The 96283-nt window shown below is 69.1% G+C and carries 92 protein-coding genes, 5 tRNA genes and 1 other annotated feature (1 of these 98 running past the window's edge); of the genes, 41 read left to right on the top strand and 56 right to left on the bottom strand.

The genetic code is table 11. The features are described from left to right. Positions 1-151 precede the first annotated feature (151 nt). The 5 genes from DEJ33_RS05300 to DEJ33_RS05280 all read left to right on the top strand — a co-directional run bounded on the left by DEJ33_RS05300 (position 152) and on the right by DEJ33_RS05280 (position 4039). Entirely contained in the window at positions 152-1495 is a 1344-nt protein-coding gene (locus tag DEJ33_RS05300; RefSeq protein WP_111194407.1) for a sensor histidine kinase, read from the top strand. After that, complete coding sequence (locus DEJ33_RS05295; RefSeq protein ID WP_111077753.1) at positions 1492-2166, top strand: response regulator transcription factor; 675 nt, start codon at positions 1492-1494, stop codon at positions 2164-2166. Before DEJ33_RS05300 ends, DEJ33_RS05295 begins: the two co-directional genes overlap by 4 nt. 129 nt (positions 2167-2295) lie before the next feature. After that, a complete protein-coding gene (locus tag DEJ33_RS05290) occupies positions 2296-2889 on the top strand; it encodes a molybdopterin-dependent oxidoreductase (RefSeq protein ID WP_111077754.1) in 594 nt (197 codons plus the stop codon). Continuing rightward, positions 2886-3788: an FAD-binding oxidoreductase gene (locus tag DEJ33_RS05285; RefSeq protein WP_309147009.1), complete on the top strand. Its 903-nt coding sequence runs from the start codon at positions 2886-2888 to the stop codon at positions 3786-3788. The genes DEJ33_RS05290 and DEJ33_RS05285 overlap by 4 nt, the downstream gene beginning before the upstream one ends. After that, positions 3788-4039 (top strand): DUF6510 family protein, encoded by a 252-nt coding sequence (locus DEJ33_RS05280; RefSeq protein ID WP_111077755.1) that lies wholly within the window; start codon positions 3788-3790, stop codon positions 4037-4039. The genes DEJ33_RS05285 and DEJ33_RS05280 overlap by 1 nt, the downstream gene beginning before the upstream one ends. A 350-nt stretch (positions 4040-4389) precedes the next feature. On the opposite strand, the gene DEJ33_RS05275 is transcribed toward DEJ33_RS05280, so the two are convergent. Then, positions 4390-4461, bottom strand: a tRNA-Gly gene (locus DEJ33_RS05275). 123 nt (positions 4462-4584) lie between these two features. On the opposite strand from DEJ33_RS05275, the gene DEJ33_RS05270 reads away from it, so the two are divergent. After that, positions 4585-5982 carry a serine hydrolase gene (locus DEJ33_RS05270; protein ID WP_258378094.1) on the top strand — a complete coding sequence of 466 codons (1398 nt, stop codon included), beginning with the start codon at positions 4585-4587 and terminating at the stop codon, positions 5980-5982. Between the two features lie 75 nt (positions 5983-6057). Continuing rightward, entirely contained in the window at positions 6058-7461 is a 1404-nt protein-coding gene (locus DEJ33_RS05265) for a M20/M25/M40 family metallo-hydrolase (RefSeq protein ID WP_111077757.1), read from the top strand. A gap of 60 nt (positions 7462-7521) precedes the next feature. Here the strand turns inward: DEJ33_RS05265 and DEJ33_RS05260 are convergent, their stop codons facing one another. The 4 genes from DEJ33_RS05260 to DEJ33_RS05245 all read right to left on the bottom strand — a co-directional run bounded on the left by DEJ33_RS05260 (position 7522) and on the right by DEJ33_RS05245 (position 10042). Beyond that, positions 7522-9453 (bottom strand): cellulose binding domain-containing protein, encoded by a 1932-nt coding sequence (locus tag DEJ33_RS05260; protein WP_111194405.1) that lies wholly within the window; start codon positions 9451-9453, stop codon positions 7522-7524. Between the two features lie 259 nt (positions 9454-9712). Then, positions 9713-9787 (bottom strand) — tRNA-Val (locus DEJ33_RS05255). Positions 9788-9810: 23 nt separating this feature from the next. Then, positions 9811-9884: transfer RNA gene (locus tag DEJ33_RS05250), tRNA-Cys, on the bottom strand. Between the two features lie 86 nt (positions 9885-9970). Continuing rightward, positions 9971-10042, bottom strand: a tRNA-Gly gene (locus tag DEJ33_RS05245). A gap of 248 nt (positions 10043-10290) precedes the next feature. Between DEJ33_RS05245 and DEJ33_RS05240 the strand changes: the two genes are divergently transcribed. The 5 genes from DEJ33_RS05240 to DEJ33_RS05220 all read left to right on the top strand — a co-directional run bounded on the left by DEJ33_RS05240 (position 10291) and on the right by DEJ33_RS05220 (position 16639). Then, a tRNA-Val gene (locus tag DEJ33_RS05240) sits at positions 10291-10363 on the top strand. A gap of 142 nt (positions 10364-10505) precedes the next feature. Further along, positions 10506-12041, top strand: a complete 1536-nt coding sequence (locus tag DEJ33_RS05235) for a DUF3375 domain-containing protein (RefSeq protein ID WP_220034442.1) — start codon at positions 10506-10508, stop codon at positions 12039-12041. Then, positions 12038-12889, top strand: a complete 852-nt coding sequence (locus tag DEJ33_RS05230; RefSeq protein WP_111194403.1) for a DUF4194 domain-containing protein — start codon at positions 12038-12040, stop codon at positions 12887-12889. The genes DEJ33_RS05235 and DEJ33_RS05230 overlap by 4 nt, the downstream gene beginning before the upstream one ends. Beyond that, positions 12886-16251, top strand: a complete 3366-nt coding sequence (locus DEJ33_RS05225) for an ATP-binding protein (protein ID WP_111194402.1) — start codon at positions 12886-12888, stop codon at positions 16249-16251. Before DEJ33_RS05230 ends, DEJ33_RS05225 begins: the two co-directional genes overlap by 4 nt. Before the next feature lie 46 nt (positions 16252-16297). Next, positions 16298-16639 carry a hypothetical protein gene (locus tag DEJ33_RS05220; RefSeq protein WP_146242529.1) on the top strand — a complete coding sequence of 114 codons (342 nt, stop codon included), beginning with the start codon at positions 16298-16300 and terminating at the stop codon, positions 16637-16639. 212 nt (positions 16640-16851) lie between these two features. Here DEJ33_RS05220 and DEJ33_RS05215 read toward each other — a convergent pair whose 3' ends face one another. After that, the gene (locus DEJ33_RS05215; protein WP_111194401.1) at positions 16852-18315 is read right to left on the bottom strand and encodes a peptide MFS transporter; all 1464 of its coding nucleotides are present in this window, start codon (positions 18313-18315) and stop codon (positions 16852-16854) included. Positions 18316-18547: 232 nt separating this feature from the next. Here DEJ33_RS05215 and DEJ33_RS05210 point away from each other — a divergent pair, with 232 nt between their 5' ends. Then, positions 18548-20701: an acyl-CoA dehydrogenase gene (locus DEJ33_RS05210; RefSeq protein WP_111194400.1), complete on the top strand. Its 2154-nt coding sequence runs from the start codon at positions 18548-18550 to the stop codon at positions 20699-20701. Positions 20702-21164: 463 nt separating this feature from the next. On the opposite strand, the gene csrA is transcribed toward DEJ33_RS05210, so the two are convergent. The 16 genes from csrA to DEJ33_RS05130 all read right to left on the bottom strand — a co-directional run bounded on the left by csrA (position 21165) and on the right by DEJ33_RS05130 (position 34774). Next, positions 21165-21416: a carbon storage regulator CsrA gene (gene csrA / locus DEJ33_RS05205; RefSeq protein WP_111044175.1), complete on the bottom strand. Its 252-nt coding sequence runs from the start codon at positions 21414-21416 to the stop codon at positions 21165-21167. A 69-nt stretch (positions 21417-21485) separates the two neighbouring features. Then, positions 21486-22427 carry a hypothetical protein gene (locus DEJ33_RS05200; RefSeq protein ID WP_111194399.1) on the bottom strand — a complete coding sequence of 314 codons (942 nt, stop codon included), beginning with the start codon at positions 22425-22427 and terminating at the stop codon, positions 21486-21488. After that, positions 22402-24456 (bottom strand): flagellar biosynthesis protein FlhA, encoded by a 2055-nt coding sequence (locus DEJ33_RS05195; protein WP_111194398.1) that lies wholly within the window; start codon positions 24454-24456, stop codon positions 22402-22404. The genes DEJ33_RS05200 and DEJ33_RS05195 overlap by 26 nt, the downstream gene beginning before the upstream one ends. After that, positions 24453-25652, bottom strand: a complete 1200-nt coding sequence (locus tag DEJ33_RS05190) for a flagellar biosynthesis protein FlhB (protein WP_111194397.1) — start codon at positions 25650-25652, stop codon at positions 24453-24455. Before DEJ33_RS05190 ends, DEJ33_RS05195 begins: the two co-directional genes overlap by 4 nt. A gap of 4 nt (positions 25653-25656) precedes the next feature. Beyond that, positions 25657-26418, bottom strand: coding sequence for a flagellar biosynthetic protein FliR (locus tag DEJ33_RS05185; protein ID WP_110902363.1), 762 nt, complete (start codon positions 26416-26418; stop codon positions 25657-25659). After that, the gene (locus DEJ33_RS05180; RefSeq protein ID WP_110902510.1) at positions 26418-26693 is read right to left on the bottom strand and encodes a flagellar biosynthetic protein FliQ; all 276 of its coding nucleotides are present in this window, start codon (positions 26691-26693) and stop codon (positions 26418-26420) included. The genes DEJ33_RS05185 and DEJ33_RS05180 overlap by 1 nt, the downstream gene beginning before the upstream one ends. Before the next feature lie 42 nt (positions 26694-26735). Next, positions 26736-27509: a flagellar type III secretion system pore protein FliP gene (gene fliP / locus DEJ33_RS05175; protein WP_258378096.1), complete on the bottom strand. Its 774-nt coding sequence runs from the start codon at positions 27507-27509 to the stop codon at positions 26736-26738. A 50-nt stretch (positions 27510-27559) separates the two neighbouring features. Further along, positions 27560-28105, bottom strand: coding sequence for a flagellar biosynthetic protein FliO (locus DEJ33_RS05170; RefSeq protein ID WP_111194395.1), 546 nt, complete (start codon positions 28103-28105; stop codon positions 27560-27562). 4 nt (positions 28106-28109) lie between these two features. Beyond that, positions 28110-28823 carry a flagellar motor switch protein FliN gene (gene fliN, locus DEJ33_RS05165; RefSeq protein ID WP_111194394.1) on the bottom strand — a complete coding sequence of 238 codons (714 nt, stop codon included), beginning with the start codon at positions 28821-28823 and terminating at the stop codon, positions 28110-28112. Continuing rightward, complete coding sequence (locus tag DEJ33_RS05160) at positions 28820-29701, bottom strand: flagellar motor switch protein FliM (protein WP_111077772.1); 882 nt, start codon at positions 29699-29701, stop codon at positions 28820-28822. Before DEJ33_RS05160 ends, fliN begins: the two co-directional genes overlap by 4 nt. Positions 29702-29769: 68 nt before the next feature. Continuing rightward, positions 29770-30699 carry a flagellar motor protein MotB gene (locus DEJ33_RS05155; protein ID WP_111194393.1) on the bottom strand — a complete coding sequence of 310 codons (930 nt, stop codon included), beginning with the start codon at positions 30697-30699 and terminating at the stop codon, positions 29770-29772. A 2-nt stretch (positions 30700-30701) separates the two neighbouring features. Then, complete coding sequence (locus DEJ33_RS05150; protein ID WP_111194392.1) at positions 30702-31514, bottom strand: motility protein A; 813 nt, start codon at positions 31512-31514, stop codon at positions 30702-30704. 1 nt (position 31515) lies between these two features. Then, complete coding sequence (locus tag DEJ33_RS05145) at positions 31516-31797, bottom strand: flagellar FlbD family protein (RefSeq protein WP_111077775.1); 282 nt, start codon at positions 31795-31797, stop codon at positions 31516-31518. A gap of 124 nt (positions 31798-31921) precedes the next feature. Continuing rightward, positions 31922-33511 carry a Na+/H+ antiporter gene (locus tag DEJ33_RS05140; RefSeq protein ID WP_111077776.1) on the bottom strand — a complete coding sequence of 530 codons (1590 nt, stop codon included), beginning with the start codon at positions 33509-33511 and terminating at the stop codon, positions 31922-31924. Between the two features lie 50 nt (positions 33512-33561). Then, a complete protein-coding gene (locus tag DEJ33_RS05135; RefSeq protein WP_110902372.1) occupies positions 33562-33780 on the bottom strand; it encodes a hypothetical protein in 219 nt (72 codons plus the stop codon). A gap of 169 nt (positions 33781-33949) precedes the next feature. Beyond that, complete coding sequence (locus DEJ33_RS05130) at positions 33950-34774, bottom strand: DeoR/GlpR family DNA-binding transcription regulator (protein WP_258374508.1); 825 nt, start codon at positions 34772-34774, stop codon at positions 33950-33952. A 118-nt stretch (positions 34775-34892) separates the two neighbouring features. Here DEJ33_RS05130 and DEJ33_RS05125 point away from each other — a divergent pair, with 118 nt between their 5' ends. From DEJ33_RS05125 to DEJ33_RS05115, 3 genes are read left to right on the top strand one after another with little or no spacing between them, the layout of a single operon-like run. Next, positions 34893-36233 carry an extracellular solute-binding protein gene (locus DEJ33_RS05125; protein WP_258374748.1) on the top strand — a complete coding sequence of 447 codons (1341 nt, stop codon included), beginning with the start codon at positions 34893-34895 and terminating at the stop codon, positions 36231-36233. 10 nt (positions 36234-36243) lie between these two features. Further along, complete coding sequence (locus DEJ33_RS05120) at positions 36244-37194, top strand: carbohydrate ABC transporter permease (protein ID WP_111077778.1); 951 nt, start codon at positions 36244-36246, stop codon at positions 37192-37194. Next, positions 37194-38093: a carbohydrate ABC transporter permease gene (locus DEJ33_RS05115; RefSeq protein ID WP_111077779.1), complete on the top strand. Its 900-nt coding sequence runs from the start codon at positions 37194-37196 to the stop codon at positions 38091-38093. The genes DEJ33_RS05120 and DEJ33_RS05115 overlap by 1 nt, the downstream gene beginning before the upstream one ends. Before the next feature lie 117 nt (positions 38094-38210). Here DEJ33_RS05115 and DEJ33_RS05110 read toward each other — a convergent pair whose 3' ends face one another. Continuing rightward, positions 38211-38912, bottom strand: a complete 702-nt coding sequence (locus DEJ33_RS05110; protein WP_111077780.1) for an SDR family oxidoreductase — start codon at positions 38910-38912, stop codon at positions 38211-38213. 96 nt (positions 38913-39008) lie between these two features. Here DEJ33_RS05110 and DEJ33_RS05105 point away from each other — a divergent pair, with 96 nt between their 5' ends. Together DEJ33_RS05105 and DEJ33_RS05100 are read left to right on the top strand one after the other, a co-directional pair. Continuing rightward, positions 39009-39413: a MerR family transcriptional regulator gene (locus DEJ33_RS05105; RefSeq protein WP_110902375.1), complete on the top strand. Its 405-nt coding sequence runs from the start codon at positions 39009-39011 to the stop codon at positions 39411-39413. A 90-nt stretch (positions 39414-39503) separates the two neighbouring features. Beyond that, positions 39504-40838, top strand: a complete 1335-nt coding sequence (locus tag DEJ33_RS05100) for an LCP family protein (RefSeq protein WP_111077781.1) — start codon at positions 39504-39506, stop codon at positions 40836-40838. Positions 40839-40850: 12 nt separating this feature from the next. Here the strand turns inward: DEJ33_RS05100 and DEJ33_RS05095 are convergent, their stop codons facing one another. Both DEJ33_RS05095 and DEJ33_RS05090 read right to left on the bottom strand, forming a co-directional pair. Further along, complete coding sequence (locus DEJ33_RS05095) at positions 40851-42044, bottom strand: MFS transporter (protein WP_111194391.1); 1194 nt, start codon at positions 42042-42044, stop codon at positions 40851-40853. 70 nt (positions 42045-42114) lie between these two features. Then, on the bottom strand, positions 42115-43044 hold the full coding sequence (locus DEJ33_RS05090; protein WP_111077783.1) for a helix-turn-helix transcriptional regulator: 930 nt from the start codon (positions 43042-43044) through the stop codon (positions 42115-42117). A gap of 218 nt (positions 43045-43262) precedes the next feature. Here DEJ33_RS05090 and DEJ33_RS05085 point away from each other — a divergent pair, with 218 nt between their 5' ends. Then, the gene (locus DEJ33_RS05085; RefSeq protein WP_220034441.1) at positions 43263-44855 is read left to right on the top strand and encodes a peptide chain release factor 3; all 1593 of its coding nucleotides are present in this window, start codon (positions 43263-43265) and stop codon (positions 44853-44855) included. 94 nt (positions 44856-44949) lie between these two features. Here DEJ33_RS05085 and DEJ33_RS05080 read toward each other — a convergent pair whose 3' ends face one another. Then, positions 44950-46641, bottom strand: a complete 1692-nt coding sequence (locus tag DEJ33_RS05080) for a class I adenylate-forming enzyme family protein (protein WP_111077784.1) — start codon at positions 46639-46641, stop codon at positions 44950-44952. A 192-nt stretch (positions 46642-46833) separates the two neighbouring features. Between DEJ33_RS05080 and DEJ33_RS05075 the strand changes: the two genes are divergently transcribed. Both DEJ33_RS05075 and DEJ33_RS05070 read left to right on the top strand, forming a co-directional pair. Next, on the top strand, positions 46834-47535 hold the full coding sequence (locus DEJ33_RS05075; protein ID WP_111077785.1) for a YafY family protein: 702 nt from the start codon (positions 46834-46836) through the stop codon (positions 47533-47535). Between the two features lie 96 nt (positions 47536-47631). Beyond that, positions 47632-48003 carry a VOC family protein gene (locus DEJ33_RS05070; protein WP_111077786.1) on the top strand — a complete coding sequence of 124 codons (372 nt, stop codon included), beginning with the start codon at positions 47632-47634 and terminating at the stop codon, positions 48001-48003. Positions 48004-48138: 135 nt separating this feature from the next. Here DEJ33_RS05070 and DEJ33_RS17130 read toward each other — a convergent pair whose 3' ends face one another. From DEJ33_RS17130 to DEJ33_RS05040, 5 genes are all read right to left on the bottom strand, one after another. Beyond that, on the bottom strand, positions 48139-48594 hold the full coding sequence (locus DEJ33_RS17130) for a hypothetical protein (RefSeq protein ID WP_181436548.1): 456 nt from the start codon (positions 48592-48594) through the stop codon (positions 48139-48141). A gap of 126 nt (positions 48595-48720) precedes the next feature. Beyond that, positions 48721-49545: an alpha/beta hydrolase gene (locus tag DEJ33_RS05055; protein ID WP_181436549.1), complete on the bottom strand. Its 825-nt coding sequence runs from the start codon at positions 49543-49545 to the stop codon at positions 48721-48723. Between the two features lie 11 nt (positions 49546-49556). After that, positions 49557-49973 carry a DUF4259 domain-containing protein gene (locus tag DEJ33_RS05050; protein WP_111077789.1) on the bottom strand — a complete coding sequence of 139 codons (417 nt, stop codon included), beginning with the start codon at positions 49971-49973 and terminating at the stop codon, positions 49557-49559. Between the two features lie 47 nt (positions 49974-50020). Next, positions 50021-50677: a hypothetical protein gene (locus DEJ33_RS05045; protein WP_146242528.1), complete on the bottom strand. Its 657-nt coding sequence runs from the start codon at positions 50675-50677 to the stop codon at positions 50021-50023. Positions 50678-50902: 225 nt separating this feature from the next. After that, positions 50903-51811: a LysR family transcriptional regulator gene (locus DEJ33_RS05040; RefSeq protein ID WP_111077791.1), complete on the bottom strand. Its 909-nt coding sequence runs from the start codon at positions 51809-51811 to the stop codon at positions 50903-50905. A gap of 105 nt (positions 51812-51916) precedes the next feature. On the opposite strand from DEJ33_RS05040, the gene DEJ33_RS05035 reads away from it, so the two are divergent. The 7 genes from DEJ33_RS05035 to DEJ33_RS05005 all read left to right on the top strand — a co-directional run bounded on the left by DEJ33_RS05035 (position 51917) and on the right by DEJ33_RS05005 (position 62429). After that, positions 51917-52729, top strand: a complete 813-nt coding sequence (locus DEJ33_RS05035; RefSeq protein ID WP_111077792.1) for an inositol monophosphatase family protein — start codon at positions 51917-51919, stop codon at positions 52727-52729. 40 nt (positions 52730-52769) lie between these two features. After that, positions 52770-53426 (top strand): NADPH-dependent F420 reductase, encoded by a 657-nt coding sequence (locus DEJ33_RS05030; protein ID WP_220033985.1) that lies wholly within the window; start codon positions 52770-52772, stop codon positions 53424-53426. A gap of 756 nt (positions 53427-54182) precedes the next feature. Beyond that, positions 54183-54767, top strand: a complete 585-nt coding sequence (locus DEJ33_RS05025) for a hypothetical protein (protein WP_146242527.1) — start codon at positions 54183-54185, stop codon at positions 54765-54767. A 153-nt stretch (positions 54768-54920) separates the two neighbouring features. Beyond that, a complete protein-coding gene (locus DEJ33_RS05020) occupies positions 54921-56885 on the top strand; it encodes a hypothetical protein (protein WP_111077794.1) in 1965 nt (654 codons plus the stop codon). 57 nt (positions 56886-56942) lie between these two features. After that, entirely contained in the window at positions 56943-58850 is a 1908-nt protein-coding gene (locus DEJ33_RS05015; protein ID WP_111077795.1) for a hypothetical protein, read from the top strand. A 286-nt stretch (positions 58851-59136) separates the two neighbouring features. Continuing rightward, positions 59137-60744, top strand: a complete 1608-nt coding sequence (locus DEJ33_RS05010; protein WP_111077796.1) for an ATP-dependent endonuclease — start codon at positions 59137-59139, stop codon at positions 60742-60744. Continuing rightward, positions 60741-62429 (top strand): UvrD-helicase domain-containing protein, encoded by a 1689-nt coding sequence (locus tag DEJ33_RS05005; protein WP_111077797.1) that lies wholly within the window; start codon positions 60741-60743, stop codon positions 62427-62429. The genes DEJ33_RS05010 and DEJ33_RS05005 overlap by 4 nt, the downstream gene beginning before the upstream one ends. Positions 62430-62663: 234 nt before the next feature. On the opposite strand, the gene DEJ33_RS05000 is transcribed toward DEJ33_RS05005, so the two are convergent. From DEJ33_RS05000 to DEJ33_RS04990, 3 genes are all read right to left on the bottom strand, one after another. Continuing rightward, positions 62664-64112 carry a competence protein CoiA family protein gene (locus DEJ33_RS05000; RefSeq protein ID WP_111077798.1) on the bottom strand — a complete coding sequence of 483 codons (1449 nt, stop codon included), beginning with the start codon at positions 64110-64112 and terminating at the stop codon, positions 62664-62666. Positions 64113-65013: 901 nt separating this feature from the next. Next, positions 65014-65331 carry a hypothetical protein gene (locus DEJ33_RS04995; RefSeq protein ID WP_111194389.1) on the bottom strand — a complete coding sequence of 106 codons (318 nt, stop codon included), beginning with the start codon at positions 65329-65331 and terminating at the stop codon, positions 65014-65016. A 205-nt stretch (positions 65332-65536) separates the two neighbouring features. Continuing rightward, positions 65537-65848 (bottom strand): helix-turn-helix transcriptional regulator, encoded by a 312-nt coding sequence (locus tag DEJ33_RS04990; RefSeq protein WP_111077800.1) that lies wholly within the window; start codon positions 65846-65848, stop codon positions 65537-65539. 50 nt (positions 65849-65898) lie between these two features. Here DEJ33_RS04990 and DEJ33_RS04985 point away from each other — a divergent pair, with 50 nt between their 5' ends. Continuing rightward, the gene (locus tag DEJ33_RS04985; RefSeq protein ID WP_111077801.1) at positions 65899-67098 is read left to right on the top strand and encodes an MFS transporter; all 1200 of its coding nucleotides are present in this window, start codon (positions 65899-65901) and stop codon (positions 67096-67098) included. A 212-nt stretch (positions 67099-67310) separates the two neighbouring features. Here the strand turns inward: DEJ33_RS04985 and DEJ33_RS04980 are convergent, their stop codons facing one another. Next, positions 67311-67493, bottom strand: coding sequence for a hypothetical protein (locus tag DEJ33_RS04980; protein WP_111077802.1), 183 nt, complete (start codon positions 67491-67493; stop codon positions 67311-67313). Positions 67494-67522: 29 nt separating this feature from the next. Here DEJ33_RS04980 and DEJ33_RS04975 point away from each other — a divergent pair, with 29 nt between their 5' ends. After that, the gene (locus DEJ33_RS04975) at positions 67523-67852 is read left to right on the top strand and encodes a hypothetical protein (protein ID WP_146242526.1); all 330 of its coding nucleotides are present in this window, start codon (positions 67523-67525) and stop codon (positions 67850-67852) included. Positions 67853-67911: 59 nt separating this feature from the next. On the opposite strand, the gene DEJ33_RS04970 is transcribed toward DEJ33_RS04975, so the two are convergent. Continuing rightward, a complete protein-coding gene (locus DEJ33_RS04970; protein WP_111077804.1) occupies positions 67912-68163 on the bottom strand; it encodes a hypothetical protein in 252 nt (83 codons plus the stop codon). Between the two features lie 245 nt (positions 68164-68408). Here DEJ33_RS04970 and DEJ33_RS04965 point away from each other — a divergent pair, with 245 nt between their 5' ends. Next, the gene (locus DEJ33_RS04965) at positions 68409-69176 is read left to right on the top strand and encodes an alpha/beta fold hydrolase (protein WP_111077805.1); all 768 of its coding nucleotides are present in this window, start codon (positions 68409-68411) and stop codon (positions 69174-69176) included. A gap of 248 nt (positions 69177-69424) precedes the next feature. Here the strand turns inward: DEJ33_RS04965 and DEJ33_RS04960 are convergent, their stop codons facing one another. Then, on the bottom strand, positions 69425-69904 hold the full coding sequence (locus tag DEJ33_RS04960; protein ID WP_111077806.1) for a nuclear transport factor 2 family protein: 480 nt from the start codon (positions 69902-69904) through the stop codon (positions 69425-69427). Next, entirely contained in the window at positions 69901-71136 is a 1236-nt protein-coding gene (locus DEJ33_RS04955; RefSeq protein ID WP_111077807.1) for an MFS transporter, read from the bottom strand. Before DEJ33_RS04955 ends, DEJ33_RS04960 begins: the two co-directional genes overlap by 4 nt. A gap of 89 nt (positions 71137-71225) precedes the next feature. On the opposite strand from DEJ33_RS04955, the gene DEJ33_RS04950 reads away from it, so the two are divergent. Continuing rightward, positions 71226-71570 (top strand): helix-turn-helix transcriptional regulator, encoded by a 345-nt coding sequence (locus tag DEJ33_RS04950; protein ID WP_111077808.1) that lies wholly within the window; start codon positions 71226-71228, stop codon positions 71568-71570. An 80-nt stretch (positions 71571-71650) separates the two neighbouring features. Here the strand turns inward: DEJ33_RS04950 and DEJ33_RS04945 are convergent, their stop codons facing one another. Beyond that, entirely contained in the window at positions 71651-72505 is an 855-nt protein-coding gene (locus tag DEJ33_RS04945; protein WP_111077809.1) for an NAD(P)H-binding protein, read from the bottom strand. Between the two features lie 98 nt (positions 72506-72603). Here DEJ33_RS04945 and DEJ33_RS04940 point away from each other — a divergent pair, with 98 nt between their 5' ends. Continuing rightward, on the top strand, positions 72604-72999 hold the full coding sequence (locus DEJ33_RS04940) for a helix-turn-helix domain-containing protein (protein ID WP_220033984.1): 396 nt from the start codon (positions 72604-72606) through the stop codon (positions 72997-72999). A 461-nt stretch (positions 73000-73460) separates the two neighbouring features. Here the strand turns inward: DEJ33_RS04940 and DEJ33_RS16845 are convergent, their stop codons facing one another. Then, positions 73461-73778, bottom strand: a complete 318-nt coding sequence (locus DEJ33_RS16845; protein ID WP_146242525.1) for a hypothetical protein — start codon at positions 73776-73778, stop codon at positions 73461-73463. 496 nt (positions 73779-74274) lie between these two features. Next, positions 74275-74715, bottom strand: a complete 441-nt coding sequence (locus DEJ33_RS04935; RefSeq protein ID WP_111194388.1) for a DUF4279 domain-containing protein — start codon at positions 74713-74715, stop codon at positions 74275-74277. Between the two features lie 210 nt (positions 74716-74925). Here DEJ33_RS04935 and DEJ33_RS17430 point away from each other — a divergent pair, with 210 nt between their 5' ends. From DEJ33_RS17430 to DEJ33_RS04915, 4 genes are all read left to right on the top strand, one after another. Beyond that, positions 74926-75249, top strand: a complete 324-nt coding sequence (locus DEJ33_RS17430) for a transposase (RefSeq protein ID WP_220033983.1) — start codon at positions 74926-74928, stop codon at positions 75247-75249. Then, complete coding sequence (locus tag DEJ33_RS04925; RefSeq protein WP_181436551.1) at positions 75236-76057, top strand: phosphotransferase; 822 nt, start codon at positions 75236-75238, stop codon at positions 76055-76057. The genes DEJ33_RS17430 and DEJ33_RS04925 overlap by 14 nt, the downstream gene beginning before the upstream one ends. 89 nt (positions 76058-76146) lie before the next feature. Continuing rightward, positions 76147-76821 carry an alpha/beta fold hydrolase gene (locus DEJ33_RS04920; protein WP_111077813.1) on the top strand — a complete coding sequence of 225 codons (675 nt, stop codon included), beginning with the start codon at positions 76147-76149 and terminating at the stop codon, positions 76819-76821. 134 nt (positions 76822-76955) lie between these two features. Then, positions 76956-77441 carry a GNAT family N-acetyltransferase gene (locus DEJ33_RS04915; RefSeq protein ID WP_111077814.1) on the top strand — a complete coding sequence of 162 codons (486 nt, stop codon included), beginning with the start codon at positions 76956-76958 and terminating at the stop codon, positions 77439-77441. 1084 nt (positions 77442-78525) lie between these two features. On the opposite strand, the gene DEJ33_RS04905 is transcribed toward DEJ33_RS04915, so the two are convergent. Next, entirely contained in the window at positions 78526-78849 is a 324-nt protein-coding gene (locus DEJ33_RS04905) for an SdpI family protein (protein ID WP_181432771.1), read from the bottom strand. Positions 78850-79164: 315 nt separating this feature from the next. Here DEJ33_RS04905 and DEJ33_RS04900 point away from each other — a divergent pair, with 315 nt between their 5' ends. From DEJ33_RS04900 to DEJ33_RS04885, 4 genes are all read left to right on the top strand, one after another. Further along, entirely contained in the window at positions 79165-79380 is a 216-nt protein-coding gene (locus DEJ33_RS04900; RefSeq protein WP_111077817.1) for a hypothetical protein, read from the top strand. Positions 79381-79732: 352 nt separating this feature from the next. After that, positions 79733-79879: a hypothetical protein gene (locus tag DEJ33_RS17120; RefSeq protein WP_181432770.1), complete on the top strand. Its 147-nt coding sequence runs from the start codon at positions 79733-79735 to the stop codon at positions 79877-79879. A gap of 586 nt (positions 79880-80465) precedes the next feature. Further along, positions 80466-80975 carry an SLATT domain-containing protein gene (locus DEJ33_RS04890; protein WP_111077819.1) on the top strand — a complete coding sequence of 170 codons (510 nt, stop codon included), beginning with the start codon at positions 80466-80468 and terminating at the stop codon, positions 80973-80975. Beyond that, positions 80975-81805 (top strand): hypothetical protein, encoded by an 831-nt coding sequence (locus DEJ33_RS04885; protein WP_111077820.1) that lies wholly within the window; start codon positions 80975-80977, stop codon positions 81803-81805. The genes DEJ33_RS04890 and DEJ33_RS04885 overlap by 1 nt, the downstream gene beginning before the upstream one ends. A 50-nt stretch (positions 81806-81855) precedes the next feature. Here the strand turns inward: DEJ33_RS04885 and DEJ33_RS04880 are convergent, their stop codons facing one another. The 14 genes from DEJ33_RS04880 to fliG form a co-directional block, all read right to left on the bottom strand. Beyond that, entirely contained in the window at positions 81856-82632 is a 777-nt protein-coding gene (locus DEJ33_RS04880; protein WP_111077821.1) for an IS3 family transposase, read from the bottom strand. Then, positions 82558-82671: a sequence feature (AL1L pseudoknot), on the bottom strand. It overlaps the preceding gene by 75 nt. After that, complete coding sequence (locus DEJ33_RS17115; protein ID WP_181432769.1) at positions 82629-82859, bottom strand: hypothetical protein; 231 nt, start codon at positions 82857-82859, stop codon at positions 82629-82631. (Overlaps the previous feature by 43 nt.) Before DEJ33_RS17115 ends, DEJ33_RS04880 begins: the two co-directional genes overlap by 4 nt. A 198-nt stretch (positions 82860-83057) precedes the next feature. Continuing rightward, on the bottom strand, positions 83058-84479 hold the full coding sequence (locus DEJ33_RS04870) for a PIN domain-containing protein (RefSeq protein ID WP_111077823.1): 1422 nt from the start codon (positions 84477-84479) through the stop codon (positions 83058-83060). Between the two features lie 704 nt (positions 84480-85183). Next, positions 85184-86740 (bottom strand): SIR2 family protein, encoded by a 1557-nt coding sequence (locus tag DEJ33_RS04865; protein ID WP_111077824.1) that lies wholly within the window; start codon positions 86738-86740, stop codon positions 85184-85186. Then, complete coding sequence (locus DEJ33_RS16840; RefSeq protein WP_146242524.1) at positions 86649-87830, bottom strand: hypothetical protein; 1182 nt, start codon at positions 87828-87830, stop codon at positions 86649-86651. Before DEJ33_RS16840 ends, DEJ33_RS04865 begins: the two co-directional genes overlap by 92 nt. 2 nt (positions 87831-87832) lie before the next feature. Continuing rightward, entirely contained in the window at positions 87833-89146 is a 1314-nt protein-coding gene (locus DEJ33_RS04860; RefSeq protein WP_146242523.1) for a site-specific integrase, read from the bottom strand. 186 nt (positions 89147-89332) lie between these two features. Next, positions 89333-90508, bottom strand: coding sequence for a flagellar hook protein FlgE (locus DEJ33_RS04855; RefSeq protein WP_111194386.1), 1176 nt, complete (start codon positions 90506-90508; stop codon positions 89333-89335). Positions 90509-90551: 43 nt separating this feature from the next. Continuing rightward, on the bottom strand, positions 90552-90992 hold the full coding sequence (locus DEJ33_RS04850; RefSeq protein ID WP_110902389.1) for a flagellar hook assembly protein FlgD: 441 nt from the start codon (positions 90990-90992) through the stop codon (positions 90552-90554). A 28-nt stretch (positions 90993-91020) separates the two neighbouring features. Beyond that, positions 91021-92550: a flagellar hook-length control protein FliK gene (locus DEJ33_RS04845; RefSeq protein WP_181437251.1), complete on the bottom strand. Its 1530-nt coding sequence runs from the start codon at positions 92548-92550 to the stop codon at positions 91021-91023. After that, positions 92547-93305, bottom strand: a complete 759-nt coding sequence (locus DEJ33_RS17675) for a C40 family peptidase (protein ID WP_111194384.1) — start codon at positions 93303-93305, stop codon at positions 92547-92549. Before DEJ33_RS17675 ends, DEJ33_RS04845 begins: the two co-directional genes overlap by 4 nt. Next, positions 93302-93727, bottom strand: a complete 426-nt coding sequence (locus DEJ33_RS04835) for a flagellar FliJ family protein (RefSeq protein ID WP_110902392.1) — start codon at positions 93725-93727, stop codon at positions 93302-93304. Before DEJ33_RS04835 ends, DEJ33_RS17675 begins: the two co-directional genes overlap by 4 nt. Continuing rightward, positions 93727-95085, bottom strand: a complete 1359-nt coding sequence (locus tag DEJ33_RS04830) for a FliI/YscN family ATPase (protein WP_258378092.1) — start codon at positions 95083-95085, stop codon at positions 93727-93729. Before DEJ33_RS04830 ends, DEJ33_RS04835 begins: the two co-directional genes overlap by 1 nt. Further along, entirely contained in the window at positions 95082-95705 is a 624-nt protein-coding gene (locus DEJ33_RS04825; RefSeq protein WP_111194383.1) for a hypothetical protein, read from the bottom strand. The genes DEJ33_RS04830 and DEJ33_RS04825 overlap by 4 nt, the downstream gene beginning before the upstream one ends. Beyond that, positions 95698-96283: the 3' portion of a flagellar motor switch protein FliG gene (gene fliG / locus DEJ33_RS04820; RefSeq protein WP_111194382.1), read on the bottom strand. 452 nt of this gene lie beyond the right edge of the window; 586 of the gene's 1038 nt are visible here — the last part of the coding sequence; its start codon lies beyond the right edge, outside the window; the stop codon is at positions 95698-95700. The genes DEJ33_RS04825 and fliG overlap by 8 nt, the downstream gene beginning before the upstream one ends.

The following is a 96283-nucleotide window of genomic DNA, read 5'->3' as shown; positions in this document are numbered from 1 at the left end:
CAACCGCCACCGACCCGACCGCCGGCAGCACCGCCAGGACCGCCAGCACCCCCGGCGCGACTCGCGCCACCCCGCGCCGCACCCGCAGCACACGGGCCACGACGCACCGCCCCACCACCTGCCCGATCACCACCGGAGAGACCGCCCGCCCGTGACCCCCCGCACGCACCGGAGCGACCCGGACAGCGACGGCCCTGATCCCGCCGCGCGCACGACGTTCCGGATCCCCGGGACACGGCTACGGGCCTCCCGGTCGGTCGTCGCCACCCGCGGGTCGCTCGTCCTCGCGGCGGTCACGTTGCTCGCCGTCGGGGCACCGGTCGCGACCGTCGTGCACGGCGTGCCGGTCCCGCTGGCGCTGCTGGTGACCGCGGTCCTCAGTGCGACGCTCCTGGTGGCTCCAGCCCGGCCGCGGTCGGCGACCGCGGTCCACCTGATCGCCCTCACCGGGCTCGGGGTGCTGGCCGCCCCCGGTACCGCGGGGCCGTGGCCGCTGCCCGTGACCGCGATGATCGGCCTGTCGGTGCTGCTCGTCGTCCTCGGCCTGCGGACCCCGTGGCGGACGACCGCGGTCGCCTGGGGTGCCTCGACGGTCCTGACCCTGGTGCTCGTCGCCGCGACGCCCAGCCGGTGGGACCAGCCGGACGTTTGGGTGAGCACGCTCGTGGTGTCCGCGGGCAGCGGGCTGCTCATCGGGGCGGCCGCGGTCCTGCTCGGCCAGCGCCGGGCAGTGGGTGCCGAGCTCGTCGCCGCACGGCAGGACGCCGAGCAGCAGGCCGGTGCCCGCCGTGCCGTGGAGGAGCGCGCCCGGATCGCCCGGGAGCTGCACGACGTCGTCGCGCACAGCATGTCCGTCGTGCACATGCAGGCGGAGTCGGCGCCCTACCGCGTGACGGACCTGCCACCGGCGGCGCGGGAGGAGTTCGCGACGATCGCCGCGACCTCCCGCACCGCACTCCGGGAGATGCGACAGCTCCTCGGCACGCTGCGCGGCGACGAGGACGCCGAGCGTGCACCGCAACCGGGCCTGACCGACCTGCCGGCCCTCGTCGGCTCGACGCGCGCCGCCGGGCTCGCGGTCACCCTCGACGTCCGGGACGACGCAGCCACCGACGACGCAGCCGTCGACGACGCAGCCGTCGACGACGCAGCCGTCGACGACGCAGCCGTCGACGTCGGGGCCGTCGGCAGCGTCACGCAGCTGACGGTGTACCGCGTCGTGCAGGAGGCCCTCGGCAACGTCGTCCGCCACGCCCCCGGTGCCGACACCACCGTCATCGTCCAGGTGTCCGTCGCCGCCGTCGCGGTGGTCGTGACGAACGCCCGGGCCCCCCTCGCTCCCCCGCCCCCGGCCGACGACGGCGGGTACGGCCTCGCCGGCATGCGCTCCCGCGTCGCCGCGCTCGACGGGACGCTCGACGCCGGCCCCACCGCCGACGGTGGCTTCCGTGTCGCCGTGACCCTGCCCCGCCACCCGGACGGAGACCCCCGATGACCCGAGTACTCGTCGTCGACGACCAGGCCGTGTTCCGCACGGGACTCGTCGCGATCCTCGGCTCCCAGTCGGACCTCGAGGTCGTGGGCGAAGCCGGGGACGGTGCCCAGGCCGTCGCGCTCGGCATCGACCTCGAGCCCGACGTCGTGCTGATGGACGTGCGGATGCCGGTCCTCGACGGGATCGAAGCGACACGGCGGCTCACGGCAGCGCCGCGCTCGGGGCCGAGTCCGACGCCGGTCCGCGTCCTGATGCTCACGACGTTCGACATCGACGACTACGTGTTCGACGCGCTGCGGGCCGGGGCGAGCGGCTTCCTGCTCAAGGACGCGGGCGCCGAGGACCTGATCGCCGCCGTCCGGACCATCGCGGCCGGGGACGCCCTGCTCGCGCCTCGCGTCACCCGACACCTGGTCGAGGCCTTCATCGCGGGACCCCGACCTGCCGCTCCGCAGGCGGACGTGCTCGCGGTCCTGACCGGCCGCGAGCGGGACGTCTTCATGCTCATGGCCCGCGGGCGCTCGAACGGCGAGATCGGACGGGAACTGTTCATCGCCGAGCAGACCGTCAAGACACACGTCGGCCGGGTGCTCGCGAAACTGCAGCTGCGGGACCGCGTGCACGCCGTGGTCCTGGCGTACGAGTCGGGCCTGGTCACCCCGGCCGGTTGAACCCGTCATCGGCGCCGCGGCCGTCCGCGCGGCGGCTGACAAGAGCACGGCCGTGCGGCAGGATCGACACAGCAGGCGGATCGGGGCGGCAGCGGTCCCGACGCCGGTGACGACAGGAACGAGGACGCGATGGCCAGCTTCACCCGCGGGTTCGGCGGACGCCGCCGTGATGTCGACGACAGCAAGATCCCGCCCGGGCAGACACTGGTGCACGACTGGCCCGTGCTGTCGGCCGGTGCGACGCCGGAGATCGAACCGTCCGAGTGGAGCTTCTCGATCCGCACCGAGTCCGGCCTGCACTCGTGGACGTGGGACGAGGTACGGGCACTCGGGCTGGACGACATCACCGTCGACATCCACTGCGTCACGCACTGGACCAAGCTCGGCATGGGTTGGCGCGGTGTGCCGCTCGACAAGCTGTTCGCCGACATCGAGACGTCGCTCGACTTCTGCATGGTGCACAGTTTCGGCGGCTACACCACGAACGTGCCACTCGACGAGCTGCTCGAGGGGCAGGCGTGGATCGCCTTCGAGGCGGACGGCGAACCCCTCACCCCCGAGCACGGCGGCCCCGCACGGCTGCTCGTCCCGCACCTGTACTTCTGGAAGAGCGCGAAGTGGGTCCGCGGCATCGTGATGCACGCCGAGGACGAACCCGGGTTCTGGGAGAACGCCGGCTACAACATGCACGGCGACCCGTGGAAGGAAGAGCGGTACTGGTGACCCTCTCCACAGCCGACGACGCCCCCGGCCTGGAGGCCCGTCCCCCGTCCGCCCCGTCGGACCGGCCCGGTGCGGCACCGGCCGGGTCCGGTGCGGCACCGGCCGGGTCCGGTGCCGCACCGGCCTGGCCCGGTGTCGCCCCCGTCCGCCCGCTCCGGCGTCCCGCCTGGCACGCCGCCACGGTGGCGTCGGTGTCCCCGGAGACGCCGAACGCCCGACGCCTGGTGCTGGACGTGCCCACCTGGCCGGGCAACGACCCCGGGCAGCACCTGGACCTGCGGCTCACGGCGGAGGACGGCTACCAGGCCACGCGCTCCTACTCGATCGCTTCCTCCGGCGACGACTCCCGGGTCACGCTCGCGGTGGACCGGGTCGAGGACGGCGAGGTGTCCCCGTTCCTGGTCGACGCCGTCGAGATCGGGGACGCGCTCGAGGTGCACGGGCCCCTCGGCGGGTGGTTCGTCTGGCGTCCGGGCCCCGCGGCATCCGAGCCGCGCCCGGTGCAGCTGATCGCCGGCGGGTCGGGCGTCGTGCCGCTCCTGCCGATGGTCACCGCGCACGCAGCCGCTGGCGATCCGTCACCGTTCCGGATGCTCTACGCCGTCCGGACCCCGGAGGACGTCTTCTTCCGGCCGGAACTCGACGCAGCGGTGAGCGCTGCCGAGCACGCACCGTTCGTCCTCGACGTCGTCTACAGCCGCCGGACGCCGGACGGCGTGACGACCCCGGCCGGACGACTGACCCGGGAGCGGCTGGCGGCGTCGGTCCTGCCGCCCGAGGCCGGGGCCCTGGTGTACGTGTGCGGCTCGACACCCTTCGTCGAACAGGTGCTGCGCTGGCTCGGTGAACTCGGCCACGACACCACCGAGGTGCGTGCGGAACGGTTCGGAGGCTCGTGATGACGCTCGTCGACGGCAACGCCCTGGCCGGGGACCTCGCCGAGGTGCTCGGGGTCGACGCGACGTCCGCCCGGTTGCGCTGTTCCGGCTGCGGGACCACGGGCCTCCTGGCGGTGACCCGGGTCCACCGGACGGCGATGGGCAGTGTCGCCCGCTGCCGTGGGTGCGACACGGTGCTCGTGACCGTCGTCGACACCGGCGCGTCGCTGTGGGTCGGCATGCCGGGCACGAGAGCCGTCGCGACAGCCTGACCCCGTCGCCGCAAGTCGACAGGCCGACGGGCGGCGGATCGTGCGGGAAACCGCACGACCCGCCAGCGGGGCCTCCCGCTGGCCCTGCTGCTCCGAACAGATCCCCGGGCCCGCGTCCGGACGACCCATCCGGGGGCCACGACGAGGCGACGGCGCCTCCACGCCGGTGGGCGCGGGGACCCGAAGCCTGCGCCCGCCGACGTGCTCGTCGCCCGCCGGCGTGCTCGTCGACCACTGACGTGCTCGTCGACCACTGACGTGCTCGTCGACCACTACGTGCTCGTCGACCACAGACGACAGAACCCCCCGGCCGATCGGCCGAGGGGTTCTGGTTCCTGTGTTCTGTCCTGAGCGGATGACGAGATTCGAACTCGCGACCCTCACCTTGGCAAGGTGATGCGCTACCACTGCGCCACATCCGCACGCTGCCCACCAGGGTGACCAACATCCACCACTGTACCCGACGACCGACGCGATCCGGGCCTCCCGTCCGCATGTCGGGCGCGCCGGACGTTGCCAGCGACGACCGGACTAGGGTCTGCTCCGTGACGACGACGTTCCGACGCAGCACCCCGTCCGCCCTCGGCATCGACGCGACCGGGCTCGACCGCCTGGTCTCCGCGCTGGAGGGCGCGGACGGCGTTGAGCCGCACAGCGTCATGGTCCTCCGGCACGGCGCGGTCGCGGCCGAGGGCTGGTGGGCCCCGTTCGCCGCCGACCGGGTGCACCTGCTCTACTCGCTGAGCAAGAGCTTCACCGCCGCGGCCGTCGGCATCGCCGTGCGCGCGGGGCTGATCGACCTGGACGACACCGTCGTCAGCCACTTCCCGGAACTCGACGCCGAGGTGACCGACGAGCGCACCCGACGGATGCGGGTCCGGCACCTGCTGGCGATGGCGAGCGGGCACCGCACCGAGACCATCGACCGGGCGGAGGCGATCGACCCGAGGGACACCGTCCGCGGGTTCCTGCTCCTCCCGCCCGACGAGGAGCCCGGCAGCGTCTTCGCCTACAACCAGCCGTGCACCTACACCCTCGGCGAGATCGTCCGGCGGGTCAGCGGGACATCGCTCCTCGAGTACCTGCGTCCGAGGCTGTTCGCGCCACTCGGCATCGACGACTTCGCGTGGCGGCGGGACGACTCCGGCGCGGAACTCGGGTACAGCGGCGGCTACACGACCACGGAAGCGGTCGCCGCACTCGGCCAGCTGTACCTGCAGCGCGGGATGTGGGACGGGCAGCGCCTGCTCGACGAGGACTGGGTCGAGACGGCCACCAGCGTCCGGGTCGCCAACCCCGACGAGGAGAACCCGGACTGGTCGGCGGGCTACGGGTTCCAGTTCTGGATGGCGCGGCACGGCTTCCGCGGCGACGGCGCCTACGGCCAGTTCTGCGTCGTCCTGCCCGAACACGACGTCGTGGTGGCGATGACCGGTCAGAGCCTCGACATGCAGGCCGTCCTCGACGCGGTGTGGGAACACCTGTTGCCGGCGATCGACCGGCAGGGGGCCGAGACCGCCGACCCGGCCCTGCGCGAGCGACTCGCCAGGCTGGCACTCCCCCCGCTCGCCGGTGACGCGCTCGGAGTACTCACCCCGCTGCCCGAGGGCGGGTTCTCCGCCGCGTCCGGGTCGACGGGCATCGGAGCCGGACTGGAGGCCCTGCACCTGACCCAGGGCACCGAGCGCGGGTGGGTGCTCACCCTCCGCGACGCCTCCGGCGAGGTCGCGGCCCCGGTCGGCGACGGCACGTGGGCGGTGTCCGGTTCGACGGCGACCAGCGGCGCACGCGCCGGTGACGTCGTGTCGATCGACGTCCGGTTCGTGGAGACCCCGCACCTGCTGCACGTCCGGTGCGACCTGGCTGCGGGCACCGCCGCGGCGACGTGGGAGACGGAGCCGCTCCACGACGGCATCGCGACGCTGCACCGCCCGGTCGACTGAGCAGACCTCCGGCCGAGGTCCTGTGTGCGCGGATCCGGAGTCGCCTCCGACCGTCCGGTCTCTACGGTCGGATTGGTGGAACACGGAACGGACAGCGGCGGGGCGGACGTCACCACGAGCCTCCAGGCCGCGCAGGACACGATCATCGACCAGTTGTCGGAGTGGGTGCGGATCCCGTCCGTCGCCTCGCAGCCGGAGCGGGCGCTCGACGTCGAGCGCTCTGCGCGGTGGCTCGCCGGCGCGATGCGCGAGGTGGGGCTCCGGACCGAGGTGCTGCGGGCCGGGCCGTCACCCGCGGTGTACGGCGAGTGGCTGGTCGACCCGTCGCTGCCGACCGTCCTGGTGTACAGCCACCACGACGTCCGGCACGCGAAGCCCGAGGAGTGGATGGAGACGGCGCCGTTCGCACCCGTGCTCCGCGACGGCCGACTGTACGGCCGCGGCGCGTCGGATGCGAAGGGGCAGGTCATCGCACACCTCTGGGCGCTCCGGGCACACCTGGGGACCCGGGACGACGGCCAGCCTGCGGTGAACCTCAGGTACCTCGTCGAAGGTGAGGAAGAGCTCGGGTCGTCGCACTTCGCCGCGCTGCTCGAGAGCGACCCCGAGCGGTTCGCCTGCGACGTCGTCGTCTTCTCGGACACCCTGCAGTGGAAGAGCGGCAACCCGGCGGTCGTCACCTCGATGCGCGGCATGACCGGAGCCACCCTGACCGTCACCGGCCCGGCTCGGGACGTGCACAGTGGGGCGGTGTCCGGGCCGGCGCCCAACCCGGTGCACGCGCTCGTCTCGGTGCTCGCGGCTATGCACGACGACGAGGGTCGCATCGCCGTCCCGGGGTTCCTCGACGACGTCGACGAGCTCACCGAGGAGCGGCAGCAGGAGCTCCGTGACCTGGACTTCGACACCGACGTGTGGCTCGAGCGGACCGAGACCCGGAGCGTCGTCGGCGAGCCCGGACACACGATCGAGGAGCGACTCTGGGCGCGCCCGTCGATCGAGGTCCTGACGCTGCTCGCCGGTGACCCGACCGGGTTCCCCCGCGCCGTCATCCCCAGCGAGGCCACCGCTGAGATCAGCATTCGGACGGTCCCCGGTCAGCACGTCGACCGTGTCGCCGAGCAGATGCGGGCCTTCGTCGCCGAGCAGATGCCCGACGGGGTGACCTACCAGCTCGACATCCCGGAGGAGTCCGGCCAGGACCCCTACGTCACACCCCCCGGTCCGGCCGCCGAGGCCCTGGTCCGAGCGATGGAACGGGGGCACGGCACCGAGACGGCGGGACGGATGGGGAACGCCGGCGGCGGGCCCGCGGAACTGCTCGGACGGGTGCTCGACGCGCCGGTGCTGTTCATCGGGACGGGGCTGCCGGAGGACCACTGGCACTCGAGTGACGAGAGCATCGAGGTCCAGATGCTGCTGGACGGGGCGGCCTCGATCGCGTTCCTGCTCGAGGAACTCGCCGACGCGTTGCGGTGACGGGCCGCGTGCCGCCGCCGTCGGTGCCGCTCCGCCTGCTCAGCGTGTCGCGCCGCCTGCTCAGCGCGTCGCGCCGGTGACCACCGCGTGCGCGAACGACCACTTTGCGTCCCGGACCCCGGAGCACATGTAGGCGCCGATGGACGGGTTGCAGGGCTGGTCGCGGGTGGCCTCCCAGTAGGACAGCACCTCGATGCCGTTCGCGACCGACCAGGCCGCCAGGTCCTGGGCGTCCGTGCGGGTGAAGACCTCGCCGGTGTCGTTCAGGCCGACCATCGGGGTGATGCCGATCATCGACAGTCGGGCCGAGGCGCTGAGTCCGGCGTAGGCGGGGATCGTGGCGAGCTGACTCGCGGTCGCCAGGGCGGCGGACCTCGCGGCCGGACCCATCGGCTGGGCCCCCTGTCCGTAGTCCATCGCCATGAGGTTCACGGCGACCGGACGGACACCGGCGACGGTGAGTCCCCGGACCGCGGCGACGCCCTCGCCGAGGAGTCCGGTCGGCATCACCGGCAGGGTGAGCGAGACGTCGAGGTGGCGTCCCTTCGCCGCCTGCGCGGCGACGACCCGGGCGATCGCGATCGCGCGGCGCTGGTTGGCTGCCGTGTCGCCGAGCGCCGTGCCCTCGATGTCGAGGTCGATCCGGTCGACGCCGAACCGGTCGACGACCTGCTGGTAGGCGGCCTGCAGCTTCACGGGGTCGGTGCACCGCAGGGCGAGCTCGCTGTTCACCGCGCCGCCGAACGACACCACCACCTGTCCGCCGCTCGCCTGGAACGCGGCGATGTTCCCATGGAAGTCCTGCGGGCCGCCGATCCGGTAGGCGTCGAAGCCGGCCCAGGCCGGCGTGCAGGCACTGCCGCCGTTGTCCGACACGACGAACGCCAGCGTGAAGGCACGCATGCCGGTCTGCTCCGCGAAGGTCCGCAGGTCCGCGGTCGGCCAGAGCCCGAGGTCGACGTACGGGGCGATCAGGGTCCGACCGGCACGGGGCTCGGTCAGGGGTGCCGGGACCGCGATCGGCGCAGGCGCGGGGGTGCTCGTGGCCGGCGTGCCGGACGGGACGCCGCTCACCGTGCAGGCGACGTCCGTGCCGGTGGGCAGGTCGAGCACGGTGCACGCGGTCGGGAGGACGCCGGCGCCCCCCGCGGTCTTCGAGGTGAGCCCGAACGACGTCGCAGCACCGGCGTCGAGCGAGCCGGCGTAGGACGGGGCGGACGCGATGAACCCGCCGGGCGTGGCACTCGCGGTGGCGTCCCAGATCGTGTCGACGGTGGCGGCGTAGGTGAACCGGATCCGCCACGGAGCCAGGCGCAGCGCGGTCCGGTTCGTCACGCTGACCGAGGACTGGCTGCCGGTCGTCCAGGTGGCGTTGTCGAGCCAACCGACCGCGACCGTGCCGTCGCGCCCGGTGGCCGGCTTCGGCGTGGGAGCGGGCGTCGGTGCTGGCGTGGTCGTCGGCTTCGGTGCTGGCGTGGGCATCGGTGTCGGTGTCGGTGTCGGTGTCGGTGTCGGCGTTGCCGGGGGTTTGCCCGGCGTCGCCGCTCCACCGTTGACCGAGCACGGCAGGGCCGCTCCGACGACCGTGCACGAGGTCGGCACCGTCTTCGCCTTCGCGACCGTCCGCGAGTCGATCCGGAAGGACGCCGTCGCCCCCTTGGCGATGTCCGGTCGTGCCGTCACCCCGGCGACCGTGAGCGCCCCCTTCGCGCTCGAGACCTTGCGGACGTCGCGGAACGTCCGCGCGTCGGATGCGTACGCGAACTGGATCGTCCACCCACGCCAGGTGGCACCGGACCCGTTCGTGACACCGACCGTGGAACGGAAGCCGGTGGCCGTCACGGCGCTGTTCTTCCACGACACGGACACCTTCGGACTCGCCGCTGCGAGGGCCGGCACCGCGGTGACCGTCGTCGCGCTCACCGTGGTCGCGAGCATCGCCAGGAGCACCGCCGCGGGCAGGAACCGTCGCATCGGGGTCGGACGCCGCATGGTGCCACTCCTCGGGTCGGGAACCGCCCGCCGCCCCTCGGGCCGGGCGTCACGTTCCGTCAGCCCCTATCGGCAGTCCCCCCGGATCCGTCGGCGCCAGCCGCAGAGTTCTCGGACGGGAGCGGCCGTGCGGAACCATCGTCGTCTCGCCCCTCGCCCCTCGCCCCTCGCCCCTCGTTCCGTGTCGACACGGTCGCACGAGGTGTCCCGACGGCGGGAACGACGAAAGCCCCCGGCATTCCTGCCGGGGGCTTCTTCGTGGTGGGCGATACTGGGATCGAACCAGTGACCTCTTCCGTGTCAGGGAAGCGCGCTACCGCTGCGCCAATCGCCCAGATGAGTTCCGCCGGAGCGGACTGGAGGTGGGGACGGGATTCGAACCCGCGTGGACGGCTTTGCAGGCCGCTGCCTCGCCTCTCGGCCACCCCACCATCAAGGTCCACGTCTGGCGTAGTACCCGATCGGTGGGATACCTCTTCTGGAGAGTTGCTGTCTTCCGGAGAAGACAGGCACCTCGAGCGGATGACGAGATTCGAACTCGCGACCCTCACCTTGGCAAGGTGATGCGCTACCACTGCGCCACATCCGCATGGTCTGACCTGAGTCACACCGGTGTTGTCCGACCCGCTCTCGCGGCGACTCGTAAACTGTACCCAGTTCACGCTGTTTCTCCAAAACCGGTTCCGTTCACCGGGCGTGTCCCCCGGGTTCATGCGGATCGGCGGGGTCTCCACGGGCCTCCAGTGCGCCCGCAAGGCCGGCGACGCGCGCGACGAGTGGCCGGTGTTCCGACCACGGCCGGACATCCGCTACTATCGATCCGCACGCAAGTGCGAGGGGCGATTGGCGCAGTTGGTAGCGCGCTTCGTTCACACCGAAGAGGTCATCAGTTCGAGTCTGGTATCGCCCACGTGCCCGTTCCGGGCAAGCAGAACACCCGAAGAGCCCGACGCCACCGCGTCGGGCTCTTCGCATCCCACGAGCCGTTCAACCACGAGCCGTTCAACCACGACCCGTCCGACCACACGACCCGTCCGACCACCAGGGGCAGCATGACCGACGTCGACCTCGAGTTCGCCCGGGTCCGCCAGGTGCTCGACCGTCCGACGCTCCGCCTGATGTCCCGTCCGACGAGTGCCGCGGTCGTCTCGGTGTTCCGCACGGTGTTCGACCGCGACGTGCAGTACGTCCCGGCTGACCGGATGCACCTGCAGGTCGAGGAGCACGTCGCCCGACTGCAGGCGACCGGTGCGCGGGTGCCGGCGGGCGACTCCCCCAGCGGGGACCTGCCGGCGGGCGAGGCACCGCGTCCCAACGGTCGGTCGCTCTGCCGCGAGTGGGTGGCGGCACAGTGGCTCGTCCGCTCGAACTCCCCCGACGGAGACGAGCAGTACAGCCTGACGAGCCACGCCCTCGAAGCGCTGAGCCTCATCGACGCGCTGTCGTCCGAGCGCGCGCTGATCAGCGAGAGCCGCCTGGCGATGATCGTCGACGCCGTGCACCGTTGGGCCGCCCGTGCCGAACCCGACCGGGACACCCATGTCCGCCGGCTCGACGCCCAGATCGCGGAGCTGCAGGCCGAGCGGGACCGCCTGGCCCGCGGCGACGAGGTCGTCACGGTCGACGAGGACCGGATGCGCGACGGCTACACGAACCTCACCGACCTCATCCGCCAGCTCCCGAGCGACTTCAAGCGCGTCGAGGAAGCCGTGGCGACGATGCACCGCGAGATCGTCGAGGACTTCCGCCAAGAGGTCCGTCCGATCGGTGAGATCCTGGACGACTACCTGGCCCGGACCGACAACCTCATGGAGTCCACACCCGAGGGCCGGGCGTTCCAGGGGGCCTTCGAGCTCCTGCGCGACGACGCGCTGCTCCTCCGGCTCCGCGACGACATCACCACGATCCTGGAACACCCGTTCGCGAGCTCGCTCAGCGCGACCGAGCGCCGGACCTTCCGGGGCACGGTCGGCATCCTCCGTCAGGGCATCGAGGACGTCCTCGCCCAGCGCCGGATGCTCACCGCCACGCTGCGCGACCAGATCGTCGCGCACGACGTGGTGCGGGACCGCGAACTCGACGCCGTGCTGCGTTCGGTGAACCGCGGACTCGCGGCCTGGATGGACACCGGCTCGGCGCGCGACCGGGTCCCGCTCGGCCTGCTGCCCCCGTCCGCCGCGGTCGGGACGCTCCGCGAGAAGTTCCACGACCCGGATTCCGAGTCCGTGCCACCGCCGATCGAGGAACCCGACGACGACGTGTTCGAGGACATCGACGTCGAGTCGCTCCGCCGCCACGGCGGTCCGCTGCTCGCCGAGCTGCGCGACGCCCTGGCGCACGCCGCGACCGGCTCGAGCGTGGAGGCCTTCCACGCGCTGCCCGCCGAGCAGCGCCGCCCCGTCGAGCTCTTCGGACTCGCCCACCTGCTCACCGGACACCCGGACTTCGAGGCGGGCACGGCCTCCGCGCCGCACCACACCGTCCGCCCCGACGGCGAGCCGGTCACCTTCCACATGCCCACCGCAGCACTCGCCCCCGCGGGCGATGCACCGGGCCCCGACGACGAACCCGGCCAGGAGGCACGGTGAGCGACACGACGCCAGCACCCGTCCACGACGAGGTCGCGTTCGAGGACGCCTCCGGCGTGGACGCCGACGGAACCGTCGACTTCGCCGGCGAATTCTCCGGCGAATTCTCCGGCGACGCACTCGCGGAGCGTGACGAGAGCACGTTCGCGCTGTTCGAGGGCGACGAGGGCCGCCTCGACGAACCGCAGCGCCGCGCCCTGGTCGCCCTGCTGCGGCACCCCTACGTCAGTGCCCGCACGCACGTGGACGAGTGGCGTGCGGTCCTGGACGCCGAGCACCAGCTCCGGTCCCGACTGAACGACCTGTTCCTCGAACTCCACGTCGACCGGGACCGCGAGGTCGCCTTCAAGCGCCAGGCCCGCTCCGAGAGCACCCGCCGCGGCTTCCCGACCCTGCTCCGCGACGCCCCGTACACCCGCGAGGAGACGATCGTCCTCGTCTACCTGCGGATGCGACTGCGTGCCGACGCCCGTCCCGGCCCCGACCAGGTCGTGGTGGACCGGACCGAGATCCTCGGGCACGTGTCCGGCTTCCGACCGGCGACCGCGACCGACCGCACCCGTGACGAGGCCCGCGTGGCGAAGGCGGTCGAGCGACTGGTGACGGCCCGGGTGCTGCTGAAGACCTCCGACCCGGACCGCTTCCGGATCGCGAGCGTCGTCGAGGTCCTCCTGCCCCTCGAACGACTGGTCGAGCTCGACACGTGGTTGACGAGCACCACGCTGCGGAACGCGACCACCGACGGTGGTGCGGCGTCCGACGAGGGTGATCCGACCCTCCTGACCGATGACGACACGGACACCGACACCGACACCGACACCGACGAGACCGAGGAGGACCGCGCGTGAGCACCGTCGACATCGACACCACGGGCATCCCCGCCCTGTTCGACACCGTCGCGCAGTGGCGCGCCGAGTCCATGCAGGTCGTCAACTGGGGCGGTTTCCAGGGCCACCGCCAGGTGGAGCTCTCCGGGACGGCGACCCTGATCTCGGGTGCCTCGGGGACCGGCAAGTCGACGCTGATGGACGCGTACCTCGCGGTGATGATGCCGTCCGACGTGCCGTTCAACGGCGCCTCGAACGACGCGACGACCGGCCGGGCGCGCAGCGCGGACCAGCGCAACCTGCTCACCTACCTGCGCGGCAAGGTCGACACCCGGCGTGACCCGGAGACCGGTGCGCTCAAGGACGTCACGCTCCGCGGCGACGAGCAGACCACGTGGGGCGCCGTCGCGGTCACGTTCCGGAACGACGACGAGCGGCGGTTCACGGTCCTCCGCGCCTACATCGTGCCGCGCCGTGCCCGTGGTGTGGCGGACATCCAGATGACCATGGCGACCGTCGACGACGTGTTCGACCTGCGCCGACTCGAGGACTTCGTGCCCTCCCGGTTCGCGCACCTGGAACTCACCGGCCGGATCCCGGGGCTCGTGATCCGTGACACCTACCAGGAGCTCGCGTACACGCTGCAGACCCGGCTGGGCATCGGCGACTCCGGCGGCGGGAACCGCGCCATGCGCCTGCTCGCCCGCATCCAGGCCGGTCAGCACATGCCGACCGTCGACGCCCTGTACAAGTCGCTCGTGCTCGAGACCCCCGGCACCTACGAGGCGGCGGACCGCGCGCTCGCCCACTTCGCCGCCCTCGACGAGGCGTACGAGGCGATGGACACCGAGGAACGCAAGGTCCGCATCCTCTCCCCCATCAGCGAGCTGCACGACGAGATCGAACGGTCCCGGGCGGCAGCGGCGGCGCTCGACGGCATCGCGACCGGCGCGGACGTCTCGCCCTTCGCGCACTGGACGGCGTCCCGCAAGCGGGAGCTGCTCGACCTCGAGGTCGAGCGGAACACCCGCGAGCGGACCGCCACCCGCGCCGAGGTCGAGGCCGCCTCGGCCCGGCACGCCGCGGTCGAGGTCGAGCTCCGCGACGCGGAGGCCCGACTGCGCGATTCCGGCGGCAACGCGCTGGCGCAGCTCGAGGACCGCATCGACCGCGGGACCCGGGAGCGCGCCGCCGTCGCCCGCGCCCGCGAGGTCTTCGACGAGCGCACCGCGCCCCTCGGCGAACCGTTGTCCAGCGAGGCCGAGTTCACCGAGGCCCAGCGCGCCAGCCACGAGTTCCTCGGCACCTACCCCGCTCGGCGCGACGACCTCGACAGCCGCCGCGACGCCCTGACCCGCGAGGAGTACCCGCTCCTCGACCGCGAGCGGACCCTGCGTCAGGAGCGTCGGTCGCTCGAGCACCGCCAGGGCGCCATGCCGCTGCCGATGCACGAAGCCCGCGTCGCGATGGCCCGCGCCGCCGGCATCGACCCCGCGGAGGTGCCGTTCGTCGCCGAACTCCTCGACGTCCTGCCCGCCGAGGAGCAGTGGCGCACCGCGATCGAGTCCGTGCTGGCCCCGGTCGCCCGCACCCTGCTCGTCGACGAGGACCGCCTCGACGACTTCAGCGCCGCGATCGACGCGCTGCGTCTGCCCGTCCGGGTGCAGTTCGAGGGCGTCCCGATGGGTCCGCACATCGACCTGCCCGGCGACAGCTCGATGGTCTCCGGCAAGCTCGCGATCAAGCCGTCGCCGTTCAGCACCTGGGTCCGCGAGCGCATCGAGTCCGACCGGATCGACGCCCGCTGCGTCGAGGACGCCGCCGACCTCGGCGGGGGTGGCCGACGCGTCACCGTCGCCGGGCAGCTCCGCGACGGCCGCCGCGGCGCACACGGCGACCGCCGCCAGGCGAACGTCATCGGCTTCACGAACGAGTCCCGGGTCCGCTCCGTCGAGACGGAGCTCGCCGAGATCGCCGCCGACCTCACCGCCCTGGAGGCCCGCCGCACCGACATCGCGCAGGACCTGGCCGCCCTCGACACGCTCCGCACCGCGCACCGACACCGCGTGGACGTCACGTGGGACGCCGTCGACGTGGCCGGCGCCGACGCGTCGCTCACCCGACTGGAGGACGAACGCCAGGCGCTCCTGGCTGCCGACGACGGACTGCGGACTCTCCGCGCGTCCGTCGCCCGGCTCCGCGCGGCACTCGACGACGCCGCCGACCGTCGCGCCGCCGCACGGCTCAGCGTCAAACGTCTGGAGGAACGACACGCGGTGCTCGTCGACGGCCAGGACGCCGCCAGCGAGATCCTCGAACGGTTCACCGACGCGCCCGAGCGGCTGCCCGACGAGCAGCAGGAACGTCTGCTCGCCGAGGCCTTCGACGAGGTCGGGGCACCCGAGGGCGTGGACGGTTTCGACGACGCGACCAAACGCCTCCGGCGGCGACTCGAGGAGCGCCTGTCGCAGGCCCTCGACGGTGCCGCGACCGCCTCGGTGGCACTCACCACGACGTTCGAGCGCTACCAGGACGCCTGGCCAGACCCGAACCTCGGCACCGGGGTGGCGTCGTACCCCGACTACCGCGCGATCCTCGACAAGATCGTCGCCACGGGCCTCCATGCGCGACGCAGCGAATGGCGTCGACGGCTGTCCCAATGGAGCGGCGAGGACCTCGTGCCGCTCTCCGGCGCGTTCGACCGCGCGGTCGTGGAGATCGAGGAGCGCCTCGAACCGGTCAACGAGATCCTGCGCGACCTGCCGTTCGGTGCGAACCGCGACCGGCTGAAGATCGTCATCCGCCGCGTCACGCGCGAGGACGTCACCCAGTTCCGCAGGGAGCTCCGCGCCCTGTCCGCCTCGGTCGACACCGAGCTGACCGACGACGTCCTCGAGACACGGTTCCGACGCCTGCGCCGGTTCATGGCCGTCATCCGACCCGACCCGGAGTCCCCGCGCGGGCGCACCACGCAGCGGGACGCCGTCCTGGACGTCCGTCGGCACATGGAGATCACGGCCGTCCGTTACGACACGGCGGGTGACGACCTCGGCGTGTACTCGTCCCTCGGTGACAAGTCCGGTGGCGAGACGCAGGAGCTCGTGGCGTTCATCGTCGGTGCGGCGCTCCGCTACCAGCTCGGCGACGAGACCCGGCCCCGACCGCGGTTCGCGCCGGTGTTCCTCGACGAGGCGTTCATCAAGGCCGACTCGGAGTTCGCCGGCCGTGCGGTGACCGCGTGGCTGCGACTCGGCTTCCAGCTCGTGGTCAGCGCGCCGCTCGACAAGGTCACGGCCCTGGAACCGTCGATGGAGCGGCTGCTGTCGATGCGGAAGCACCCGGACACCGGCTACTCGTCCGTCACCCAGATCCGGCGGGACTGAGCACGGTCCAGGCTCGCTGCCGGGGGTCCGGCGGTAGGGTCGTGGCGTGTTCGGACGTCGCGCTCCCCGCCCTGCTGCTCCCGACGACTCCGCCGGAGCGGTGCCGCCGGACGTCCCGGTCCTCGGCATCGGTGCCGTCGTCCGGGTGGTCCCGTCGGACCGCGGCGACCAGTGGGCGGACGACCCGATCGGGTTGATCGTCGCTCCGGGAGGCGCGCAGCTCGCCGGGTACGCCGGTGCCGGGGTCCGCGTGGCCTGGGTCGTGGAGTTCGACGAGCCCGCCTACACGACGGACGGCCGCGGCCCGTTCGAGCGCGCGACCGTCCAGAGTCGTCAGTTGGTGCCGGTCCCGATGGAACCGGAGACCGTGGACGCCGGAGCGTCCTGACCGGTCAGTACTCTTCGGAGCCGGACTTCATCATGGCGGCGAAGGCCAGGCAGGTGCCGAACCCACCGAGGACGCCGATGCCGATGATGATGCCTGCGATGAGCTCGAGCATGGGGGTGACTCCTCGTGATCTGGTGCCGGTCTGGCGGGCCGGTCTGCTGCGCTCCAGGCTACCGGACCGTGCCCGTCGGACGTGCGGTGCCGCGCGTCAGCTAGCGGATGCCGCGCATGAGTTGCAGCACCGGCCGAGCGATCACCAGCAGGACGACACCGACCACGACGGCGACCAGGCCGAGGACCGTGAAGTACGGCGCCTCGTGCTCCGGGTCGTAGTACCGGGAGAGCACGCCGGTCAGCGCGGTGCCGAGCGACACGGACAGGAAGAACAGCGCCACCATCTGCGTCTGGAACTTCGGCGGCGCGAGCTTCGTGGCGACGGACTGCCCGGTCGGTGACAACAGCAGTTCTGCGACGGTGAACACGAGCAGGATGCCGACGAGGGCGAGCAGCGGCGTGCCGTTCTCACCGGTGCCGACGAAGGGCAGGAAGAGCAGGAACGCCACGCCCATGATCCCCGTCCCCAGGCCGAACTTCGTCGGCGTGGACGGTTGGCGGTCGCCCAGGTGGGTCCAGAGTGCGGCGAAGAGCCCCGACAGCACGATGATCATGACCGGGTTGATCGACTGCGCCCACGACACCGGCATCGTGAAGCCGAACAGGTCACGGTCCAGGCGCTGGTCCGCGTAGACCGTCACGACGGTGAACTGCTGCTGGTACAGCGACCAGAACACCGCGCTGCCGATGAACAGCGGGATGAACGCGAACACCCGGGAGCGCTCGTCGGGGGTCAGGCCACTGGACAGGATCACGACGAAGTAGGCGATGGTCGCGACGACCACCACGACCACCACGACGACCGGCAGCGTCGACACGGTCAGCAGTCCGGTGAGCACGGCCACCGCGATGACGACCAGTCCGGCGACCGCCACGACGACGGCCAGCGGGTAGCGCGAACGCGGCAGCGGGTTCGTCACCTTCTGCACGGCGTCGGGCAGGTTCCGTCGGCGGATCGCGTACTGCACGAGTCCCGCGGCCATCCCGACCGCGGCGAGCCCGAAGCCGTAGTGGAATCCGAGCGTCGACTGCAGCAGTCCGGTGAGCAGTGGCCCGGCGAAGGCGCCGAGGTTCACACCGAGGTAGTACAGCGAGAAGCCGGCGTCGCGCCGCGGGTCGTCGCGCGTGTAGAGCGAGCCGACGATCGTCGTCGCGGTGGCCTTGAGGCCGCCGGAGCCGAGCGCGATCAGCACGAGCCCGACCCCGATGCCCGCGACCCCGGGGACCAGGGCGAGCGCGATGTGACCGAGCATCACGACGACGGCGCTGCCGAAGAGCGTCCGGTCGGCGCCGATCAGGCGGTCGGCGACCCACGCGCCGAGGATCGTGAAGAGGTACACCGAGCCGCCGTAGGCGCCCATGATGCCGTTCGCCAACCCCTGGTCGATGCCCAGGCCACCCCGTGTGAGCGAGTAGTACATGTAGAGCAGGACGATGCCCTGCATGCCGTAGAACGAGAAGCGCTCCCAGAGCTCGACGGCGAACGGTGTGGACAGCTCGAACGGCTGCCCGAAGAAGGTGCGTCCGCTGCCGCGCCGGTCCGGCTCCGTGGTGCTCGACATGCCGGCCAGTGTGCCCCCGGAACGAGGTACACGCCGAATCCCCACCAGGGTCCCCACGGATGTCCCGGGCGGGTCTTGGAGGGTTCCCACCAACGACGAGGATCAGCCGACCGGACCGGTTGTGGCCCTGGCACGGCTGTCATGCCATCCGCAACACGGGTGCCTACGCTGGCGTGGTCGGACCGCCCTGCAGTGACGCGGTCCGTCCACCGTGCAGTTCAGGAGGCACCCGATGGTCGACACCGCACCAGTCCGCAGCAACACCGAGCGCCGTCCGAGCAGCGCCGGTCCGACCGGCACGCCGGGCTCGGACACGCGAGCCTCCGGCAGCGCGCCGAAGGCCGACGCCACGGGCGACCCGGCAGCCGGCACCCCGACCGGCGGCACGGACACCGACGTCCGGATCGACGTCGACCTGCTCGCCGAGCACCTGCTCGGTCGCTGGGCCGAAGACCGCCGGATCTCCCGCCGACTGGCCCGCGACCCCGCGCTGCACAAGATCGAGGGACAGCCGATCGCCGAGCACCGTGCCCGGGTCTTCGAGCAGCTCCGCATCCTGGTCGACGCCGGGGCGATCCAGCGTCCCTACCCGCCGGAGTTCGGCGGTCAGGACAACCACGGCGGTAACCTGGCGGCGTTCGAGGAACTGACCGTCGCCGACCCGTCACTGCAGATCAAGGCCGGCGTGCAGTGGGGTCTCTTCGCCTCGGCCGTGCACCACCTGGGCACCGAGCGGAACCACCGCGAGTTCCTGCCCGGCATCATCGCCTTCGACGTCCCCGGCTGCTTCGCGATGACCGAGACCGGCCACGGCTCCGACGTGCAGAACATCGCGACGAGTGCGACCTACGACCCGGAGACGCAGGAGTTCGTCGTGCACACACCCTTCCGCGGTGCGTGGAAGGACTACATCGGCAACGCCGCCCTGCACGGCAAGGCCGCGGTCGTGTTCGCCAAGCTCGTCACGCAGGGCATCGACCACGGTGTGCACGCCTTCTACGTCCCGCTCCGCGACGACGACGGCTTCCTGCCCGGGGTCGGCGGCGAGGACGACGGGGTCAAGGGCGGACTGAACGGCATCGACAACGGCCGGCTCTGGTTCGACCACGTCCGGATCCCCCGCACGAACCTGCTCAACCGCTACGGCGACGTCGCCGAGGACGGCACGTACTCCTCGCCCATCGAGTCCCCCGGCCGGCGCTTCTTCACCATGCTCGGCACGCTCGTGCAGGGCCGGGTGTCGCTCGACGGTGCCGCGGTCGTCGCGCAGAAGGTCGGGCTGCAGATCGCCCTGACCTACGCGATGCAGCGTCGGCAGTTCCCCACCGGTGACGGGCAGGAGGGTGTGCTCCTCGACTACGGCCGGCACCAGCGCCGTCTCATCCCGCGTCTGGCGACCGTGTTCGCGCAGTCCTTCGCCCACGAGAAGCTGCTGCAGACCTTCGACGACGTGTTCAGCGGGCGAGCGGACACCCCGGAGCGTCGCGAGGACCTCGAGACCCAGGCAGCGGCGTTCAAGTCCATGTCCACCTGGTCGGCACTCGACACGCTGCAGGAGTGCCGCGAGGCGACCGGCGGCGCCGGGTTCCTCGCCGAGAACCGCATCACGGGCCTCCGCGCCGATCTCGACGTCTACGTGACGTTCGAGGGCGACAACACCGTCCTGCTGCAGCTCGTCGGCAAGCGTCTGCTCACCGACTTCCGCAAGGCCGCACCGCGCGGAGCCGCGTCGACCGCGAAGTTCGTCGCGACCCAGGTCGGGTCGAAGCTCGCCGATGCCACCGGCCTCCGCCGGCTGGGCCAGACCGTGTCCGACCGCGGTTCGCTCGCGGCCTCGGTGGCCGACCTGCAGGACAGCGGGACGCAGCGCGCGCTGCTCGCCGGGCGCGTCGAGACCATGGTGACCGAGATCGGGATGCGCCTCCGCACCGCCGGCAAGGACCGTGCCCGCGCGGCCGTGCTGCTGAACCGGTCACAGCACGAGCTCATCGAGGCGTCGAAGGCGCACGCCGAGCTCATGCAGTGGGACGCCTTCACCGACGCGATCGCCGACGTCCCGCCGGGTGACACCCGGACGGTGCTGGTCTGGCTGCGCGACCTGTTCGCCCTCGGGCTGATCGAGCAGCACCTCGACTGGCACCTGCTGCACGGTCGGCTCTCGGCGCAGCGTGCCCGAGCGGTCTCGGCGTACGTCGACCGGCTCGTGGCGCGGATCCGTCCGGTCGTCCCGCAGCTCATCGAGTCCTTCGGGTACGAGCCGGCGCACGTCCGCTCCCCCATCGCTGCCGGTGCCGAGCAGGCACGGCAGGACGAGGCCCGCGCCTGGTACGCCGCCGAGCGTGCTGCGGGTCGGCTCCCCGAGCAGGAGAAGAAGCCCCGGCCGTAGGCGCGCGGCGCGGCGCCCGGCGCGGCGCGCGCGGCGCGCGCAGCGCCCGGCGCGGCGAGGACCCGCACAACAGGAACCGGCCCGAACCGCGCTACACCGCGGTTCGGGCCGGATGCCGTTGGGCGCAGCCGAACGGCGCCGCGCTCGGCCGGCCGGCGGGCGGCACTGCCGCCGGGGTACCGCCGGGCTGCCGCCAGCTGGCGCGGCGAGGACCCGCACAACAGGAACCGGCCCGAACCGCGGGACACCGCGGTTCGGGCCGGATGCCGTTGGGCGCAGCCGAACGGCGCCGCGCCCGGCCGGCGGGCGGGCGGCACTGCCGCCGGGGTACCGCCGGGCTGCCGCCAGCTGGCGCGGCGAGGACCCGCACAACAGGAACCCGGGCGAACCGCGGGACACCGCGGTTCGAGCCGGATGCCGTTGGGCGCAGCCGGGCGGCGCCGCGGCAGCAGGCCGCAGCGCGTCAGTCGGCAGCGGGGGGCCGCGGGGCGCCGAGTGCGGCCCGCAGGCGTGCTTCGGCGTCGTCGTCGGCGCCTGCGGCAGCGGCGACGTTCGCCTCGGCGACGGCACGGACGACCTCTTCGCGCTGGATCTTCACGCCACGCGGGGCGTCGATCCCGATGCGGACGCCGTCACCGCGGGAGTCGAGCACCGTGATGACGATGTCGTCACCGATGAGGATCCGCTCGCCGACCTTCCGCGTGAGTACCAGCACCGCACCAGCCTAGCGACTCCCCCGCCGCCAGCCCGGCAGCGACGAGCACCAGGCGGCGGCGAGCATCGGTCAGAGCGTCCGGACCGGGACCCCGAGCAGGCGGACGGTCTCCGGGGTGCTCGTCTCCTCGGCGCCGATCGCCAGGACGCCCGCGATCGGGACGCCCACCTCGACCACGGCCCCGAGCATCGTGACCGCGTCCTCGTGCTTCCGCCCGACGTCGACGACGACCCACACCTGGTCCGGCGCGAGTGACGTGGTGGTCGCGACGTCGGTCCACGCCGCGACCGCGAGCAGTGCGACGCCGTCCCGTACGGCGTCGGCGCGGGCGAGGATGCCGCTCCGCCGGTCCGAGGCCGCTGTGGCACGCAGGCCGTGCCGGCTCGCGAACACCCCGGCGGCGGCGTCGACGTCGGTGGCGCGGCCGACGAGCAGGACGAGGTCACCGTCTGCCGAGCGGACCGCGGGTGCGGGCGCCGGAGCGGCGGGGACGCCGCTGGTCGCGGGGGCGAGCATCTCGGCGCGCAGGTCGGCCCAGGGGTCGGTGTCCGGGCCTCCCGGCAGGCTGGTCACGGACGGGACCGCACCGTCGGTCGCGGACGGGAGGCCCGGCTCGACCCCGGCGGGTCGGGCGGCGGCCCGGCGCGGCGGGGCCAGTCCGTCCGCGGCGAAACCGTCGAGGACCGACGCGAAGGCGTCCGCCCGGACGGTGGCGGTGCCGTCGGAGCCGGCGATGCGGGACTCGGCTGCCTCGGCGTCGGCGAGGAGCGCCGCGATGCCCACGCGCTTGGCCGGGGAGGAGGCGATCGCGACGCGGGCGGTCGGCGGGTCGAGCGGGTCGGGGACCTCGATGACGGCCTCGACATGGGCCTTCCGGAACAGCCCGGCCACGCCGCCCGTGGTGACGCGTTCGGCGGAGACGATGCGCGCGCCGGGGCCGAACTCGGCGAGGACGCCGGCGCGGACCTCGTCGAGCGTCGCGCCGCTACGCTGCGATCGGATCGGCGGCACGGACCACCCCCACGGTCTCGATGGTGGAGCCCGCGGCGGTCGCCTCCTGGTACGACAGCACCGGCAGCCCGTTCGCCTGCGCCGACACCATGCGGTGCACGGCCGGACGGAGCTGGGGTGCACAGACCAGGACGGCGGACAGCCCCTGGTCCTCGACGGCGCGGACCGAGTCCCGGACGGAGCCCAGGACCTGTTCGATCCGGTGCGCGTCGAGGAGGATCTGGCTGCCCTGCTCGGACGGCCGGAGCCCCTCGAGCATCGCCTGCTCGAGCACCGGGTCGATCATGATGACACGGAGCACCGTGCCGTCGAGGTGTCGGGCGGCCAGTGCCGGACCGAGCGAGGCGCGAGCCGACTCGACCAGGCCCTCGGGGTCGGTGGAGACCTTCGCGCGGAGGGTCAGCGCCTCGCAGATCCGGCCGAGGTCGTTGATCGGCACCCGCTCGGCGAGCAGCCCCTGCAGGACGCGCTGCAGTTCGGCCATCGAGAGCATCCCGGGGACGAGCTCCTCGACGGCGGCGGGGTTGACCTGCTTGACCCCCTCGGCCAGGACCTTGACGTCCTCGCGGGTGAGCAGCCGGGCAGCGTTGTCGCCGATCACGGCCTGCAGGTGGGTGACCAGCACGGACACGCGGTCGATGACGGTCGCGCCGGTCATCTCGGCGGCGTGCCGGAGTTCCGCGGGGACCCACTTGCCAGCGAGGCCGAACACCGGCTCGACGGTGGGGTCACCGGGCAGGCCGTCGAGCTGTTCGCCGAGGGCCAGGACGCTCCGCGCGGGCGCGGTGCCGCGACCGGCCTCGACCCCGGCGATCCGGATGGCGTAGGTGGAGGGCGGCAGGTCGATGCTGTCCCGGGTCCGAACCGGCGGGACGACGATCCCCATGTCGATGGCGATCTTGCGGCGGAGTGCCCGGACCCGGCCGAGGAGGTCGTCGGAGGCGCCGGAGACCATGTCGACGAGGTCGGGGGCGAGCAGGATCTCGAGGGCGTGCACGCGCATCTGCTCGAGGAGGTCCTCGGGGGTGTCGCTCGCCGGTGCGGCGGCCGCGAGTGCCTGCTGCTCGGCGGCCGTGGCGGCGGCACGCTTCGCGTTCTGACCGATCCGCCACCCGGTGAAGAGCAGGGTCGCGCCGATGAGCAGGAACGGCAGGATCGGCATGCCGGGGATGAACCCCATCGCGATCGCGGCAGCGCCGGCGATCATCAGGGCGGTCCGAGACTGCGACAGCTGGTCGGAGGCCGACGTGCCGATGTCGGACTCGGCCCCGGAGCGGGTGACGATCATGCCGGTCGACACGGCCATCAGGAGCGCGGGGATCTGTGACACCAGGCCGTCACCGATGGTGAGGATGCCGTAGTGCGACAGCGCGTCCGTGATCGACATGCCGTTCTGCAGCATGCCGATCGCGATGCCGCCGACGAGGTTGATGACGAGGATCAGGATGCCGGCGATCGCGTCGCCCTTGACGAACTTCGACGCGCCGTCCATCGCGCCGTAGAAGTCGGCCTCGGCGGACACCGACGCGCGGCGCTCCTTGGCCTGCTCGTCCGTGATGAGTCCGGCGTTGAGGTCGGCGTCGATGGCCATCTGCTTGCCGGGCATCGCGTCGAGGGTGAAGCGCGCACCGACCTCGGCGACGCGCTCGGCGCCCTTCGTGACGACGACGAACTGGATCACCACGAGGATGAGGAAGATGACCGCGCCGATGATGACCGAGCCGGCCACGGCGACGTGCCCGAAGGCCTGGATGACGTCGCCCGCGAAGCCCTGCGCGAGCACGAGGCGGGTCGAGGCGACGTTGAGCCCGAGCCGGAACAGCGTCGCGACGAGCAGCAGCGACGGGAACACCGAGAAGTCGAGCGGCTTCTTCACGAACAGCGTCGTGAGCAGGATCACCAGCGCCAGCAGGATGTTGCAGATGATCAGGACGTCCAGCAGGAACGGTGGCACCGGCAGGATCAACAGCAGGATGATGCCGACGATGAGCACCGGTACGGCGAACTTCGGCAGGTCGGCGCGCTTCATGCGGGGAGGGCCTCTCCGGGAGTGGGTTCGGTGACGGGACGCGGGGTCCGGAGCTTGCGGGGTCGGACGTCGCCGCTGAGCGTGGTCGGGTCGAGCACGGTGGCGACCTCCTCCGGGGTGGTGGGGCGGGGCGGGGTGTGCGTGCCGGCGGTGGCACCGCGGGCGGCGAGCGTCATCACGAACGACAGGACGCGGGCGACGGGTGTGTAGAGGTCGACGGGGATCTCCTGCCCGAGCTCGCACGCGGCGTGCAGGGCACGGGTGAGCGGGATGTCCTGGACCATCGGCACCCGTTCCTCGGTGGCCTTCAGGCGGATGGCGTCGGCGACGGGTCCGGCGCCCTTCGCCACGACCCGGGGTGCGGACTTGCCGGCCTCGTACCTGATCGCGACGGCGTAGTGCGTCGGGTTGGTCATCACGACGTCGGCGGTGCCGATCGCGGCGATCATCCGGTTCCGGCTGGCGGCGAGTTGGCGGGAGCGACGCTGCGACTTCACGAGCGGGTCACCCTCGGCCTGCTTGTTCTCGTCCTTGACCTCGCGCTTGGTCATCATCGTCCGCTTGCGGTTCCGGCGGATGACGACGAACACGTCGAGCGCGGCGAGGACGAGCCCGGCGGCGATCGCGGCACGGAGCAGGGTGCCCGCGCCGGCTCCGGCAGCTTCGAGGACGCTCGTCAGCGGCAGCGAGCCGCTCGACATGAGCACGGGGACGAGTCCCTGCACGGCGAACCACAGCACGAGACCGACGACCGCCGTCTTCAGCAGTGCCTTCACCCCGTTCCAGAGCGCCTGCGTACCGAACACCCGCTTCACGCCGGCCACGGGATCGAAGTGGTCCGGCTCCGGGGTGAGCTTCTTGATGTGCACCCCACCCTGGGCGACCGCGACGGCGAGCACCGCGACGGCGACGACGGCGAGCATCGGGCCGATCGTGCTGCCGATCGAGGCGAGGGCGTCGTCGAGGACGTGCCGCATCGTGCCGATGCTCGGGTCAGCGATGACGAGGGTCACGGCGTGCAGCTGCTGCTGCCCGGCCGCCGAGGCGTGCCCGATCGTGGACGGGACCATCAGCGCGGCGACGGCGATGCCGATCCAGGCGCTGAGGTCCTGCGACCGGCCGAGCTGCCCCTTGCGGTGCACCTCGCGCATCCGCTTGTCGGATGCCTGTTCGGAGCGTTCTCCACTGTCCGACATGCCGTCACCCCCTGCCCGTGATCGCCTGGACGGCGTCACCCGTGAGGGACGACACGACGCTCGGCAGGGCCATGAAGAGCGCGCCGGCGAACAGGACGGTGAGGCCGATCTTGATCGGGAAGCCCATCTGGAACGCGTTCAGGGCGGGGGCGACGCGGGTGAGCAGGCCCAGGCCGACGTCGGCGAGGAACAGCACGACGACGAGCGGGCCGGCGATCTGCAGTGCCGCGAGGAACATCTGCCCGAACGCCGCGACGAGCATCGGCGCGATCCCGTCGATCGGGAACCGGCCGTCCACGAGCGGCACACCGTCGAAGGACCGGACCAGCCCGCCGATGATCAGCTGGTACCCGCCGGAGGCGAACAGCAACGCGAGCGAGGCCATCTGGAACAGCCGGGTGAACTGGGCGCCGTTCACCTGCGACTGCGGGTCGTACGCCTGCGCGAGCGTGAACCCGCCGAACAGGTCGACGAGCGCGCCCGCGGACTGCACGGCCGCGAACACCAGGTACACCATGAAGCCGAGCACCAGTCCGACGAGCAGCTGGGTGACGAGGGCGACGAGGAACGCGGCCGTGTCGAGCTGCTCGTACCCGGCGGTGACCTTCGGGGCGACGCCGATCGCGAGCCCCAGGCCGAGGATCACCTTCACGACGCCGGGGAACGCCTTGTACGAGAACGGCGGGGCGACCACGAAGAACGCGACGAGCCGGACGCCGGCGAGCATCGTGCCCTCGAGTCGGGCGGCGTCGAAGACCAGGTCCATCAGCCGCTCCCGAGCAGCTTCGGGATCATGTCGAACGCCACGTGGGTGAAGGCGATCATCTCGGAGATCATCCAGTTGCCGCAGACGACCAGGGCGATCGCCACGGCCAGGGCCTTCGGCACGAACGAGAGCGTGACCTCCTGGATCTGCGTCACGGACTGGAACAGCGAGATCGCGAAGCCGACGACGAGCGAGGTGATGAGCACGGGTGCCGCGAGCTTGCCGGCGACGAGGAGCGCCTGGAGGGTGAGGTCGATGACCGCCTGCTGGTTCACGCGTGCCTCCCGGGCAGTGCTCCGCCGAGCAGCGAGGTGCGGCTAGACAACGTGGTAGCTCTCGATCAGCGACGTGATGATGAGGCCCCAGCCGTCGACGAGCACGAAGAGCAGGATCTTGAACGGCAGCGAGATCATGACCGGCGGGAGCATCATCATGCCCATCGACATCAGGGCTGCGGAGACGACGAGGTCGATCACCAGGAACGGGATGAACATGACGAACCCGATGATGAACGCGCTGCGGAGCTCCGAGATGATGAACGCCGGGATGACCGTCGTCATCGGCACGGCGGACATGTCCTTCGGGTTCGCCTGACCGGCAGCCCGGGTGATGAGGGCGACGTCCTCGTCGCGGGTCTGGTGCAGCATGAACGTCCGGAGCGGCTTGGTGCCGATCTCGACGGCCTGCTGGAAGTCGAGGTGCCCGGCCAGGTACGGCTGCAGGGCGTCGTCGTTGACGTGCCCGATGACGGGTGCCATCACGAACAGCGACAGGAACAGCGCGAGTCCGGCGATCACCTGGTTCGGCGGGATCGACTGCAGGCCGAGCGCGTTCCGGGTCATGGCGAGGACGACGAAGATCTTGGTGAACGAGGTCATCATCAGCAGCAGCGCCGGGGCGACGCTGAGCAGCGTGATCCCGATCAGGGTGACCACGGCGGAGGACGGCGTGCCGTCGGGGCCGTTGACGTCGACGCTGAAGCCGCCGGTGGACGGCGTCGGCGGGGCGGTCGGCGCCGCCGGGGCGGTCGGCTGGACCACACCGGCCGCGTGGGCGCCGGTCGTGGTGAGCATCAGGAAGCCAGCCACCATCGTCAGTCCGAGGAGGACGAACAGCAGCACCCTGCCCGTGCGGGCCGCGCTCACCCGGTCCGCCGGGAGCGGAGCGCCGATGCCGCCTGGCGCCAGGTGTCCGCGGAGAGGACCGAGCCCTGCAGCTGCGTGGCGGTCGGGACGACCGCGTTCGTCCGCGGGGCGGCACGTCGGCCGCGCGGCCGCAGCGGCAGCGACTCGGCGGTGTCGGTGTCGGTGTCGGTCTCGGACTGGAGGCCCGACCGGCCCTCGTCCTGTCGGTCCAGCTCCGCACGGAACGCGTCCGCCGTCGGCAGCGCGACCGGACCGGTCACGATCGTGAGCTCCGGCGCGGGCGCCTGGCCGCTCGTGAGGAGCGTCACACCGTGCTCGGCCACACCGAGGACGAGCCGCTCCCCGTCGACGTCGACCACGACCACGCTCGCCTTGCCGCCGATGCCCTGACGGGCGACGACCTCGAGTGACGCCGAACGACGCCCCCGGGTGCGTCCCGCGCCGAACTGCCCCTTCTGCATGCGGCGGTGCAGCACCCACATGAGGGCGAGCACGACACCGAGGGAGAGTGCGACGCGGAGTGCGATGACGAGCGTGTCCACCGGGTCAGACCGTCTCGGCGACGTCGAGGATCTTGGTGATGCGGACGGCGTAGTCCTGGTCGACGACGACGACCTCGCCGTGCGCGATGAGCCGCCCGTTGAGGAGCACGTCGGCGGGGGCACCGGCGGAGCGGTCGAGTTCGACGACGGCACCGGGCTCCATGCCGAGCACGTCCCGCACCGACATCCGGGTGCGACCGATCTCGACGGTGAGGGTCATCTCGACGCTGTTGATGCGGCCGAGGTTGCCCGCGGACAACACCGGCGCGGCCGCGATCGGCTCGGCGACGGTGCCGTTCTCGCGGATCCGGATCGCGATCCAGCCCATCGGCTGCCCGGCGGCGGTCAGGGCGAACACCACCGCCTCCGGGTCGGCGACCAGGGCGACGGCGGAGTCGCGGCGGCCCTCACCGAGCACGCCGGCACCGAACGGGGCGACCGCGGCCTCGAGGGACGGGCGGAGGACGTCGGCGACGGACACGAGGCCGGAGTCGACGCCGCCCGCTGCCGTGATGGCGGCGAGGTCGAGCAGCACCACGGCGAGGTCCGCGGAGACGCCACCGACGAAGGAGGCGACCACGGCGTCGGCGGCACGTGCCTGCAGGTCGGCGGACGGGCCTCCCGGCTGGGCGACGGCCACCAGCGGGACGGCGGTGGGCAGTGCGCTGGCGAGCGCCTCGGCGGCGGTCGTGTGCAGGGTGGCGGTGACGGCGGTCATGCGGACGGCTCCGATGCGGTGGTGGTGACGACGACGCCCGCGAGCCGCGAGCCGTTCGCGCCGACGGCGGCGGTGCCGACGGGTTCACCGTCGACGGAGATGGTGAGCGGGCGGTGCTGCGGGTGTGGCAGCGGCAGGACGTCGCCGACGGCGAGGCCGAGGACCTGTGCCGGCAGGACGGTGGCCGGGGCGAAGCGGAGCGAGACGCCGACCGGCACCGACGCGAGCTGCGCGTCGAGCAGTGCCTTCGCGTCGGCGGTCGAGACGTCGGCCGGGCGGTCGACGAGCTGGGGCAGGACGGCCTCGGCGGGCAGGGCGAGCGTGCCGGCGGCGATGCGCTCCCCCACCCGGATCTCGAACGACGCGACGATCATCAGGTCGGACTTCTGGGCGGCCTGGGCGAACTGGCTGTTGAACTGGAAGGCCCCGGCGGTGACGGGCTGGTCGAGCAGCCCGCCGAGGGAGTAGCGGAGGTCGTCGAGGGCGTCCTCGACCAGGCGGCGCACGAGGGCCTGCTCGATCGGGGTGAACGTCCGCTCGGGTGTCGGCAGCGGCTTCGAGGCGCCGAGCGAGTGTGACACCCAGGTCAGGGCGGCGTCGAGCGGGACCTGCAGGACGCCCTTGGCGGTGACGCCCTCGATGGGCAGCAGCACCATCCCGGTGAGCGCGGGCAGTGAGGCGGCGTACTCGTCGTAGGTCATCATCGCGACCTGCTCGCACGCGACCTGGCTGAGGACACGGACCTTCGCGGTCAGCTGCGTGCCCCACTGCCGCGCGAAGGTCTCGAAGGCCAGCTCGAGGACCCGGGCGTGCTCGCGAGCGAGCGTCGACGGGCGCGCGAAGTCGTACACCTCGGGCGCGGTCAGGGTCTCGGTCACGAGTCGTACTCTCGGCCGCCGGGGGACGGCCGTCAGCTCTGGCCCCTCTTCTGGGGCGACGGTCGCGCCTACCCGGAGCGGGCTCCGTCCTGCGCCTCCGCGAGGCTCGGCATGAGGGCGCTGACGTCCTGGTCGGCGTTCGACAGGACCACGATGTCGACGCGGCGGTTCAACGCGAGGTCGGTGTCCGTGGAGCCCTTCGCGAGCGGCCGGCTGGACCCGAAGCCGACGGACTGGATCCGGGCGGCCGGCATCCCGCCCCGTTCGACGAGGTCGCGGAGCACCCCGGTCGCGCGGGCGGCGCTGAGCTCCCAGTTCGTGGCGTACGGGGCGGTGGAGTTCCGGCTGTCGGCGTGTCCCTCGACGCTGACGTCGTGGTCGGCGCCGCGGAGGACCGGGGCGATGGCGTCCATGATCCGCTTCGCCTGGTCCGACAGGTCGGCGCTGTTCGTGCCGAAGTACGTCTCGCTGCCGATCAGCCGGACGGTGAGTCCGCGGGCGTCGACCGTGAACTGCACGTTCGAGCTCTGACCCGCCTTGTCGAGGTTGCCCTTGATCGCGGCCTCGATCGCCTCGAGGTCGTCGAGCTCCTCCTGCGCGGCCTTGACGTCCGCCTCGGTCGCGGTCTGCGGCACGACGGTGGACGCCGGGTCGACGTTGGTGTCCTTCGTCCCCGAGGCCGCGGTGGAGTGGTCCGCCTGCGCCTTGTCCGTCGCGTAGCCGGAGCCGTCCTCGACCTGGTCCTTCGTGACGACGGTGCCGGAGGCGGTGTCGACCTTCTGCGACTTCACCTCGCCGAACCCGGTGGCGAGCGAGTTCTTCAGCGCGATGTACTTCTCCTGGTCGACGGTCGACATCGCGAACAGCACGAGGAACATGCACATCAGGACCGTGATCATGTCCATGTACGAGGCCATCCAGCGCTCGTCGGGGTGTTCGGCCTCGTCGTGGCCGCCCTTCTTGCGACCGCGCCCGCGCCCCCGGGGGTTGGCGCTCATGCTCAGGCCGCCAGCTGCTGGTCGTCGGCGCCGGCCTTGACCTTGGCGCTCTTGCCCGAGGCACCACGGGCACTCGGCGGCACCATCGCGGTGAGGCGCTCACCGAGGAGCCGTGGCTGGCTGCCGGCCTGCACGGCCAGGAGGCCCTCCATCAGGAGTGTCTGCCGGTCCGACTCGAGCTGGGCGAGCTTCCGGAGCTTCCCACCGATCGGCAGCCAGAGGAAGTTGGCGGTGAGCAGGCCCCACAGCGTCGCGACGAAGGCGCTGGCGATGAGCGGGCCGAGCTCGTCCGGCTTGCCGAGGTTCGCCAGGACGTGGGTCAGCGAGACGACGGTGCCGATGATGCCGACGGTCGGGGCGAAGCCGCCGAGCCCCATGAAGAACGCGCTCGCGCTCCGCATCGGCGCGGCGTTCGACTCGATCTCGTCCTCGAGCAGGATCCGCAGCTCGTCGCCGTCGGTGCCGTCGGCGATGTTCTGCAGTGCCTTCTTCATGAACGGGTCGTCGTGCTTGTCGGCCTCCTGCTCGAGCGCGAGCAGGCCGTTCGAGCGGGCGGTCTCGGCCAGTCCGACGACGTCGTCGATGACGGCCTGCGGCGGGGTGACCTTGCCGGTGAACGCCTTCGGCGCGGACTTGAACGCCGAGAGGGCGTCCTTCAGCGTGGTGCTCGCGATGCCGCAGCCGATGGTGGCGCCGAACACCAGGAGCATCGGCGCGGGGAGGAACAGACCGCCGAGTTCGACGTGCTCCATCTCGACCATGCCGAAGAGTGCGCCGAAGGCCAGGAGGATGCCGATGATGGTCGCGATGTCCACGTCAGCGACCTCCGTCCTGGATGCGGAGCGGAGCGACCGGGGCGAGGGTCGGCTGTGGGCCGGTGCCGTCGCGGCCGACGGGCAGGTCGGTGCCGTACGCCATGCTGACGATGCGTGCTCGGTACCCGGCGATGCGGTCGATGACCTCGGCCAGCGACTCGCGGACGATGTACTTCGCCCCGTCGACCATGATGAGCGTCGTGTCCGGCGTCTCCTGGATGCGCTCCACGAGATCGGGGTTCACAGCGAATCCGCTGCCGTTCAGTCGCGTGACGACGATCATGGCCCGTCCTGGTTCTCGATCGACCCGCCGCCGTCCGTGGGGCAGGTGTTCGACCGCCCGTCCGTGGGTGGTCAGTACGCACTATCGGCGGACGCCCGCCAGCCGTAAGGAGGCGGACGGATCGTCAGCCGCGCTGGTCGAGCCGGAGCAGTCGGGTCTCCTCGGCGTCGTACTCGGCGCGGACCTGCCGCAGCACCAGGTCGTCGATCTCACCCTGGTCGCGCAACCGCAGGACCGTCGCCGCCTTCAGCCGGACGAGTGCGAGCTCGAGTTCGACCGCCGCGCCGCGCTGGACCAGCAGCGGGTGCTCGTCGTCCTCGCTCTCCTCGGCCTTGACGAGCGCCAGGTGACCCTCGTAGTCCTCGCGGATCCGGTCGACGATCTCCGCCTCGGCACCGGTCTTCCGAGCCAACCGCGGCAGCGCGTCGAGGGCTTCCTCGAGTGCCGTGCGCTCAGCGGATCGGCGCTCCTCGAGGACCTCGCCGCTGCCGTCGAAGGACGCCCAGCGCACGACGGCCGGCAGCACGAGCGACTGCCCGACGATGGTGACCACCACGACGCCCGCGGTGACGAACACGATGAGGTCGCGGTCCGGGAACGCGCCACCGCTCTCGACCAGCCGCGGGACGGCCACGGCGGCGGCGAGCGAGACGGCGCCGCGGAACCCGGTCAACCCACTGACCAGCCGGTCGCGGTGTCCTTCGCGGGGCGACCCTCCCGTCCGCAGCGTGACGAGACGGATCGTGCCCCACGAGAGGTTGAGGAACGCGAACCGCAGCACGACGACGGCGACGGAGACGGCGCCGATGAGCCCGAGGCCGATCACGATCTCACTGCCGGCGAGTTCCCGGACGGCGATCGTCGCCTCGATCCCGACCAGCACGAACAGGGCGCCGTTGAGCAGGAAGGTGCTGAAGGACCAGAACGACCGCACCTGCTGGCGCGTCTCGGCCCGGTCGAGCTTCGGCGCGACCTGGCTGACGACGAGCCCTGCCACCACGACCGCGAGGACGCCGGAGGCACCCACCGCCTCGGCGGCGAGGAAGGCGGCGAACGGCACCAGCAGCGTCAGCAGGTTCTCGAGCACGACCGCGTGGATCCGACGGAGGACGAGCATCCCGAGCCACGACGTCACGAGTCCGGCCGCGATCCCACCGACGTAGGACAGGAGCAGCATGCCGGACACGTTCCAGACGGTGAGCTCCTGCTCCCCCGCCGTGACCGCGACCGCGATGCCGTAGATGACGAGCGTCGTCCCGTCGTTCACCAGGGACTCCGCGCGCAGGACGGTCGTGTTCCGACGTGGCAGCGACCGGGTCAGCGCACCGACCGCGGTGGCGTCCGTCGGCGCGACCGCCGCACCGAGCACCCACGCCGGGCCCCAGGGCATCCCGAGCAGGTGCAGCAGCGTCGCCACACCGCCGGCGGTGAGCACGACCAGGAGCGTGCCCATCAGGACGATGCCGCGCAGGTTGTTCCGGATCTCCCGGAGCGAGATCGTCAGGCTCTCCCAGTAGAGCAGTGCCGGCAGGAACAGGAAGAGCACCACGTCGGCGGGCAGCTCCAGCTTCCCGAACGCCGGGATGAAGGCGATCGCGGCCCCGAAGGCGAGCAGGAGGACCGGGGGCGCGACGCGCAGCCGGTTCGAGACGGCGGTGGCGACGGCGATCGCGACCACGAGCACGACGACGAGTTCGGGCGCGATGAGTTCCATGGGGAGTACAGCCTGACAGGGTGCGGGTGGACGTGTGCGCGGTCGTCCGCTCAGCGTCCCCGCTCGGCCCGCGCCGTGAGCACCAGGAAGGTGACGTGCCCGAGCAGGGCGATGCCGAAGAACACGAGCGCGACCGCGTAGACCCGGTCGAGCGTCCCGTCCCCGGTCAGCAGGAGCACGATGCACCCGACCACGGCCGCGGACAACACCCCGACCTGCACCGTCGACCACGTCTTCCGCCATCGCGGCTGCTGTCCCTGACCGTCCACGGGCTCATTCTCCCCCGGACCTCGTGGACATCGGACCGCCGACCCCCGACGACGCACCACCAGCGCCGCGCAGTCACGGTGCTCGCTTCCGTCGTCGATGCCGCAGCTGCTCCTACGATCGTCTCCGCGCCGCACCTCGCCGGGCGGGACCGGTTCGGCCGGGTGCGGGTCAGCGCGGCGGCGGCACGCTGACCGTGTGGACGCGGACGCCGTGCCGCCGGATGCGGTCGAGTTCGTCGGGATCCGCCGCGTCGTCGGTCACCAGGTCGTCCACGTCGCCGAGGTCGGCGACCCGGGCCGTGGTGACCCGGCCGATCTTGGATGAGTCGGCGACCACCACGACCCGGTGAGCCCGACGCGCCATGACGCTGTTCGTCCGCGCCTCGGTCCCGTCGTGCGTCGTCGCCCCGCCCGCGACGCTGACACCGTCCATGCCGAGGATCGCCGTCCCCACGGTGACGGCGTTGAAGGTGCTCTCCGCCAGCGCACCGACCAGTTCGAGGGAGTGCCCGCGGACGACGCCGCCGGTGACCACCACCGTGAGGTTCGGCCGGCCGCCGATCTCCGACGCCGTCGTCACCGAGTTCGTGACCACGGTGAGGTCTGCCCGGAACATCAGCGCACGCGCGACCCCGGCGGCCGTGGTGCCACCGCCGATCGCCACGGCGCAGGGCCCCTCGGGCAGCAGGGTCGCGGCGCAGCGGGCGATGAGCAGCTTCGCGTCGCGGTACTGGGAGTCCCGCAGCCCGACGGGGACCTCGGACGCCGGTGACAGGGTCCGCGCTCCGCCGTGTGTCCGGGCGAGGAGCCCCTGGTCCTCGAGGTCCGCCAGGTCTCGCCGGATCGTCGCCGCGGACACCCCGAACGCCCGCACCAGGTCGTCGAGCCCGACGCTCCGACGTTCGCGAACGGCCGTGATGATCGCGATCTTGCGGCTGGACCGCTTCGACGACCCGGTCCGGAGGATCGGGGCGGACTCGAGGAAGTGCGTCACGGATTCCCTTTCGCTCAACTGGACTGCGCGTTTCTGGTCGTTCATTGCGACAACTGCTCAAAACCACACAGTATGCCTCCACGACCCATCCCACGGTTCGATCACGAAGGAGTTCTCGGTGCCGACACGACGACGGACGTCCACCCTCCGACCATCGACCAGACGGCTGAAGGGCCTCGTGCTCGGTGTCGCCCTCGCGGTCACGACGACGATGGTCGCCGGCTGCGCTTCCCCGGGGGCGACCGTGCTCGACACCGACGCACCGGTCACCATCACCATGTGGTCCGGCCAGAGCGACCGGGCCGAGAAGCTCCTGCAGCGCCTCGTCGCGGAGTTCGAGGAGGAGCACCCGAACGTCACGATCGACATGTCCTCCGGTGCCTCGTCGACCGAGGAGCTCCTCCAGAAACTCGCGGCGTCGTTCGCCGGCCACGACTCCCCCGACATCTCCTACACGTTCGGTTCCTGGGCGAGCCAGCTCGAGCGCTCCGGTCGGACGCTCGACCTCCGGGACGTGGTGTCCGATCCGGAGGTCCGTTGGGACGAGTTCTCGTCGGCGGCCCGGGAGACCGCGCAACCGACCGGCGGCAAGGTGATCGGGTTCCCCGCCGTCGTCGACAACATCTCGCTGCTCTACAACACCACCGTGTTCGACCGGGCCGGCGTCGCGTACCCGACCGCGGACTGGACCTGGACCGACTTCCGGCGTGCGGCGAAGCGACTGACGGACGCGGACAGCCACACCTACGGGTACGGCTACTCGGTCTCCGGCAGCGAGGAGACCACCTGGCAGCTCTGGCCACACCTCTGGCAGAACGGCGGCGCGATCCTCAGCGAGGACGGCGAACAGTCCGCCTTCGACTCGAAGGCCGGGGTCGAGGCGGTCGCGTTCCTCCGCGCCATGGCGGTCGACGACCGCAGCGTGTACCTCGACCAGACCGACACGAAGGCCGCGCAGCTGTTCGCGAGCGACCGGATCGGGATGATCACCTCCGGCCCGTGGCAACTCTCGGCCCTGCAGACGGCGAAGACCTCGTACGGCGTCGTCCAGCTGCCGGGCACCGACGGCGACCACCAGACCGTGTCGGGCCCGGACCTCTGGACGGTGTTCGACAACGAGGACGTGAACCGCGCGCACTGGGCGACCGAGTTCACCCGGTGGTTGACCTCGGCGGAACAGGACGAGTGGTTCAACGTCGCCGTCGGCAACCTGCCGCTCCGCTCGAGCGAGACCTCCAGCGCCGCGTTCCGGAAGCAGGTCGCCGCGTTGCCGGGGCTCGACGTCATGCAGGCGAACTCCGCCAACGCCGAACAGGCGCGACCGACGGTGCCCGGCTACAACGGCCTGTCCGAAGCCGTCGGCAACGGGGTCGCGCGGGTGCTCCAGGGCGAGGGGACCCCGGCCGAGACGCTGCGGCAGGCGACCGTCGCCGCCGACAAGGCACTGCGACAGGGCTAGGAGCCACGACATGAGCACTTCCACGATCCGGCCGCCCCGGCAGCGGGAGCAGACGCCCGCGAAGGCCGCAGCCCGTCGGCGGTCCGCCCGGTCCCGGCGTGAGGCAGCAGCCGGCTGGGGCTTCGTCGCCCCCGCGCTCGCCATCGTCCTCGGTCTGACGATCTTCCCCGGCGTGTGGGCACTCGTGCTCTCGTTCCAGAGCTGGGACGGGTTCAGCCCGGCGACGGCCGTCGGCACGCAGAACTACCAGGACCTGGCCACCGATGCCTCGCTCGGAGCGGCCGTCCTGCACACCGGGCTCTACACGGTCCTCTTCGTGCCGGCGTCGCTCCTGCTCGGGCTGTTCCTCGCGGTGGCACTCAACCGCAAGATCCGGTTCATCGGGCTCTACCGCACGGCGGTCTTCGTGCCGTTCGTCGCATCCGCGGCCGCCACCGGGATCCTCACGACGTACCTGTTCAGCCCGCAGTTCGGCATCGTGAACAACGTCCTGCGGGTCCTGCACCTGCCGCAGCAGGGCTGGCTCGAGGACCGGAGCGAGGCGATGCTCGTCATCATCGTGATGTCGCTCTGGGGGCAGGCGGCGTTCACCACGGTGATCTACCTCGCCGCACTGCAGGACGTGCCCGGCGAGGTCATCGAGGCCGCCCGGATCGACGGCGCGAACTCGTGGCAGACCTTCTGGCGGGTCGTCTGGCCACAGCTGCGGCCGGTCACCTCGTTCGTCGCCGTCTACCAGACCCTGCAGGCGGTCCAGCTCTTCGACCTGGTCTACGCGACCACCCGCGGAGGGCCGCTCGACGCGACGCAGACGATCGTCTACCACCTCTGGAAGGTCGCGTTCCAGAACCTCCAGTTCGGCTACGGCTCCGCCATCGCCTACGGCCTGTTCTTCCTCACCCTCGTCACCACGGTCATCGTCACGGTCGCGCAGCGACACGCCGGAAGGAGCACGCCCTGATGTCCACCGAGACCCGTGTCCCCGTCCTCGTACCCGGTCCCGACCGCGCCGACGCCGTCGGGGCACCCACCTCGCGGCGACGGCGACGCCTGCCGTTCAGCCCCTGGCACCTCCTGCTCCTGCCGATCTCGCTGCTCTTCCTGGTGCCGTTCATCGAGATGTTCACGACCTCGCTCGAGCCCGCGTCCGAGATCAACAGGTTCCCGCCGTCCTTCATCCCGACGCAGTTCACCCTGTCCGGCTACGAGCGGCTCTTCGCCGAGAGCGACGTCCTGCACTGGCTGCTCAACACCGTCATCGTGTCGGCGTCGGCGATCGTCTCGCACCTGGTCCTGTGCTCGCTCGCAGGGTACGGCTTCGCCCGGCTGCGCTTCCCCGGCCGCACCTTCGGGTTCCTGGCCGTCCTCGCCACGATCATGATCCCGTCGCAGCTGCTCATGATCCCCACCTACGTCATGTTCGCCCGACTGCACCTCGTCGACCACCTCGGGGCCGCGATCGTGCCGTGGCTCGCGTCGGCGTTCGGCATCTTCCTGATGCGGCAGTTCTTCCTGTCGCTGCCCGCCGAACTCGAGGAGGCTGGCATGATCGACGGCTGCAGCCGGCTGCAGGTCTTCTTCCGGATCGTGCTGCCACTCGCCCGTCCGGCCCTGGCCACCCTGGCGGTGTTCACACTGCTCGGGTCCTGGAACGACCTGGTCTGGCCGCTCATCGCGATCAACGACGAGGACGCCTTCACGCTGCAGCTCGGCCTGACGAACTTCCAGGGCGTGCGGCGCACCGACTGGTCGCTCCTCATGGCGGGCAACGTCGTCGCGACCCTGCCGCTGATCCTGCTCTTCCTCGTCGCGCAGAAGCAGTTCGTCGCCACGATGGCCTCCGCCGGCCTCAAGGGCTGACCGACCAGCGCTGGCGGACTGATGCACCCGACGGACGGGAGGCCCGTGGCGGTGTCGCCACGGGCCTCCCGTCCGTCGTCTCCCCGGTCCGGTGCCGGTCGGCACGCGCTGACCGGGTCAGGCGATCTGCGCCGAGAAGTCCACCGGGTCGCCCGCCAGGGAGGCCTTGACCAGGCGGGTCCAGTCGTCGACCAGCACCTCGGTGGCGTCCCGCTCGACCCCGTCGAGGGCCGCACGGACGACGTCCGCGGGGTCGGTCATCGGGCCGTCGTAGCCGGCCATCATGTCGGTGTCGGCGGCGCCGAGGTGGAGGCCCTGCACGGTGACTCCCCGGCCGGCGAGCTCGAGCCGGACGGCGTTGGTCATGTTCCACTCGGCGGCCTTCGCGATGGCGTACCCACCCGCGCCCGGCGCCGAGAACCAGGAGAGCGCGGAGAGGACGTTGACGATCGCACCCCCGCCGTTCCGCTCGATGACGGGCGCGAACGCCCGGACCATGTCGAGCGTTCCCCAGAGGTGGGTGTCGAGGGCTCGGCGGGCGTCCGCCAGGTCGTCGGTGAGCAGCGAGCCGGACGACGAGACGCCGGCGTTGTCGATCAGCAGCGTGACGTCGCCGGCTGCTGCGGCGGCGGCCGCGACCGAGGCCGGGTCGGTGATGTCGAGGGCGAGCACCTCGACCCCGGGGACGTCGACGAGGTCGGGACGCCGGGCGGTGGCGTAGACCTTCGACGCGCCGCGTTCGAGGAGCTGTTCGACGAAGTGTCGTCCGATCCCGCGGTTCGAACCGGTGACGAGGGCGACGGATCCGGTGATGTCCATGGTGGTTTCCTTCCGCCGAACGGGTCCGTCCCGCTGCGGCTCGGTTACGGTAAGACCTCACATCAGTGTCAGGGGCAAGCCCCGAACGGAGACGACATGCGCATCGGCGACCTCGCTGCCCGGACCGGGGTGAGCGTCCGCTCGCTCCGCTACTACGAGGAGCAGGGGATGCTCACCGCCACCCGGACCGGCACCGGGCAACGGACCTACGGGACGGAGGCCGTGGACCGGGTCCGCCTCGTGCAGCAGCTCTTCGCCGCCGGACTGCCGAGCCGCACCATCGTCCGGCTCCTGCCCTGCGTCGACGCCGGTGAAGCCACGGCCGAGTCCTTCGCCCTGCTCGTGCAGGAACGCGACCGGATCACCGCACAGCTGGCCGAGCTGACGGCGACCCGGGACCGGCTGGACGAGGTCATCCACATCTCCGAGCACCCGAGTCCCGAGCACTGCCCGGCGCTCCGGACCGAGGTGCTCGCGGTGGACGAGGGCGCCGCCGCCTGACGGTCTCTCAGGTGTCTCGACGGTGCGGAGCCCTGCGGTCCGGCATGATGACGGGACCGGGACCTCTCCCGGACTGACCCCGGGGGATGCATGTCGGACGACGGACGAGCGCACGCGGACCAGTCGACGAGCCCGTCACCGCTCATCCGGCACGGCAGGCTGCGTCGTCGCGGTCCGTTCGGGTTCGTGCTGCGCGGCATCGCCGTCGTCGCCGCGGTCGCCGTGGTGGGGTCCGGTTCGATCGCCGCCATCGCCACCTGGCAGGTCCTGCAGGGCGCCCAGCCGTCCGTCTCGCTCGCGATGCCCGGCACCACTGCGAAGAAGGCGCCCGCGCTGACGGCCCAGTCGGGCGAGGTCAACATGCTGCTCGTCGCGACCGACACCCGCGACGGACAGGGTGCCGGGTTCGACGACCCGGCGAACCAGCAGGCCAGCAACGGCGTCGGCAACAACGACACCAACATCCTCGTGCACATCTCGGCCGACCACTCGAACATGTCGGTGATCAGCTTCCCGCGCGACCTCGTCGTCCCGATCCCGGCGTGCACGAACGACGACGGTGCCGTCACCCCGGCCTCGTCCGCCGCGATGCTCAACACGGCGCTCTCCCGCGGCGGCGAGCAGCACGGCCTGGCCTGCGTCGCGAGCACCATCGGCAAGCTCACCGGCCTGCAGATCGCCTACGCGGGCAAGATCACCTTCGACGGGGTCGTCCGGATGGCCGACGCGGTCGGCGGTGTCACGGTCTGCCTCGCCACGCCGATCAAGGACGACGACGTCACCCCGGCGCTCGACCTGCAGCCCGGCAACCGCGAGCTCCGAGGGGCCGAGGCCGCTGCGTTCCTCCGGTCGCGACACGGCGTCGGCGACGCGAGCGACCTTGGCCGGATCAGCAACCAGCAGACGTTCATGTCCGCCCTCGCCCGCCAGACCGTCTCCGCCGGCACGCTCACCAACCCGGCGAAGGTCCTGCGGCTCGCGGACACCGCCTTCAAGAACATGGTCCTGTCGGATTCGCTCGACGACGCGGCGACCCTGGCGCGCCTCGCACTCGCGGTCAACACCGTCGGACTCTCGAACATGGTGTTCGTTCAGTTCCCGGTCGTCGACGACCCCGAGGACCCGGCTCGGGTCCTGGTGTCCGAGGGGCCCGCGGCGACCCTGACGGCTGCGCTGCAGGACGACGAACCGGTGCGGCTCGCCCCGAACAGCCTCGGCCGTTCCGCCGTTCGCGATCCCGACGCGCCCACCGCGAAGCCGTCGGCTCCCGCCAGCCCGTCAGCCACTACCACCCCGCCCGCCTCCGGGAGCACGACGACGCCTCCGGCGACGCCCCGGGCGAGCGCGTCCGCGGCCGAGCTGCCGGACTCGGTGTCCGGCCAGACCGCCGACACGGTGACCTGCGCGGCGAAGTCGGAGTACTAGGCCGGGCTCCGTTCAGGCACGACCGGCGAAGGTCTGCCGGCCGACCACCGTCACGACCAGCGCCAGGGCCCCGAGGACGGCCATGGACACCGCGAGGACCAGCCCGCCCGAGACCGCGATGAGCAGCGCGCCGACCAGACCGGCGGCGGAGATCGCGAGGTTGAAGGCCACCGGCAGGAACGCGTTCGCCAGGTCCGACTCCGTGCCGCCCGCGATCGTCAGTGCGCTCTGCAACTGTGGCGCCGCACCGCCGAAGGTCAGCCCCCACAGCACGGCCGCACCGAGGACGACCGGGGCTGATCCGTGCCCGACGACGAGCAGCACCGCAGCGACGACGAAGCCGCCGAGGCTCGCCCACAGCAGCCCCCGGGGGTACCGGTCGATCAGGACCGCCGTCAGGACGACGCCACCGATCGAGCAGACCCCGTAGACCAGCAGCACCAGGTCCGCCGAGAGACCCGTGTCGGTGTCCCGCAGGAACGGCGCGATGTACGTGTAGATCGTGTTGTGGCCCAGCATCCACACGAAGATGACGGCGAGGACGACCGGCACACCGCGGAGGAGGAACACCCGCTGCAGCGGCAGGCGTCCGCCGGCGGGCTGTCCCGCGACGTCCGGCACCAGGAGCGTGACCAGGACGAGCAGCACGACGCCGAGCACGGAGATGCCGACGAAGGACCAGCGCCAGTCCAGCACCCCGCCGACCCAGGCGCCGAGTGGTGTGCCGAGGGCGAAACCGACCGGCGCACCCGTCGACACGATCGCCAGGGCCAGGCCACCACGGGAGGGCGGGCTGATCCGACGCCCGTACGCGGCCAGCATCCCCCACAGGACGCCGGTGGCCGCACCGCCGACGAAGCGGGAGACGAGCGAGACGACGACGTCCGACGAGATCGCGGTCACGGCGTTCGCGAGCACCAGGCAGGTCAGGGTCATGAGCAGCAGCGGCTTCCGGCGCATCCCGCGGGTGAGCGTGATGGCCGGCACGGTGACCACGACGGTGCCGAGCGCCCAGACGCTGATGAACTGACCGATGACACCCTCACCGGTGTCCAGGTCCCGGGCCATCAGCGGCAGCAGCCCTGCCGGCATCGTCTCGGCGGACAGCAGCAGGAACCCGATCGCGGCGAGGGCGACGAGGGCGCTCCACGGGATGCGGGTCTGGGTGTCCCCGGTCGTCGTCGGGGTGGGTGCGGTGGTCGTCATCGGGGTCCGTCCTGTCGGTGCTGCGGCCGGATCGACCGTACGGCGGGGCCACCGGACGGAGGACGCCCTGTCAGGGCACGTCTCGGTCGACACCAGCCGGTCGGGAGGCGCGCATCTCGTCCGACACGCCCGTCGCCCGTGCACCGTCCGCCGCCCGTGTCGCGGCCCAGCTCGCCAGCAGCTGCAAGGACTCGGCGTCCGTGCTGCCCGGCTCCGCCGCGTAGACGAGCAGACTGTGCTCGCTGTCGAGGCCCGGCGTCAGGTTCTCGAAGTGGAGCCGGACGTCACCGACCGCGTGGTGGTGGAAGGTCTTGACGCCGTGGGTGTGCAACCGGACCTCGTGCGCCGCCCACTTCTGCCGGAACTCCGGGCTGAGCGTCGCGAGCTCACCGATCAGGTCCCGCAGTCCGCGGTCGTCGGGGTGGCGGCCGGCCGCGGTCCGCAGCATCGCGACCGAGATGTCCGCCGCTCCCTCCCAGTCCGGGTAGAGCCGACGGGACAGGTCCTGGTGCAGGAACGCGAACCGGGCGAAGTTCGGCTGGTCGCCTCCGGTCTCGACGACGTCGCTGTAGAGCGCCCGGGCGAGGTCGCTCATCGCCACCACGTCGAGACGGGCGTTCTGCACGAAGGCGACGACGTCCCGCATCGCCTCGAGCGCGAAGCGGAGCCCCGGACGGACCGACCCCGAGGTGCTCGTGCGGGCCCGGCGCACCGGTGACACGTTCGCCGACCGGGCCAGGTCGAACAGGTGCGATCGCTCGGAGTCGTCGAACCGCAGCGTCCGGGCGATCGCGTCGAGCACGGTGTCGGTGACCCCGGCCAGGTTCCCCCGCTCGATCCGCGCGTAGTACTCGGCGCTCACCCCGGCGAGGACCGCGACCTCGCCGCGTCGGAGGCCCGGGACCCGCCGACCGGCACCGCCCGGGAGTCCGACCGACTCCGGCGCGATGCGCGCGCGCCGCGACATCAGGAAGTCCCGTACCTCGTTCTCGTTCGGCATGGGCCCACGGTACGGCGGAAGGTGCCGGAGAGGGGTTCCCTGTCGCGGTACCCCGGCGGCGGTCGCGGGGTCGCGGGCGTCCGGAACGCGCCGGACCCGGCGCGCCTCCCGGAGGGCCCCGGTTCGTCGACTGTCCGGAGCAGTCGGTATCGTCGGAGGGTGCAGAAGTCGGAACACCCAGGTCACGCCGTCGGTCGACGCCACGAGCGGGGCGACGCGTGACCGGTCCGTCCCCGGCGGACACCGCCGCCGCCGGCACGATCGAGCGGGAAGCCGAACGCCGTCGGACCGTCGCCGTGATCGCCCACCCGGACGCTGGCAAGTCCACGCTCACCGAGTCGCTGACCCTGGCGGCCTCCGCCATCGACGAGGCCGGTGCGGTCAAGGGCAAGGCCACCCGGCGCGCGACCGTGTCCGACTGGATGGAGATCGAGCGGAGCCGCGGGATCTCGATCAGCTCTGCCGTCGTCCAACTCGACGCCGGCGGCACGCTCATCAACGTCGTCGACACCCCGGGCCACGCCGACTTCTCCGAGGACACCTACCGCGCGCTCGCGGCCGTCGACTGCGCGGTCATGCTGATCGACGCCGCGAAGGGCATGGAGGCGCAGACGATCCGTCTGTTCGAGGTCTGCCGCACCCGCGACATCCCCGTCATCGCCGTCGTCAACAAGTGGGACCGCCCCGGCCGTGAAGCCCTCGACCTGCTCGACGAGCTCGAGGAGCGCACCGGACGTGCCCCGACGCCGGTCACCTGGCCGGTCGGCGAGGCCGGTGACCTGCGGGGACTGGTCGACACCACGACCGGGACCCTGACCACGTACGAGTCCACCGGCGGTGGGCACCTGCCGGTCGCGACCGAGCGCTCGGCGGACGAGGCCGCCGAACTGTTCGGAAGTGCGTGGGCGACCGCGCTGGAAGAGGTCGAGCTCACCCGCGAGGTCCGTGGGCTGCCCGACCAGGACGACTTCCACGCGCGCGTGAGCATGCCGGTGTTCTTCGGCGTCGCCACCAAGCACCTGGGCACGGTCGACCTGCTGCGCTTCCTGCGCGACACCGCCCCTGCCGCGCTCCCGCGTCGCACCGAGGACGGCGCGCCCCGTCCGGTCACCGAGCCCTTCGCAGCCCAGGTGTTCAAGGTGCAGGCGAACATGGACCCCGCCCACCACGACCAGGTCGCCTTCGTCCGGATCTGCTCGGGCCGGTTCGACCGCGGCATGATGCTGACCCACGCGCAGTCCGGCCGACGGTTCAACACCAAGCACGCGCTCAGCGTGTTCGGTCGGGAGCGCGACACCGTCGACGTCGCCTGGCCCGGCGACGTGGTCGGTCTGGTGAACGCGACGATGCTGCACCCCGGGGACACCCTGTACAGCGACGAGGCCGTCGAGTTCGAGCCGCTCCCCCGGTTCGCGCCGGAGCTGTTCGCCACCGTCGCGCCCACCGACCCGAGCACCGCGAAGAAGTTCCGCAAGGGCATGCAACAGCTCGCCGGCGAGGGCGTCGTGCAGCTGCTCGAGTCCGAGCGTCGGACCGCGCAGGCGCCGATGGTCGGCGTCATCGGGTCGCTCCAGCTCGAGGTCCTGACGTCGCGCCTGTCGGCGGAGTTCGGCACCGCCGTCCGCGTCGAACCGCTGCCGTGGACGATGGTCCGCACCGTCACGGACTCCGACCTCGCGTTGCTCGAGCGGCGGCGCGACCTGGAGATCGTCACCACCGACCGCGACCGGTACGGGCTGTTCCGCGACCAGTGGCACCTCAACTCCGTGATGCGCGAGCTCAAGGGCCTGGAGCTGCCGGCACCGGTGTGAACCTCCCGCTGAGTCGCAACGGTGCACGTCCGCCGACTCCGCTGACGGGCCGTCTGCGCGCTGGCGCCACTGCACCGCGCTGCTGCCACTGCACTCAGGGGCGGACGAACAGGCCGGCTTCCGCGTCGTCGGACGTGCGGCGCTGCATCACGAAGTGCTGCTTCTTCCCGGTGGCCGTGTAGGGCAACTCGTCGACGAAGGCGTAGAGGCGCGGCCGCTTGAAGTCGGCGAGGTCGGTGCTCGCCCGGCAGTGCGCGTCGAGAGCCGAAGCCGCGGAAGCGGGATCGGTCAGCTGTCCGCTGCGACGGACGACGTACGCCACGACGACCTGGCCCCACTCGGGGTCCGCCTTCCCCACCACGATCGAGTCCGCGACCCCGGCGTGACCGGCGAGGACCTCTTCGACCTGCACGGGGTGCACGTTCTCGCCGCCGGAGATGAGCATGTCGTCCTTCCGGCCGACGATCGTGACGACCTCGTCCTCGTTCCAGGTGGCGAGGTCCCCCGGGTAGAACCAACCGTCCTGGAACTTCGCCTGCTCTGCGTCCGGGTCGTGCACGTAGGCGTACCCGGACTTGATCGACCGGATCGCGATCTCGCCGATCTCCTTGCCGTCCTTCGCGACCTGGTCCCGCGGGTCGGCGAGCCGTCCGGCGAGGGCCTGCACGACGGCGACGTCGTCGTCGATGTTCGCGCGCCCGGCAGCACCCGCGTTGGCGGTCAGTTCGTAGCCGCGGAGGAACGTGTTCCAGAAGGTCTCGGTCGTGCCGTACCCGTTCGAGATGTTCGGGGTGAGCACCCGCTGGTACCGCAGCGCCGCCTGCCGTTCGAAGGGTGCCCCCATCGTGACGATGCCGGTGAGGCTCGACAGGTCACGGGGCCGCGCCTCCTGCTCGTCCGCCAGGCGCTCCAGGTTCGTCGGAGCTCCGACGACGAACGTCAGGCTCGACTCCTCGATCAGGTCGAGGACACGCACCGGGTCGAACTGCCGCAGGGTGACGGCTTCCGCCCCGACGTAGAACACCGGGTTCGGTCCCGCGCAGTACACGCCGCCCCGGTGGAACCAGGGCGACATGTTCAGCGTCCGGTCCCGGGGTGACAGCGGCAGGTGCATGATCACGTCGTGCGCACTCAGGGTCTCGTTGAGGCTCGACAGGGGCACGGCCTTCGGGCGGCCCGTGGTGCCCGAGGTGTAGAGGCGGGTGGTCTCGTCCCAGACGGTGCCGGCTTCGGGAGCTCGGAACGACGGTGCCGACGTGTCGAGCAACTCCTCGAAGGTGATCGAGGCCGGCAACGGCTCGACGTCGGGGACCGGCTCTCCGACCGAGACCAGCACGGCCGGTCGATGGGAGGCCAGTGCGAGCGCGGTCGCGACGTCGGCGGAAGCAGCGGCTTCGTACACGAAGACCACGGGCTCGGCGTCGTCGAGGATGTGTGCGGTCTCCCCGGGTGCAAGACGGAAGTTCATCGGCGAACCCACGGCACGTAAGCCCTGGGTCGCGACGTAGAGGAACGCGAACTCCGGCCGGTTCATCAGCTGGTAGCAGACGACGTCGCCGGCTTGCACACCGTGGCGTGCGAGGCCACCGATCAGGTGTCCGGTGACCGCGCCGAGCTGGGCGTACGTCCACGACCGCCCGGTCTCCGGGTCGCTCAGAGCGGGCTTGCTGCCGAACCGGTGCACGTTGCGCTCCACCGCGGAGGCATAGGTGAAGTTCCGCTCGAAGACCGCCCGCAGCCGGGTCGGGTCGTAGGCACGTCGGACGTCGGAACCATCTGCACTCATGTGACGATCAAAGCCGCATGAACTTCCGGACCGGAACCGTTCCGCCAGGAGCGAACCCGGACCCCGCAGTGCGGACAGACGTGCACCGCCGGATCACTCCCGGACCCGGGGCAGGGCTCGTCGAGCTCGGCCGCCGTCGGCGGGTCCCAGACCGTGGTCTCCGCGCCGACTCCCGAGTCGCATGATGGTGGAGTGAACCGCACCGACCGCCTCTACGCCCTCGTCGAGGAGTTGCGCGCTGTCGCTCCCCGGCCCCGCAGCGCGCGCTGGCTCGCCGAGCGGTTCGGGGTGTCGGTGCGGACCGTCGAGCGCGACCTCTCGGCGTTGCAGCAGTCGGGCCTCCCGATCTGGGCGGAGCCCGGCAGGACCGGGGGCTACGTCATCGACGCGACCGCGACGCTCGGGCCGACCGGGTTCACACCGGACGAAGCGCTCGCGGTGTTGGTCGGGCTCGGGACGCTGCAGCGTGGGCCCTTCCGACAGGCCGCCGCGACCGCCGTCCGGAAGGTCCTCGCGGTGATGCCGGAGGACGACGCTCGACGTGCCAGGGCCCTGGCGTCACGGGTGCACCTGCTCGAACCCGCCGACGACGCACCGGTGCTGCCGGCCTTCGCCGCCGCACTCCGGGCAGACCGGGTGGTCCGGCTGCGGTACCGGGACCGCTCGGGGTCGGAGTCCGTCCGGGAGGTCGAACCGCTGGGGTCGATCGGCAAGACCGGCGACTGGTACCTGATCGCCTGGTGCCGCCTGCGGGACGGTGTCCGCGCCTTCCGCGGCGACCGGGTGCTGTCGATCGAACTGACCGACGAGCGTCCGCAGCCGCGGACGCTCCGCCGCGAGGACCTGGACATCCCGTACGGTCGCCTCCGATCAGTCACCGAGCACGTCGACTGACCGGAGGCGACCGGATCCGGGAAACACCGACAGGACGGTGTCGCGGGTGTCGGGGAGGCTGGCCGGACCAGATCACCACTGCTCCAGGAGGCACCCGTGTCGTTCACATCCATCCGCATCGTCACCGAGGACGTCGACCGTCTCGCCGCGTTCTACGAGCGTGTCACCGGCCGCCCCGCCGAACGACCCGCGCCGGTCTTCGCGCGGTTCAGCGGCTCCGGCGCGGTCCTGGCCATCGCGAGCACGGCCACGGTCGCGATGCTCGGGGACGCCGTGTCCGCGCAGACGAACCGGTCGGTGTTCATCGAGTTCGAGGTCGCGGACGTCGACGGCGAGTTCGAACGTCTGCAGCCTGACCCCGGCGACGTCGTCCTGGCGCCGACGACGATGCCGTGGGGCAACCGGTCGGCGCTCGTCCGCGACCCCGACGGCAACGTCGTGAACCTGTTCAGCAGGCCGGCGTCCTGACCGGCGGCCGCTCGACAGCGGCAGGGACGTCGCGGCTCGTCCGGCGGCCGTCCGGTCACTCCCCAGCCGGGCAACGCGACGGGAGGCGCGGTGCGGGCCGGCGCCGTGCCTCCCGTCCGGCGGGTGCCGCAGCGGTCAGCCGGGCGACGCGGGAAGGCGGACGGTGACGCGACCGGAGGACGGACCGCCGCACGGCTCCGCGTCGTGCGGACTCTCCCATCGCAGCGCCACCGACTGCTCGGTGAGCACGTGGCCGGCACGGTCGTACACGGCGACCGCACCGCGCTCCGGCGTGTCCATGCCCAGGTACAGCGTCCGGCTGTCGCCGCCGGCGACGGGTGTCGGTGTGTTCCCCGGGTCCGCCTCCGGTGGGAAGGGCGGCGGATCGTCGGCTGCGGGTGGCTCGCATCCGGCACCGCCGCACGCGGTCACGGTGGCGACGTCGGTGGTGTCACCGAGGAGCGTCACCTCGACGCCGTTCGCCCAGCCGATCGCCGTGCAGGTGGTCGGACCGACGCTGCACCCGGCGAGGCCGAGGGCGACGACGAGCGCCACCGCCCCGCCGATGGCCGCCGCTCGCCCCGTCCCCATGCGTCGATCCTGCACCGGGCGGTCCCGACCGTGGGACACGGTTCGGTCACGTCGTCCTGGGCGTCGGCCTCGGGATGCGGAGGAGCGCGACCGGTCGAGTGATCGGACCGATCGGACACCGGCTGTTCACGCGGGAGTCCGGCGGCACCGCATCCACTCGGCGATGAGCGCGGTTCCCGTGGCGAAGGCCGGGAGGCCCGGGCGGTTCAGGAAGGCGTGCGCACTGCCCGGCAGCACATGGCGTTCCACGTCCCCGCCCGCGGCCGCGAGCTCGGCCGCGAAGCGATCGCCCGAGGTCCGCATCGTGTCGCGCTCGGCGTTCACGACGAGCGTCGGCGGGAAACCGGTCAGGTCGTGCCCGCCGGGGAACGCGTACCGGTGCACCAGCGCCCGCCGGGTGCCGGCGTGGTTGCGGTTCGCGACGTCGAGCGCCCACGGCGCGTGCGTGATCCGACGGTGGCCGCGCGAGCGGTGCGCTGGGTCGATCTCCCGGGGGTGCGTGGCGTGGAAGAACCCGTACGCGAAGACAGCTCCGACCGGAGGGGTGCCGTCGTCCACCGCGTGCAGGGCGGCGGCGGCAGCCAGACACGCCCCGGCACTCGCGCCGCCGAGGACGATGCCCTCCGGGGACTCGGCCGACACGGCCCGTGCCGCGGCGATGACGTCCTCGAGTGGCAGCCGGAAGCGCTCCGGTTGCCGCGCCGGACCCCCCGGTCGCCGCCGCAGCGGTCCTGTGCCGGGGAACGGCGCCAGGCGGTAGGCCGCGGTCACCACCGTGACGCCCTGGTCGGCGAGGACACGGGCGACGTCGTGGGCCTCGGGTTGCGCAGGACTCCCCCGGAAGAACCCGCCGCCGTGCAGCCAGAGCAGCGTGGGACCCGCGCTGCTGTCCTCCGCCTCCGGTCGGTACCAGCGGAGCGATCCCGCACCGACGGCCTCCACCCTGCGCACGGGGATGCGCCCTACTGGTCGGTGCGTAGGTTCGCGCCCAGGCGTGCGATCGACACACGCCACTCGGCGAGCTCGGTCGTACCGGCGTCGTCCCACAGTTCCGCGAGTTCGCCCTCGTCAGCCGAGGCAGCGGCGACGGCCTGCGCGGCCAGTCGGACGAGCCCCGCATCGGGCTGGCCGGCACGGGCGACGAACTGCCCGATGGTCGCGGTGTAGGCGTCGTCCTGCGTCGGCCGTCCGAGACCGTGCGCGACGACCTCGGCGGCGGCGATCGCGAGTTCCGCGACGTCACTGTCCATCCCGGGTCCGGCCTCCGTCGCCGCGGTGAGTGCCGACTCCACGACGGTCCACCCCCGCTCGTCCTCGAGATCGCCGACGAAGTCCGCCGCTGCGTCGTTGCCGACCGGTTCTGCGCTCCAGGTCCCCATGCGGCAACCCTAGACGGCGTGCACGGTGGACGAGCAGGACCGCCGACTCAGACGATGACGACCGTCGCGTGGACGAGGATGTCGTGCAGGTCGGGACGCAGCGCCTCCTGTGAGGAGGTCTTCACCTTCACGATGAGCGCTGCTCCCGGCTTCGCGAACGCGCGTGCCACCGTGGCTGACCACGATCCGTCGGTGTTGTGGCCCGCGATCGACAGGAACTGCGCCGTCCCATCGGTCATGGTCGGTAGGAGCTGCTCCTCGAGCTGCTCGGCCGGCAGCCCGGCAGCCGTGAACAGCTGCTCCGTGGCCGCGCGGTCCCCGATCGACGGGTCGAGGTCGGTGATCCGCTGCTGCGTGATCGTCGCGACCGACCCGTCCGACTTCGTGTACTCCCGCGTCCCCGTGGCGGAGTCCTCGCCGGTCTGCTTCCAGTCGCCGAGCGCGGAGATCTCGAGACTGAACGCCGGCAGCTCGGTCGTCGAGAGCGCAGTGCCGTCCTCGAACGTCAGGTCGGTCGGTCCTGCGGCGTCGGCGGTCGGTGTCGGCGATGCGTCCGGTGTCGACGACGCGCTCGGCGATGATGCCTGCGACGTTGGACGCTGGCTGGCCGGCGCAGTGCTGCCGGGTCCTGCGCACCCGGACAACGCGATGACTGCGATGACCGTTGCCGCGCCCACGCTGCTGATCCTGGACGTGATGGACATGCGTTCCCCCTTGCCTCCGCCGTGCGCCCCGTGCACCGGCGAGTCCGCGTCCGAGCCTAGGGGTCAGCGCCGTGGTGCGCGCATCGGGCACTCGTCGCCGCCCGGCGGTTCACCGGGCGTCGAACCGGGCCTGGTTCGGTGACACGTCGTCCCGGTGCGCTTCGGACCAGCGCTCGAGTTGCCGCACGGTCTGGTGCGGGGACGGTCCGAGGTCCGTGAACCCGATCATGACTGACGGCGTGGATCCCGCCCGGAGCGCAGCACGTCCCCGGTGAGGGCGCGGAACCACCGGTGCCCTACGTCGGCGGTGAACTGACGGTGCCACGCGAGGACGATCGGTACCGGCGGGAGAGCGACCGGCAGCCGGAACGACCCCACTCCGTCGTCCAGCCGTGCTGCCACGGAGGCTGGCACGACGGCGACGGCGTCGGTCGACCGGACGACATCGATCGCCGCGCCGGTCGCCGCCAGGGACGACACGACCGTCCGCGACCGGCCGACCGACTCCAGGTGATCGTCGACGCGGTCCCGCAACCGGCCTCGGCGCGACACCACCACGTGCGGCACCGCGACCCACTGCTCGAGGTCGATCGGTGCCGAGAGCATCGGATGACCGGCACGGGCCACTCCGACGAGCTCGTCCGTGCCGACGGCCTCGTGGTCGATCGACGGTGACACCGGCGCCGCTGATCCGATCTCCAGATCGACCACCCCACGTCCGAGTTCGGTGTTCCCGCCGGACGCCTCACCGAGGAACCGCACCCGGACACCGGGCGCGACCGTCGCCACCCGCTGCACGAGAACGGGCGCCAGTGCCGTCGTCAGGGCGTCGTGCGCCTGGATCGTGAACACACGCTGCAGCGCGTCGAGGTGCAACTCCCGTTCCGGTGTCAACACGGCAGCACTCCGCAGGACCAGGGCTCGCACCTCGTCCCGCAGCGCGATCGCACGCGGGGTCGGCCGCATGACGCGACCCGCACGGACGAGGATCTGGTCCCCGGTCGCCTGGCGGATCCGACCGAGGGTGCGGCTCATCGCGGGGGCGGACAGGTGCAGTCGGTCTGCGGCACCGGTGACGCTCTCCTCGTCGAGCAACGCATCCAACGCAGTCAGGAGGTTCAGGTCCAGTTGCACGAAACGCAATCTACATGTGCACGGATTGTATTTGTGCGCATCACCGCCCGCTCCTACCGTTGCCACCACAGCGACGAGGAACGCCGCGGCGAAGGAGAAGAACCCATGGATGACACGACCAACTCTGCGCAGACGGTCGAGGACGTCGCGCTGCTCGCCGGCCTCACGGCCGCGGTCACCGAAGCAGGGACCGTGTTGCTCGGCCGCTTCTCGACCGAGGACCGCGTCGACGACCTCGACACGCTCCTCGCGGCCATCGGCGACAACGACGCCGCTTCGGTCGCGGTGCTCCGCCCGGCACTCGAGCGGCTCCGTCCGGAGGCCCGGTGGGACGACGACGAAGAAGGTCGCGGCTCCCTGGGTGCCGGAGAGTGGTGGGTCACGGACGCCGCCGAGGGCAACGTGAACCACATCCACGGCCGGGTCGACTGGGGAGTCACCGCGACACTCGTCCGCGACGACGTCCCCGTCGTCACCGCGGTGTTCCTGCCCGCCCTCGGCCAGACCTTCACCGCGGTCCGAGGCGCAGGGGCGTCCCTGAACGGTTCACCCCTCGCGGTGTCCGCGAAGTCCGACCTGGCCGCCGCACTCGTCGGCACCGGGCAGGCCGCGCCCGGCGAGGCAGCCGACGCCCGCCGCCGCATGAGTGCGTCGATCGACCGGATGCTCGGCGCCGCACTGCTCGTGTCCGCCACCGTCCCCGCGACCCTGCAGCTCGTGCAGGTCGCCGCAGGGCACACCGACGCGTTCTGGCAGTACGGCCAGGTCCGGTCCGGTCTCGTCGCCGGCGCACTGCTCGTGCAGGAGGCCCACGGCGCCGTCATCGACTCCACCGGCGCGCCGTGGACCCTCGCCAGCGACGACTTCATCGCCACCACCCTCGGCCTGGCATCGGGCATCGCCGCGGTTCTCCGCTGACGCCGGTCGCCCCGCAGCTTCCTCAGGACAAGGAGTCCCCATGACCATGAACACCACCACGACCACGACGAGCACCATCGCCGTCCTCGGCGCCGGGCGCGTCGGCACGACCCTCGCAGCCGGGCTGGCCGCCGCGGGCCACCGGGTCACGCTCGGGGTCCGCGACCCGGGCACCGCCGCGGCCCGGAGCGACGCCAGCGTCTCGGACGTCGCGACCGCGATCGCGAACAGCGATCTCGTCATCAACGCGACCCCGGGCGACGGTTCGCTCGAACGTCTCACCGGCCACCGTGAGGCACTCGCCGGCAAGGTGCTCCTGGACGTCTCGAACGCCACCGTCCGGAGCGCCGACGGCCTCCCCGGTGGGCTCCTCCACCGGGACACGAGTCTCGGTGAGCTCCTGCAGGCAGCACTCCCGGCGACGAAGGTCGTCAAGGGCCTGAACACGATGCTGTTCTCCGTCATGACGAGTCCCGGTGTGCTCCGGAACCCACCCACTGTGTTCCTCTCCGGCGACGACCCCGACGCGAAGGACCTGGTGCGGACCGTCCTGAGCAGCCTCGGATGGCAGGACGACTGGGTGGTCGACCTCGGTGACATCAGCACCGCTCGGGGCACCGAGGCGGTGGCGCTCCTGGTGCCGAGTCTGCTCGGGTCGGTCGGCTTCGTGCCCTTCGCGATCGCCGTCGCCCGCTGACCGTCCGGCCAGCACGCCGACACCGAGGACCCCCGGTCTCCCCTCACACGGGAGACCGGGGGTCCTCGTCGATCATTACTGCATCTGTCGGAAACCAGGGGTGTCTCCCATACGCTGCGCCCGTCCGGCTGTCTCCTCCACCGTCGGCATCTGTTTGAAGGACCCGCCGCAGCTGTCTCCTGCCGCGGTAATGCTAGGTGCGTGTCGTTGAGGACCTGACGCCGGTTCGTTGACCTGATCGCGGTGCGGACGTAGGTTGCAGGCGCGTCGGCGCCTCTTCCGACTGCGAGGAACTCGTGAACAGGAGAAGATCATGGATGTCAGCAACCCTCCCCTGGTTCCCGAGTAGCCGAGCGGCGACGAGCAATGGCCGACCCTGGAGCGCGAAGCGCTTGCGCATGCGTTCGAGTTTCGTCCTTGCGTGTACCAGCCGTCGAGTGGAGCCTGCGCGCCTGGAGCGCCGAGCTCCTCCTGACCGAACAGACAAGTCGCGGCGCGGGACTGCTGCAGGTTCGGTTGACTCCTGACAGGTACGCCGCCTAAACGAAGGAGTCAACGAAGCCTGCAGCAGTGCCCAGCGCCCGCTCGTGCACACGACGGAGGCTCACATTGCGGGTGCGCGCTACTTACAATGAGTACGCACACGAGCGGAGGATTGTGGCGACAACGACGGCTGTGACACGGCCACCGCGTTTCCGAGGGGGCACGTCCGCGCAAACCGCGGCGCGGTTGCTCGTACTGATGAACGTCCTTGGCGTGCCCGTCGACGATGACTGCGACGTTGTGGACGCAGTGAAGGTAGTGACGTCGCTCACCAGACTTGAGAAGCTTGACTTCTGGATGCGGAATCCCGACTACCTCGCGGACGAACTCATGACCGAGTACGAGGAGCACGAGCTACCTGAACCGGTCGTTCGAGCGCACGTGTCTCGCATGCTCGGTGCCCAGGCGGCAGGCCACCACTACCCGATGATGCGATACAAGTACGGCGCGTACGAGCCGGTTGACAACGCGCTCGCGAAACTCCGCGCGTATGCACTGATCATGCATCGGCGCGGCGCGGACACCGGCGACCGCGCACGGCACGATTACTACCTCCTCAAACGAGGCGAGGAAGTTTTCGCCGACATGAGAGCGACCGTGACGACCCTGAGCTGGTGGGAGCAGCAGGCCGAAGCGGTCGCGTACCTGCGTGACGCCTACGTCGGATCGACCGCAAAGCAACGCCAGTACGAACAGCCCGAATACCGAGATGCGCCGCTCGGAAGCGACATCCCGGCAATCTTTGACCGTGTCCGCGAGCGCGCCACACGGCTCAGTCTTCTCGAGGAGGACGCATGACCGACACGACTGAATGGCACCAGCGGATCGCGAAAAAGACCGGAACGTCCGAAGCCGAAATTGCCGGGATCCTGCGACGCGCAGGCGGTACCGGGCCCGCGCGCTCTTGCGTCGCGCAAGCGCCTGCGCGTCAACACAGTTCACTTCGCCGGCGTGAAGAACCGCCTCGCGTCCGACGAGCAGACCCGCGAACTCGAGCCATTCAGCTTCACGCACACGCTCACGGAGCCTTTGACGGCGTTCGCGACGCGGGGGCGCAACGACGCCGGGAAGTCCAGCGTCCTGGAGATGATTCTCTGGGCAGTGCGAGGTGTGGCTGATGTGGCTGTGGATGTTCGAGCGTGGACCCGGCACGTACTCGTCGCCCTCCGAGTCGGCGAGGACGACGTGCTGGTGGCGTGGACCATCACCGGTCAAGAGCCTGCCGGGCTGATCATCACCCTGCCCGACTCATATGACATCGACTGGGCGGCGCTCGACGAGCAAGCGTTGAAGCAGATGCGAGAAGATGCGGACGGTGATCCGCAGACCGAAGCATGGGACGACGCTCTGAACGCTGTCCTGGCGGCAGGAGGCGTGATCAACGCCCGATTCTCGGACGCCGGGACGTTCCAGAACGCGGTCTCCGCATTCATGAGCGAGCGCCTCGGATTCGAGCGACTGGACGTCTTCCGCAAGAACAACAACGCGAGCGACAACGCCGACGGAGGGATGGTGACGCACTCCTGGCCGCTGTGGTCTCAAGCGCTTGTCATCCCGAAGAAGACCATCACCACCACACTCGGATCCGATCCCGCGACCGCCGCGTTCGTGATGGAGACCTACCTAGGTACAACATGGGGGCCGGCCAAAGCTGCCGCACACGCCCGGTGGATGAACCTGGACGCGGAGACCGCGAGCGCGCGTCGGGCATTTCGACGCGACGATGAGCAGCAGCGCGGCGCTTCAGAGGCGTTGCAACAGGAGCTGAACGAAGCATTCGCTGAGCGCGCAGGATTGCCGGAGCTCAATGCTATCGACGAACTTGACCGTGCTAGCGCAGACCTCAGCTCGGCGGCGTCGGAGCTCGCGGACGCAGAAGTCAGGTATGCGGACGCCCTCGCCCTCGCTGCCCGCCTCCGCGGCGAAGTGGCCGTCGCCGAAGCCGACCGAGTTGCCATCCGTGAGGCGGCGTTGACGGACAAGTTCTGGCACGCATTGAAGCCGTCCTGCTGCCCTCGATGCGACGCGCAGGTCGATGCGGCTCGTTGGGCTCGTGAAGACGACGGGCAGTGCTCGCTATGCGACTCACCGCTGGACTTGACCGCCGAAACGGCTACGACCGTGGTCGCGACGGTCGACGATGGGTCCGACGACGACTCCACCGACGAACAACACCTCGTCGACGACCGAGTTGACCGGCTCGTGATGTCGCTGACCGCTGCTGACACGGATGCGGAATCCGCCCGCTCTATCCGCGATGAACTCCGGGGTCGCGTCGCGGAACTCCGTACACAGATAACGACCCACACCGTGAATCCCGCCACCGTGCGGGCGCTGGAATTGCGCATTGCCACGTTGCAGGCACGAATCGACGAGCGGTCGAAGACCGTCGTCCGCGCCGACGACCTTGCGCGGGTAGACCACATGATAGCTGTGCTGAAAGCAACTGAAAAGGAAGCGGAGCGGCTGCGCGGCATGGAACGAGGTGATCTCCTCGACGCGGTGTCATCGCACCTGGTCGAACTCGGCAAGCGACTCGGTTTCCGTGAGCTGGAGGAAGCCACCCTCAAGGGAAACGGGCACCTCCCCGTCGTCAAGGGTGGAGAACGCGCCAACTTCGGCGACCTCACCGACGGCGAAAAGCTGCGGATGAAGATTGCCGTGGTCATCGCGTTGCTCCGCGTCGGCAGCCGCGCCGGCGTCGGGCGCCATCCCGGGCTGCTGGTCATCGACTCGCCGGCCAGCGAAGAGATGGACCACGACGACGTTCGGCAGATGATGGCGGAACTCGCGCGCATTGCTGAGGAGACAGGTCTGCAGGTGATCGCGAGCTCCGCGAATGCAGAGTTGATGCTCGACATCCTCAAACCTGCCGCGGTGCGCGAACCCAGACCCGGGCAGCAACTTCTCTGGTAGCAATCGGCCGGGGGTCGACGATTGGCCGCATTGTGGTTCACAAGGAAGGAGTAGCCGATGCCGATCGATGATGCACTCCTCGAGCGATGGATGCAGGACGAAGACGTCGCTCTTGCCGACTTCGGAGGCGCAGGTCCGTTCCTCGACGACGTCGAGCGGCTCATCGGTGTCGATCCGTTGACCGTCACAGAGGTGGTCTGCACCTACTGGAGCGAGTTCTCGACCTTCGGGGACCGCGCGGTTGCAGCTCTAACCGGTGCCGCTGCAGCCGTTGACCCTGAGATCGACGCTGTCCACGACGTGCTACTAGGTAACCCCGAGGTTTTGACCGCAATCGCCGACCAGCTCATTGTCGTCGTCGCAGAACAGGCAACCACAGACGGTCTGTTCGGTGACATCGCGTCAGAGACGTGGACACGCTTGGCGCTTGGCGATTGGTGTTCTTCATACAGTGTCCGCGGCCACTTGCAGCAGCGAGTCGCGCAGGTTGGCGCATCAGCATCGATTCATCTCGTCCGCGCCGTCGCTGCGGCAGTCAACGGATGGGACGACGTCGAACTGTTGCCGACGATGCAGGCGCTCGGAGAATTGGACGCGTTCGAAGGCGACGTGCAGTTCGAGTTAGCGTTGCGGTCGCTCGCTGCGGTGGGAACTGCCCAGGGCACGGACGAAGCGCTGGCGCACCTTCGTGATGCGGTTGCGCGATTTGAATCCGCGGAACGGCACGACGGCAGGGTCGATGCTGCCGCCTACTTGGCCACCGTCCGTGCGCTGCTGCGATTCGCCGACGGAGGGGTCGTCACGGATGACGATGTTGCCGCTGCACGTTTCAGAGTCAATGACTACATTCGCGGCTACCGGGGACTTCGTCGCCACTGGCGCCAGGGCCACGCGGACGTCTGTTCCGGCTGGGTGCAGCTGACCGACTTACTGGCGGCGGCGGCATCCGCCGACGATCAACACTGGTTCGCTCCTGCGACAGTCATCTCTGCGGCTGGGACCTTGTACTCGGCCGAGACCAGCATCGAACTCGTTGTTCGCGACAAGGGCGATGCCGCCCAACGTGGCATCAGCGCGCTAGTCCGCCCTCGCCTCGCGGAGGCGTTCGCCGCGCATCAACCGGCCGAGGTTTTCCTCGACACGTGGCTCGCATCCGTCTCGACCGGTCAGAGTCAGGACCTCATCGACGGTGTTCGGCAGCTTCGCGCGGACCTTGAAGCGAGGTCTGGCCCAAAAGCTGAAGGCGGAACGGACGACAACGCCCATGCCGCCTCCATCGCGCAGATCATTCGGGACGCCGCGGCAGCGGTCCCGACTCCCGATCGTTCCGACATCCGTCTCGTACGCCGCATCATCGGGGACATCTCGAGGATCGCGCCGGACGCGGTTTCGGATTGCGGACCGGAACTGGCCGCATTGGTGCTGGCACTTGTGCGCTTCGCGGGGTGGGTGACGAACCAGCCGCAAACGGGGCCGCGCCTGCTGCCATTCTTGGGACCCTCCGTGACTGAGGAAGGCAAGAACCGGAACGAAGCCTTTCTCGCGGATTCTATCTGTGGCTGGCTACTTGGAGCAGGCCTGACCGCCGAAGTCGAGCCGCAAGCTATCGCAGGTGGCAGAGCCGATGTTCGAGTCACGTTCCCCGGGTGCCGGTTCTACGTAGAAGTCAAACGCATTCTGTCCACCGAGGAGGACGGCGCGGCCGCTGCTCACTATGGAGATCAGGCGGCGCAGTACGCGGTCACGTCGGAGCCAATCACCTTCCTCGCGCTGCTCGACTACAGTCGCCGAGTCACCCGGCTGGACCTGGACACCGCCATTTGGACTACCTCGCACTCCCTCCCTGAAGTCCAGCGCGCGTACGCGCTCACAGGCATCCGGATCCAGGCAAACGTTGCTACGCCGTCGGCCGCGACCAAGGCATATCGCCGAGGGCGTACGAAGACGCGGGAAGCGTCCGCATGACAACCAACGAGATAACGGCTGTTCGAAGGCGAGGCGTGGTCCTGAGGACATCGTGCATGCCGCAGCATTCGCTTCGATCGTCGCGGTGAGTGTCCTCGCGGCGAATGCAACGAGATGGTCGCAAGAGGTGACTCGCTCGGTCGACCGGTCGGGCTCTGCAAGCCCTTCGGATCGGCGCGCCCCGCCCTTCGAGGTTGGAACGTGAACGACAATTGGCCTGAGAGTCGCAAGACGCGGCTCGGGCAGGGGAGCCCTCTGTCTCGCCAAGGGGAAGAAAGCTCGTCACATGCGACTGAGCAAGCTGCGCATCGAGAACCATGACCGGTTGACGGACGTCGAAATCGAAGTGCGCGAGCATCTTGTGCTCGTTGGCGCGAACGACGTCGGCAAGAGTTCCGTGCTCCGCTGCCTTCAGCTTGCGCTCGGAGCCTCCACCGCGCAGCTCTACGCACAAATCACGAGCGAAGACTTTCGTGACGCGGGACAGGACCTCGTCATCGAGGTCGCGCTCACCGATTTCTCCCGGGACGAGGAGGCTGCGTTTCCTGACGAGATCAACGTGGATCCGGACGGCGGCCCAGCTACGATGACCATCCGGCTAGCCGCCTCCATCGACTCCGAAGACACGATGAGCATCGAGCGTACAGCGGTGGGAGTCGGCAATCGCCGCCAGTTGTCGCGTTTGCAACTCGAAACGATCGGCTGGCGATTCCTTGGCGCGACATCGCAGTCGAGAGACCTCCGAAGCGACCGTCGCTCCGCCCTCACTGAGTTCCTCGCGGCGGTTGAACTCGGAGCCGAGCAGACTGACTTCGATAAGGCGGTCGAGACCCTGACCAACACCCTTGCCGACTCGAAAATCCTCAAACGGGTCCGCCACGACCTCGCTTCTCAGATGACCAAGGCTCTACCGAGCAGACTCAAGACGAAGGACTTCGCCTTCGTTCCCGGGTCGAGCGCAGATAAGGACCCGCTGAGCGACGTCCGGCTGCAAGTGCAGAAAGACGGCACTCCTCGCGACCTGGCGGCCCAGTCGGATGGAATGCGCGCACTTTACGCAATCGCGCTTTACGACCTGACCAGCGCCGGCGCGAACGTCGTAGGTATCGACGAGCCAGAGATCCATCTTCACCCCACTAGCCAGCGCAGCCTGGCGCACCTTCTGAAGGGCAGCGGCAGTCAGAAGGTCGTTGCCACTCACTCGCCGGACATCGTCGGCGCGTTCGACTCGGACTCAATCGTGGTGGTGCGCCCCGGAGGACGAATTGTGCAGCCAAAGGCCGGATTTCTTTCGCACGACGAGCGCACTACGGTGCGATGGTGGGTGCGTGACCGCCTCGAGCCCCTCACGGCCTCTCGAGTGATCGCTGTAGAAGGCCTAGCCGACCGGATCATCGTCGAACGGGCCGCAGATCTCACAGACCGCACGCTCGACCGTCTCGGGGTTTCCCTCCTCGAAGCCAACGGTTTCGGCGACATGGGAGCCATCGACACCCTATTCGGCAAAGACGGTTTCGATGTGCCCGTTTCTATGCTGATTGACGAGGACGCTGAGAAAAAGGTCGCCAATCGCCTAGGTATAGCGGTAAGGGATCTCAACGCCAGCTTCGTGTGGGTCTCCCGTTCCGATCTCGAGGATGAGTACGTCCGAGCCATCGGCGCAAGTGCCCTCGCGACAGCGCTCCAGACGTCTACACTTTTCAAACCGAACGAGCTTGCGTCGCTCAAGGCTTCTGGCTCGGATGGGGCCTTTACGGTGGCTGATGTGGCCACGTTCTGCCGCACGAAGAAAGTACAATCCGCGCTCGTTGCTGTGACAATGATGGGTGAGACTGAGGCACGCAACATCACCAGCATCGAGGGGATGCTCGCGCAGATTGAAGCCGAGCTGTGAGCGTCGAACCCACAGCTCTGCAGCTGAGAGTTCGCGACACCTTGGAACTCGGGCTGCTTGTCGTCGCACCCGCGGGTTGCGGGAAGAGCGAGGCGCTGGCGCTGCGAGTCCAAGGCATGATTCATCGCGGTGTCGCAAGCGGCCCGCGTCGCATTCTCGTTGCGACCTTCTCCAACCGCGCAAAGGACAACATCCGCGAGCGCCTTCGAAGCTATCTGACTACGGTCGAGCTTCGCGACAAGGTTACCATCATCAACTTTCATGGACTAGCTTCGCGTCTCTACCGCTCCCATGCTGCTGCGATCGGACTCGACCCCGAATGGAAGCTACCGGAAAACGATTGGGTGAAGGAACAGTGCCAGCGTATGGGGCTGAGATACGGCCAAATCTCGGCCGTCGACAAGGCGCTCCGAAACGCTAAGCGGGATATGGTCGATGACGATGAGGTGATGCAGCGTCTGACCGCTGTGGGTAACCTGGACGCAATCGAGGTGGAAAGCCTTCGCGTAAGGGAGCGGCGGTTGACCTACGACGACCTTCCTCGGATGGCAGAGCTAATCCTCGCCAATCCCGCGGTCGCCACCTTATACATCGCCCACTTTGCTGCGGTCGTAGTGGACGAGTTCCAGGACCTCACTCCGCAGCAGCTCCGGATCATCAACCGAATCGGAGCGAAGCGCACAACCTACGCGGGCGACCTCGCTCAAGGGATTTACGGATTCGCTGGCGCGGACCCGGAGAAGATCCACGCTGCCATCCTGGCCGAGGTCGACACTGTGATTGAGTTGAATGAGTCGCACCGCTCCTCGCCCGCGGTGCTTGCGGCTGTCAACGCCGTCACCCCGCTCACTCTCGGGTCCGAACTCACTTGTGCGGCGCCGGACACCTGGCCTTCTGGCGGGGTCGCCGCAGAGGTTCATCACCAGTCTGCAGACACTGAGGCCCAGTGGCTCGTGAAAGTAGCGAGAGCGATCCTCACGCACGCTCCAGGTCACCGGGTCGGTGTAATTTCGCGTATCGGCTCCCGCCGCCGGTTCGCTGATGCCGCTTTCACTGCGAAGTCAGAGTTCGAGGTGCATCGCTGGGACGACGGCGTCCTCGACACCGAGACGGCTCGTCGCGTACGGTCCATACTTGCAAACATCGATAGCGCGGCGGTGCTCAATTCGAAGGATCCGATCGAAGCTCTACGCGACCTTGCGGGCTTCGACGAGCTTCAAGATCCTGCCAACCGACTTGCGCTCGCTGATGCGCTTAGTTGGGTGCTGGAACTTCTCAGTCAAGCATCGCATCCCACTGAAATCGCTAGACGAGTTCGAGTCGGCGATAACTCCACTCTCCTCACACGTCCGGGCGTTCATCTCCTCTCTGGACACGCCGGCAAAGGACAGCAGTTCGATTGGGTGTTCGTGATCGGTGTCGAAGACGGAAGCGTGCCGTTCTTCGAGGCGAAGACCCCAGACGCGCTCCTCGAAGAGGCGCGCGTGCTCTCGGTCATGATGTCCCGTGCCCGTCACGGTTTGGTATTGAGTCACGCGACTGCGGTTCCGGCGCTGAACGGCGCTGTGTGGTCGAAAGACCCGTCTCGCTTCCTCACGGCGAAACTTCGGGCCCAGCTCACGGACGCCGCGGGGATGGTTGAATGGTTCAAGCATGCAGACTGGGCCGCCGTTGCGAGCCGCTAACGGGGCCTCGACGACAGCCAGGGCGCGGCGCCCGTCACCTTGCTGCTTCGACTGCGAGCCCTGGGCGACGGAGGCCTGCAGCGCCTCGACGATCGCGTCGATCTCGTCGGGCACGCGGACGGTGAACGCCCTCACCCGCGCGACTGGTCAGCCCTGGCCTGGTTGTTCGTGAGCGGCACACTCACCGCAGTGACCCAGCGGTCGACGTAGAACGACGGGTAGCCGTCGCCGTCCTCAGTCGCGATGGTGACGTGCACCAGGCGCAGGCGTCGGTCCCGCGCCTCGTGCACAGCACGGACGAGGGTTGAACGGTCGAGTGCGTCGGAGCTCACGCGCCCACCTCACCGAGGGGCGGACGTGCGGCCACCACCAGGTGCCGGTGAAGTGCGGCTTATAGATGGGGAACCCGTCGGTGCCTCGGCCCTCGTAGAGGAACTCCTCGTAGACGAGCTCGTTAAGCCAGCGACCGATCGTCTTGTAAGTCCCTTGGCCAAGTTGGATGCGGTGTCGGTAGAGCGAGTCAGCAACGTCCTTAACGCCGAAGCGGACCTCGAGTTGGCCGGCGATGTGGAAGAAGTATGCAATGCACTTCCACTGTTCGAGGTTGCCCGTCCGACCAAGATCCCGCGGTCTGCGACCGTCGAGAAACTGCTCGATGAGCGGTACCGCCGGGTGCGATGTATTCCAAGGCGCGATCACCTGCAGCGCAGTGCGGATGGCCTCGACCTGAGCCTCGCGGCGCTTGCGACCGCGTCCCCACTGCTCTGCCTGCTGCGCGCGCCGGGCCTGTTCTCGGAGGCGATCGCGTTCAAGCCGCTCGGCGTACAGCTGGCGCTGCCGTTCGTTGTAGACCGGCAGCTCGCGCGCGTTGTCGAGCAGCCACGCGATTCGGTCCGAGGTCAACGCGGGACGACCGAGGCGGAAGTGCTTAAGCGGGTACACCTCGAGGACTGCTCCGTCAGCGCCGCCAAGCACGGGAACGTCCGGCGGCAGGGTCACAGCGCCGATCTCAGCGGAAAAGGACGACACCCAGGAAGTCGCAAGCGCGACCTGCCGCGCCTCAGGATTGATGAAGAGCAGCGGAACTCCCGTCGCCGCGACAGCAGCAAGGGCGGGGTTCGACTGCAGCCGGCCTGCGTTGTCGAGCTTGAGCTGCTTCCTGGTGTGGCCGAAGAGCCATACGTCGCGGACGCCGCGGGCACGGTAGCGCTCGTGTCGCTCGTTCCAAGCGTCGGCGGTGAGCGGCGAGTACTGCACCTCGAACGCAACGCGCTCACCTGACGGATGCGTGATGAGAACGTCGGCGCGGCTCTCGCCCTCCGGGCTGATGTACTCCTCGCGTTTGACGCGGCACTGCGGGTACTTCAGCCGGAGCCACTCTTCGATCAAGGCGCAGCCCTGGGAGTGGGAAAGCGATTCGTGCCCGTGTCCGCCGGCGGAGGACAGATGGCGCAGGTGATCGCGTTTGACGGTGCTGTGGACGGTGGTGAGTTGTGCGTCGCATCCGGGTACAGGGCACGTCACGTTCGCAACGACGTGGTCGCGCCGCTCGTGGGCCTGGTTGTCCTCGAGGTAGAAAAGGCCACCGGTGCTCCGGTCGAGGCCCCACAGGAACCTGGGATCGCCGTCCTTTTGAAACGCCGCTAGCAGCGCTGCGTGGTCGAAGACGAAGGACTGCTCCACAGGAGCTGACCGTAGCCCGAAGCTTCGACATCGTCAGGTCCCCACAAAGGGTCAAGGTCATGTCTCGCAGGGGAGACAGCTGCGCTCTCCCTAGACCTGCCTGTTTTCACGCAACTTCGCGGAATACGAAGCGCACACTCAGCTCCGGGACTGCGAGCTCCGGATTTTGAAGCCATCTGCCGGCGGGCACCAGGCAACCGTCCATGAGGACCGTTCCTTCTGACCGGGGGTTTCGCTCAGGCGACACGAAACTCTGCAAAAGTTCGGCGACAAGCAAGCTGCAATCGGCGATGTCAGGCGGAGGTACGCGACACATTGCGATGACACTCACAGTTGTTGTCGTCCGCAGCCGATCTTGTCGCGCTCGCAGCCGAACTTGTCGCGAAGGCGGTCAGCGACAGGATTAACTGCGAACGCAACCGAGCGAGGGCCCGAGCGACGAGATCGATTGCGAACATACTGTCGCCGCGCGAATAACCTGTCTTTTTCGCACACAACTTGTCGCCGGAGCGCGTTCCTCGGTGCTGCCTCCGTCAGGGGTCGTCTCCCGGCGAGTCAGGAGCAGCGTGCTGTGCGCGCTAGGTCGCTGGCGAGGTGAACACGGCGTTCGGCAGGGACGTGCTCGAGCGGGACGCGCAGCGATCTGGTCCCCGCGCTGGCGTCACCCGACTGGAAGTGCCGCACCCTTGCTCGGGTACGTGGACGGTGTTGCGTTTAGCGCCCCTTCACCGGGCATTTTCGCGGGACAGTCATACGGGAATCCCCAGGTCAAGCAGGAGACGGGTAAGTTGTCGTAGTTGTCGCCGCCAACCGTGTACCGGTGGACGACCGGCTATCGGACACGCTCAAGAGCTCCGCGAAGTGGCCGAGCGCTGGTTGTATGCCCGGCCAGCAGGGGCCATCACCGCAACAGGGACTGCACCGCGTTCCACAGATCGAACTGCTTACCGCCCGCGAGGAGCGCGCCGGCTCTCTTGTACCGGTAGTTGGTCGCGCCAGGCATGCCTGCGCCAAGTAACCGGACACTACCGACCAGGTGACCATCATCGGCGCTAGTCACCTTCCAGTCCGAGGGAGACCCAACCGGTGGGCCTTCGCAGGTGACCACATAACGGTGACCCGTATCGGTCTCAACTTCGATCTGCTGTACACGGTCGAGGTCGGCGTCACGGTCCTGAGCCCGGCCCTGCACCGTCACCGATCTGATGTTCGCTTGCACCGCTCGAGCTTCCTCGCTCTTCAAGTCCAGTGACCAGGAAAGGATCGGTTACTGAGACGGGGTTGCGTCGGAGCTAAACCGAGCGCGAAGGGCGGCGATCCCGTCGGGCTGCACTCCTGCGCGATTCAAGCAGTCAGCGTCGACGACGCCAATGGCAGCGTCGATCGCGGCGTATGCGGTGCGTCAAGGCATTGTTCCGGTGACCTCAGCGATGCGGGCCCGATGTCACAGCCAGCAGCAGGCCAGGGAACCGCAGGTTGAGCTCGTTCACACGCAGGCGGATGTCGTGCGTGCGGCCGTGCACCTCGTACACCACCACGCCCGCCTCGCGGAGGGTCTTGAAGTGGTACGAACAGGTCGCCTTCGACGCGGCGAACGCCGCCCAGACGTCGTTCTTCGGCAACGGCGCGCCGTCGGCGAGCATCCGGACGATCTCGAGGCGTGTGGGATCGCCGAGCGCCTTCAGGACCGTCTCGAGCGGGATGTCCGCGAGGTCGGCACTCGGGTACTCGGGCATTGCGCATCCAATCGTTCGATAAAAGCCTAACGGTCCACTAGCGTGTCCGTATGACATCCTTCGAACGATCGTATCCGGCTCGTGGCATGGGCGCTCCTGCACTGGCACGCCTGTGGGTCCTCGCTGCTGCACTGTTCGTGGTCGGGACGAACGCGTTCGTGATCGCCGGCGTCCTACCGGACCTCGCCGAGGGACTGCGCACCTCCACCGCGACGGTCGCCACGGCGATCACCTGGTACGCCGCCGTCGTCGCGCTCGCGTCGCCGGTGGTCGCGACGTTCCTGGCGGTGGTCCCACGCCGGGGCCTACTGACAACCGGGATGGCGTTGGTCGCGATCGGCACCGCGGTCACGGCGGTCGCTGGGAACGTCGACGTCTTCATCGTCGGCCGGATCGTCGCCGCGCTCGGCGGCGCGGCCCTAGTGCCGCCCGCCACCGCCGCTGCCCCGACGCTCGTCGAGCCGCACCACCGTGGACGCGCGATCGCGATCGTCACCGCAGGATTCGCCGGCGCGATCGCGTTCGGGTCGCCGCTCGGCGCCGCGGTCGCTGCGGGGATCGGGTGGCGGGCCGCGCTCGTCGGCATCGCGGTGCTCGCCGGCCTCCTCGCGCTCACGCTCGGGTCGACGATGACGGGTATCCCCGGCGCTGCCGCGCGGTCGCTGCGGGAGCGCTTCAGCGTCCTCGCGGATCGCCGGATCCTCCTCGCGCTGGTCGCGATGGTGTCCTACATGGTGTCGTTCAACGTGCTCTACGTCTTCACCTCCGAGGTCCTCGAGCCGGTCGTCGGCGGGCGCCCCGCCTTGCTCGCCGTCGTGCTGCTCTCCTTCGGGCTCGCAACCCTGGTGGGCACCTGGCTCGGTGGCGTCGCGGTGGATCGTCAAAGCGGCGTGTGGGCCACAGTGCTCGGCCTCCTCGCGATGGCCGCGGTCTACGCGGCGCTCTCGGCATCCACCGACTCCCTCCCCGGCGCGATCGCCCTCTACGCCGTCTGGGGCCTCGTCGCCATCGCCCCGCAGATCGGGATCCAGGCCGTCCTCGTCGCGGCGAACCCGGCAGAGATCGGCGTCTCACTGTCGTGGTACTCAACCGCGACGTACGTCGGCATCGCCGTCGCTCCCGTCCTCGGTGCGGCAGCACTCCACCTCGGCACGTGGGCGGTGCTCCTCGTGGCGGGCATCGCCGCACTCGTCGCGCTCGCACTCGTCGCCGTCTCGACGCGGACCGGGAAACGCCGATCGGCGCGATGAGTCGCACGTGCATCAGGTTTCGGTTGGGATCAGCGTCGAAACGATCTACGAGAACGCTCAACGTGGATCAGCGGACCAGAGCGCCGATGGACACCCTCTCTGCTCGGGTGGTCTCGTCTCAGCGGCCGATCGTCCCGTGGCCGCTGCCAAGCCCTGGAGATCTACAAGCGGCGGTGCCCATTCGTCATCCGCGGAAGATGCTGTCGAGCGATTCAGTCGGCGAGGTGCTCCCGGTAGAAGGCATGCAGGGTCTCGACTGCTTCGTCGACGTACTCCGCCTCGTCGTACATCTCGTAGTGCCCAGCACCCTCGACGACGTCGAAGTCCTTGGCGTTGGGCGCCTTCTCCCACAGGGCCAGACCGTCGGAGTAGGAGAACGTGGTGCTGGTCAGCACCCGACGCAACGACCGCAGACCTGCCGACGTTGCTCACCGAGCATGTCGACTACGTCCTTCACAATTCGTTTCGTCGCGACTACGGGCTCGGTGATCCGACCGAAGAACCGTGGACACCCCTGGTGCAGCAGTCTGCGGTGCAGTCAGCGGACGTCATCGTCGATGGGGCTGTCGCTGATGGCGGGATGATGATCGACACGGATGCGTTCGTGGTCGGGGTCGGTGCGCCGCTGCCCGACGGACGCATCGTTACCGCCGTGCTGTCACGGGACCTGTTGGACCTCATCACGATGGAGTTCGTTGCCGACGGACCCGACGAACCCGACGAACCATCCGCACCCGTCAACACGACGGGCTGATAGCGAGTTCGTCCTTTGTCGTCCCGGTAGCCGATCGGCTACCGGACGCGCCGTTGAGGTCAGTGGGCGACGTCACCTCTGTCTGCGTTGTGAGCGCGGCTTCGCTCCTGCCGGCGGACGTAGCGGGCGGAGCCGATCTGGAGCCCGGCGAGGATCGTCCACGCGATTGCCATGAAGGTGTGAAGCCTGGACGGATCGATGATGGCGAGGAGGTCCCAGATAACGGCAAGGCCGGCATATGCCCAGACGACCCACGGTCTTGGCTTCCCGACAAGTCGTTCAAGGAGGCTGCGCTGCTGCATGTCGGTCACGCGAATGACGCTATATGAACGCTCGATGGCTTCGTCCGCTGACCGATCGTCTACCGGGCGCTACGGCCGCAGGAGCTCTCCTTGGATGCGCTCTGCGGCGGTCTTCCGCGTCGGTCGCGCGTCCTCCGCGTCCAGAATGAGTAATTGCGGACCTTCCCGTACGGTCCGGTGGAGGGCTCGCGTAATGCACGGATGGCGGGGCGGTCGTTACCTTCAGTCTCCGTCGGGGCCGATAGCGTGGTGCCATGACGAATCGCAGCGCGCTGCTCGTGCACGGTCTTGGCAGCGCGGCCGGCACGTGGTGGCGTTTCGAGGAAGAGTTGCAGGCAATGGGCTGGTCCGTAGCCGCGCCTGATCTTCGGGGCCACGGTGCGGGGACGCGTGGTGGTGCGTCTCGCCATGATGACTACGCGGACGACGTACTTGCGCTGCGGCCGGCCTCCGGTCCTTGGGATGTCGTCGTCGGGCACTCGCTTGGGGGCGCGATCGCTGTCCGTGCCGCGGCAAGAGACACCAGTTGGGCGCGCCAGCTTGTGCTGATCGATCCTGTTCTCCGGCTCGACGAGGGCGTCAGGGCCGATACCCGTCGTCAAGAGCTCATCGCTCTTGAGAGCTCGCTTGAGCAGGTCGTGGCCGAGCAGCCTCATTGGGATGCTCGAGACCATGCCGAGCGATTCGTAGGCCTTCAGGCCGCCGACCCAGCCGCCGTCGCTGCAACGTTTGACGACAACGATCCCTGGGACCGGCTTGCCGACGTTGCGGCTTTGCGTGCTCCGACTCTCATCATCGCTGGCGATCCAAAGGTCTTCACGGTCTTCGGCCCGTCCATCGCGCGGGAGGTGCTGGGCGCGAACTCACGTGTGCGGTACGAGACGGTGGCCGGGGCAGGGCACAGTCCTCACCGAGATTGCCCTGGGGCGACGAGCGCACTCCTTCGCGAGTGGGTAGACAACTTGGCAACGAGCGGTGCTTCAGCCCGGCGGCGTAGGACCGGAGAGCACTTCGAGGAGTAAGAGACGACGCCCTACAGACGGCCCCGCCGCTCGAGCGAACCATGGCACGGCGGCGAATTCTGCGGGTGTTTGTTCGTGGTCAGACGTCGCCGGTCGAGATCACGCCGGTTCCGAGACATCATGGGCCTGCGAAGGGCACGCTGAGCAGCAGGTCGCCATCGTCCGCACGCCCTCACGGGCGGACGAGGCGGACAACTGACCGCTCTCGTTCGACCGCGCCAGGGCCGCTTGCGGTGGTGGTCCGACGGTCAGTTCGAGGCGCTGGGACGCGTGAGAGGTCGAGCGAAGACGGTGGCGTCGCCAGCGCTCCAAAGGCCCCGAACGCGTCGCTTCTGGATCTTCCAGCCCGCCGTGGTCTTGATGAGCTCGTCGTCGTAGTTTCCGCCGAGGAGGTACTGGCCGGTGCCGTCGGTCGTGCGGAGGTGCTGGGCCTGAAACGTCGTGTGGGCGGTTGCGGTGTCGCCGCTGACAGCAGGTTCGACGTTGCTGACGAGGTGTTGTGTGACCTCGAGCGGGTTGAGGAAGTTCCGGTACTGCGTCAGGATCGCGTCCAAGCCATCGGCGTCGCCGTTTGCGAAGTCGCCGACTGCGTCCGGGGTGAAGCAGTCACTGAGGAGCGCCCAGTCCCGCGCGTCCATCGCACGGGCAATCCGGTAGACGAGCTGTGTTATCGCCGTTTGGTCGAGGAGCAGTTGGACGTCGGACGGTTCGGTGTTTGAGTTGGTCATTTCTGTCCTCCGGGAGGGGTGGTTTGGGTTGCGGGCCGGTTCAGGGTGGCCGTGTGCGTGTTCGGCCGGCCGTCTCGGGTGAAGGTGAAGACCACGAGCGCAAGCACAGCCGCTCCGTCGCCAATCAGCGGCAAAGCCTGAGCGTGCGCGTCCACGACGAGGCCGCCCAGGATCGGAGCCAGCGCGATGGCGACGTAGAGGGCCGTGTTGTACCAGGACAGGGCGATTCCTGCGGTGGCCGGGTTGATGCTCACCAGACGGTGCTGGAGGGGGATGCCTGCGCCGAAGCCCGCGAGTCCCCAGAAGGCGAACAGGACAGCGGCCTCAGCGAATGAGTTGCCGGCGAGTGTCAGCAGCACGAAGACGACTACCTCGACGGTAATCGCGGCGGTGAAGATGGCCCCGCTGCCGAACCTGTCGGTGATAGGGCCGGCAAGAAGCGTGCCGACGATCCCGCCGATGCCGTACAGGAGCAGCAGGACAGCCAGGCGTGACCCGTTCCCGTGCGTCACAGGAGCCGAGACGGCGGAGCTGAAGAAGTAAACGATGTTGAAGGACAAGCAGAGGAACACCGTCGTCAACAAGGCAGCGGCGACCCGGCGCTCCCTCAGCACTCCGAGGCGAGCTCGGGCGGAGAGAGGCGCGTCGGTCGGTGCGCGGCGCAGGCTGACGGCGACGAGAACGGCCAGGACGGCGGACACGATGGTCACGGCCACCAACGGCACCCGCCAACTCGTCACCGCAGCAAGCGCCGTCCCGGCGGGTGCCCCGAGCGCGGTCGCCAGGGTGAAGCCCAGGCCTACCGCGGTCAATGCTCGACCGCGGCGCTCGGGCGGAAGGAGCCGTGGTGCCACGGCGGTCGCTGCGGGCACGAGCGCGGCACCCCCCAGAGCCGCCACCAAGCGTCCGACCGTGAAGGATCCGATGGTGGTGGATGCGGCCGTGACGGCGACACCTACCGTGATCACCGCGAGCCCCACAGCCATCAGTGCAGCGCGTGGCACCTTCGCGAAGATCGTTGCGATTACCGGGGAGACGATCGCTACGACGATTCCGTACACGGTGATGGTGTAGCCGACTTGTGCCGTGTTGACGTGCAGAGTTGCAGCGATCTGAGGGAGGACACCCGCGACGACGAAGGCGTTCGTGCCGACGACGAAGAGCGCCGCCGCCAGGACTCCGAGGCGGAGGTACGGGCCGCGCGGGGACCTTGATTGTTCGATCGACGTCATGCAGTGGACGCTACCGCACTGTTAGATGACCGTCAACCAATCCACCAAAGCGCCGACGTTTCGTTCGGTCATCGTCGTACAATCAGCACATGCACGCGACGGACCTACGCACGGATCTTGCGCCCGATACCGATGAGTACCCGGTGGCGGATCTGGCTCGTGTCGAGCTGGTCGACGTGCTCAAAGCCCTCGTCGACCCGGTCCGGTTGCAGATCGTGAAGGTCCTTGCTTCTGGTGAGGCGCTGAACAAGAGCACGACGGACTGGGGATGCGACCTGTCGAGAGCGACCATGTCGCACCACTTCCGCATCCTCCGAGAAGTCGGTCTGACACGAACGTTCGCGGAGGGACGCTCCCACCGCGTGCAACTTCGCCGATGGGACTTTGAGCAACGATTCCCCGGCCTCCTGGATGCGCTGATCACGAGCGCGTGACCGAGCACTGCGAGGCAGTCGGCGCGCCCCAGCTCCCGGCCGTATCCAGGAGCGCTTTCTGTTGCAATGCGGGTGCGTGGTCAGAGCCAGCTCTGGAGCGTGGTGCGGAGCGGTTCCGTCGGGTGACCGATGAGGCGCGCCAGGTCTCCTGAGACGGCGTCGAGCTCGCCGGCTGCCATGTCGGCGTAGGCGCGGCCGAAAAGCCAAGCAGTATCCTCGTCAAGACCCGTAGCGATCAGGGCCGCGTGTTGTTGGTCTGCCGTCAGGGTTTCGTAGCGGACGGACGCGCCGAGCACTTCAGCGGACGCCGCCGCAAACTCCGCGAACGACCACGCCGTGTCACCGGAGAGCTCGTACACAACCCCCTCGTGTCCGGCCGTCGTCGAGGTGACCGCGATGGCTTCTCCGTACTCGCGTCGCGGCGCGGAAGCGATCCGGCCCTGGCCGATACTGTTCGCGATCGCGCCGCCACTACGCGCCGCACCGAACTCAGGACGCTGGTTCTCCGTGTACCAGCCGTTCCGCAAAATCGTGTACGGGATCCCGGAAGCCTCGATCGCTTTCTCTGTTGCCCTGTGGTCAGCAGCGATCTCGAGACGAGTCGTCGACGCCCGCAGTACCGACGTGTACACCACCCTCCCGACACCGGCGGCCTTTGCGGCGCGGAGGGCAGCGGTCCGCGGCGCCAATCCACCAGACATCCCGCCGACGGAAATGAGCACGAGCACGTCGCTGCCCTCAAGCGACGCGGCCGTCGCAACCTCGTCATCGAGGTCGAGTTCAGCGACGGACAAGCCGCGCTCGGCTAGTTCGATGAGCCGGCGGCGGTTCCGACCGAGCGCGAGCACGTCCCGCGGGGCAGTTCCGCGGCCCAGGAGGGCGTCGATCGCGTGGCCGCCGAGCTGTCCAGTGGCGCCAATAAGGGAGAGGGTCATAACCGTACTTTCGCGAGGTAACGAATGGTGACGTGGTCACCGTATGCTCAAGCCGGAGGAGCGCGGAAGAACGCACTTCGTCGATCGGAGGTAACCCCGTGGTAACCGAGTCAACGACCGTTGGGCAGCGCAGTCAGCGCGGAGACCTCTTCTCAAAAGACTGCCCGACCCGGGTTCTCCTTGACCGGATCGGTGGCAAGTGGGTGTCGATGGTCATCGCGCTTCTGGCGGAGAACGACTTCGCCGAGATGGGATTCGCGCAGTTGAACCGCGGCATGCCCGGGGTCTCGCACAAGATGCTCTCGGTGACACTGCAGGGGCTTGTCCGAGACGGGCTCGTGGACCGCCGTGTTGAGGACTCCGTTCCCCCTCGCGTCTACTACCAACTCACACCGCTAGGGATGTCCCTGAGCAGACCGCTCGAGGTACTGCGGGAGTGGGCAGAGGAGCACGTCGAGCACGTGGACTCGCTCAATCGGCTGCAGTCGCACTGATGCGGCTCCTGCACGTGGGCCGGTGGGTGCTCGCCGCCGCAGCGATCGTCACCATCGCTGGCGCTGTGGTCGTGCTGTCCCTGTCGGCGCGATGCTGCGCTTCGGGCCCGCAGCGACGGGACCCACGTCAGCGCGAGCACCACAGCGAGGACCACCCAGTTGAGCACAGCCCCCGGCAGCTGGCCCGAGGGCAGCACGGGCCGGGATGCCACCGCAACGTCGTACACCGACCTGGGTCAGATCGCAGTGATCACCGAGCCCCGCTCCATGGATGATGACGAGCCAATCCTCCGCGTCCACGTTTCTTACGATCGCAGGAGTGGCCCACGCTCGATCATTGAGAACGCATCCGCACGGAACCGCCCGGCAGCCGATCCCCTTCTGGAACAACCAAGAGCGACCGAGGCGGTGTTCGGTAGCCCACCGGCTATCGGAGGGGTAGCCGATCGGCAGTTGGAGGATCAGCCCTGGTTCGGCGCAGAGGCGCGTTCTAGTTCCTTGAGTACAGCGCGACCAATTTCGAGGACCGCTCCGCGATAGGTGGCGATGCCGAATACTCCACCGTTGGTGGACTCGGCGCGTATCTCAGATGTCGACTCCGACCGGGCATGGAACGTGAAGCGGGTCGTCTCGGATCGTACTGCGAAGGTAGTACGGCGGCCGACGAGAGCGCGGTCTTCAAGGACCTCGATGAGGGTGGCACCTTGCACGGCGTGAACCGCCTGGCGGAAGAGCTCCGGCACCTTCGCCAGCGGAACGCCTACGACAACCTGTGGCATGGGGCTCCTTCGGTGGGCAGTGCGAAGCTACTTCGCGACCTCGACGCTACGCCCGTCTGCCCGCTCACCGGAGCATTGCTTCCGTCTCGGTGAACGATCGTCATCCGATACGTGGAAGTGACATCGAGCGTAGGGCCGACTATTGGTCGCGCGGCTCGTTGTCCTTCAGCGTGTGTTCCGGAGGCGTACGAGCTGTCGGGCCCCGAGCACGATGCAACCAATCCCAGCCAAGGCAGCGACGCCTGCGAGGACAATTGCGGGAAGCTGGCTGCGGCCGGCCGGCTCAAAAGGGCTCGCGGTAGTCACAAACAGAAGAGCGACTCCAAGCGAAATCACTCCGAACACAAGCATCGCCACTGAGCCTGACCGACTCATCTCATCCGCCGACTTCCCTGGGTCTGGCCTGGTCATAGCATCCAGCGTAGACCGGGGCCTGCGTCCGACAGCCGACCCGTCATCGGACGGTTCTGAGCGTGTCCCGCTGACGGCGTCGGGATCACCAGAAGTCGCGGTACGAGATGTCCATGTGCTTGGTCGATACGGGTGACAGCTCGAGATCGAGCCCAGCGGCTGCCACCTGCCGCAACACCTCCGCCGGCACCGTGAAGGTGTTCTCCTTGTGGTCGGTGATGAGGGACACAGACAGGTTGGCCCCGTAGCCCTCGTCGCGTAGACCCGCGAATAGCTCCGCCGAGTTTTCCGGCAGCATCCACTGCACACGCCCCCAAGGGTCTCGCCCGTGCTCTGTGCGGATCTCGTCAACGTGACGGTTGCTGAATAGGTTCCATATCGATACGTCGAAGACGCGGGGACCGTCTCCCTTGAGGTCGCCGATTTCGTACTGCTCGTCTGGTGCGACGCCCAAGAGTTGTGTCACATGCACCGAAGAGCCTCGTTGTCCATGGATGTTCAACTCCACCTGGATGTTCTTGATCACTCCGGCAGTGTCTCACTCGCGCTGCGCCGAGGTCGTGGCCTCTGATACGAAGGCGTCCGCTCACCGATCCCCTACCGGAACGATCAAGAGCGATTGAGCCAGCGTTCGGTAGCCCACCGTCAAGCGGGACACCGACTCCAGGGGTCTGCTGCACGGATAGGTGACGTCTGATCTGGCTTGCCCGGGAGGGCAGCCTGGAAGGATGCCATCGTGCCCAAGCCCTACCCGCAGGAGTTCCGCGACGATGTCGTGCGTGTTGCTCGGAGCCGTGAGCCGGGAGTGACAATCGAGCAGATCGCCGCCGACTTCGGTGTCCACCCGATGACGTTGACGAAGTGGCTGCGCCGCGCTGCCGTCGAAGACGGGGAGCGTCCCGGAACGACGCGTGCCGAGTCCGACGAAGTCCGTGAGTTGCGGCGGCGGAACCGGCTCCTCGAGCAGGAAGTCGAGGTGCTGCGCCGAGCGGCGGCGTATCTGTCGCAGGCGAACCTGCCGGGTTCGGGTCGGGTTCCCGGAGCGCGTGGTGCTGAGTGACAGCAACGCGCTTGCATGGGTTCGCAGAGACGACGAGCGTCTGCTGTTGAAGTGGTCGGTCGCATCCGACCGGTTCGAACGGCTCGCCTTCGCAGCCGAGCTCACTGCTTGGCTCGGGGCACAGGGATTGCCGGTGTCTGCTCCGCTGCCGACGCTCGCGGGTGAGGTTCAGGTGACGAACGACGGCGTATCGATGGGCGTGCAGGGCATCATCGATGGAGTCCATCTCAGCGTTGAGGACGCCGATCAGGTTCGGGCAGCGGGGGCGACGCTTGCTCGGCTGCACGATGCGTTGCGCTCGTACCCGATGCGCGACGCGCAACACGAGGTCCTGTCGCCGCCGGCACCGCTCACCCAGCAGGTATCGGGCTGGCTCGCCTCCGAGCCGTCCACGGTGTCCCCGCAGACCCGCGACGTCCTCGGGCAGATGCTCGAACGAGTGCCGGCGGACCTTCCGCCCATGCAGATCGTGCAGGGCGACTACCGCGCGGCGAACATCTTATGCGCAGGCACTGAAGTCGTCGGCGTTCTCGACTTCGAAGAGCTTCGACTTGACCATCGAATCGTTGAACTCGCTCGTTCAGCGGTCATGCTCGGCACACTCTTCCGGGACTGGGGACCGGTCTCAGTGTCCGTTCGGGAGCATTTTCTAGACGGATACCAAGCAGTTCAAACCCTCACGGACGAGGAACTCCGTTGGTGGCCGGTCCTCGTGTGCTGGTACTCCATGGCCGTTGTGCCCCCCGGGGACGACCCCAACGGGTGGGGCCGAGCAGCAACCGAACAGCTCGAGCACGCAGCGGGGTAGCTGTTGCGGCCGAGCCCGCCCGGTAGCCGATCCTTGATCGGGCGTGCTCCGCTGCAACGAGCGGAGCCACGGTTGCTAGCGTTTCAGTCATGGCAGACGCCCTTCCCGGGAACCGCGAGAGAGCGGTCGTCTTCCTGCACGGATCGAACCGGACCTTCGACCGCGCCTGGCCCATCGCGGCTCACATCGAGCACGCTCGGTTTGCGGTGATGCCTGGTTACGGGGACGGCGCAGCTGTCGCCTTCGAGCAAGATGCCTGGGAGTCGACGCTCATCGGCACTTGCTCACCAGGCGCTGCCGTCGTCGCACACTCGTACGGTGGGCCGATCGCAATGCGCGCCGCAGCTCACCGGCCCGACCTGATCGCAGGGCTGGTGCTCTTTGAGCCTGCTGCGTACGCGCTGGCTCGAGGCAACGCGGCAGTCGAGGCGCACATCGACCGCGTACAACCAGTGCTCGATACCGCGGCCGAAATCGACACCGCGCAGTTCGCCGTCGCGTTCGCAACAGCCCTCACTGGCATTGCCGGGACATCGCCGGTGAGCCCGGACGAACTCCTGGCTGCCGATCGGCAGCGCAGGCTCCCTGGGCCGTGGACCCTGGATACGCCGTCGGACGTCGACGTGCCGATGCTCGTGATCACCGGAGGCTGGAACGAGGAGTACGAAGCAATTGCTTCGCAGCTGCACCGTGCCCGACGGATGACTCTCACCGGCTACGGACATCGGCCACAGGATCATCCGGGCGCCGCTGACGCCTTGTAGGGGTTCACCGGGCAACTGCAAAGGTAGGCACCGCACGCAGAGTGGAAGCGAGGCGGTCGGAGCGGTCCCGGTGAACGATCGGCTACCGGGCACAAGCGCTGCATCCTCTGGCGTTGCCCTGCGAGGATCGGTTCATGATCCTTCGGAACGTTCATGTGGTCCTCGAGCCGATCTCGCCAGAGCTTGCACGGCGCATCGTCGCTCGGGACGAGCGTCCCGGAGACGATTGGCATCCGGAGTACCCCTACCCCGACGAGCTCGACCCACTCCGATCACTCGCTGACGCGCCAAAGCCTGACCCGGACTTCACGATGTACATGATTCGCCGTACCTCGGATGGTCTGGCAGTAGGCGGCTTTGGCTTTTTCGGCCCGCCCGACGAGCAGGGGGTGGTCGAATTCGGCTACGGCCTGGTGCCGGCGGCCCGCGGCAAGGGGCTAGCGACCGAGGCGGTGAAGCTGGCCCTCGAACGCGCCCGCGACTGCGGCGCCACCGTCGCGACCGCAGACACGGCCCAAGACAACGATGCATCACAGCGTGTTCTCGTGCGGAACGGCTTCACGGAGACGGGGCGCCGTGACTCGCTCATCTTCTACCAACGAGCATTAGCCGCCCGGTAGACGATCGTCATCCAGGACACGGTCAGGGCCGTCAGCCCCGTCCGGTTGCCGATCCGCTAGCGGGCAGCTACACCCCACCGCCATCAGGTCGACCTGGTTGTGTGGAGTTCATGTGGATCCCCGGACTGATCGCTGGGCCGGCAATCGTTGCAGTAGCGGTCACCGCGTTCGTACGTCCGGCGCCGATCTCCCAGTTCTTCCTCGACGCCCAGCTGGGAAGCCGGGGTCCGCAAGGTGCGATGACCCCGGGACTCGTCCGTGTGCTCGCTGCAGGGCTGGCGATGATCGGCATCGTCTGGACACTCCTGTCCATCTTCGGTCACCCTGAGTGACCGGAAAGTCGAAAGCGCGACCAGATGGAGTCCGGTACCGGATGGTCTCCTGGGACAAGGGCTGCGGCTTTCCACCTAGGGTTCGGTTATGGCGACGCGATCGGGGACAGGGTATCCGTTTCGTCGCCGGGTTCGATGGGGACGAGTGCTTCTGCTCGGCGTGGTCGGGTGCGCGTTGATCGTCGTTGCGCTGCTCTGCGCTTACGGAAGTGACATTCATCATGGTGTCGGTGTGGCAACCTGCCAAGAGCGGCGAGCTCCGGACGGGTACCCGCCTGAGGGGCCGCGGATCGCTCACCGCACGGTCATCCCTCTCGGCGTTTCGTGCGAGTTCGACGACGGGTCGGGTCCGCCGGTGTTCTCACCAGAGACTGACTGGCGTGCCACTGGTATCGGACTCGGCGGCGCACTGTTCGTCGTCAGCGCTGCGGTCTCTCTTGCCGCACCAGAGAGGTCACGTCGGTGAAGTGATTGGCCGTAGAGACCTCCAGCGGTGGTCCCGCCTTGACAAGCCACCTCGGGTCGCCCGGTAGCCGATCTTGGGTTCAGCTGGTCGTTGCAACGACCCCTTGAAACCGCCGATCCATATGCGGACTCGGCCGCCCGGGAAGTGATCGACCATCGCCGGCCTGATGGATCAGGCCGAGTCCGGCGCGACCGCGGTCTCGCGTGCCGATAGTTCTAGGAGATGCCCCGCGTCACGCAACGAGGTCGCTGAGCGCGCGCAACGGGTGTCGAGGAGGCTCAGGTCATCAGCCGTCCCGAGTGATTTGGCGAGCAGCCCGGGACGCGGACAGCGCACCTGCCCCGAGAGCGGCCAGCGTGCAGGCGAGGGAAAGCCCGAGCAGCACGACGTAGAGCGCTGGCGCCAGTTGCGCTGGGATCGACACGACCACGACGATCGCCGCCGCGATCAAGAACGGCCGCATGACTCTCCGCGCGGCAAGATGGCCGGCTCGCCAGGCCTCGTCGCTGCGCATCAGCGACGGCAATCGAATGCCAGCCGCGTGATTCCGACCCATTCCATTCGTCGCGATCGACACAACACCCCAGATCGCCGCGTCAACGAGGAGCACGAGCAGAGCGCAGCCGACCGTTCCCAACCACCCCGGACTCGTCATCTCCGCCTCCCTCGGTTGAAACTAGCGAATCACGCGGCGGCGGTCAGCCCCTTCCGCGAGCCCGACGGACGAACCGGACACTGCCGGCCGGCAGCTAGGGGCCGGTCTGACGCTGACCGACGCCGCGCGGGGATCGCCGGCAGTGGTCGTAGGAAGCTGACGCGGAAGCAGCGTCCGATAGCCGGTGGGCTACCGAACGCTGTCTCGGTCGCTCGTGGACGTTCCGGTAGGGGATCCTTCAACGAGGCTCAAGCGTGCGATGCTCGGCGTGTGCACACCGACGACGGCCCGAGCGACATGGATGAACTCTTCGTCCGTGGAACTCAGAGCGTCCGGAACAGCACCGCGGTCGGGCAAGTTGTGGGCTTGGGCGGCCTGCTGGCACTCCTGACCGGCACGGTCTCGGTCCTCGCAGCGGGCGGGATCCTGGCTGGTGGCTTCGTACTCCTCATCGGCGGAATGCTTGTCGTGCTCCCATTCCTCTAAACAGGTCACTACGGCGCCGGTGCGCCAGGAGCAAGACGACTGCGTACCCTCCAATCATGCGCACCCTGAGAGAGACCTTCGGCCTCGAAGGAACAGGACGATCATGGGCTCGCGTCCTGCTCGACGTGGTGAGTGGCACGCTCGTACTGTCCGGCATCGCTCTCGTCGCTAGCAATGCAGCGCTCGGTCACTCGACTGCGATTTGGATCGGTAGCGGGGTGATCCTGCTCGGGGTTGTCTGCTGGGGTGCCAGCATCTTCCTATCCGTACGAGCAGCACGACGCGAGCCGCAAAATCCGTCTCGGTAGCCGATCGGCTTATGAGACAGCGGTCGCCCTCTAGTCTCAGGCACATGAACGCACTCGTCGCAACCGCGGTCGTCATGCCCGCTGCTGTCAGTCCGAAGTCGGGCGCCACGATTCCTCTGTGGGCGTTCGTCCTCGTGATCGTGGCGATCGTCGCTGTCGGAGTCACGATGTTTCTTCGCCGCAAGCGCTGACTGCCCCTCGGAGAGCTGGGTCGTCTCGTTCGGTACTGGATTGGCTATCGAGACGGCCCTAGCGCCGTCGAAGCGGCGACACGATGTTTGGTCGAATTGAGTGACACGCGCGCCGTCGCCGAGACTCGTGAGCGGAGTCGGCGACAAGTAGTGACTCCGCCGACAGTCGTGTGTCGTGTGGCTGCGGGAACAACGTGTCAAACACGCAACCTAAATTGTCCGAGACCGCGCTTTTGACAAGTAGTGCTGCGTTGTCAGCACCGCTGAGGGTTCGGAGGATCAGTCCCGCTGCATGTGCGCAGGTGCCGCCCAGGTGCGATAGCGTGAGTCGAAGCTCTATTCGAGTGGGTTAGGAGTCAGCTGCCGAGGGCTTCGATGAGTCCTGGTCTCCCTCTGTCGACAGCGCTGTCCTCCGTCAGGACGAGGTTTCCTCCTGGCGCCGCCGCGAGTGCCTGCTTCAAGGGGACGATCGGAGTCCGTTCTCCCGGGGACGGACACCGATCAGGGGACCATTCGGGCGCCCGGTAGCGGATCGACTATCGAGACTGGTTGAACGGACGTGCGTAGGACGCATAGATTCTTGCGCATGGCTGATCGGGGTGTGCGCGACGAGATCCGCGCTGAGGCTGATCGCCTCGAGGAGAACGCGACATTCGGGCAACAGGGGAACCTTGAAGCGGCGAAGCTGTGGACCGGATGGAGCTGGGGTTTGGGAAGCGTCATCGCTGTGGGAAGTGCTGTCGGCGGTGTGCTGACGTTCGCAACGGACGCGTTGCAGTACCTCGCCGGTGGGCTGGCGTTACTGGCAGCAGCAGCAACGGGCGTTCACGGAACGCTGCGTCCTGCGAAGCGGGCGGAACGTGCGCAATCAGTTGCGGTGCAGTTCCTTTCGGTCCAGGACCGAGCACGGCGGTTACGACGCGTCGACGCGCTGACGTCGACTGACGACTCGGTTCTCCGGGATCGTCTTGATGTGATTGCGTCACAGCTCGACGCTGCGCGTGAACGGGCCGACCCGACGCCGCGGTGGGCCTATCGCCGGGCGAAACGGAACATCGAGCGCGACGGCGGTCAGACTCATCGGGTGGACGCCTGATGACCGTTCAGAGCTACTTGGATGATGCTGTCGCTGCAATGACGCCCTCAGCGGAGGACCGCACGGTCGCGAGTGCCCATCGAACCGCCATTCAGGATGCCGTCGTGTCCGGAATGGACGCGTTTCGGATCTTTGAGACTGGGTCCTGGTCCCATGGGACCGCCCTCCGTGTGTGGAGCGACGTCGACTACTTCGCATCGATGCGGCATGTCCGTCCGAGCCAGAGCTACGAGGACATCCTGGAGCTCAAGAACGTCCTGGCGGACAAGCTTCGGTGGTCCGCACGGTCGGTCACGATCGACCGTCCCGGGGTGCGCATCGAATGGCCCAGTGGACCGTCAACGGAGGTCATGCCGGCGCACGTCACTAGCGATGATGACTATTGGATCCCTGATCCGAAGGGCACCGGGTGGGTGAAGTCGAGTCCGTTGAAGCACAACGAGTACGTCAACGGCACCCGTGATCTGATCCCGCGGACCAAGGATTTCGTGCGACTTGTGAAGTTGTGGAAGTACCGGTCGGGGGCGCCGATCACGTCGCTGTACCTGGAGTTGCGTGCGGCGAAGTACCTGCGTGAGCACCAACCGTTCGCGATGATGCTGGACCTGACGGGCTTCTTCTCCTGGCTCAACGCGATCGAGCTCGCCGGGTTGAACGACCCGAGCCGATTTGATGGCCGCCGGATCACCGCGGCAGGCGACTCGCTTCTCCCGCTCGCGCGGCTGTATGCAGAGAGGGCTGCCTCGCGAGCTGATCAAGCCCGAAGTGCGTACCTCGCGTCGGACTATCTTGGCGCGCAGTTGCATCTTCAGCAGCTCATTTCGCCCTAATCGCCTCCGCCGGCAGGGGTTCGACGATCGAGGTGTACTTCTCGTCGCCTCTACCGGTTGGTGTGCGTGTCCGTGCTCGCTCGTGATGCGGTCGCGGCGGGTGATCCGGCCTTGAAGATCGAGTTCACCGCCTCCGCGAGGGCATTGTCATAGCTGTCGCCCTTGGACCCAACGGACGCGACCGCACCGGCCTCAGCGAGCCGGTCCGTGTAGCGAATAGCTCGGTATTGGACTCCTCGATCGCTGTGATGGATCAGCTGTGACAGATCTCGGTTCTCGCGTTGCCGGGTCCAGATGCCCATCTCGAGGGCGTCGAGGACGAGGTCGGTGCGCATGTTCTTCGATAGCTGCCAGCCGACGATGCGGCGGGAGAACACGTCCGTGACGAACGCGGCGTAGACCCACCCGGAGAAGGTGCGGATGTAGGTGATGTCGGCGACCCAGAGCTGGTCCGGGCCGGTCGCGGTAAACGCCCGCTGCACCAGATCCGCCGGCCGGTCCCCGACCGGGCCCGGAATCGTCGTCTTCGGCCCCTTCCGCTTGGACACGCCGTGCAGTCCGGTGGACCGCATGAGTCGCTCAACGGTGCAGCGGGCAATCACGTGCCCCTCCCGCCGTAGCTGTGCGTGTACCTTCCGGGCGCCGTAAACGCCGTAGTTGGTCCGGTGCACCCGCTCGACCTCGACCGTGCGGGCAGCGTCACTGATCGACCGCGCCGACGGTGGTCTGACCTTCACCGCGTAGTAGCTCGACGGGGCGATCTGCAACGTGCGACAGATCGGCTCGACCCCAAACTCGTGCTTATGCGCGTCGATGAACTGCGTCATCTGCTGGAGGGGCGGTCGAGCTCCGCCGCGAAGAAAGCCGACCCCGACTTCAGAATCTGATTCGCCCGCCGCAACTCCCGAACCTCGCGTTCGAGTTCCGCAATCCGCTGCGCGTCGTCGGTCGTGACGCCGGGCCGGTCACCCGCGTCGATCTCGGCCTGCTGCACCCAGTTCCGCAGTGTCTTGCGGATTGATCCCGAGCTGTTCACCGATCCGACGTAGCGCACCGCCTCTGGTGTTCGGGTCGCGGCGCGCTTCCACCGCGAGTCGGACCGCTCGCTCCCGAAGCTCCTCCGGGTACTTCCTCGGTGCTCCCATGACTCCCATCCTCCCGTGGATTGAGAGCCTCCATCAGACCCGGGGCGGAACAACTCTCGGACACGAAACAACCACCCGTTGCAACGACCCCTTGAAACCGCCGATTGTCATCCGGACGTCTCGCCTCGGCGGTCCGCGACCGCTTCGCTCTCGTCGGAGGGCCGCTCGTCCCCCGCGTCGGGTTGGTCGACATCGAAGAAGTCGAACTCTAGTTGATCGGCACCATTCACTGGCGGGGTCGGCAGATCCTCCAGGACGATGTCCAGGACGTTGGTCTCGCCGCCTTCAATGTCAATCTCGACCCTGACTTCGACCTCCACCTCGGCACTGGCGTCCAGGTAGTGATCGCTGAGCTGTCCCGAAATGCTGACGGCTCCCTCGACCTCGAACCAGTCCCCCCGGTAGAGACCGCCCTCGATCGTGATTACCGCTTCAGCAGTTCCCACAAGCACGTCAGCCGACTGCTCGCTCTCTTTGAAAGAGAACTCTGTGGTCTGATCGATGGCCGCGATGGTGCCACCTTCGGGGAGGGGGACCGTGAACTTCACAAACGACGGGTACTCGTAGTCTCCGCCGTAGGCGAGCTGCTCGGAGACGTCTTCGTTGACGAGGCCGTAAAGCGCATCGGTGGCTGCTTCGACAAGGGCTGCGCGGGATACGCCGGGGCGGTCCTGCTTCAGCTCGTCAACCGCAATCTCGACCGGGTTCCCCCCGGGCGCTGTGTCGTCGAGGTCTTCTACTGCGGGAAGCTCCGGCTCGTCGGGCGCAGGGGCGCCCTCTGAGACCGCGGATCTTTCGCCCTGCGCGTCGTCGGGCGTCCGTGAGGGGGACATTGTTTCTGGCGCGTGATCCGAAGGCTGAGAAACCGTATCGGCCACGAGGTCCTCGATGAGGGAGATGGCTTCCGGAACCCCCCGCGCCAGTCGGATTCTTTCCCTCGGGATACCGAATCCGTCGAGGTCCTCTAGCAGGTCGGCATGCAGGGACTTCTTGTCATCGGCGATGAAGCCCCCGTCGAAAGTCACGAACAACACCGTGTCTCCTGAGTTAGACGTCTGAAGAACCTCCAGCACGCTCTCCCAGATCAGCACGTCGCGGAAGCCGAGGGATTTTCTCGTCTTGCCTTGCTCGATCTCGAGGAACGGTCGCCGGCGTCCCAGGTCGCGGCCGAGCAGGTCCGTGGTCTTCACTTCCGGCACAGGAACGTCGCGGACGCCAGGCTTCGCCAGCACCTCGACGAAGGCGTTGTCGATATCAGACTCGATCCGATCGTGAGCATTCTGCAGGAGAGTTACTGTCTCGGCGACGTTGATGCCGGCAGCCCCCATCTGCTCCACGCCGGCTGCTGCAGAGTCAAGGGCCTCTCGTGCGCTCTCAATCCGCTGACGCGTCAGCTCCTTGATCACTACCTGCGGATACACGATCTCACATACTTCTGAAGCAGCCAGCTGGATGAGCTTCGGTGCAACGTCTCGAGTCAACCAAGGATCCCGGTGCACGGCGTTGGTGTCGAGGACGACGATGAGCATGAGTTCATCTTCGCCTATCCGTTCCGTCCACGGGCAAGGTTGCGGCCAGGTTCTTTTAGCTCCTAGGCAATGGGCAGCGTGAGGGTCCCCGGGCGCTGCGACGTGGAAGCTCAGGGAGGCACGGGGTTACCTAGCCGGGTGCACCACCTGCAATTCGGCGCTCCTCGACGTCCGTCGTGTCGGCGATACGCATCACCCGCTGCTCCCAGCTCTCGCGAGGCCTATCAGAGTCGGTCATGTTGTGACGTCGGTAGCGGTCCGCAAAGCTACTGAAGGCTGTCCGTAAGCCGGTTGGCTAACGGACGCGCGGGAACGCCAGTGGCAGGCTCGGCTCATGAAAGTTCCGGGCTGGCTCGCGGCACTCCTCCTGGGTCCGATCGCTTTCGTGATCGGTGTTGTCCTGCAGCTCACCGGCACTCCGCACATCGGCCTCGCAGTATCGATGGTCCGCGTGATGGTCGCAGTCGTGGGCGGCCTGTGCCGTCCCCGAGGCTCGCACTAAAACGACCGGCTCGTGCGCGTGGTCCCCGTAGCTCACGACCTGGCCGTCGTCCGATGGCCGATTGTGAACCGAGTCCACGACTGCTCAGTCTTGATCAGTCTCCGTGCGATTAGCTTCGCACAGCGTCGACGGGCGTGCCGGCCGAGGGTCTCGCGCAACAGGAGCTCGACAGTCGCAAAGACCGTGAACGATATGCACCCGACTATGCAGTTGGAGCCGTGCGGTTTGCAAGAAAATCATAGAAGCACACGCATTTCACCCATTGAGTCGCATCCGTGACCTTGCCCTCGTCCAGCAGGTCCCAGTGTTCCACGAGGAAGTTTCTGAGAACGTCAATATCGACGTCATCCGGTTCAAGGTTCGGGATGACGAGAAGTGTGTCCGTGAGGCGAGCGTCTGTTATCAGTGCGGCGAGGTCGCTGTGCTTCGCCCGAATCCGGGCTGCACGTTCGGCGAAGTACCCCTTATTGCGCGGCGGTCCAATGCCAAGCCTGGCCTTTGCACGCACCGATTTCGGCACGTCTGCATCGTCGTGGAGGTTTCCCTCGGCAGTGAGAAAGCCTGCACCGCGTAGGTACTTGAACACTGGGGCATGCGTTCGTGGTGGGCCAACTATCGGCAGCACCTCGCGAACAATCTCCAGGTAGTCAGCCGGGTCGAGCGTGGAATGCAGGACGTCGTCGAGCAGATCTCGGCGCTTTAGTCCGATAAGCCCCTTACCACTGATGCGATCCGATTCCCCAAGTCTCTTTTGCACTCCGACACCAATGACGACGTCGATTTCGCTGATGTCGGTGTCCGACTCGAGGTCAGCAACCATCACCGTCGCGGAGGGCTCGCTCGTGCGCACCAGTTCGTATACTTCTTCCCTCAAGTGGCGCAGGACTCGCGCCGGGAAACGCCGCTTTAGCTGGCTAAGGACGCGGAATACCGTGAGATAGTCCGGAACCGTGGCGTATCGAACAGGCACCACAGTGGACCCAACATCAAAGTTTCCGAAGGCGAGCGTAGCTTCAGCGCCCGGTCGCCAGTTCACAAAGATCAAGCGGTCGGCAAGGCGGTCTAGGTTATCGGCGGTGAGAACCGATGCAATGCTGGTCACAATCTGGCGAACGTTGTCATCGGACATCGAATAGCCCAAAAAGATGATGGGGTGTTCCACGAATATCGAGAGCAACTTCGCCGCAAGGTATGGGTTTCGCTCATCGAACTTGTCGTAGTCAGCGGCCGTTAGAACCAAGCTCTCTGGGTCAATCGCGCTGCCGTGGATCTTATAGATCTCTGCAACGCCAAACGGATCTTTGAAGAGGAGTTGATCCTGACCGACATAGGTAGTGAAGTCCGGGAAGACATACTCGAGGGCGGTGTCATAGTTTGTGGTTATGATGCCCTCGACGACCGCCACGCGCAGGGCCTCAAGTTCATCGTTGAGGGGGCCGTCTTTCGGCAGGTCTGGCGTTATATCATCAAACTTCTGAGCCACCTCGATCTTGAGCGGCGACAGGCGGGTGGCCGGAGATGGGTACTTCGAGCGACTGCTCGCGAACGCGTCTGATTCCCACCAGATGTCGCGGAAGTCTTCCCCGATAAGACTGGCGACGGTGGGAAGGTGTCCGTTCGCATCCGAGGCATAACGCTCGTACGGGCGGCCGATCGTGTCAGCAAAATCACGGAGGAGCCCCGTCCAGTCTGGAGTGTTCGCATAGCGACGGCTGGCCAATGATCCGCTGCCCGGAGCTTCTTCCGCGGTTTGCGGCACCCTTCCTCAGCTTGCGAAAACTGATGGAATCCGGGAGATCGCGCCGATCAGCCGCAGCTGCGACTTGCGACGACCACCACTTGCCGATAGGTGCATGGTCAAGCACTCCGTCAGCTCCGGTCGGGATGAAAAGCAGACGGTCGAAGTCGAAAGAGTGTTGGCGGAACGCACGGTCGACGCTCGTGGCTGCAGTGACGAAGTCAAGGAGTCCGACGAAACTGAAGAGTCCACCCGCCGGCGCTGGTGTTCGAATAACTTGATTGTTGCGTGCCTTGACGCCGGTCGCGAATCCAGCTATCTCGCTCGATCGCTCGACGGAATCGGAGGTGAATGATCGGATGATCCCCAGGTTGGGTCCGAGATTGTCGAGGGTGGCGAGCAGGATCATCGCTGGGACGAGTTCGTCCTCGGTGGTCGCAAATCTCTTCGGGAGCGCCGTTTCTTGCGGGGCGAGGTCAGACGCGTCGAGTTGTAGCCAGTCTTGTGGCAGGCTTCCGTATGCGTCCTGGACTGCTCTTCGGTAGCGCTGGAACCAGGCGGCCACCTGGTCCTTCATCATGGCTTCGATGGCGTCCACGACGTCCGGCGAGTAGCCGGTTACCGCTGGCTTTGTGACGGGAATCGTGTAGCTGAACAGGGCTTCCGAAAGCGCTGCTCCGTTCGGATGCCACCGTTCCAATGCGCCACACACACATCGGCGCAAGTTCCGGCGGTCGCCATGATTCTTAGCGGCGCCGTTGATTGCGCTCCAGAGGACGGATACATCCAGTGTCGCATCACTTAGACTTATGGATCCTGTCTCTCGCGAAAGTATCGACAGAAACCTCCCGGCCCGGTTTGCCAGGGTTAGCACCGTCTGTGAGGATGTCCACGTGCCGCCATGCAAGTGAATTGACATCAGCAGATGCTCAGTGAGCTGATCCCCCGCATCGTTCAGGCGAAGTTGCTTGATCAGGATCGGATCCCGTGACCCGCTGACGATGAGGCGAACATCCCCGCTCGAGGTCCTCGTGGCTTCTGTGATGAAGTTGGGGTTGACTCCGCGTTGGTCGGTGTTTCGCGCTCTGAGGTAGGCGCGGTCGTTGTCCATCCTCATTGCTGTTCCCGCCCGAGGAACGCATTGATCGAGTATTGGCTGGCCATCAGTCCGACTTGTTGGATGTAGAGCTGTGTCGTTCTCGCGTTGATGTGGCCGAGGCCGGTTGCTGCCATCTTCACAGCGCTTTGGATGTTGACGCGATGCGGTTTGCCGTCGAGGTCTCGACCAGCGCTGGTCGGGACTCCAAAGTAGAAGAGCGCTGCGAGGTGCGTTGCGTAGGTTCCCCGGAGGTCGTGGGTGGTGACGTGGGGGAAGACGGTCCCGGCTTGTTCAGCGCGGTCCTCGGCTTCAGCGGATACGGTGCTGACGATCTCCTCGGCCGAGCGTTCGCTCAGCGGGCGCCCTCGATGCACTGTCAGGAAGATCATCGCTGGTTCGTTGGTTTCTGTGACGAGTCGCCGTCGGTCCTCTGCTGTCATCGTGTTGAAGCTTCTCCGATTGCCGTCCGTGTCAACGATGCCGCGGAACGTTGCGGTCGGCCCGGTTGCCACCCGGATCGGGTTCTTTGGAGGCGTCCACCGGTCGAGTTGGTGTCGTCGTGCCCCCGTTTCCGGATTGATGAATCTGCGGACACGGTCGAGGTGTCGTCGTATGGCGGGCAGGACTACTTCTCGATTGGTCTTCGACACTGCGGCAGGAAGGCGGATCTCGATGAGGTCGCCTTCAGTTGGCTTGCGATTGCGTGGGGTGGGTCGAGGGGACGCCGGAATCTCATAGGTGAGAAGGTGAGCGAGGGTGTCGGCTCGAGCGCCGCAAGCGAGTCCGAGTGAGATGAAGGCTGCGTCGCGGGCTGCTGTGTAGTTCTGGCCGTTGTTGCGTGTGGTCGCGGCTGCGAGGAGTTCGGCGATTTGCGGCGGTTCGAGGGGTGTTTGGGCGGCACTGGCCTTCGGAATACCTCGTCCTTCACGCATTGAGAGGACTGGACCATTGGGAGTCCGCAATTCGTCGAGTGTGATCGGGAGGGGTATGCCGCGCTCGTCGCGCAGCCATTCGTAGAAGCCGCGGATCGTCGAGCGGTCGGAAGCGATCGTGTTCCCGGACACTCGCCTCGGTCCGGTTGTGCGGGTGCGGATGTAGCCGATGATGTGCGCGTTTGTTGCGCCGCGGATCGACGTGTTTTGCGCAAGGACGTAGTTTAAGAATGCGCGGAGGCTGTCGGCGCGGGTAAGTGCCGTTTTAGTCCTGCGGAGGCCGGAGCGTGCGTCGACCTCGCGGAGCCACGCTGTTGCGTCGTTTTCTATGATCCCGTCGATCGTGATGACGGGCGCGGAGACCGGTGGCAGGTCATGCGGAACGACGCCGAGCACACGTCGAACGATGCTCGGATCCCACGCACCCCCCTTGTGCACGCCAACTCTCGCCACTGGGTGACGTCCCGCTCGGTGAGGCCAGTATGGCCTGCCGAGCGTGCTGGAGACAGGAGTATTCCGGATGAGCACGCAGAAACCCCCCTGCCAGCCCTCAAGCAGGAGACAGGGGGGTTTTCCGGATTTTCAGCGCTTCAGGTTCGTCAGCTCCTGCAGCACCTCGTCCGAGGTGGTGATGATGCGGGCGTTCGCCTGGAAGCCGCGCTGCGCGACGATCAGGTTGGTGAACTCCTGCGACAGGTCCACGTTCGACATCTCGAGCGTGCCGGCAGCCAGCGAGCCGACGCCCGCGGATCCCGGGACGCCGACGGTGGCGGCCCCGGAGTTCGCGGTCGCGCGGTAGCCCGACGCGCCGGTCTTCTCGAGGCCGGCCGGGTTCGCGAAGGTGGCGAGGGCGATGCGGCCGACGGCGAGCGAGGCACCGTTCGAGAACGTGCCCATCACGGTGCCGTCCTTCGAGATCGAGTAGCTCTTCAGCGATCCGGCCTCGTGCCCGTTCTGCGACGAGATCGACGCCGTGTTGAGCGCGGCGAAGCCCGTCAGCTGCGTCATGTCGACCGAAACGCCGCCGACCTGCAGGGTCGCACCGCGTGTGATCTTGCCGTCGGCGCCGAACGTGACGGTGCCGGTGGCCGAGGCGCCCTGCCCGTTCGAGGCGGCGACGGTCCACCCGGTGTCGGTCTTCGTGTACGCGAGCGACAGGGTGTGCTTCGTGCCGTACTGGTCGTAGACGGTGGCGTCGCGGTTGAGGACATCGCCGGTCTTGGTGTCGGACGGCAGGTTGCCGGTGACGCCAGCGGTGCTGGTCGCGGTGGCGGGGGCGGCGGCCTGCAGCGGCAGCGTGATGTCGCTCATCTGGCCGCCGTCGTTGACGACGCCGTTGGTGGCCGAGTAGCCCTGGACGATCTTGCCGTCCGCGCTGACCAGGCGGCCGTCGGCGTCGAAGTCGAACGCGCCGGCGCGGCTGTACACGGTGTCGTTGCCCAGGCGGGTGACGAAGAAGCCGTCGCCGGAGATCATCAGGTCGGTGGCCTTGCCGGTCGCCTGTGCGGAGCCCTGGGCGAAGTTGGTGGAGACGCCGGCGACCTGCACGCCGAGGCCGATCTGTGCGGGGTTCGTGCCGCCGATGCCGGTCTGGGGGCCGCCGGCACCCTGGGTCATCTGCGACAGGGTGTCCTGGAACACGGTGGTCGACGACTTGAAGCCGACGGTGTTCACGTTGGCGATGTTGTTGCCCGTGACGTCGAGCATCTCCTGGTGGGAGCGGAGGCCGGAGATCCCGGAGTAGAGCGAGCGGAGCATGGTGCGTCCCTTCGTGGACGAGGAGTGTGGGAAGTGGGTGGGGTCAGGAACCGGAGGCGGTGGTGATACCGGAGATCACGTCGAGATCGACCTCCTTCCCGTTCACGGTCACGGTCGGCACGCTCTTCGCGTAGGAGACCGCGGTGGCGGTCCCGGTGACGGCCGCGCCGGAGGCGGCGTCGGTGTAGCTGACCTGCTTCCCGACGAGGTTCGCGGCGGCCATGCGCATCTGCAGCGAGAAGTCCTCGTTGGCCGTCGTGGTCTGGTTGGTGACCTGCTCCATCATCGCGAGCTGCGTCTGCTGGCTGATCATCTGGTTCGTGTCCATCGGCGACGACGGGTCCTGGTTGCGGAGCTGCGTCACGAGGAGCTTCATGAAGACCTCGGAGTCCATCGTCTGCGACCGCGACGAGGTGGGGTTGGCGGCGACTGCTGCGGCGGCCGTGGCGGTGTCCACGGAGCCGGTGATCCCGTCGAGTGGCATGGTTCTCGTTCCTTGTCGTGGTGGCCGGTCAGGCGAGGACGTCGAGTCCCGCGGTGCGGACGGTGGTCGGGGCGGACGGGAGGGCCGTGGCGGGGCCGGTGCGGGCCTCCCGCCCGGTGGGACGAGCGGTGTCACGGCCGGCGCCGTCGCGTCCGGCGCCGTCACGCCCGGCGGTGTCGGCGGCCGAGCGGTCGCGACCGTCGGCACCGGCGTCCGCCGGGTGGTTCTGCGCCGACAGGTCGAGCGTGGTGCCACCACCGGAGTCACGACGGAGGTCCGGCAGGATCTGCCGCACCGCGTCGCGCCCCGCGTCCGAGGCCGCGAACAACTCGACGTGCATGCCGTGTCCGGTGACGTGGGCTCGGATGGTGACGGGGCCGAGGGCCTCCGGCGTGAGCTGCACGGTCAGGACGTGCTCACCGGGTCCGGCCTGCGCGAGCGTGAACAGTGGACGCGCCAACTGCTGCGCCAGCGGCTGCGGCGCGGCAGCGGCGGTGGCCGGGGCGACCGACGCTGCGGTGGTCCCGACGGTCGCGGGCGCCGCGGTCGAGGGGACGGCCAGCACGGCGGGTACGTCGACCGTGCCGGGGCCGGCCGGGAGGCTCGCCCCGCCCTGGTCCGCGGCGGCCGCGGTGGCCGGATTGCCAGCTGCCGTGGCCGGGTTGCCGGCAGCAGCGGCGGTCGCGGTCGCGGTCGGAGCAGCCGCGCCCGTGGTCGGGGCGACCGGGTACGGAGCGGCCGTGGGTGAAGCCATCGCGGCGGGCGCCGGGGTGGAGACGGAGGACAGGGCGGCGGTGGGCGGCGCCGCGGTGGTGCTCGGCGCGAGGGAGTGCGCCGGCGCTGCGACTGCCGGCGCCCCGACCGCGGCGGTGGCCGAGGTGTCGTTCGCCGACGAGGACGCGGACGAGGACGACGACGGCACCGCTGTCGGGATCTGAGGAGCCGCGCCCGCCGGTGCGGCGACGATCGACGCAGCCGACGGCAGGACGGGTCCGGGGACCGGCGCGACGGTCGGCGCGTTGCCGGTGGCATCGGTGGAGTCCGCCGTCGTTGGTCCGCCGTCGTCGTCGCCGGAGGTGTCGGGCATCGCGGAGGTGTCGGCGACGGCACCGGCGACGTCGGTCCCGGCCACACCGGCGCCGGCCACACCGGCGCTGGCCGCACTGGCGCGGACGAGCACGGCGGCGGCGACGACCGGAACGGCCATGGCGAGGGTGCCCGCAGCGGGCTGCCCGGTCGAGTCGGAGCCGGTCCGCGCGGCGTCGATCGGCAGGGCAGCGGTGCCGGTCGTCGGCGTCACGGGCCCGGTCTCGGGCGTCGCGGTGACCGGCGTGGTGAGGGTCGCGGGCGTGGCCGACGACGACGTCGTTGACAACGACGTCGGGGCGTTCGTGCTCGGCTCCCCGGCCGGGTCCTGCCGCCCGCGGTCGCGCTCCCCCGCACCGGAGACGGCGGACAGAGCGGCCCCGAAGTCAGCGCCCGGACGGGACTCCGCCGCACGCGGCCGGACGACGGCCGGCACCGGCGTCAGCGGTGCACCCGTCACGAGCGCGCTCACGCGGCGCTCCCGGCGAAGAGCGACTGCAGCGCGGCCATCTGCATGTCGGTGGCGTTCGTGGCGCTGCTCGCACCGGCGGTCCGGGCGACCTGCGCGGCGGAGGTGGCTGCAGCCTCCTGGCCGGACGGCACGATGCGGCGGATGGTGGCGATGTCGGAGTCCTTGTACCAGTTGTCGACGATCCGGACGTCCTTGCCCGGGCGCGGGGCGTGCAGCACCTTGCCGTCGCCGACGTAGATGACGATGTGCTGCTCGCCCTTGGGGATGATGAGGTCGCCCGGCTGCGCCTGCGCCAGGGACGGCACCGCGACGCCCATGTCCGCCTGGTCCGGGACGACCCGCGGCATGGTGACGCCGAGGTCCTTGAAGACGGTCTGCACCAGACCGGAGCAGTCCATGCCGGCGCGCGTCTCGCCGCCGAACACGTACGGGACGCCGAGGTACTTCTCCGCCGCGGCGACGACGGCGCCGCCGGTCGCACCGCTGCCGGTCGCCAGGGTGCCGCGGCCGGCATCGACGGACGTGGCGGGTGCGGCGGTGGCTGCGGCGGCCGCGGTCGTGGCGGCTGCACCGGTGGTCGTGCCGGACCGCGCGCCGGCGCCGGTCTCGGTGGCCAGCGCGTCGGCGAAGGTGGACGCAGCGGCGGAGGAAGCGGCGGCCGACCCGGCGGTGGACGGCGCAGTTGCGCCGCCCTGCAGCGTCTGGATCTGGCTGCGGATCTCGCTGATCCGCGAGAGCACGGCGTCGATGCTCATCGGTGTCCCCCCTCGGTGCGGCGACGCGCCGCGATCTCGTCGAGTGCGTTCTGTTCGGTGCGCAGGTCCTCGGCCGCGACCCGCGTGGTGTGCTGCCCCTCGAGCTTCTCCAGCCCGAGTGCCGAACGGCGTGCGGCGTTGTAGGTCTGCTGTGCACGGTCGACGTCGGCACGGCGGGACCGGACGACGGCGTCGAGCTCCTCGAGCATCCCGCGGGTCGCGGCACGGGCCGAGGCGACGGCGCTGAGCGTCGCCGCGTCGGTGACCGTCGACGGTTCGTCGTCGAGGGTGCGGCGGGCAGCCATCCGGGCGTCGGCAGCCTCGCGGACCCGGCCGTTCGCGTCCGCGAGGGTCGCGGCGGCACGGTCCTGTTCGGCGTGCCGCAGACGCAGGAGCCCGGCGAGCGGAAAGCGGCGGGCCATCAGACGAGCCCCCCGCCGCTGCCGAGGGTGCGGACGAGACCGGCGAGGCGCTCCCACGACCCGGCGGCGGTGACCTGCTCGGCCATGCCCTGGCGGAGGAACGCGTCGATGGCGTCCTGGTGGTCCACGGCGGCGTCGACCAGCGGGTTCGTGCCGCGCTGGTAGGCACCGACGTCGAGCAGGTCCTGCGCGGAACGCCGTGCGGCCATGACCTTCCGGAGCGCGGTCGCGGTGGCGCGCTGCTCGGGCGTCGTCACCTTCGAGGCGACGCGCGAGATCGACCCGAGTGCATCGACGGAGGGGAAGTGCCCGGTGACGGCGAGCTTCCGGTCGAGGACCACGTGGCCGTCGAGGATGCTGCGTGCGGCGTCGGCGATCGGCTCGTTGTGGTCGTCCCCGTCGACCAGGACGGTGTAGATCCCGGTGACGCTGCCGACCCGGTCGGTGCCGGCACGCTCGAGCAGGCCGGCGAGCACCGAGAACGTCGACGGCGGGTAGCCCCGGGTGGCCGGCGGTTCGCCGACGGACAGGCCGATCTCCCGCTGCGCCATCGCGACGCGGGTCAGCGAGTCCATCATCAGCACGACGTCCTGGCCGGCGTCGCGGAAGGACTCCGCGATGCGGGTCGCGACGAACGCGGCACGCAGGCGCATCAGGGCGGGTTCGTCGGACGTCGACACGACGACGATCGAACGGGCGAGCCCCGCAGGCCCCAGGTCGTCCTCCAGGAACTCCCGGACCTCGCGGCCGCGTTCGCCGACCAGGGCGATCACGTTCACGGCAGCGTCGCTCCCCCGGGCGATCATCGACAGCAGCGAGGACTTGCCGACACCGGAGCCCGCGAAGAGGCCCATGCGCTGGCCCCGGCCGACGGTGGTCAGCGTGTCGAGCACACGGACGCCGAGCTGCATCGGGGTGTCGATGCGGGTGCGCGCCATGGCGTTCGGGGTGTCGTGGTCGAGCGGGACCCAGGCGTCCGCCGCGAGCGGACCGCGGTCGTCGATCGGACGACCGAGACCGTCGATGACCCGGCCGAACAGCCCGAGGCCGGTCGGCACGAGCACGGGCCGGCCGGTCGAGCGGGCAGGGGTGCCGGCGGTGATCCCGTTCAGGCGGCCGAGGGGCATGCAGCGCACCCCGGACGAGTCCGTGGCGACGACCTCGACCGCGGTCTGGGCCGCACCCTCGGCACCGACCGTGATGACCTCACCGACGTGGGCGTCGAGCCCGGCGATCGTCAGGCCGAGGCCGACGGCGCTCGTCACGGTGCCGACCCGCTGCGGCTGCGCAGCACGGATCGCGTCGTCGAGACCCCGCGGGCGGAGCAGCCCGTGCTCGAGGACGCCGGAAGCGCTCACCGGACGCCCCCGAGGGCAGCGCGAGCACGGTCGAGGGCAGCGTCGATGCGTGCGTCGAGCAGTCCGTCGGGCAGGTCGACCACGGCGTCGCCGTCCCGGAGGGACGCATCCGCCACCACGGGGACCGGCATCGTCAGGTCCGCGACGGCCGCCGCGTCCGCCGGGCTGAGCCGGACCGCCGTCACCACGGGCGCGCTCGCAGCGGCCAGGGCGCGTCGGAGCGTGTCCTCGGCGGCGGCCGGACGTCCGGACACCCCGTCCACGTCGTCAGCCCGGGAGGCCCGCACCGCGTACCCGACGACGGCCTCGGCCAGGTCGACGGCCGCGCTGGCGACCGACTGCTCGGCGTCGGCGAGGACCGGCGCGACCCGGGCCTGGAGCGCCGCGGCGGCACGGTCGAGGACCGCGAGCCGGTCGACGACGAACGCCTCGAGGTCGGACAGTCGCGCGGCGTGCTCGGCGTCCATCCGGGCGCGGGCTGCATCGGTCTCGACCTGGGCGGCACGGAGCCCGGCGGCGTACCCGGCAGCGTGGCCGCGGACGTCCGCGCTCGCGGCGCGACGGGCCAGGGCGGCGTCGGTGATCACCGGGAACGCGACCGGGGCGAAGGCGTCAGTCAACGAGCTCGTCCTCCTCGGCGCGGTGGACCGTGATGACGCCCTGGGCCTCGAGCTCGCGGACGGAGCGGACGACCTCGGCGCGGGCCTCCTCGACCTGCGACACCCGGACGGGGCCCATCGACTGCAGTTCGTCGTCGAGCAGTTCGCGGTTGCGCTCGGAGACGTTCGCGCGGATCGTCTCGACGACCGGCGTGGACGCACCCTTCATGGCGGTGGCCAGGATCTTCGAGTCGATGCCGCGGAGCACCTGCTGGATGTCGCGCGACTCGAGCTTCACGATGTCCTCGAAGGTGAGCATCCGGGAACGGATGTCCTCGGCGAGTTCCGGGTCACGGGCCTCCAGACCGTCGAGCACGGCCTTCTCGGTGGCGACGTCCGACCGGTTGATGATCTCGACCAGCGGCGCGATGCCGCCGACGACCTCGACGCTCTCGCGCGGCGAGACGACGGCTCCGGCGCGCGAGCGCAGGACCCCGGCGACGATGCCGACGGACTCGGGCGTGGCGGTGCCCATCGTGGCGAACGCCTGCGCGACGTCGGTGCGGACGCGCTCGTCGAACCCGGCGAGGACGGCGCTC

Origin of the sequence: Curtobacterium sp. MCPF17_047, assembly GCF_003234045.1 — a bacterium.
Taxonomy (GTDB): Bacteria; Actinomycetota; Actinomycetes; order Actinomycetales; family Microbacteriaceae; genus Curtobacterium.
The sequence above is the reverse complement of the archived record's forward strand: the minus strand, read 5'-3'. Positions and strand labels throughout refer to the sequence as shown.

Bases quoted from the DNA above. Each gene is read 5' to 3' on its own strand.
- DEJ33_RS05295 (WP_111077753.1), top strand. From the start codon at position 1,492: ATGACCCGAGTACTCGTCGTCGACGACCAGGCCGTGTTCCGCACGGGA.
- DEJ33_RS05290 (WP_111077754.1), top strand. From the start codon at position 2,296: ATGGCCAGCTTCACCCGCGGGTTCGGCGGACGCCGCCGTGATGTCGAC.
- DEJ33_RS05280 (WP_111077755.1), top strand. From the start codon at position 3,788: ATGACGCTCGTCGACGGCAACGCCCTGGCCGGGGACCTCGCCGAGGTG.
- DEJ33_RS05260 (WP_111194405.1), bottom strand. From the start codon at position 9,453: ATGCGGCGTCCGACCCCGATGCGACGGTTCCTGCCCGCGGCGGTGCTC.
- DEJ33_RS05235 (WP_220034442.1), top strand. From the start codon at position 10,506: ATGACCGACGTCGACCTCGAGTTCGCCCGGGTCCGCCAGGTGCTCGAC.
- DEJ33_RS05215 (WP_111194401.1), bottom strand. From the start codon at position 18,315: ATGTCGAGCACCACGGAGCCGGACCGGCGCGGCAGCGGACGCACCTTC.
- DEJ33_RS05210 (WP_111194400.1), top strand. From the start codon at position 18,548: ATGGTCGACACCGCACCAGTCCGCAGCAACACCGAGCGCCGTCCGAGC.
- DEJ33_RS05195 (WP_111194398.1), bottom strand. From the start codon at position 24,456: ATGAAGCGCGCCGACCTGCCGAAGTTCGCCGTACCGGTGCTCATCGTC.
- DEJ33_RS05190 (WP_111194397.1), bottom strand. From the start codon at position 25,652: ATGTCGGACAGTGGAGAACGCTCCGAACAGGCATCCGACAAGCGGATG.
- DEJ33_RS05185 (WP_110902363.1), bottom strand. From the start codon at position 26,418: ATGGACCTGGTCTTCGACGCCGCCCGACTCGAGGGCACGATGCTCGCC.
- fliP (WP_258378096.1), bottom strand. From the start codon at position 27,509: ATGGTGGCTGGCTTCCTGATGCTCACCACGACCGGCGCCCACGCGGCC.
- fliN (WP_111194394.1), bottom strand. From the start codon at position 28,823: ATGACCGCCGTCACCGCCACCCTGCACACGACCGCCGCCGAGGCGCTC.
- DEJ33_RS05155 (WP_111194393.1), bottom strand. From the start codon at position 30,699: ATGAGCGCCAACCCCCGGGGGCGCGGGCGCGGTCGCAAGAAGGGCGGC.
- DEJ33_RS05145 (WP_111077775.1), bottom strand. From the start codon at position 31,797: ATGATCGTCGTCACGCGACTGAACGGCAGCGGATTCGCTGTGAACCCC.
- DEJ33_RS05140 (WP_111077776.1), bottom strand. From the start codon at position 33,511: ATGGAACTCATCGCGCCCGAACTCGTCGTCGTGCTCGTGGTCGCGATC.
- DEJ33_RS05120 (WP_111077778.1), top strand. From the start codon at position 36,244: ATGAGCACTTCCACGATCCGGCCGCCCCGGCAGCGGGAGCAGACGCCC.
- DEJ33_RS05115 (WP_111077779.1), top strand. From the start codon at position 37,194: ATGTCCACCGAGACCCGTGTCCCCGTCCTCGTACCCGGTCCCGACCGC.
- DEJ33_RS05110 (WP_111077780.1), bottom strand. From the start codon at position 38,912: ATGGACATCACCGGATCCGTCGCCCTCGTCACCGGTTCGAACCGCGGG.
- DEJ33_RS05105 (WP_110902375.1), top strand. From the start codon at position 39,009: ATGCGCATCGGCGACCTCGCTGCCCGGACCGGGGTGAGCGTCCGCTCG.
- DEJ33_RS05100 (WP_111077781.1), top strand. From the start codon at position 39,504: ATGTCGGACGACGGACGAGCGCACGCGGACCAGTCGACGAGCCCGTCA.
- DEJ33_RS05095 (WP_111194391.1), bottom strand. From the start codon at position 42,044: ATGACGACCACCGCACCCACCCCGACGACGACCGGGGACACCCAGACC.
- DEJ33_RS05090 (WP_111077783.1), bottom strand. From the start codon at position 43,044: ATGCCGAACGAGAACGAGGTACGGGACTTCCTGATGTCGCGGCGCGCG.
- DEJ33_RS05080 (WP_111077784.1), bottom strand. From the start codon at position 46,641: ATGAGTGCAGATGGTTCCGACGTCCGACGTGCCTACGACCCGACCCGG.
- DEJ33_RS17130 (WP_181436548.1), bottom strand. From the start codon at position 48,594: ATGGGGACGGGGCGAGCGGCGGCCATCGGCGGGGCGGTGGCGCTCGTC.
- DEJ33_RS05050 (WP_111077789.1), bottom strand. From the start codon at position 49,973: ATGGGGACCTGGAGCGCAGAACCGGTCGGCAACGACGCAGCGGCGGAC.
- DEJ33_RS05045 (WP_146242528.1), bottom strand. From the start codon at position 50,677: ATGTCCATCACGTCCAGGATCAGCAGCGTGGGCGCGGCAACGGTCATC.
- DEJ33_RS05035 (WP_111077792.1), top strand. From the start codon at position 51,917: ATGGATGACACGACCAACTCTGCGCAGACGGTCGAGGACGTCGCGCTG.
- DEJ33_RS05030 (WP_220033985.1), top strand. From the start codon at position 52,770: ATGACCATGAACACCACCACGACCACGACGAGCACCATCGCCGTCCTC.
- DEJ33_RS05015 (WP_111077795.1), top strand. From the start codon at position 56,943: ATGCCGATCGATGATGCACTCCTCGAGCGATGGATGCAGGACGAAGAC.
- DEJ33_RS05010 (WP_111077796.1), top strand. From the start codon at position 59,137: ATGCGACTGAGCAAGCTGCGCATCGAGAACCATGACCGGTTGACGGAC.
- DEJ33_RS04990 (WP_111077800.1), bottom strand. From the start codon at position 65,848: ATGCCCGAGTACCCGAGTGCCGACCTCGCGGACATCCCGCTCGAGACG.
- DEJ33_RS04985 (WP_111077801.1), top strand. From the start codon at position 65,899: ATGACATCCTTCGAACGATCGTATCCGGCTCGTGGCATGGGCGCTCCT.
- DEJ33_RS04965 (WP_111077805.1), top strand. From the start codon at position 68,409: ATGACGAATCGCAGCGCGCTGCTCGTGCACGGTCTTGGCAGCGCGGCC.
- DEJ33_RS04960 (WP_111077806.1), bottom strand. From the start codon at position 69,904: ATGACCAACTCAAACACCGAACCGTCCGACGTCCAACTGCTCCTCGAC.
- DEJ33_RS04955 (WP_111077807.1), bottom strand. From the start codon at position 71,136: ATGACGTCGATCGAACAATCAAGGTCCCCGCGCGGCCCGTACCTCCGC.
- DEJ33_RS04950 (WP_111077808.1), top strand. From the start codon at position 71,226: ATGCACGCGACGGACCTACGCACGGATCTTGCGCCCGATACCGATGAG.
- DEJ33_RS04945 (WP_111077809.1), bottom strand. From the start codon at position 72,505: ATGACCCTCTCCCTTATTGGCGCCACTGGACAGCTCGGCGGCCACGCG.
- DEJ33_RS16845 (WP_146242525.1), bottom strand. From the start codon at position 73,778: ATGCCACAGGTTGTCGTAGGCGTTCCGCTGGCGAAGGTGCCGGAGCTC.
- DEJ33_RS04920 (WP_111077813.1), top strand. From the start codon at position 76,147: ATGGCAGACGCCCTTCCCGGGAACCGCGAGAGAGCGGTCGTCTTCCTG.
- DEJ33_RS04915 (WP_111077814.1), top strand. From the start codon at position 76,956: ATGATCCTTCGGAACGTTCATGTGGTCCTCGAGCCGATCTCGCCAGAG.
- DEJ33_RS17120 (WP_181432770.1), top strand. From the start codon at position 79,733: ATGAACGCACTCGTCGCAACCGCGGTCGTCATGCCCGCTGCTGTCAGT.
- DEJ33_RS04890 (WP_111077819.1), top strand. From the start codon at position 80,466: ATGGCTGATCGGGGTGTGCGCGACGAGATCCGCGCTGAGGCTGATCGC.
- DEJ33_RS04885 (WP_111077820.1), top strand. From the start codon at position 80,975: ATGACCGTTCAGAGCTACTTGGATGATGCTGTCGCTGCAATGACGCCC.
- DEJ33_RS04880 (WP_111077821.1), bottom strand. From the start codon at position 82,632: ATGACGCAGTTCATCGACGCGCATAAGCACGAGTTTGGGGTCGAGCCG.
- DEJ33_RS04870 (WP_111077823.1), bottom strand. From the start codon at position 84,479: ATGCTCATCGTCGTCCTCGACACCAACGCCGTGCACCGGGATCCTTGG.
- DEJ33_RS16840 (WP_146242524.1), bottom strand. From the start codon at position 87,830: ATGGACAACGACCGCGCCTACCTCAGAGCGCGAAACACCGACCAACGC.
- DEJ33_RS04855 (WP_111194386.1), bottom strand. From the start codon at position 90,508: ATGCTCCGCTCGCTCTACTCCGGGATCTCCGGCCTCCGCTCCCACCAG.
- DEJ33_RS04850 (WP_110902389.1), bottom strand. From the start codon at position 90,992: ATGCCACTCGACGGGATCACCGGCTCCGTGGACACCGCCACGGCCGCC.
- DEJ33_RS17675 (WP_111194384.1), bottom strand. From the start codon at position 93,305: ATGAGCATCGACGCCGTGCTCTCGCGGATCAGCGAGATCCGCAGCCAG.
- DEJ33_RS04835 (WP_110902392.1), bottom strand. From the start codon at position 93,727: ATGGCCCGCCGCTTTCCGCTCGCCGGGCTCCTGCGTCTGCGGCACGCC.